Source organism: Oenococcus kitaharae DSM 17330 (assembly GCF_000241055.1).
GTDB classification, from domain to species: Bacteria; Bacillota; Bacilli; order Lactobacillales; family Lactobacillaceae; genus Oenococcus; species Oenococcus kitaharae.
On record NZ_CM001398.1, the window covers coordinates 1497712 to 1613054 of the forward strand.

Below are 115343 nucleotides of genomic sequence, written 5' to 3' on the forward strand. Positions count from 1 at the left end.
GGTCTGCGCAAAAATACCTTGTGGATTGTTTGTCTTCGCAATATGGCGGGCCACTTCGTCAGTCACCTGAAAAGCAGGGACACCCTGCGGCACATCGGCCAAATGTTCATCCATTTGTGCCTCGGTCGCAATTACAGCCTGAATTGGTGCTGCTTGGTTCAATGCTTCCTGAACCAGGTGCCAGCCATCTAACAAGTAACTGCCGGATTGCTGCCTGCCCTTTGCCGTTTGAAGGCTGGTCCATAACTTAACTCTTGAATTCTGATTCGACGTAATAATTTCCATTATATTTTTGGCTTCCTGTGCTGTTTTCCGGCATTCCTTGCACCGGTATCAGTGATTTTCTGTGACCCATTTCCCTTTTGATTGTTTACATTATTATTGGCAAACGCGCTAACCGCTTCTGCCGCTGGCTGGTCGCTGCCCGCTTTTGCTAATAAGTCATCAGCCACATTCTTAACTGTAAACTCTTTTCGAATCTTTTCTTGAAGCTTTGGCCTTATTTTCAGAAGAATATAAGATTGAATTAAGACGAAAAAGCCGCCAACCAAGAAGTACAGGCCCAAGGCCGCTGATTGAAATATCGAAAAGAAGAAAATGGAAATTGGACTGATCCAGATCATAGTCTGCATCTGTTTACGTTGAGCCTCTGGTGCCATTTTCAGGCTGATCATAGACTGCCCAACATAAAATAAGGCCGCAATCACAGCAATAATCAAAGATGGACGATAAAGTGCAATACCAAAAAAATGAGCGCCGTTCAGCAAAAATCCAGAATTATAAGTTGCCGGATTGATATTATCAGTCGCCAATACGCTGGTCGACAATCTGATGGCTGTATATAAAGCAGAGATAATCGGCAGTTGGATCAGCATAGACAAAAAATTAATGCCGCCCATCATCGAAACATTATTTTCACGATAAACGGCCATCATCGCTGAATTAATAGCCATTTTTTCCTGCTGTGTGCTGGCTTTTTTCATAGCCTCTTGGATCTTGGATAGCTGCGGCTGCAACATGGCCATTTTTTCAGCCTGAATCGTACCTTGCCGCTGCTGGTCGAACATGATCGGCAGCAATACTAAACGAATCACAGCTGTAATGATTATAATCGCAAACCCAATGCCGTTTGTCGACTTAAAAACATCATTAGCCATCCAGTCCATGAAGCCAACCATGTACTGGCCGATCCACTGCCAGGTTCTGCCGCTTTTAGTATAGCCGCCAAAAACTAGCAGAACTTCCAAGGCAATTAAAGCGAAAATGATCAAACGCCGAACTAATTGCCACATACTTGTTTTTTCTTTACTCATAAAATACTATTTTACCTATCTTTTTTATTTTCTGGTTCATCCGGGAAGAAGTCACCAAGGCTTTGCGTCTGCGGCCCCTGAACATCTTGTTCGGGTGCTACATAGTTTTCATCGCTGATTATCTGCCAGCCATCCCCAGAAAGTGGGTTATCCGCCGTCTCTTCAGGTGTATATGCTGTCATTGGCAAATCAGTGATAATGTTTTCCAAAATAATGGCATCAAGATCAATCTGATTCTTCTCAACAAGAAATACCTGCTCGCTATGGTCAAAGCTGTCCAAGGTTTCCTCGTCCTGTACATACAATTCATTGACTGGAATTTCAAACTGATATTGAACCGGCTTAAAACTTCGGGCAGAAGGCAGAATTGCTGTCCCCTTCAAGAGCAGATCCAACTTGATTTGGTCATTCTTCCCATAACTAATTTCACCGGTCACATGAACTGGCATTAAATCCAGCAGACGGTCAGAAAAATTTTCTTTGGCAGGCGCTGATAAATCAACCTGTTCATCAATGACCAAGGGGCTTTGACGATATTTTTGCAATTGTTGAACTAAAAATTTCATTTTTGAATTGGTGTCCTTGCCACATCCTGTGCTTGTGGGATAGCCATAATCTGCTGATAAACGAGACCGGCTTTATAATCGATATTAAGTTCCTTCACGGCCCGTTTTTGATCTAAATGACTGATGGTTGGAAAGGCAAATTGCGACTTATTTTCATGAAGATAACTGCGTCCGACATCATTGAAAGCCAATAAGCGATGATAAGGATGACTCATCGCGAGATTCATTTGGTCTACTTTAATATTCATTAATATGTAAGCTAAGACGCGATGCAGACGTGCAAAAGTATACCGCTTTGACTTAATCATCGCCAGAAAACTTTGAAAATCTTTCGGATTTTGTTCCATCGCTTGTTTGAAAAGATATTCCATCCCTTCACTAACCTGGTAAATGCCACGAAGCTGACCGTAGCCATCCGTGGACAAACGATATCTGAGAAGCTGAAACAATTCAGTCTCATATTCTTTAAAAACCAAGTTCTTCATGGGCGTGAAAGCTGATATATCGCCACCTTGACTTAAGATTTTTCGAATCGCAGTCGCAGAAGCAATTCTTTCTGTATTAGCTGTCTCGTCATGATAAGAGGCACCAACACGAGCTATTGTTTTCAAGGCCAGTCGATCTTCTAATCCTTGATTGAGAATAGCTCGTGCATAACTGAATGCTAAAATATCATTTGCATCTTCTAGGTAGAAACCACTTTTTTCAGCTAAAGCCGTCGCAAAATTACTGGCGTAAGTCTGATTCTTCGCGTCAAATTGAACTTGTCCCTGATCATCAGGTGCCTGCCTAGCTAAAGCAATAAAATCGGTGTCACTATGCTCAGCACCGCAAACAATTGTATCTACCTGCAAATCCGCTAATAATTTGACTGCACCATCGGCAAAAATATCTCCCGACTGCACAGCATAATAGAAAGGCAATTCAAAAACCAGATCTGCACCCGCAGTTAAGGCTGCCTGGGCGCGCTGCCATTTGTCGACAATTGCTGGCAAACCGCGCTGAACCCAGTTTCCCGACATCAGTACAATGACAATATCAGCGCCAGTCAGTTCTTTGGCATGCTGCAAATGATACAAGTGGCCGTTATGCAAGGGATTATACTCAGTTATGAGACCGACAGACTTCATGCTTTCTCCGCAGAAAAAAAGGCACGTGTCGTGTCTGGTCCGACCGGCTGCCTGCCAAAATCAGCCGAAATCTGAATATTGACAAAACCAGCCTGTTTCAACATTTGTGTGTAATCAGTCAAAGGGAATGCTTGTTCATGATGAACCTCCCGCACCAATTTGAAAGCATCGAGGCGCTCATCATAAATGAAAAACTTCAAATCATGATCCACTGAATTCTTCTCATCACCTGGAAAACTGCTCCACATGAAAATCTTCTCGGGATCATCGTCATTATTATACATGAAATTATCATAATGAACATTAACCTGGTAAGGTGTGATCACATCAAACAAAAAGCGGCCGCCAGAACTTAAATGCCGAAATACCTGAGCCAGGGCTCTAGCAAACTGCTGCTTATTAACTAAATAGTTCAATGAATCGGCAAAACTAGTAATGAGAGGAAACTGATCAGGTATCCCCCAATCTGCCGTCATATCTGCTTGAATCAAATCCAAATGGACTTCATTTTCTATGGCGTGTTTAGAAGCAAGACCAAGCATTTGTTCAGACAAATCGATAAGTGTCACCTGATACCCGGATTGTGATAGCAGAACTCCCAATCTGCCGGATCCACCAGCTAAATCAATCATCGGGCTGGCCGTGCTGCGTTCTTTCACAAAAGAAGCCCACTCCTCATAGAGATCAAGATCAAACAGTGAATCATAGAGATCGGCAAACGTTGAGTAATTATCAGCCATGGGAATTAAAACTCAACCGTCACCCACTTAGAAACATCAATCGTTTTTGCATCACTCCAAAGATGCTCTAATTTATAATAATCTCTCTGCTCGCTAGTGAAAAGATGCACCACGATATCGCCAAAATCAACAAGGACCCAATCGCCTTGGCTAAGGCCTTCTACCTCCAAAGGGGCACGGTCAGCCTGGCTCAGCTGATCAATCAATTCATTCGCGATAGCTTTTACTTGGCGGTTCGTATCTGCGCTTGCGATCACAAAATAATCCGCAATGAATGAAATATTTTGAATATCTAAAGCAACAATCCGTTCTGCTTTCTTGCTATCAATAGCGGTGACAATTCTTTCCAGTAATTCTGTGTTTGTCAATTATTTTCCTCCAACCCAATGGTTATATGCGTAAATTGTTTTTGGATAAACTGCTTGATGATTCCGGACTAGCCGTGTCACTGAAAACTCAAGCTGCCAGGCCACACCATCATTCAATGATTGTTCGGTCACATCACGAGCCACATCCGTATCGGCAAAGTTACGGCCCAATTCAAGGAAATCAGCCATGAACACAATTTTATCAAGTGTGGTCATTTCAACGTCCGCCGTCGTATGGCGGCGCATTGAATTCAATAGTTCCTCATCTTCAATACCGAGTTCATCCTTAGCAAATTCAGCACCAACAACGCCATGCCAAATGGCACTATTCCAATTTTTCAAATCCGGATCCAGGTGTTTTTTATCAATCTCAGCCAAAAAGTCATCGGCTGGACGCTCTTTAGCATAATCGTGAATCAAACCACCAATTCTAGCCTTTTCAGTATCGTAGTGATTCAGTTCTGCTAAATGAACCGCATACTCACCGGTTCGTACGACGTGTTCAAACCTTTCCCGAGACAAAGCTGCTTTTATTTCTGGGTAAAGCTGATCATATTTTGGATAAGTCATTACAAAAACCTCCCTTGGTATAAACCGTATTCGGCAATGTATGCTGCAACCACATCCGGAATCAGATAGCGGACAGATTGACGAGTGCGTAACCGAGATCTGATATCCGACGAAGAAATATTTAACCAATTCACATAAACCCAAATCGCCTGAAAATCAGAATTGCGGGCAACACCCGGCTCTTCAATTGCAACTAGATGAACTAATTTAGTCAGAGACGAGACTTGATCCCAACTCGAAATCTGCCTGATTAAATGGGCACCCATAATCAGATAGTAATCATTTTCTGGATGGGCAGTCGTCAATTTCTTTAAAACGCTGTAGGTTGACTGTTGTCCGCCATCATGAATCGGCGTCAACTCGATATCGAATTTAGAATTGCCACGAATAGCTAAACGAATCATCTCCGACCGTGTTGAGGGTTCAACAGCATTCTCATGTGTACCGCCAAACGGAACAGCGTCAGGCATAAAATAAACGCGATCCAAGCCTAATTGCGTACATACTTGTTCAGCAGCAATTAACTGACCATTGTGAATAGGATTGAAAGTCCCGCCGAAAATACCAATCCGATGCTTTTCTTTAAGACGATCCAAAGAGGTCTCCGGCTGAGATAATGCTGTCATTGATGAAAAACTAGTTAGCAAGTTCATTTACCTCAAGAGAAATTTTTTGATAATCCGGATTCGTGGCAGGTAAATAAAGCAGCAGTGTGTGCCCAATTTTTTGGGCAACCGTGATTTGAGAATTTTTCTGAATAAAATTAATTGCATCATCAATATCAGAACTGCTGTTCTGCTGCAGACTGATTTTAATCAATTCCCGAACGCGCAATGCATCCAGCACCTCTCCTAGCCAAACCTTGCTTAAGCCATTTTTTCCTATACTAAAAACCGCTGGCAGTTGGTTGCCTTGTGCGCGGAGATATCTTTTTTGTTTGCCTGATAAAATTTCCATTTCTTTTATTCTATCTAAATTTCGGCTTGGCGTACGGAAAAGGCCACACCTTTCGGCAAATGCAGGCGAATTGTCGTTGAATTACGGAAAGTCACCCACCCTAAACCAGAAATAACAACATCCTGACCGGGCAGAACTTTGATTTCCTGACTAATCCAATCCATCGCCGACTCAGTAATCGGCAGCAAAGTTTTGCCAGCTTGGAGCCTGAAGAAATCAGATGATTTTTCTGTTTTACCACGATGAAGCATCAAATTATTTTCAAAATAAGCTGTGATTGAGATATTCTGTCGATTCAAGAAATCCATCCAGCCCAAGCTGCCAAAGAATATTGTCTGACCGGATTGCAACTGAAAAGTGCGTGCCTTGATCTCCTTATTAGGCAGCAAATACTTATAATCTTTGGGGCTGACAACGTGAGTCATTTGTGAAGCATGTATGATTCCCGGTGTATCGATAATCGCCGTTTTCTCAGTCAATGGAATGACTATCCTGTCCAGCGTCGTACCTGGAAAACGGGATGTGGTAATTACTGATCCTTTGCCAGACAAAGCTTTAATGATCTGGTTAATCAAAGTAGACTTGCCTACATTCGTGACGCCAACTACGTAAATTTCCGGGTAGCGATCAAGATAGTCATCAATTTCATTTAAAAGCGTTTCACCGGCGTCGCCCTTATCTGCAGACAAAACAATAGTCCGAACAGCCTGAATGCCTTGTTTACCAGCCTCTCTTTGCAGCCAGTCAGCTAATTTATGTTTTTTGACCGATTTAGGCAGAACATCAGCCTTATTGCCGACAATCACAATGGGATTATTACCAATAAAACGTGAAATACCATTGATCATTGATCCGCTAACGTCAAACAGATCAATTAAATACAGGACAAGTGCCTTTTTATCAGCAATTGCCGACAGAATCTTTTGAAAATGGCTGGACTCCAGTGCCACTGGCTGAATTTGATTGTAATGGCGCAGCTTAAAACAACGCTCGCATAATAAATCAATTGGATCATCGGGCGATGTAAGTCCGGCTAAATAATCATGTAATTTACTGGCCTTGATATATCCTGCCTGGTCAGGATCTGTCGTTTGAAACAAAGAGCCGCAGCCGATACAGGTAATGCCTTCATCCAGGATCTGTTGAATTTGATCATTATTTAGGGTCAATTAAGTCATCCTCCCAGTGAATTTCTTTGTGGCCGGTAATAATTTTAGCAATCTGGCGATTGATTCTAGTCGGAAGACCGTCCGTCTGCGTCAGGGGCTGGACCAAAACACTCCGTACCCCGGCTAAATTGGATGCAATGATGTCTGTGGTAATTTGGTCGCCAACCATGATCACTTCATCTTTGGTGAGATCAAAATCACGCAATGTTTTTTTGATACCACGCGGCAAGGGTTTCCAGGACCAGGATTCAAAAGGGACTCCCAAGGCCGTCACTGCCCTTTTGACCCTAGCAGTCGAATTATTCGAAACGACGATCAAATTAATCTTGGCCTGCTGCAATTTTGCATGCCAATCAAAAAAATCCCGATCGCCTTCAGGCCGGTTCCAGGCAACGAGAGTATTATCTAAATCCGCTAAAACTGTTGTGATACCGCGTGACTGAAGTGCTTTCGGGCTGATCCCCCAGACACGTTTGACTCGATAGGTTGGTTCAAATATCATACGCATTAAATGTTATTGTATCAATTCCCCTTCATAAGTTTGCTGCTCGTTTTACTTGCTATCATCATCAGTCAATAAACCATCTTTGGGATGGTAATAAGATAAATTGTCTGCACCAAATATTTTTTCTGAAAATCCGCCAGCAGCTGTCTTACCGACAGCATCTGTAATCATTTGAATATGTGCATCCAAATCATCCAATTTCGATAAAACATAAGCCTCTAATTCTTTAGGGGATTCCGGCGAACCAAATTCTGGCTTGTTGTGGTGGCTGATCATCAGATGCCTCAATAAAATCATATCTTCTGAAGCTAAATCAAAACCAAGTTCGGTTGCTGCCTGCACGATAATTTCATCACCGATCACAATGTGCCCCAACAGTTGTCCTTCCATTGTATATTCAGTTCCAACCGGGCCGGAAAGTTCAACTACTTTACCAATATCATGAATCAAAGCGCCAGCTAGCAATAAGGAACGATTAATTTGTGGATATAAATCTGTGACTTTCAAAGCTAATTTAGCAATAGAAAGAGAGTGAAAGGCCAGGCCGCCGCGAAAAGCATGATGGATTTTCTTAGCTGCCGGGAATTCGTAGTAGGCATCTGCATATTTGTTTAAAATATTGCGTACAACACGATTCCAAGTCGGGTTCGTAATTTGAAAGAGCAAATCATTGATTTGCGACTGCAATTCCTTTCGAGAAATTGGAGAACTAATTTCATAAATCGACGGATCGCTTGGTTCGCTGTCGCTGGCAAGGCGAATATCTTGGATTTTTAATTGCGGTTTGCCTTGGTATTCATCTTGAATAGCCGTGACGTAAACAACCTTCCCAGCAATATAGTTTTCGCTATCCTGTTCACTGGCATCCCAAATATTTGTCTGAATTTCACCCGAACGATCAGTTAAAGTCAAGCGGATATAGGGAGATCCCTTACTAGTGGACCGTTTTTCGGCTGTTTTAATCAGCAGATAAATACTATAGTTGTCACCCTTTTTATGTTCATTAAGCATTTGCCAGTGCTCCTAAGTCAATGATATTCGTTTCCATGAAATTTTGGTCATGATTGGCAGTAAAATAAATGACTTGATATTTTTCAGCCAGATGGTTCAGGATGCGATCCATGACATCTTTTCTTGAGGCATCAAAGTTGACAAAACTATCATCAATTAAGAAAGGCAGTGGATTCTTCACTGCTAATGATTCAGCAAAGGCAAGCCTCAATGCGACATAGAGCTGTTCGGAGCTTCCCTTGGAAAGCTCATAAGCATAAAAATGGTCACCCTGGCCGTTTGTAACCAACAGGGCATGATCCTGAAAAATAATTTCACGATATTTGCCGTCAGTCAGTTCAGAGAAATAGGCTTCAGCTTGTTTTTTAATTTCAGGCATTCGCTCATGGCTGATTTCATACAAACTTTCATTAATCCAGCTGGCCGCCAGCCGGTTCGTGAAATACCCCTCTAATTCATTATTAATTTCGGTTTCTAAATCAGCCCGCTGCTGTAATTTATCCTGATAATCGCGATCTCCGCTTAAACTCATCAGTTGAGATTGAACGGTTAACAATTGCCCATTCACGTCTTGTATTTTTGCATCGAGATTTGTCAGCTGAGCCTTGGCAGCTTGAATCTTCAAAATAATCTGATCGATTCCTCCCAGCTGATTAATCATTGCTTCTTTGTCAGTTGTGAGAACCTGTTCAATATTCTGTAAATGATCCTGCCGCTGTTGTGCCGATGAACGTGCTGCCAGCAGTTTTTGAAACTCGGAATAATCAGTGACTTTAAGACTATCAAAAATCTGCCGCTGCTGATTCTTTAAATCATTTAGATGATTTTGCTGTTGTTGACGGTTATCTTCGACTAAACGCTTTTGTTCGGCAGAAAGTGCGGCTGACCGTTTTTCATCCCGAATCTCATTGAGAAGTACCTGAATCTGTCCAACAAGCGTATCGTGGCTCTGTGCAGAATCCGGTAAATACTGTTTTAACGGCATAGCCAATTTTAAAAGCGAATCAATTTTATAGAGCTGTCCCTGTTTTTGTTTGACAAGCTGATTAAAGTTTTGAACTTTCTCATCATATTCCTGTAATTCTCTTTGAGATGCAGTAATCAGCGCCAAATCGGTCTGTGTGCCGTAACCGTATCCTGACAAGTCGATTGATTCTTTTTTAGGGCGTTCAAAAAACGCCAGCAAGCCGCCAATGATCAGGCCGCCCGCGCCGCAGATAAAAAATGGTAGTGGAAATTCAAGAGAAAGAAAGCCATATACGATGCCCAAAACTCCCGCAACAGCCAAGATAATGCCAATGATAAAAAAGGCTGATATCTTTGTTTTTGGCTGAATGTTCAAGCCTTGCGGCAAAGGCTTTGGAATCGGATCATTAAACTTGACCTTCAAATCAGCATGTAATTGATCCAATCGGCTGGAGAGAACTTTTAACTCATTTTTGGTCTGGTCAAATAGGTTGTTACCAGCAATAAGATTTGGAATCGACTGATCCAAAAGATCCAAATCTCGCTGATTGTTTTTATAAATTGTTAAAAGCGGGTTTTCAGAAATCTCGGTAGAATGGTCGCTTCCCTCGTCTAGATCAATGCCGTTGATCTGACCTTCCAATTTTTCAACTTGTGCAGCTGTACTATCTGTCAAAGCTGTGATTTGCGCGTCCGAAAAAGCCTCCAGATCGGAGCTACCCGCTGCAAGTTCATTTTTTTCGGCATATAAATCAGATAAATCTGCTAACTTTGTAAATTGACCGATCTGAATCTGTAATTTCTTTTGCTGACTCTCCACTTCCTCTAATTGATGCACCAAGCGGTCTTTGTTTTCCTCGGCCTGGCGATATTGAGACAGCTGGCCAGTCATGGCATCAATTTGAGTATCAAGATCTTCAAAGTCCTTAATAAGTCGATTTATCGGTCGCTTAGCGGTCTTAGTGACACCAAAACGGTCGCTGGCAGATTTATCCAGTGCTGCGCTCAATTCCTGCCATCGATCTGCGTTAACAGCCGAAAAACTTAGCAGGCGATTTGACAAATCTTTGCCAGACAGATTTCTAATTTCATTCAATTGTTCTTGATCAAAAGAAAAAATATCTTGAAAACTGTCTTCTGTAAAAGGTGCCAGCAATTGTTTCAACTGGTCCTCGGGATTAGGAGATTCTACGCCATTAGGGGCCTTAACAGATAAACGGGACTGTGTCCTGCCTAAACGGGAAATCTCCCAAAGACGCTGGTCTTTTTCTAAAAGCAGGCTGCCGCCATATTGTGCACCGTTGTGTGGTTCGTACAAATTGCTGGCTTGACGTTTGTTTTGTGTAAATCCAAAAAGAACGCCGCTGATAAACTGGCGCAATGTCGATTTGCCGCTCTCATTTTCCCCGTAAACAACTTGCAAATCATTTCTCAGATCAAGGTCAAAATCTGAAAATTTTCCAAAACCAACAATATGGAGTTTTCTAATGATCATATATCTGCCCTCTGTGAAATCAGCCTTTGTGCCGTCGACATCAGCTGCGTTTGAACAGCTGGGTCTGTAAAGTGGTCGATGATAAATTGTTCTTTTCGAGAAAATGTCTTAGCGACATCCCGATTAAAAAGCTCGGCATCAAAGACATTTTCTTTTGCCTGCTGCCAAAAACGCGAGTCTAGATGGCTAAATGGCTGTGTCTGGCCTGATTCATTGATATTAATCCGAATAATGCATTGCTTAAAGGGCAGGCTTCTTGTATTGATCAGATCAAGAAAACTTGAATCGGTCAGTTGTTCCCTGATTTTGTCGGATAAATTAAACGATAAATTCAAAGTCAAGATATTCAGCACTAATTTGTTCGTATTCTTTGCCTGCATCGCATTGATGATCATATCGTTTAATTTGGGCAGCAAAGAACTGTCCTGAATGGACAGTGAAATCGGTTGAAAAATGAACTTGCTTGTCGGCAGGAATTTAGCGCTCAGATGCTGTTGCTGCTCATCTTCGTCAGAGACAAGATAAACGCCTTTCTCGCCTGTTTCAGTCAAATCTAATCCTTGAGGATCTCCAGAATAAACAATAGCTGGGCTTTTGGATAAGACTTGGCGAACATGAATGTGTCCTAAAGCCCAATAATCATAATTAAGTGCTTGCAGCTGATCGACCGTAAATGGCGCATATTGATTGGCAGCGTTATCGCCAAGGCTGCCATGATACATACCAATTTCATAAGCGACCGATTGATCCCTGGCAGGGTATAAACTGACTAGACTTTCCTGCGGGTTTCTGACAGCAAAACTTGTTCCAGAAATAGCAATCCGTTTGCCATCCCAAGAATCGTGATAGAAAGTCTTTGCCCGGCCTCTTGGAAAAACATGAACGTTATCCGGCCAAAGAAAGTCATGATCGGCATCCGACTGAAAATCATGGTTGCCAAAGGACACAAAAGCAGCAATACCAGCCTGTTTGAGAGATTCAAATTGCTGGTTCAAAAAATTATAAAGATAAGCACTCTGCTGACTAGAATCAAAAAGATCTCCAGGAAATAAAACAAAATCAACATGTTGGTCAATGGCCAAATCGATGACATTTTTAAAAGCCGAAAAAGTCGCAAAACTGATTTCTTTTCTAATCGGCAAAGGAATAGTTATTTTACGGTCAATACCATTAATCGTATTTCCTAAATGCATATCTGCTGCGTGAATAAATTTCATTTTCCCTCTTTATTTAAAAAACCGGCCAAGCAAATCCCTGCCGGTTACTTCTTTGAATATAGTGCATTCAGCGGCGCGGTGATCAATTCATTCACTTCACCCAGCATATTATTCAAATTCTGTTCAAACGCACTGAGATCTTTAATCGGCTGCAGCTCTTGTGCCTTTTGAGCAGTTGACTGCCAGCTTTGAATCTGTTCTGGCTTAGGTTCCTGCCCTTGTTCTTGCAAACGCTGAATCTCCTGCTGAGCAGCCTGAAATTCCGTAAATGCGTTATTGGACTCAGGATCCTCTCTAACTTTTGCTAGTGCTCTGCTAAGGTCAGCAAACTCCTGAGTATCTTGTAATTCTCTGGCCATTAATTTGGCCTGGTCATATAATGCCGTCATTTTTTCTCCTGTTTCTAATCAATTTTATCAAAGGTCGACTTGGATTACCGGTTAAATTGTTCTTGAATAAACTGCGATAGGTTCTGTCCAAAATCGTTGATTTTTTTACCAAATTGCTTGGCTGACTGCCCCAGTCGATTAAAAAATGTCCACACCTGGTCTGTCCAAGATTGCGGAACAGGCTCACCAAAAGGCGTTCTAGGCGAATTCGCGATAAATTGTGTTGTTTGCGCCTGAAAAAGCGGTCCCAAAGATTGGTTCAGAAATACAGGCAATGTTTTACCGGAACTGGAAATATCATATCCCTGCCAGGAGACAGTCACGATGTCTGGGGTATAGGCGGCAGCCCAAAGATCTTTAGATGCATTCGGGATGGCAGTATTATCAACGTCTTCGGTTGTCCCTGTTTTACCTGCTACACGATAATTGGCCGGTGCTGCACCCGCGCCAGTACCAGTCTGGTAAACTCGGAACATCATATTAGTCATCTGGCTCGCATCAGATGCGGAAATAATTTGTTTTTGAGAAAAATCAGGATGGCTGACAATCACCTTGCCGCTTGCATCTAAAATCCGCGTAATATAGTGTGCTTGAGACATTCTCCCTCTATTAGCAAAAGCAGTATATGCCTGAGCCATTTGCTGAGGTGAAACACCTTGAGACATGCCGCCTAAGGCCAACGCTAAATTCTCATCGCCCTTTTGAACTGGCAGACCAAAATCTTTTGCATATTGATAGCCTGTTCTGACTCCGATTTTATTGAGAAGATAGACGGCTGGAATATTATATGAATTTGCAATCGCTGTTGACATATCGACATCTGGCGACTGATATCCTAACGCGTTTTCCGGTCGGTATTTGCCAGGAAAAGTCATGACTTGATTCGGGAACAAGTTGTTTGGCCGAAATCCCCGGCTTAAGGCTGGTGCATAAACGACAAGCGGCTTGATCAAAGAACCTGGCGAACGCCTAGCTTGAATAGCTCTGTTAAATCCGCGAAAGACATGTTCACCTCGGCCGCCCACGACAGCGAGCACGCCGCCTGTCCGAGCGTCTAAGGCAATCGAAGCAGACTGATTGTCGGCAACTGGAAATAAAGCAGGGTTAGCATAATCCATCTGCAAGTCCCGCTGATCTGTTTGATCAAGCGTCGTATAAATACGATAACCCCGGTTCATAACCTCAGTCTCGGTCAGATGATATTTATTAATTGCCTCATTAATGACCGCATCAAAGAACCAGGGATATTGATAATTCGTAGCATGATTAACAGACGGATTTTTAGCACCAAGCGGTTGTTTTTTGGCGAAATCAGCATCAGCCTGGCTTAATTTCCGGTTTGCCACCATATTTTGAAGCACAGTATTACGTCGATCAGCCGCAAGGCGCGGATACCGGGTCGGGTCATAAATAGTTGGATTAGCCAGCATGCCGGCAATCGAAGCGGCTTGAGAGGGTGATAGTTGTGAGACAGGGACACCGAAATAGCCTTGTGCTGCATCGGCCACACCGTAAATATTGTGGCCAAAATAAGACGAATTCAAATACATGGCAAGAATCTGGTCTTTGCTGTAGTGTTTTTCGATTTCTATTGCTAGAAAAAGTTCTTTGAATTTCCGATTGAAGGTCTGCTGCTGGCCCAAATACGCATTTTTTGCCAGCTGCTGTGTGATAGTTGACCCGCCTCCAGAAATATAATTCCTGCCAGTTAATTTATTCCACACAAATAGCAGCAACGCACGGCTCAACCCCTTAACAGAAAAACCGGGTTCTTGGTAAAATTGTCGATCCTCGGTTGAAAGAACCGCATTTTTTAAATTCACAGAGATGGCAGATAAGGATACTGTCTGCCCCTTCTGATCTGCTAACTGGCCAGCTTGATTGCCGTCTTTATCATAAATAAGTGTTGGTTTAGCTAATTGATCTGCTAAATTACCAACATTAGCCAGTTTAGCCTGTGCAACCAAAAATATTGAAGCAGACAAAAAAATAAACAAAACAAAGACAAAGGTCCAGCGAATCAACTGGAAACGGTGGTTGAAAGCTTTTAATTTTTGCCATTTATTTTGCAAAATTACATTTTATTTGGTGCAGCAACACCCAACAATTTCAGACCGCTTGCTAAAACATCCGCAACTGATTTAACCAGAGCTAAACGCGAGTTCAAATTCATGTCAGCAACTAAAATTTTGGTGTTGGCATAATAAGAATTGAATTCACGTGCCAGATTCAATAGATATTTAGCAATAATGCTAGGTTCTCTTAACTGCCAGGCCCTTTGGATGGCAGACCCGTACTCTGATAATTTGGCAACGATTCCCCAAGCTTCACTATCGGCCAAGCGAATCTCTTGTGTACTATCCACAGGCTGCGCTGCTTTTCTCAGAATACTCATTGCGCGAACGTGCGTGTATTGCACATATGGCCCAGTGTCGCCTTCAAACTGAACGATATCTTCCAAATTAAAGTCAATTGCCAAGTTACGGTCATTTTGCAGATCATTAAAAATGACGGCCCCAGTACCAACTTCTTCAGCTATCTGTTCAGCATTCTGCAGATCTGGATTTTTCTTAGCAATCTGCTCGGCGGCTAATTTGTGTGCAGCATCCAAGACATCTACCAAAGGGACGATATTGCCCTTCCTAGTCGACATCTTCTTACCGTTCATCGTAATCAAACCAAAACCAATATGTTCGATATTGTCGGCCCAGCCGTCCCCGGCCAGACGCAAAACGGCCTTCATCTGTTCGAAGTGATCCTTTTGCTCTGCACCAACAACATATAAAGCTTTATCAAAATGATAGTGATCCTGCCGATAGATAGCCGAAGCTAAATCCCGCGTAATATACTGTGTCGCACCGTCACTCCGTTTGATCATAGCAATCGGAAAATTGGCATCAGGAAGCAGCTTTGGCAGATCAACAATCTCAGCACCTTGAGACTTAGTCAGCAAACCCTTATCTGCCAATAATTGAACAACCGGTTCCATTTTGTCGTTATAAAAGGATTCGCCGTTCATTGAATCAAAAGTCACACCCAGACGATCGTAAATAGTTTGGAATTCTTTTAGAGAAACCTCTTTAAACCAGCTCCATAACTTGGTCGCTTCTGGATCGCCATCTTCCAGCTTTTTAAACCAGTGCCGCCCTTCATCCTTTAATTCAGGTTTCGTCTGCGCTTCATTATTAATACGCACATAAAGTTTAACCAATTCGTCTACGGGATTAGCATTAATCACTTGGTCATTGCCCCATCGCTTGTAGGAGGCAATCATGAGGCCGAATTGAGTACCCCAGTCCCCTAGAAAATTGATTTTAATTGTGTGGTAACCGTTAGCCTGCGCAATTTTGGAAATAGCCTCGCCAATAACCGTCGAACGCAAATGACCCATGCTCATAGGCTTGGCAATGTTTGGCGAGGAGAGATCAATGACAATATTTTTGCCTGCGCCATGCTGATTTTTTCCAAAATCAGCCTGTGTCAAAATCTGCTTAATAATTCGGCTGGTAAACTGATCGCGTTGAATAAAAAAATTAATGTAAGGCCCAACGGCTTCAATTTTCTCAAAACCATCAGCATTGAGTTTCTTGACGACATCTGCAGCTATATGCTGAGGTGCTTGATGAAATTGTTTAGCTAAAAAGAAGGTGGGAAAAGCATAATCTCCCCTTGCTAAATCTTTTGGTTTTTCGATTAATTGTTCCAGTTTTTCATTGCTTACTTGTTGACCCAGCGCTTGATTCAGCTTTTCTGAGATAATCTGCTTAAAATTCATAACTTTAATTATACAGAGCCTTTCCGATTAAAAAAACCGCATTTGGCGGTTCTAACAATATTGTATGTGTCTAAATAATTCCAACTAATCACGCATCATCATCGGTCTCAGTTTTTTTAGGCTTAGGACCGCGCTTAATGATTTCAACAGAATCCATCGGCACCACTGCCCGATGGTTCATTTCAGTAACCGTAATCTGATCATCTTTTTGGTTATCCGTAATTTCAATTAGAAGCGAATGTTCATAAATTCTTTCAACCTGCCCTGTGATCGGGTGCTGTAATCCGCCATAAGGCTCAGCCAACAGCACATCACCAACACGGAATCTTGAATTTTGTTCTGCTAATTCATTTGGTTTAAGTGGCATTTTTTCTCCTTAACCGTGCTATTCTATCAGATTTTCTCAATTTCAGCTAAATATTGCAAAGCTGCCTTCCGATCACCAAGATAAGGCACATCAATGTGATTGGTCTTTTGAAATGCATCGTCACCCTTAGCGGCCAGCAGCAGCAGATCCCCAGGGCCAGCCTGATCAATAGCGAGGTGGATTGCTTTTACGCGGTCTAACTCCTCGTGAAGCTCAACCTGGGGATTCGTAATGGCAGTTCGAATCTGATCATTAATAACGTGTGGATCCTCACTGCCAGGATCATCAGTCGTCAGATAAGCAATATCAACCATTTTGCTGATGACTTGGCCGAACTGTGCTCGCCTGTCCTCCCCTTTGTCTCCGGGAGAGCCCAAAACAATGATGATGCGTCCGCCCTGATGCTGAGATTTTAGAAAATTAAGCAAGGTCGAGACCGACTGGCCGTTATGGGCATAATCCACAATGATCAAACCATGTGATCTCGTCTTAATTTTGACCATTCTCCCAGGAATCTGCAAGTCGGCCAGCGCTTTTTTGGCGTTTTCCTTACTTGGATCAAAACCGATCGCTTCCAGCATCGTAATCGCAGTCACAGCATTATAAATATTAAAGCTGCCCGGAATATCTAATAAATATTGTGTCTCTCTTTGATTGTGGTTGACCGTAAATAAAGATTGGTCCAAATCCGCCCGCTGGATGGTAAAAGTCACATCGCTAGGAAGTTTTTCAGAAATTGAGAGCGTCTTGGCGCCGAAGGAACGAGCATGGTCAATAAATTCCTGGCCATGGGCATCGTCAATATTAGAAACAAATATATCAGAATTCTCAGCCAGCATTTTTTTCTTTGCTAGATAATCGGCAAAAGTCGGATGCTCATTGATGCCGATATGATCAGGACTGATATTCAAAAAAGCGCCAGCATTGAAATGGATGCCGAAAACACGCTTTTTGAGATATGATTGAGAACTGACTTCCATGACTAAATAATGGTCGCCCGCATCAATTGCACGGCGCATATTTCTAAACAGTTCGTAAGATTCCGGTGTCGTTAGATGGCTTTTAAAATGCAGTTCCGGGCTGAGGATTGTGTCGATTGTTGAAAAAAGAGCCGTCTGATGATTCGTTAATTGATCCAACATAGCATAGGCCATATACGAACTGCTAGTCTTGCCCTTGGTGCCAGTGATGCCTAAAATGGTCAGCTCTTTTTCCGGATGACCAAAAAAAGCTGCCGATAAAGAAGCCAGCGCAATTTGCGAATCAGAAACAAGCCATTGCGGCTTTTCCGTTTGAATTGATTTACTGGAGACAAAAGCTGAAATTTTTTCTAACAAATCCCTTGTCAGATAGTCTGCTTTAAAATCACCTTTGACGACAAATAAAGTACCTGGCTTGGTAACTTTCCGGGTATCAAACTGCAAATCCTGAAAAACCGTCGGCATATCAGGTGTTTGTTTCAGCAAAACGCCCGCTTCTCTGAGGGTCTTGTCAATAATAAGGCTTTCAAATCCTTCACTCATACTGTGACCATTGTAACGGTTTTTAATAAGAAACCCGGCAAAAAATCAACGGCGGTGTTCAATATCGAAACCTGTGTAGGCTTGAATGGCGTCCAGAGCCTGCAAATAACGCGCATAATATCCGGCTGGGTCATTGGGTTGATTTTTCGCATCCAAAACGACTAATTTATCGGCAAAACCATATTGATTAATCAAACGCAGCAATTCACGATGGTATTTAATCGGGTCGACAGCCGCCCCAGTGGCCCGAATAATCGTCCGTCTTTGGTCACTGAATGGCGGAATCACCAAAATCAGATCAATTTCTTCAGCAGAAATAGTTGTATTATACAAATGTTCTAACTGCTCTCGCTCGTCTTCATTTAGCAGCAAATTCGAATAGGCCTGCAAACTTATGGCATCACCATTAAAAATAGCCAGGCCGTTGTTAGCCGGAGAATTGATTTCGGTGGAATTGGCTTGATATTGGCCTTGGATAATATTGAGATAGTCTTTGATATCCATTTCGGAATCCGCAACATTCGAAGCCTCTTGATAAATTTCAGCAAAGTCATCGGAAAATGGCGAGTTCGCTGACCGCGCTAAACGTCTGATCAAGGTTGATTTTCCTGAATTGGCCCCACCCATGACAACAACTTTTTGTACGAAGTGCCGGCGAAAAACACGATTAATAAAATCCCAATATTTCAATGGATCCTGACGGATTTTTGTAGCAGAAATATTTAAAATTGTACGGTCCATTAGCGAGACACTATATTGCGGATCATCCCCCAAACGTTTTTCAATCTCGTCTTTATAATCCTGTTCGCCAGTATAAAAAATAATTTTTGCGTCTTTATTAACAATATTCCGCTTTACAATGGCGATCAGCTTTGCCAGCCAAACATCCCAGCCGTTTGGCATTTTTGGCATATTATCTTCATCAAGATAATCAACTTTAATCTGCCATTCATCAGCAAAAGCCTGGCGCAGATATCGAAAACGTTTGCGAAGCGGCAGTCCTATTTTTTCACCTCGATCGCCAGTATAGCCGGAAGTTACCACCAAAACACCGTCGTTTAGTGCGGCTGCTTTGTAAATCTCAGCCTGGTGGCCAACGTGCAAAGGCGCAAAAGTACCAAAAAAAACGCCGATCCGATCACCGGCTAAATCCTCTTTTTTAAGATTCGTGACATAATTCATCCCAATTATTCTAACATCGAACATGAGTTTGAGCTTGTCATACGTATAATAAAAATATGTCTAACTTCATACTTCCACTCAATAAAACTGTTGATCAACTGAAACGTGACCCAATCTTGGATTTTCAAGCCAAAATCCGTGATATCGAGGATCTAATTCAATTAACTTTTGGAGAACCCGGATTTGCTGTTGATGACCGCATCAAGGCCGTCGCAAAAGTATCAATCGGCCATGACCGCAGCCACTATGCAAATTCACAAGGAGAAACCAATCTCAGACGCGCAGCTGTGTCATATTTTAACCGTCATTTCGACATCCACCTGGACGGAATCGACCAGGTCTTAGTCACACAAGGCGTTAGTGAAGGAATTAACGTTGTTTTCATGACAATTCTGGAGCACGGCGATGGCGTGATTATTCCCGAACCAAGTTATTCACCCTATTCCACTAGCCTAGCCCTGGCTGGCGGCGTCAAAGTGGCTTTGGATACAGCTCCAGATAATTTCAAAATAACACCTGCCTCTATCGAGAGAGCTATTGATCAGGCCACCGTTCCTGTCAAAGCCATCTTGATTAATTATCCAAACAATCCCACCGGTGTCACCTACTCGGAATCTGAGTTATCTGCCATTGCGGCTACTTTGAAAAAGCACCGCATTTGGGTGATTTCAGACGAGATTTATGCAGCACTGACATATTCAGGGCAGCATAGTTCTCTTTATAGAATGCTGCCGGAGCAGACGATTTTGTTGACTGGCCTTTCAAAGTCCCACGCGATGACCGGATATCGAATCGGATTTATCTTTGGCGATGCAGCCTTGATTAAAAAAATGCTGACCGTCCACGAAGCACTAGCATTTGCCGTTTCCACATTGAGCCAGGATGCAGCCTTTGCGGCTTTGACAGTTGGTGAAGACGTGCCTGAATATGCATTAAAAGCCTACAGAAAACGACGTGACCGCCTGGTTAAACAATTAAAACTGCTTGGTTTTGAGCCAGTCAATCCGCAAGGTGCTTTTTATGTTTTTGCAAAAATTCCAGCTGCCTTTGGAAATGATGGTTACGATTTTGCAGTCCGTTTAGCCAATCAGGCAAAAGTCGCTGTATTACCGGGCGAAGCCTTCAGTAAAAACGCAAAAAACTATGTCCGAATTTCCTATGCCAGCTCGGACGCTGACTTAGACGAAGCATTGCAGAGAATGACAAATTATATTCAAGAAGGTGTTGACTATGTCTAAAGAATTGAATCCGCTCAGCAGGTTGGTAGAAAGAATCCCCCATGATCCCATGCTAGATTTTTTGGATAAAGTCGGACCGGTCGAGAATCTCATCGACCTCGGTTTTGGCGACCCTGATTTTGCGGTTGGCCAAACAACAAAAGAAGCATTCAAGCAATCAATCGATGCCGATCATTCTCACTATGCAGATGGCCAAGGCATCCTGCCTTTGCGTCAAGCAGCCTGCCATTTTTATAACGATAAATATGCTTGCGGTATCCAAGGGCCAGACGATATTTTAGTGACAGTTGGTGCGGCCGAAAGTATTAATTTAGCTTTGATGGCCATCGTTAATCCCCGTGACGGTGTGATGATCGTTGAACCGGAATATTCACAATATTCAAATTCAGTTCTGTTGGCTGGTGGCCAAAAAGTACCTGTCGACACAGCCACAAGCGATTTCAAACTGACGCCGGAATTGATTCAGCGAACTTATGATCAGGCTGCCGCTCAAGGTATCAAAGTAATTGCTATCATTGTTAATTACCCCAACAACCCGACCGGCAGCAGTTATAATTTGGACGAATTAACCGCCCTGGCAAATACATTTGAAAAACTGAATCTTTGGGTTCTCAGCGATGAAATCTATGCTGAACAGACATTTAAAGGATCACATCATTCTCTTTATGCCATCATTCCCGAACGCACAATTCTGATTACCGGCCTTTCCAAATCTCATTCAATGACCGGCTATCGCTTAGGCTTTGTCATTGCACATGGTGCTGTCATGACGGCTATGAGAAAAATACAGGATACACTGGTGACTTGTGTTGCAACGCCGATTCAAGAGGCAGCGGCCTCAGCTCTGACCTTGGACCCGGATGCAGGTATCAAAACAAGAAGCCGTTATCTAATGCGTGTCAGTAAAGTCGCTCATGCGTTAACAGATCTTGGTTTCCACGCTGATATTCCGACCGGTGCATTCTATGTATGGGCTAAGATTCCAGATAAATTCGGCGATGATGCCTTTCCATTTTGTGTTGAACTCGCACAAAAAGCCGGTGTGCAGATCTTTCCAGGTTCAATTTTCTCGGACACTGCTAAAGCTTATGTGCGTATTTCATGTGCTGGTGCCGATAAAGACCTTGATACGGCCATTAACCGCCTATCTGCCTATCTCAAAAAGCCGGCATAACATGTTAAAATTATTGTTAGGAGGTTCATTCTTATGCCTATATGGTTAATTGTTATCCTGGTACTTTTGCTGCTGGTCATCCTTTATACGATCCTGACATACAACGGTCTTGTAAAAGGAAAAAATAATGTTCTTGAATCCAGCTCAGCAATTGATGTCCAGTTAAAACGGCGAAACGACTTGATTCCCAACTTGGTTGAAACGGTCAAGGGTTACGCAGCTCACGAGAAGACTGTCCTCGAAGATGTCACCCGTGCGCGAAATTTAAGCCAGTCTACTTTAGACAAGCAAGCAAGCCTAAACGATAAACTGGCCGCCTCTGATGGCCTGACAAATGCTTTGGGCCGCTTAATGGCCGTTGCAGAAGCTTATCCCGATTTAAAAGCAAATAGCAACTTCACCCAGCTCATGAATGAATTGTCTAACACTGAAGATAAAATCTCCTATACCAGACAACTATTTAATTCTATGTCGGCCAACTTCAATACGAGCATCCAGCAGTTTCCAGCAAATCTGGTTGCACAATCCTTTAATTTCAAGCCCTTTGAACTTTTGCAAACACCTGAAAATGAAAAAGCAGTTCCTAAAGTTGATTTTAAATCATGACTAAAAAAACGATTTATAAAAAACTATTATTGTTACTGACCGTTTTTGCAACGGTTTTTTTGTCTGGCAATCTCATGGGCCACAAGGCTTCGGCAGCGGATTACGAAATTAGCCGCTATCAATCCAAGCTGGCCATCCATAAAAGCGACAATGTTGCTGATTTCACACAAGAACTGACTTATCGCTTTGATGGCGAGCATAATGGCGTTTTTATTAATCAGTTGGCCAATGCGCAAAATGAAAAAGGTTTTGCAATCGCCCTGACTTCTCTTGAAGTGTTCAACGCTTCAAATAATAGCTGGGAGGCATTGCGTCCTGCAAACGGCTATTGGACAATTGGCGGCAAGAGCAGCGGATTCGAGCAGGATCCTTTCTATGCTCAGCTGATTAGCAATCCCGATAGCGCTCAAGCAGGATCAGCAGCAGCAAAATCATTGCAGGTAAAGCTTTTTGATCATGTTCTGCCAGGACAGGAAATCCGTGTACGTTTGATTTGGCGTTTTGCAAACCTAATCGCCGCCAATTCTAAAATTGATGAGCTCAATTGGCTTCCTATCTCGAGTTGGCAAGCCGATATCCGAAACTTCTCGATGCAAGTGCAGCTGCCTGGCCAGGCAAAAACACTGAGAGCTTGGGTCCATACACCGGCCGGCGTGAACGGCAGAGTTGACGTAAAACCCGGTCAAGGCCGTGTTTCAGTGAGCTCCCCGCTAATACCAGCAAACCAGCGACTGGAAATTCATAGTTACTGGAATAAGGCTGTGACACAGTTTCCGCCACTTCATGAGAACAACAATCGTGCCTCAGAAATTCTCAAACAAGAGAGTGCCATCACCTTTCGTTCCCACGTAAGAAGCGGCATCATATTGATCCTCAGTCTCCTTTTGGCACCGATCTTATTATTTCTGGCCGCGCTAAAACTTATCCGAACCAATTTACGGTTAAAAAAAGATTATAAACGTGCCCAAGCCGCTGCCGGGGTTGACCGGCCAGTCGTACATGATTTCGACATTCCTAACGATCTTGGACCAGCTGTGATCGCTGCCCGGCTTTCACCAGACGATTTTTCTAAAAGCGATCACGATAAAGGCAAACTATTATCGGCAACCTTCATGGATTTAATTGCACGTAAAAATGTCAAAATCAATTCCGCCAGCAAGCTCAATTCCAAACATATTCTCTTCAATCTAGCTAACAAGAATGACATAAAACCATTCGAAGACACGATTCTTTCCGCCTTTTTTGATGAAGAGAATGCGGCCTTTGATGCAAATCAGCTAAAAAATGCTCAATCTAAAGTGAATAAGAAGATTCGTCGCAAACTACCAAGCTTCATTGGCCAAATCAATCGAGAAGCAGATAAATTTTCGATTGTCGATCAAGAACAGACGGATATGGCCCGGAGTCGACAGAATTCTGCACAGGCTCTTTATATTCTAGCTTCGCTTTTAGGCATCACGGCTTTGGTAGTGGCAGGTTTTCTCCTGCAAAATGCCTATTTCTTTCTCTTTGTGGCAGCCTACCTTGTGATTGCAGCAGCCATTTATCTTGTTTTCCGGCAAGCACCAAGTTTGTATTATACAAGTGATGGTTTTCAAGAAAAATATCGTTGGGACGGATTTAAATCAATGCTGCGCGATATCGGACATTTCGATGCTAGGCAGATCCAAGACGTTGCTATCTGGGACCGCATCTTAGCTTATGCGGTGGTTTTCGATGAGGCCGAGCGAGTGGCCAAATACCTTCGAAGCAATTTAGCTGCCGATGAAATCAAGTCGTCAGTGACACCGCTGTTATTTGCCTACTATTATTTCCCAATGTGGCAAGTCGATAATAATTTCGTCAGCAGCTCAGCACCAACACCAAGCAATATTTCAAACAGCGGCAACTGGACCGGTGGCGGAGGCGGTTTCTCATCTGGCGGCGGTTTTTCCGGCGGAGGCGGCGGAGGCGGAGGCGGTGCCTTTTAGCTGATCACTGAGTAGGCGTTTCTTCTAAGATTGAGAATCCCTGTGACCTAGTATTTTTTTTGAGATATAATTAAGAGCGTAGTTGTGAAAAAGCTATCAAAAAAATTTCACAATTTCTAAATTGAAAGGAATTTTATGACTCAAGCAGATTTTGGTGTTGTTGGGATGGCCGTAATGGGCCGCAACCTGGCATTAAATGTTGAAAGCCGCGGTTATACCGTAGCTATTTTTAATCGTTCCCGTGCAAAAACGGACGATGTTATGGCAAAGCATTCAGAAAAGAAATTAATCCCTTCTTACACGATTGAAGATTTCGTTAAATCAATCGCAAAACCACGTCGAATCATGTTAATGGTTAAGGCTGGTGCTGGTACTGATGCTGTGATCGATGAATTGATCCCAATTTTGGATAAGGGTGATATCTTGATCGATGGCGGAAATACTTTCTTCAAAGATACAATTGCAAGAAATGCGCGTTTAGCAAATTCAGGAATTAACTTTATTGGTACCGGTGTTTCCGGTGGTGAACTTGGCGCTCTGCAGGGACCATCCTTGATGCCCGGTGGACAAAAAGAAGCCTATGAATTAGTTCGTCCTATCTTCGAACAAATTGCTGCTAAAGCCACACAAGATGGCAAGCCATGTGTAACCTTCTGTGGTGAAAACGGTGCCGGACATTACGTCAAGATGGTACATAACGGTATTGAATACGGCGATGAGGAAATCATTGACGAAAGCTTCAACATTCTCCGTCATGTCCTTGGTCTGTCTGTTGATGAAACAGCTGATATTTTCAAAGAGTGGAATAAAGGCGAATTGAATTCATATTTGATTGAAATTACTGCTGATATTTTGACTCGTAAAGATGATCTAGGATCCGGCAAGCCAATTGTTGATATGATTTTGGATCGTGGTAACAATAAAGGAACTGGCCGCTGGTCTTCTGGTGATGCCCTAGAAGTTCAAGTACCGCAATCTGTTATCACTGAAGCTGTCTACGCTCGCTACATCTCAATGATGAAAGACGAGCGTGTCGCAGCTTCTAAAGTTCTCAATGGCCCAGACAAGAAAGTTGAACTGCCAGCTGACAAAAAAGAGTTAATCGAAGAGATCCGCAAGGCTCTGTTCTTCTCAAAGATCATGTCTTATGCACAAGGCTTTGAACAATTGCGTTTTGCTGCTAAACAGTACAACTGGGACTTTAATTATGGTAAGTTAGCACAAATCTGGCGTGCCGGCTGCATCATCCGTGCTGCATTCTTGCAGAACATCACTGATGCTTATGACAAGAAGCCTGACTTGGACAACTTGCTCTTGGATGATTACTTCAAAGATATTGCAAACAAGTATCAAGATGCCGTTCGTGACGTCGTTGCATTGGCTGTTAAAGCTGGTGTTCCCGTTCCTTCGATGTCTGCAGCGATCACTTACTTTGATTCTTATCGTTCTGAAGTTTTGCCAGCTAACCTCTTGCAGGCTCAGCGTGACTACTTTGGTGCTCATACCTATCAGCGTGTTGACAAACCTTTTGACCAGTCATTCCATTATCCTTGGTATGCTGAAGCTTGATTCGTCAACAACCATTAAGCAAAATAAAAACGACCTCCTTATGGGGCCGTTTTTTTTAGCAATTAAATATCATCGCGGATTAAAGGCATCGTCATACAACGCGGGCCGCCACGGCCGCGAGATAATTCACTAGAAACAGTTTCGATCACTTTAATTCCATGGTGCTGTAAAAGTGCGTTCGATACATAATTGCGATCATAAGTAACCACAACTCCTGGCACAATTGCTAAAGTATTTGAGCCATCCGTCCACTGTTCCCGCGGTGCCGTGATTAAATCACCAGCCCCTGTCGGAATCAAATCAAGTTCCGAAACTCCTAAGGCGTTTTTTAAAACGCTTTTTAAGTCTTGACTATAACTAATCGTTAAGCCCTGTGCGTTATCAGCTGGATGCATAGTCCAGGTGTCTATTTTGCCCCCGGCATCCAAAATACCAGGGTGAACTGTAAACTGGTCAAAATTAACCATTGTTAAAACCGTGTCTAGATGCATCATGGCGCGGTTTTCTGGAATTTTGATCGCAATTACGGTATCGAAATGCGACTGACCGCTATCAACAAACAATTTTTTGGCCACATCTTGAATTGCCGCAGCACAAGTCCTTTGAGAAATGCCGATCGCAAGGACATGATCTGACAAAATTAGTTCATCCCCACCCTCAATATGTGTTTGGTGATCACGATTTCGCCAGACAGAAAAGTCTCCTCTTGCAAAACTCGGATGATATTTGGTTACTGTTTCCATAAACATTGATTCGCGCTGGCGTGCAGCAAAAGTCATACGGTTAATAGTCAAGCCCTCGCCAATCGACGCTTGCGGATCTCGCGTGAAATACATACTCGGCAGCGGATCAATGTAAAAAGGATAATGAGGGTCATCAACAGCGCTGACTAAATCATCTGCTTTAACATCGAGCTCATTTTTCCGAACACCCTCAATCAATTTGCTGACCATACGATCAGTATCCAGACTTAACAGATATTCTTTTAAGGCGTCGTGAATTGCTCCCGAAGCTTGCCCGGCTTCTTGCAGATTTTTCTCCAGAAAGGCTGATTTAATTCGGCCAGCTGCAATGGCTTGACTAGTTAACTGCTCCAGATATAGAACCTCAGCACCGTTTTCTTGTAAAATCCGGACCAAGGCATCATGTTCTTTCTGTGCAATCGGCAGGTAAGGAATATCGTCGAACAGCAGCCTCTTCATGATTGCCGGAGTCAAATTTTCAACCTCCCGGCCTGGCCGATGCACAATAACGCGCCTCAGTTTGCCAATTTCCGAAAATACATGAATTGCCGGCATGATAATCTGTCTCTCCCCTTTAATGAACTGTTAAACATATTTAATCCTACTCTGTAAACACCCATTGCCTGAGAAAACAGGCAACTGGTTTAACGATTGGTCTAATTTTTGGCATTGCCATCTGTTCGTGTTACAATTCTATGTGAGTGAGTGGTCACTCACATTTTCAAAGAAAGTGAAAATAAATATGGTACAGAATATAAGTGTTGATGCAAGCCACGTTTATAAAACGATCAAAAAGCAGGTCTTATTAAGAGATGCTAGTATCCAGCTTCATCCTGGACAGCTAATGGGCTTAATCGGCCCTTCGGGTGCTGGCAAGACGACTTTGATCAAGGCGATTATGGGTATGACAGCCATCGATTCTGGCCAAATCAAAGTGCTGAACCAATCAATGCCAAACCGCCCTATTTTAGAGAAAATCGGTTATATGGCCCAATCGGATGCCTTATATAATAATCTGAGCGGTTTGGAGAACATGCTTTTCTTCGGCCGTTTATTGTCTTTGAAACGGCAGGAATTGTTACAGTCGATTGATTACGCCGCCGGTATTGTCAATCTCACCCATGATTTAAAAAAGCGTGTCAGCAATTATTCCGGTGGTATGAAACGCCGTTTGTCATTAGCGATTGCCTTATTAGCCGATCCGCAATTATTAATTTTAGACGAGCCGACTGTAGGCATTGATCCGGCATTAAGCCTGCAAATTTGGCAGGAATTAAATCACCTGAAAACGCAAGGCAAATCAATCATTATTACAACGCATATTATGTCTGATGCCGAACGCTGTGATTACTTGGCTTTAATCCGTGAAGGCCGCGTCATCACTGCCGGCACACCACAGGAATTAAAAGATTTATACAAAGTTGATAGCATTGAAGCTGTCTTTTTAGCAGCAGGCGAACAGAATAAGGAGATTCAAAAATGAAAGCAGTGTTGGCAATTGTTAGTCGCGTCATTTTAGAAATGCGTCATGATAAACGCACGATCGCGTTAATGTTTTTAGCGCCTTTGCTGATCTTGACGCTGATGTTTTTCCTGTTTAAAACGAACTCGGATAATCAAACTAAGGTAGGCTATGAAAATCTGGATAAGACTCTTTTAAGAGCCGTGCAGAATAAAAATCTCAAGCTGGATCACTATGCCAGCGGACGTTCGGCTAAGGATTTAATCAAACAAAATAACCTGTCTGCCTTTATTAACCAATCCGGTCGTCAGCTGACTGTGACATATTCAAATAGCGATCTTTCGCAAACTGCTATAGTCAGACAATCCCTGCAAGTAGCCAATACTAAAATTTTGGTTGCCCACCTAACCAAACTGATTCAGCAGGCCAAGGCTCAAAGCCAGCTTCTTCCTGGAAAAATGCCTGCCGCTAAACAAGCATCGCCCCAGCAATACAAAACAAAAAGCAATTATCTGTACGGAAGCCGTGATTCCACTTTCTTTCAAAGCTTTTTACCAGTTTTCATGGGATTCTTCGTTTTCTTTTTTGTTTTTCTGATCTCGGGCATTTCACTTTTAACCGAAAGAACTTCAGGAACATTGGATCGTTTGCTCGCCACACCAATTCGCCGCAGTCAAATTATTGTCGGCTATCTGATCGGCTATGGCCTATTTGCCTGTTTGCAGACGCTGCTCATTGTGTTTTATGTCATTGCAGTATTAAAAGTCGAGATTCTCGGTGCTCTCTGGCTGGTCATTATGATTGATTTGCTGCTGGCTCTGATTGCTTTGGCCATGGGTATTTTTGTTTCGACATTTGCAAGCAGCGAATTCCAGATGATTCAGTTCATTCCGCTGATCGTTGTCCCGCAAGTCTTCTTCTCCGGCCTCATTCCGGTCGACCATATGGCTGGCTGGCTCCAAGCAATTGCTCATATTATGCCGCTGTATTATGGCGCTTCAGCACTGACGAACGTCATTGAGAAAAATTGGCAGCTAGGCGATATCTGGAAATCATTGGCTATTCTCTGCCTATTTGTCATTATCTTCATTGCTCTGAATATTTTGGGCATGCGCCGTTATAGGAGGGTCTAAAATGCCGGAAAACGATTTACAAACAATTTTCGACCAAGTCTTGCTGCAGATGCAGGATTTGCCAGAGAAACAGCAGCAGATTCTTAAAGCCAGCTTGGATTTGTTTGCCGAAAAAGGTTTTGATAAAACCAGCACCGCTGAAATCGCGGCGAAGGCTCACGTTGCCCAAGGCACTGTCTACCGGCGTTTTAAAAGCAAACAAGATTTATTAGCAGCAGTACTGACACCGATTCTGACAGAAGTTTTCCCTCGAGCGGTTCAGGAATTTGCCGGCCAAAATTTAAATCGCGATTACGATGACTTGGAACAACTTCTCAATATCGTAGTCTTAGACCGTCTTGCCTTCATTCAGGCAAACCACAAAGTATTGAAAATTATATTCGCACAAGTATTGACTGATCCGCAGATGCTTTCACTGTTAAAAGAAAAATTTATCGATACGATCATTGTTCAGGCTGAAAAACCAATACGTATCCTGCAAGCAAAAAAGCAGCTCGTCGATTGGCCGGCGCCTCGTATTCTTTCATTGGTCGCAGCCAGCATTTTTACTGTTGCAATTAGGATGATGCTATTCCCCAGCAGCAAAATTGATCTTGCCAGCGAATCGCACTATTTGGTGATTTTCCTCAGCAAAGCTTTATCCAATTCATAAAATCGCCTCAAAGGCCGGCAGCCGGGTAGTATAATAAAATTTGCAAACTTGAAACGAAAGGGTTATCTGCATGAAAAAAGTTTATTTCGCCTGTTCTTGGTTCACCGACACGCAAGTCGAGAACATGAACAAAGGCATCAGCCTGATCAAGGAAAACGAGTCAATTAACTGGGCGCACTCCTACTATCCCTTGGATCACCAATACAAAGGATTGTCCGTGACAGAACACCCTGAACTGCTAAACGACAGCGAATGGCAAATGGGTACTTTCAATGGTGATGTCAACGGTATTAATACAAGCGACCTGGTTGTCGCAATGTATCTGCCCAACGAAGCTGACGAAGGTATTGCTTGGGAATTAGGTTATGCCTATGCTATCCATAAAGCAGTTGTTCTCGTGGTGCCGGATGGTGAAAATGAAGCCGTAAATTTGATGCCGGCAATGGGTGTAACGAAAGTTATCACAATTAGTCAGCTGAAAGATTTCGATTTTAATAACGTCGTTTACCAGCCATATTACGGTCCTGTTTATTAATCTTTCAAACAAGCATGCCACGACTCTCAATCGCCGGTATGCTTTTTTATAAGCTCCAAAATTTTGTATCTCTGCAGCAACTATAATATATTATTACTTGAATCAAATAACTTGTGAAAGAAGCCAATTATATGAACTTGTCAATGGTTACTGATCTTTATGAATTATCGATGGCTAACGGCTATCAGCAGACAATTCCCGATGAAGAAGGCATTTTTGATATCTTTTATCGACGAGTGCCGGACAACGGCAGTTTTGTCGTGACAGCCGGATTGGCACAGGCCATCGATGCGGTTGCCGATTTTCATTTTGAAAAAACAGATCTGGCGTATCTGGATAGCTTGCATCTCTTCACCGAGAAATTTTTGTTATTTCTGAAAGATTTCCATTTTAGCGGTGAAATGACCGCCGTTCCCGAAGGCACACCGATTTTCCCCAGGGAACCGATTCTGACGGTCAGAGGCCCGCTAATCCAGGTTCAGCTTTTTGAAACACTCTTATTAAGCATCATTAATCATGAATCGCTGATCGCTACAAAAGCGCGTCGCATTACTTATGCAGCTCAAGGCCGTCCCATCATGGAGTTTGGTGCACGCCGGGCTCAAGGACCAATGTCAGCGACTTTTGGCGCTCGAGCGGCAATCATTGGCGGATGTGCCAGTACTTCTAACCTGCTGACAGCCAAATTATTCGATGTGCCGTCAGCCGGCACAATGGCTCACAGCTGGATCGAAGCTTTCCCTAGCGAATTGGCCGCCTTTGAAAAATGGGCTGAACTCTATCCGGATAATTGTGCCTTGCTTGTAGATACCTATGACGTCATCAATTCCGGAGTACCCAATGCTATTAAAGTCTTTGGTGATCTAGTCAAGCAAGGTCACCAGCCGATTGGTATTCGCATCGATTCCGGCGACATTGCCCATTTAGCTAAAATAGCCCGGCAGCAATTAGACGCAGCCGGTTTTGAAAAAGCCAAGATCACAGCCTCCAACGCCTTAGACGAGACGACCATTCAATCCCTGCTGTTAAACGAAAAAGCACCGATAGATAACTTCGGCATTGGCGAAAAACTGATTACGAGTGCCAGCGACCCAGTCTTAAGCGGCGTTTACAAATTAGTCGCTGTTGTCCACGATGGCCATCTGGTTCCAAAGATCAAGATTAGCGATAGCCGTGAAAAAGTAACGTTACCAGGATTAAAAAAAGTTTATCGTTTATACAATAAACAAACGCATGAAGCTTTTGCGGATGTGATCACACTCGCAGATGAAGAAATATCTGCTAATAGTCAGATTTCAGTCCGTTCGGCTGATCCGCTTGATACCAGACAGCACAGTTTCTTGCGCGATTTTGATTTCAAAGCATTGCAAACAACTATCTTCGACCAAGGAAAACCTGTTTATACCTCCCCGACTGTCAAAGAAATTCAGGCTGCTTGCCGATCAGCGCTCAAAGAACTGCCCGAAGAGAGCAAGCGCTTATCTAATCCGAATAAATATCCAGTCTATATTTCAGAGGAACTCGCCCAACTGCAAGACCAGCTTATCGGCGTAGACTGATTCGACCTGAAGAGCGAAAAAGAAAAATTCACAAAGTAGTAAACTATTCTTTAGCGCAGCGTATTGAACACATTCAATCATTGACGCCATCAATCCACTGGATTGATTCAAAGGAGAATAAATGTCAATTTACGATTATGAAGTGACGTTAGAGAATGGCGAATCTTACAAGCTCGATAAGTATAAAGACAAGATCCTCGTCATTGTCAACACGGCCACAAAATGCGGCTTTGCACCACAATTCAATGATTTAGAAGCCATCTATGAAAAATATAAAGATCAAGGTGTGATGGTCTTGGGTTTCCCTTCCAACCAGTTCAAGCAAGAGGTTGATTCAAGTCAGGAAGCAGCACAGATCTGCCGGACAACTTATGGTGTCAGTTTCCCCATGCATGAAATTATTTCAGTTAACGGCAAAAATACATTGCCGCTGTTTACATTCCTGAAAGACAATGCACCAGCTCCAGCCGGCAAAATGATTAAGTGGAATTTCACGAAGTTTTTGGTCGATGCACAAGGCAACCCCGTAAAGCGCTATGCACCAGAGACAAATCCTGAGAAAATGGTACCAGATATCGAAGCTTTGCTTAAAGCTAAAGCAGTCTAAACATCTATCGCATTTCCAAATCCAAACGATTTTCGGAGATGCTTTTTTTATGCAAACAAGCTGACCCAAGCGACTAGCGGAATCGTCAGCATAGACAGCAGCGTTGAACTCACAACATATTCTGAGGCGCGTCTGCCCTGCCCCGAATATAATTCGGCTAAGGCTGTATTGATGGCACCAGCTGGCATTGCAGCTGCAATCACCATCACACCGAGAATAATTTGATTTTGGATGCCGAATTTTAAAAGCGGTACAAGTACCAGGGGCAGAATAACCAAGCGAGTCAGACAGAACTCATAGAGATCGAGTCGTTTAAATAGGTGCTGAAAATCCGTTTGCGCAAATAAGGCGCCCGTGATCAGCATAGAAAGCGGTGCCGTCATATTACCCAAATCACTCAGAGTTTCGCTGATTGGAGATACAATGCGGATACGGGCGAAAAAGAGCAGGAATCCCAAGATAGAGGCTGCAATGGCCGGTGTGAGCAAGAAAGACCGCCATTCGAACTTAGAGACAGATGAATATAGTTTGATACCAAAAGAAAACAGAAATAGATTTGAGAACGCATTATAGGTCACCAATACAATCAGTCCTACATGTCCGTACAAACTGCCGATAATCGGGATACCGATAAACAATATGTTTGAAAAAGTACAGCATCCCACCCAAATATTTTTCAGGTCAGCTTTAATCCTGAAAATTTTTGGCATTAGCAACGCTAAAAGCAGCGTCACAATCATAAACAACAGGCTAATGACAGCCGACTCTCCAATGACCTGCGCCGTTTGCCAGCTGAAGGGCATTTGACAACTCATAAGAATTGCGCATGGCAGAGACAATTTCGTCAGCAAACCTGATAACCCATTAATATGTATTTTTTTAATCCACCCGAGTTTGAGAAGTAAAAAGCCGAACAGCATAAAAATGATCAGCTCCACACTTTCTCTAAATAATATAACGATCAAAATCCAGTCCCTTGCTGCTTAATCTAAAATTCAGTCTACGCCGTTTCTTAAAAAAGCTTAATCAAAGCGACGCCGGCAACCATCAAAACGATACCAGCAATTTGTGCCAAATCAACTGGATTCTTTTTCGCGGCAAACCAGCCGAATTGATCAACAAGCATACTGCCGGCAATCTGTCCCAACAATACCACAACCACAGTCAGGCCGGTCCCGATCAAAGGCACTAGATAGGCGTTTCCCAAAACAAATAAAGCACCAATCAGGCCGCCGATCCAAATCCACCAAGGCGCCTTTTGATGGGCAGCAATTGACAAATGATAACCATGTTCAACAATCAGCACCAGCAGCCAAAGCACCACTGTACCGACCACAAAAGATACTAAGGCTGATTTGATTGGGGAATGCAAAATAATTCCCAGATGGCCGTTTATGGCTGTTTGAGTGGCACTGAACATCCCGATGACAAAGCCGCTAACCCGCCAAACCCAACTCAGCAATCGATTACTAGACGAAGGCCTAGCCTGCTGCAAGCGTGATGTTCTTATGCTGGCAAACAAATCCCGCGCCGCCACAGCCAGAAAAACGCCGGCAAGCAATAAAAGTGCACCAATAACACGCAAAAAACCTAAAGTATGTTTTGGTGAAAAAAACCAGCCAAAATTATCGATCAGCATACTCATGACGATCTGTCCGACAATCGGCATGATGACAGTCTGAACACTGCCTAATTTAGGAAACAGCAGAATGTTGCCGGTCAGAAAAATGACACCAAATATCCCGCCGGTCCAAATCCAAAAAGGCTGGTTAGCCGCTAAGGATAAATTAATGCCCGCTTTCCCTGAGACAAGCCAATTAACAATCAGCAAAAAAGCTGCCCCGATTGTAAACGAAATCATTGACGAAAGTAAGGGCGAAGCTAGTAAAGTCCTGAGTCGTGAATTAATTGCGGTCTGAATGGGCAGACCGACACCGATAGATAGTCCAATTATGATTGCAAACAAAAGTTGATCTCCATTTTCTCTGTGAAATAAAAGTTTGTGAAAAACAGTTGTAATTCTAGCACTTGCAGACCTTGTTAAGCAATTTACATTTATGTTGCAAAAAATCCACATCACTTCGGCGTATGACAAAATTGAGGCAAAATAGCAAATTTTTCACGCTTGAGTAACCTGTCTTTAACTCTTTTTCAATATAAGCTTTTTACAATGAAATTAGATTATGGGTGCAAAAATTATCAATTCAATAGGAAAAGTTGTTTACGATGCTTCTGATCCAGCTAAACAGATTGCTTATTATAATCTGATCGAACTATTTGCTAACCGATACCCGGACCAGGATTTAAAGAGCAACTACTTCCCCGATTTTTCTCAAGAGGCCTGTATGCTGAAATACGCAGATTCAATCGAAAAATATGGCGTACCGGAGCTCGTTGCAAAATTACATCGTTTGCAAAAACAAGCTAAAAATAAGACAAAATAAAGCCCTGTACATTGACAGGGCTGATTATCAAATTAAACAACTTTTCTAACGTAGGGATCAGAGGAAATACCCTGGCTCAAAATGATCTTAGACCATTCTTTTGCGCTATGCAGCGAATGATCCTTGTAATTGCCGCAGGTCTTAGCACTAACACCTTGAATATCAGAAAACTTGATCTTATCGACAATTTCCTGCAATGTCGACTTAAGCGCCTTGGCCACCTCTTCAGTCGAATAAGTGTACCAAGAAATCATATGAAATCCCGTGCGGCAGCCAAAGGGAGAAATATCAATAATACCGTCCAAGCGGTTGCGCATCAAATCAGCAAATAAATGCTCTAATGTGTGGATACCAGCTGTTTCAATAGCTGTCTCATTTGGTTGTACCAGCCGCAAATCGTAATTGGCAACTGTGCCCCCATTCGGCCCTTTTTCTTCAGTGATCAAACGCACATATGGTGCTTTAACCTTTGTATGATCCAATGTAAAACTTTCAACTTCTGCCATAAAAACCTCCAATACAGTTAATGCCATTATACAATCTTGTCTGTTAAAGAACACCCTTAGGGTTTGCGAGCGTCCGAAAACAATCTTCAGACACAAAAAAAACAGCGTTTCATCGCTGCTTTGATTTGGGATTAAAATTTATATATTTTTAAGAAAGTTTTTTCAGCTTGTTTCAGGGGGATTCAATATTTTAAAGGGAGGGTTGTCCCAAGGGTAATTAGATTGTAATCTGCCCTTGGAACACCTTTGATTATTCATGCGACAGATTAAAAGAAGATTAAGACAGCATAAACTGAAAGTTAAGCGCTGAACGCAGTGACCATGTATCCTTAAATAAGGAGGACAAAAATGTCAATCATCATTAGTTTTTTAATTCTGCTGCTGGTTCTTTTTCTCTCGGAAAAATTTGCCAAACCCTACAACATTTACATTGATACCGCAGCTGTCATCATTTTTCTGGTCATTTTGATTCTGCGCTTGTGGTGGCTATTTGTGATTATTGGCCTGACAATCTACATTTTGGCCTACTTTTCCCGCCACCAGCGGCCTTCTTCGACAGATTATGATGAGACTTTCAACTCTGGCCAAGCACCAAAAGATGTCACACCTAAAGATGAAGATGATAGCGACAAATAATTCGTCAATCAGCAAAAACGCTGATAGATACGGTACTAGCAATATTCATGCAATTATAAATAAAAAAACACCGTATTCATTAAAGTGAATACGGTGTTCGTCAATGATGCCCCGAACAGGAGTCGAACCTGCACGAGATTGCTCTCACAGCGACCTGAACGCTGCGCGTCTGCCAATTCCGCCATCGGGGCATTAATACGCGACTTCCTTATTATCGCAAAAAAAAGGACAAAAATTCAAATTTTTTGCTATGATTTTCAAGTAAATTTAAATTTTAGGAGAATTCTAGGAGAAATCGATGTTAAAAGAGTTTAAAGAGTTCATTATTCGCGGAAATGCAATTGATTTAGCAGTTGGCGTTGTAATGGGAGCTGCTTTCACTGCGATTGTCAAATCAATTGTCGATAATTTAATCGGACCGATAATTGCGATTTTCTCCGGAGCGGTTGATCTATCGGCTTTGAAGTTTTCAATCGGCTCTGCCGTATTCAGGTATGGCCAAGTGCTGAACGATATTATTAATTTTGTCATTGTCGGACTGGTGATCTTCTTGATCATCAAAGCGATCAACAAATTCTTCAAGAAAAATCCTAAAGAGGCGGTTAAAGAAGATCCTCAATTAAAGCTGCTGACTGAAATTCGCAATGAATTGAAGAAAAGCAACCAAGGCGCGAACAAAGCTTAAGCACTGTATAAAACTTGTAACATTTTTAAAGCGCTGTTATGGAGCTTTTTGTATACTACAAAATACGGTAGATGAATAAATCCACAGACTTATCCACCCTTTTATGTTCGCCTAGATGATAAATTAAATAAGAAAAAAGCTGAAAGCGGGGAGATATGGTGATAATAACAGCAGGAATGATTGGTGTTGGAAAAACGACTTTAACAAAATTGATTTCCGACCATTTGGGCACAAAGCCTTTTTATGAACCGGTGGCTGACAACCCCGTGCTGCCGCTTTATTATTCCGACCCAAAACAATACGGTTTTCTTTTACAGATTTATTTTTTGAACCGGCGCTTTAGCATGATTAAATCTGCTCTAGCGGATGACAACAATGTCTTAGACCGATCTATTTATGAGGATGCCCTCTTTACCGAACAAAATCATTTGGATGGCAATATTTCCGATCAAGAGATGTCTGTTTACAACGAATTGCTGGATAATATGATGTCCGAATTACAGGGACTAAAAAAGAAAGCACCGGATTTGATGGTTTACGCTGATACGGATTTCGACACAATTTTGTATCGTATTAAAAAACGTGCACGTCCCTACGAACAATTCGAAAACAATCCATCTTTGCGCGATTACTACCACAAAATGTGGGCTGCCTATAAGCAATGGTTTGATGATTTCGACAAGTCGCCAAAAATGCGCGTTGATCTCCAGCGCTGGAACCTTGAAGATCCTAAGAATCAAGAAGTCGTGCTTTCAATGATCGATGACAAACTAGCAGAAATTCGCGGTGGGAATCACGGCGCGAGTATAAAAATCGCCTAAACAAAAACAGCCTATCAAGGCTGTTTTTTTAATTGCTAATTAATTGCTTAAATATGATAAGTTTTCAGTCAGGGAAATGTTTTAGTGAATAACACCCAGAAAACCAAAAATAATCACCACAACGCCCAGTATGATTCGATACCAGCCAAATGCCTTAAAATCATGCGTTTGTATGAATCTCAGCAACCATTTAATCACCACATAGGCAACTAAGAAAGAAATTACCATGCCTACCAGCAAGACAACAATTTGTTCAACAGAAAACATACCATGATCATGCAGATAGGAGCCAATCTTTAAGACCGAGACACCTAACATTGTGGGAATTGAAAGAAAGAATGAAAATTCCGCCGCTGCCTCACGCGAAACGCCGATAGATAGTCCGCCTAATATCGTGGCGCCAGAACGTGAAGTACCAGGTATTATACTCAAAACTTGGAACAAACCAATTTTGATGACATCCCCTAATGTTAAGTGACTAACGGTACTAACACGCGGTTTGCGACTCTTTTGGAAATTTTCAATCAGAATAAAGGCAATACCATAAAAAATCAAAGCTACTGAGACAACCTGCCAAGTCATCAGATGCTGATCCATCCAATCATTTAGCAGAAAACCGATAATAACCGAAGGAATTACACCCACGACCACTTTGACCCAAGTTGCCCAGATATTAAAACGCTGCTTTTCCGTCTTATCATTGCCAAATGGCCATAGCCGGCGCCAATACAGCAGCACAACTGCAATAATGGCACCCAACTGAATCACATATTCAAAAGTCGTGGTGAAAGCTTTATCAGAAGAAATCTTCACAAATTCATCAACGAGAATCAAATGGCCTGTCGACGAAATCGGCAAAAACTCAGTGACGCCTTCAACGATTCCCAAAACAATCGCTTTTAAAATCTCAAATAACATGTTCTCTCCTTAATCCAGGTTGGCTAATTCATAGATGGCTTGCGCATAGATTGAATCTGCCAGTTTTAAGTCATCTATTTCAATATACTCGTTAGCTTGATGCATGGTCGATTCTCTTTGCGGGAACAGTGCACCGTAGCCGACACCACGCTTCATCAAACGGCCATAAGTACCACCACCGATTACCTGTTCGTGCCCTTTTTGACCAGTCTGTTCTTCATAAATACGCAGCAGGCTTTTGACCATCGGATCATCAGCAGGTACGTAATGCGGCGTTTGAGCAAAGCCTTTATTGACGAATTCTGCTGAAAGTCCCTCAGGCCGAGTCGAATTGAGTCCTTTCAAAATCGCCGCATTGCTGGTACTTTTTGGAAAACGAACATTGAGATTAATGAAACTATCAGCGTCTTGCTGAAAACGCATAATGCCAACGTTCATGGATAAATCGCCCATCAAATCATCATGCGAGGCGATACCTAATTTGCTGCCCTTTGGATCTTGGTGTGCAATACCACCCAGATAAGTCAAAAAAGCAGCCGCGCTTCCTTGGAAATCGTATTGGCGTAAGAAAGCTGCTAGGTAAGTGCCCGCATTTTCGCCGTCTTCCGGCCAGGCACCATGTGCTTGTTTGCCATTTACCGTCAAGCTGATCTGATTGCCCTCAACGACTGCCTGTCCGCTCAAGACATCATGTTTTGACAAGAAAGCCTGAAAATCCTGCACAATTTGGGAAAGATCCGTTAGCTGAACAATCGCAGTAGCTTTGCCAGGCACCATATTTGTCCGTTCACCTGCCTGAAACTTTAGTAAACGAATGTCTCCAGCGTTACTGCCCTGAAAATGAATTTCATATTGTGCCAGCCCTTTTTCGCCATTAATGATTGGAAATTCGGCATCAGGCGAAAAACCAAGCAAGGGCGCCGGTTCATGCTTAAAATAATAATCCATGCAAGTCCAATCATTTTCCTCGTCAGTACCCAAAATAAAGCGGACCTTATGCTTGAGCGGCAAAGCAAGGTCATGGACTGTTTTTAATGCATGATAGGCAGCCAAAGCCGGGCCCTTATCATCAGAACTGCCGCGGCCATAAAGGCGGCCGTTCTTTTCTACAGCAGTAAACGCATCCGTCGTCCAACCGTCTCCAGCAGGCATTTCATCAACATGGGCCAAAAGCGCAATATATTGATCGTCAGCGGATTCGGGTGCATATTCAACATACCCGACCAGATTAGCCAAATTATGAAATTCAAAACCGTCACGCTCGGCAAACTCACCAAACTTCAGCAATCCGTCACGCGGTCCAGGGCCTAACGGTGCACCTTCAACTGCTTGACTGTCGTCTCTGACGGAGGCAACCGCAATTAAATCTTTTAAATCAGCAATCAGCTGAGTCTGATTGGCCTGTACGGCTTCTTTCCAATTAGTCATATCAAGTTAATTCCTTTCTTTTAAAAAACGTGCCGGGATAAAACGCTGCAGCAAGTCGCCGGCAACTTTTAATTTGACCAGCAGCCAGATGCCGACTGCCCCGCCTGCCCCAACTGCCGGAATCAAGACAATAATCTGAGCAAATCTGGTAAGCGGCAGAACACTCTCTAGCCCTGTAACAACCAGCCAAGCAGTAACTAAAACCGAAATTGCAATAAGAACTGTTTTGAATAAATCATCTTGTGTGTCTGCGACATCAACCTGATAAAACCGCTTAATCGCTAAAGACAAATAACAGCAGCTGAAAACAAAGCCAATTAAAGTACTAAGCATGGCACCTGTGGCCTGGAATAAAAAGATCATCGGCAATTGGAAGACAATCTTCAAAATAAGACCATAAAGCAGTGACTTCACAGCTATTCTAGAATGATTCAGTCCTTGGATAATAAAGGCCAGTACTGTGAAAAAACCATAAAAAATCGCGACAACCGCGTTTACTCGCAAGAGGCCGACCCCTGCTTGAAGGTTCGGATCACTCGTGCCATAAAAGACTGTATACATAGGCAGTGCTACGGCATACAAACCAAAAGCACTCAGGAACATGGCCACATAAAATAAACGGTAAATGTTTTTTATTTGTTTGCGAACGCTCGGCACATCCCGATTAGCATAGGCATTAGAAAGCATCGGCAGACTTGTTTCAGCAATTGCCCCTGCGATCGGCACAATGATCAGCACTAATTTATTCGCATTAGCATTAAAACGTGCAAATTGCACAATTAATTCTTGGTCAGAAAAGGAGAAGAAACGGTTCATAGACACAAAAAAAGTATATTGATCAATTAATTGATAAAACGTGACCGCCGATGCCACGATAACAAATGGGATTGATTGTCTCAAAATATGCCAGATCAGCCTGCCGGCCTTAATGTGAATCTTCTTAAGAGATTGTCTGGCCTGCAAAATAAATTGGCCGCGCCGCAACGAAAAAGCGTATAAAAGATAAATAAGCCCCAGCAAAGCGCCTACAAAAGCTGCAAAAGTAGACTGTATAACCGCCCCTCGCCAATTATCAGCGTTGACACGCAAAACGACAAAAGTGCCGACCAGCATGTAAACAATCCGGGCAAATTGTTCGATAATCTGGCTAATAGCAGATTCCTTCATCATCTGGTTTCCCTGAAAAAACCCGCGAAACATTGACATAATCGGGAAAATAAACACAGCCGGAACCAAAGACCATAGCACCAGTGCCAAAGATTGATGGCCGGCAGCTAGTATTGGCGCCAAAAAGCCCAAAATCAAAGCTGACAGAATTCCTGTTAGTAACGCCACCTTCAATCCTTGCCAAAGCAGCCTCAAAGAAGTTTGTGCTTCTGAGATGGCATTGTAGTGTGCTACTAAATTACTGATCGCTGTCGGAATTCCGGCTGTTGAAATCATTAAAAAAAGTGCATAGATCGTATATCCCATGTTAAACAAGCCGTTAGCTTCCGTGGAATATCGGCCGATAATCATGGTCCAAGGAATAATATAGAGTGCCCCTAAGATACGCGAAAACAAATTGCCAAAACTCAGCCAAGCCGATCCTGCAACCAATTGTTTTTCTAAATTACCAGTATGAGTCACCGAAGACCCATGTGATTGTTTTTCCCTATTTTCCAAAAGAACAGCTGTTTCCATTTTACTAAAGAAGTGCAATAAAAAAGCAGTTAGTTTTTAGAAAACTCAGCTGCTTCTTCATCTGTTGACAAAACAAAATGTCCCGGATGGATCTCATGCATGGTACGAGCTTTTCCATCAGTCTCCATTGCTGGATCATAATCAATTGGCTCCCTAGCCAACTCAACCTCTGGATCTGGAATCGGAATTGCGCTTAGCAGGCTCTTTGTATAAGGATGGATCGGATGCCCATAAACTTCATCCGATGTCCCAATTTCCAATATTTTGCCCCAGTGCATGACTGCAATTCTATCGGAAATATACTTAACCATCGAAAGATCATGCGCAATGAACAAATAAGTGAGTTTTTCTTCTTTTTGAAGCTTCTTCATCAAATTCACCACTTGGGCTTGAATAGAAACATCCAAAGCAGAAATAGGCTCATCAGCAATAATGAACTTTGGCCTTACAGCTAAAGCCCTCGCAATGCCGATTCTTTGACGCTGCCCGCCGGAAAATTCATAAGGATAACGGCTGGCATGGTCTTCATTCAATCCGACCAGCTTTAACAAGCGTTCTACCTGTGCATCTCGGTCTGCTTTGTTTTTAGCTAAATGATGTATGTCGATACCTTCGGCAATGATATCCTTAACTTTCATTCGGCCATTCAAACTCGCTTGCGGATCTTGGAAGATCATTTGTGCATCTTTGCGAAACGTTTTTGCTTCAGCAGAAGATTGTTTCAAAACATCATGTCCCTCGAACTTAATTTCGCCACTTTGTGGTGTATACAATTTCAGGATAGTACGTCCGATTGTTGTCTTCCCTGATCCAGACTCGCCTACTAATCCGAAAACCTCGCCTTCATAAATGTCAAAACTGACATTATCGATCGCTTTGACTTCATTGGCCTTCCCAGGATTGAAGGATAATTTTAAATTCTTAACTTCGAGAATTTTTTTGTCCGTCATGCTTGATCCTTTCTGGCTAATTCAGCACCAGACTTTGGGCTAGCCGTTTCTTTAGCTGTCTTTTTCCTACCAGGAACGCCTGATTTAGAAATTTTAGGAAAATTATCTTTCCCAGCAATTTTCTTCCACTTGGCCCAACGCTTTAAAATGGCCGCTGGCGGTGTCACTTTGGGCGCACGCTTATCAAGCAGCCAAGTAGCGGCATAATGCGTATCACTAACTTGGAAGAACGGTGGTTCTTCCTCATAATCAATGTCCAAAGCATACTTATTACGTGCTGCAAAAGCATCACCTTTAGGCGGATCAAGCAGATCCGGAGGCGTACCAGGAATTGAAGAAAGCTCATCTGTTTCAATGTCGGTCGTCGGCATTGAATCCAAAAGTCCCCATGTATAAGGATGCTGAGGATTATAGAAAATTTCCTGTGTAGTGCCGTATTCAACGATTTTGCCTGCATACATGACAGCTACCTTATCAGCCATACCAGCAACAACACCTAAATCATGCGTAATAAAAATAATCGAAGAATCGATTTCAGATTGAATACCCTTCATCAGATGCAGAATTTGTGCCTGAATCGTAACATCAAGAGCAGTAGTTGGTTCATCAGCAATTAAAATGCCAGGATTACCAGCTAAGGCAATCGCAATCACGGCACGTTGACGCATACCGCCAGACCACTGGTGCGGATAATCATTAAAATGTTCTGATGCATTGGGAATACCAACCTGCTCCATTAATTTCAAAGCACGGTCGGCAGCTAATTTATCATCGGCATTTTCATCATGGAGCAGAATCACTTCCATAATCTGTTTGCCGATCTTCATGGTTGGATCCAAGCTGGTCATAGGATCTTGAAAGATCATCGCAATTTCGCCGCCACGCAGTTCTTCGAACTCGTCTTCGTCAAACTTCAGCAAATCTTTTCCTTTATAGAAAATATTGCCGGATGAAATGGTGGCATTACCAGCATTCAAGCCCATTAAGGTATGCGTAGTAACAGATTTTCCGGAACCGGATTCGCCAACAATCGCCAGCGTCTGCCCTTGATATAGGTCAAAGGAAACGTCACGAATTGCTCGAACTGTACCAGCATAGGTATGAAATTCTACTGACAAATTTTTAACTTGTAATATTGGTTTTTCTGGCATCATCAATCCTCACTGCTTTTAGGATCAAAAGCGTCTCTTAAACCATCACCAAATAGGTAGAAAGCTAAGGAAATTAATACTAATACGGTGCCGGGAATAAAAATAAGATAGGGATAGTACTGCAATTGATCTCGAGCATCATTAATCATGGAACCCAAAGAAGACGTTGGCGGTTGAACACCAAGACCCAAAGCGGATAGAATCGCTTCAGAAGTAATAGACTGGGGAATCGTCATCATTAACTGCACGATGATCGTTGAACTGATATTCGGAATAATATGTTTTAAAGCAATTTTGAGAGGTCTTTCACCCAAAACAGTTGCGGCCAAAACATAATCCTGCTCTTTGACTGATAGGGTCTGGGCACGGATCTGACGCGCCATATTGATCCAGCCACTTAAAATCAAAGAAATAATAACCGACCAAATGCCGGCACCCAGCAACAACGTAAACAGGGTGACAATGACAATAAAAGGCACAGAACTCAAAATTTCAATGATACGCTGCAAGACAAGGTCTATCCATCCGCCCTTCCAGGCTGAATAGACACCATAGCTGACACCAATGATCAAGTCTCCCAAAGACGAAACCAAGGCGATTGTTAGAGAAATACGCATACCGACAATAACTCTTTTTGCAATAGAGCGGCCAGTCTGGTCGGTTCCTAGAATAAAGTTACGCCCTGCGGGAACATTTTGATCCTCATAAGGGTCATCTGAACCATGTTTCCCCTGCCAGCCAGGAATCGGCAAACCAGACTTAGGCGGCAAATTTTTATAAATTGAAATTTCATTAGGGTTAAAACGATTGGCCTGATTCTGACTCAAAAACGGAATCATAATAATCGTAAAAACAGAGATCACAATCAAGAACCACATCGAGATAATGGCTGCCTTGTTCTTTTTTAAACGACGCCATGCATCCTGCCAGAAGGTCAATGATGGTTTTTCAATTTTTTCATTATCAGCACCAGCTTCGATACCGACGACTTGGAAGTTTTCCTCAGCCATTATCTATTTCCTCCAAAACGAATTCTCGGGTCGGCAATCGCAGTCGCAATATCACCAATTAAAATCATTACCTGAAGCATTACCGTATAAACGATCGTAGTGCCCATAATCACCGGATAATCCTTTGAAGAAATCGAAGCCACAAACTGATTTCCAATTCCAGGAATAGAATAAATCGTCTCAATCAAGGCGGAGCCCGTTAACAGACCGGCTGTTAATGGACCTAATAACGTTAATACCGGAATCAAAGAATTTCGGACGGCGTGCTTCAAAATTACCTGTCCCTCATTAAGTCCCTTGGCATAAGCCAATTGGATCTGATCTGAGTCCAGAGTCTCTAGCGTTTGAGATCGTGTAAAACGAGCAACAAAGGCAATCACGCCCATGCCGAGCGCGAGAGTCGGCAATACACTGGACATCCATGAATCCCAGCCGGTAATCGGGAAAATAGGAAAATCAATTGCGAAGAAGACCATCAGCAGCATAGCAAGCAGGAAATCAGGCAATGCCGTGAAAATCAGCGTTACTACACTAAGGCTATAATCTGTAGCAGTGTTTTTCCTCATGGCCTGCCATGTACCAACATACATTCCTAGCGGAACACCAACGATCAGAGCCTGAAAGCCTAACTGCATTGAAACCGGCAGCCGTTGGCCAATCATGAGAGAAACACTTTGCCCTGTATTAATGTAAGAAGTACCAAAGTCGAAATGCAGTGCATTCACTAGATACTGCCAAAACTGAACCAGAACTGGTTTATCCAATCCATATTGCCTGCTTAAAGCGGCAATTTGAGAAGCTGAGAGCTTCGGATTATTAAAGGGGGAACCTGGCATCCACCGCATCATGATAAACGTCAGAGCCGTAACCACAAACACGGTTACCACCATCATTGCTATTCTCTTTAAGATGTATCTTGCCATACCTTCGCCCTTTTTCAATTCAATATGTAGGAGAAAACCCAAAAGGGTTTTCTCAAAAACAATGTTACTTAGTCTTGCTTGCATTCCAGAAATAATATGGTGCGCCAGATGAGAAGTACTGAACACCCTTCACATTAGATTTAGAAAGCGTAGCCGCGTTCATCCAATCAACAGGGTTGACAGCTGCTTGATCATACAGAATCTTTTCTGATTTGATCTCGTTTGAAATACGACTCTTGTTGTTCAAAGCAAACTTGACAGATGCATTTTGAATCGTCTGGTCATAAGCTTTGTTAGTCCACTTGCCATCGTTATTCGGGCCATCGGTCACGAACATATTCAAGAAGGTTTGCGGTTCAGCATAATCAGCACCCCATGCTGTCAAAAGAACATCGAAGTTTTGATTAATCGCATCCTGCAGACGCTGCTTGAAAGGCACAAACTTTTCTTTAACTGTCAAACCTGGCAGTTGCTGCCATGATTGTTGAATTGTATCAACAGTCGGCTTGGTAGTCGAGGAATCAGCCGATGCTTCAACAGTCAACGTGAGTTTTGACATGCCAAGCTCTTTCATACCTTGGGCAAACAGGCGACGTGCCCTTGCAATATTGTAAGTGTATGAAGTTGACTTAGCAGCTGCCTTGGCGAAATCACTATTCGTATCAGTTAATGCCAAGCCTGCTGGTGTCATACCAGTAGCAGCTGTATCCAAACCTTCGGAAATCGCTTGAGAAATTGAACGGCGATCAGTAGCCAAGTTCAAAGCCTGACGAATCTTCAAGTTAGTCAATGCACGAACAGTACCAGTCTGGTTATATTCAATGTAATCAGTCCGGGAATCGTTCTGAATCTTAAAGTCCTTAGCATTCCGATACTTCTTAATCTGTTCAGGTGTACCAAGCGTTGTCTGATCAAGCTGGCCCTTGTTATAAAGCGCCAGTGAGGCCGTTGGATCCATGATAACTCTGAAGTCAACGCCGTCATTTTTAACTGCTTTGGCATTCCAATAATTCTTGTTTGGAACTAACTTGAAACGTTTGTTAGAACCATTCCAGCCAACGAAGGTATAAGGGCCGCTGTAGACTTGCCGAGCAGAACTCGTACCAACTTTTTTGCCTAATGGTGCAACGAACTTTTTGTCTTGGGCGAAGAACACTGGAAAGGCCATTAAGTTTTCAAACTGAGGCATTGGATGCTCCAACGTCACAACCAAGGTGGTACTATTTTCAGCTTTAATGCCTAATGAATTCAAATTCTTGTTCTTGCCGGAATTGATCGCATCGGCATTCTTGATACCGGAATAAATATATGCGTACTGGCTAGCCGTCTTAGGACTTACCGTGCGGCGCCATCCGTATACAAAGTCGGATGCTGTCAGCGGATCACCGTTGGACCACTTCAGACCCTTGCGCAGATTGAAAGTCCAAGTCAAGCCGTCTTTTGAGTGCGACCAGGTTTTTGCCAAACCTGCTGCAGGCGCGCCATTAGCTTTTCTTGAAAGCAGACCCTGCTGTACGTTACCAGCGACTTCAAACGCGTACTGATCTGTCATCTGAGACAAATCCTGCGTCGTCATATCAGTTGGCAGATACTCGTTTAAAGTATTTGTACTTGTTGCTGAATTGCCATTACGCGTAACGCCGTAAACGACGCCGCCAATGACAACAACGGCAACAACTGCAGTGACAGCAGCTTTCTTACCTGTTGACCATTTTTTCTTTTTTGCCATTAAATTTACTCTCTCCCTTTTAGAATTTTATCTCCCCTTAAAAGTGAAAATAAAATTGAATTATTATATGCGCTAATTTTCTAAAAAATCAAGTCGCGAATTGTCAAGATTTAACAATTTAATAGAACAAACGCCGATATAACAAGGATTGAGAAATTTTTTACTTTGTCCGATGAGCGTCCATGTAGTAGTAGCTGGCGCCCGAAGAGAAGAAGTGAATACCCTTAACCTTCGGGTTGTGAAGCTGAGCTGAGTTGACCCAGTAAACAGGGTTGACAGCAGCTTGATCATACAGAATCTTTTCAGACTCGACTTCGTTTGCAATCCGCTTCTTGTTATTCAAAGCATATTTAGCAGATGCATTGGTAATCGTCTGATCGAACTGCTTATTTGTCCAGCCGCCATCATTGTTTGGTCCGCCTGTAACAAACAGATTCAAGAAGGTCTGTGCTTCAGCATAGTCAGCATACCAAGCAGCCAGCATAACATCAAAGTTGTGGTTTGTCTGGTCTTGCAGACGCTGCTTAAACGGCACAAGCTTTTCTTTGACAGTCAAACCTGGCAATTGCTGCCATGACTGCTGAATGGTATCCAAGCTTGGCTTTGCGACTGCAGAATCAGAGGTAGCCTCAATTGTCAGAGTAACGCTTGTCAAACCTAATTCTTTCATGCCTTGAGCAAATAATCTCTTAGCTCTAGCAACGTTGTAGGTATAGTTAGTACCCTTAGCAGCTGTCTTAGCAAAGTCTGCACCTGTATCGGTACGTGCCAGCCCTGCTGGTGTAACACCAGTTGCAGCTGTATCCAAACCTTCAGAAATAGAATTAGCAATACCACTGCGGTCTGTCGCCAAATTCAAGGCCTGACGAATCTTCAAGTTAGTCAATGCTTTTACTCTGCCAGTCTGGTTGTATTCGATATAGTTCAAACCAGATTGCGGGATAACCTGCAGTGCCTTAGAATTCTTGTACTTTCTGATCTGTTCTGGTGTGCTCAAAGTAACCGAATCTAGCGAACCCTTGTTATAAAGAGCCAAGGAAGCTGTCGGATCGGTAATAACACGATAGTTGACACCATCATTTTTAACAGCTTTAGCATTCCAATAGTTCTTGTTTGGAACCAGCTTGAAGCTCTTGTTAGAACCATTCCAACCAACAAAACGATATGGGCCGCTATAAACCTGTCGAGCCGAACTAGTTCCGACTTTCTTGCCCAAAGGCGCTTCGAATTTCTGATCCTGAGCAAAGAACACTGGGAAGGCCATCAAGTTTTCAAACTGGGGCATTGGGTGTTCCAAAGTAACAACCAGCGTTGTAGCACCCTTAGCTGTAATACCCAAAGAATTCAAGTTCTTATCTTTACCAGAATTAATCGCATCGGCATTCTTGATACCAGAATAGATATAAGCATACTGGCTTGCCGTCTTCGGGCTAACCGTACGACGCCAAGCATAGACGAAATCACGTGCAGTCAGCGAATCCCCGTTTGACCACTTCAAGCCCGGACGCAAATGGAATGTCCAAGTCAAACCATCTTTAGAATGCGACCAAGTCTTGGCCAAGCCGGCTTTAGGACTGCCGTCAGGATTACGTGATAGTAATCCTTCTTGTGCGTTTCCAGCGACTTCAAAAGCATAACTATCAGTCATCTGCGACAAATCCTGTGTCGTCATATCGGCACCAAGATATTCGTTAATAACGTTCGTTCCTGTCGCTGACTTGCCATTGCGTGTCACCCCATAAACGACACCGCCAATGACAACAACCGCAACTACGGCTGTAATCCCGACTTTAGCACCAGTCGACATTTTCTTCTTTTTTGCCATTAATAATCTCTCCTCCGCTTCTAGTTTCACCATGACAGTGAAAATAAAATTGCGTCATTATATGCGCAGCAAAAGTCGAAAATCAAGTAATATGTCAGCTTTTCTAACAAAAAATACGTACTTTTCGTAGGCGTTTTTTGACCAAAAAAGCCCAAAAAACGCAAATGTAACCGCTTAAATATGACAATATTACAAATAAAAAAGATTCTCACTGAGAACCTTTGGATTGTCTAACTTATTTCACGACAATATTAATAATTTTTCCGGGAATCGCAATCACTTTAACAACCTGTTTGCCTGCTAATTGTTTTTTAACTTCCGCGTCTGCTCGAGCTAATTCAGCTAAATCCTGCGATGAAATTTTGACTGGGCTCGTAATTTTAGATCTAACATGCCCATTAATCTGCACAGCCATTTCAATTTGTTCCTCAGCCAAAGCCGAGGCATCATAAGTCGGCCAAGCAGCATAAGTAATCGTTTCCTGGTGACCCATCCGCTGCCACAGCTCTTCAGTTAGGTGCGGTGCGACTGGATTAAGCAGTTGTAAAAAGGCATCCATATATTTTTTAGGCAGCTGATCATCTTTAAAACATTCGTTGATAAAGACCATCATTTGCGAAATTGCGGTATTAAAATGCATAGCCGAATAATCATCAGTCACTTTTTTAACTGTTTGGTTATAGATTTTGTCCAGTTTGCCATCATTTTCATCAACAATTGCCGGATTAATACCCTCTCCGTCATTTGTGAAAATACGCCAAACACGATCCAGATATCGACGAATACCCGCCAGACTATCGGTATTCCAGGGCTTGGATTGAGTCAGCGGCCCCATGAACATCTCATAGACACGTAGTGCATCGGCACCATATTCAGCCACAATATCATCAGGATTAACCACATTGCCCTTGGATTTGGACATTTTTTCATGATTTTCGCCAAGAATCATGCCCTGATTGACTAATTTTTGGAATGGTTCTTTAGTAGGGACGACACCGATATCATATAAGAATTTATGCCAAAAACGTGCGTAAAGCAGATGCAAAACGGCATGCTCAGCACCACCGACGTAAAGATCAACATTCATCCAATACTTCAATTTCGCTGGATCCGCGAGTACCTGTGCATTATGCGGATCAATATAACGCAAGAAATACCATGAGGAACCGGCCCATTGCGGCATCGTATTGGTCTCGCGGCGTCCGACGACACCGTCTTCCCGCGTTACTTTCAGCCATTCCGTATCGTTTGCCAAGGGTGATTCGCCATTGCCGGATGGTTTCATTTGTTCTTGATTTAGATGCGGCAGACGCAAAGGCAGCTGATCTTCGGGGACTAAGGTCTGAGTGCCGTCTTCCCAATGAATCACAGGAATAGGCTCGCCCCAATAGCGCTGACGCGAAAAAATCCAATCGCGTAGTTTGTAATTCACCTGTTGATGACCGACTTTATTCTCCTGCAGCCAATCGATCGCTTTAGCAATCGCACTTTTTTTGTCCAAACCATCTAAAAAGCCAGAATTGACATGCAGGCCATCCCCTGTATAAGCTTCTTTTTCAATATCACCGCCAGCAATGACCGCTTTAATCGGCAGATGAAACTTTTTAGCAAAATCATAATCACGCGTATCGTGTGCCGGCACAGCCATGATGGCACCCGTACCATAACTAGAAAGCACATAATCAGCAATCCAAATTGGTAATTTTTCTCCGTTAATCGGGTTAATCCCATAGGCGCCCGTGAAGACACCAGTCTTTTCTTTGGATAAATCGGTTCGTTCCAAATCGGACTTAGAGGCAATCTTAGCCTGGTATGCAGCCACTGCGTCTTTTTGCCCGTCAGTCGTAATTTGTGCAACCAGCGGGTGCTCGGGAGCTAGAACCATATAAGTAGCACCGAAAAGCGTATCGGGTCGAGTCGTGTAAACTTCGACTTGTGCGTTTTTATTGCCATCAACTGCAAAAAAGACTGAAGCACCAACCGACTTGCCAATCCAATTACGCTGCTGTTCTTTAATCGCTTCGGGCCAGTCCAAATCGTCTAAATCGCTAAGAAGCCGGTCAGCATATTTGGTAATTCTTAAGACCCACTGACGCATAGGCACACGGTAGACAGGATAGCCGCCACGCTCCGTCTTGCCGTCAATGACTTCCTCGTTAGCGACAACACTGCCGCCTCCTGGAAAATCAGGCGCCCAATTGACCATGACTTTGTCTTCGTAGGCTAGGCCCTTTTTATAAAGCTGTTCAAAGATCCATTGAGTCCATTTATAGTATTCAGGATCAGTGGTATTGATTTCACGATCCCAATCATATGAAAAACCCAGAGATTTAATCTGTGTCTTGAAGTGTTTGATATTTTCATTCGTAAAATCAGCCGGATTGTGCCCAGTCTTGATCGCATATTGTTCAGCTGGCAGGCCAAAAGCGTCCCAGCCCATTGGCTGAAGCACGTTAAAGCCCAGCATCCGTTTAAAACGTGCCATAATGTCTGTTGCTGTATAAGATTCCGGATGGCCAACATGCAGCCCCTGTCCAGAAGGATACGGGAACATGTTCATAACATAATATTTTTTCTTGCCGGAACTTTCCGGAGCCGTTTTGAAGGTCTTATGCTCATCCCAATAGTTTTGCCACTTTTTTTCAATGGCTTTGTGATCGTAGCTCATAAATTCCTCTCATTTCTTGGATGCCAAACAAAAAATCCGCCTGTAAATAATCACAGGACGGATTTTCCGCGGTACCACCTGAATTCGCTGACGCGCACTCAATATTTTAATTAGTCTACCCTCAGCCGAGTTCGATTTTCGAACATGCAGACTCGCAATAACCGTCTGCTCCCTGTAATGCTTTCAAATCTAATACTGCTAATTGCTTTTCATTATAACTTACTTTTCAATCAAAGCCTTGATTTTATCAACCTGATCCAATTTTTCCCATGGCAAATCAAGATCTGAACGCCCAAAGTGGCCAAATGTTGCTGTCTGCAAATAAATCGGCCGGCGCAGATCAAGCTGGTTAATAATAGCTAGCGGCCGAAAATCAAATAACTGATCAATAATTGCGTAAATTTGATCCAATGGCACTTTTTCAGTGCCGAAGGTATCAAGATTAATCGAGACCGGTTGAGCAACACCAATTGCATAACCAACCTGAATTTCCAATTGTTCCGCCAAACCGGCTGCAACCAAGTTTTTAGCAACGTAGCGGGCATAATAAGCACCAGAACGGTCCACTTTAGTAGCATCTTTACCAGAAAAAGCACCGCCGCCATGATGTGCAGCACCACCATAAGTATCGACAATAATTTTACGTCCGGTCAAGCCAGAATCAGCTTGAGGGCCGCCCAAAGACCACAGCCCAGCCGGATTAATAAAGAATTTAGTATTTTCATCAACCAGTTCAGTGGGCAGAACCGGTGCAATCACATCTTCTGTGATCCGTGCACGTAAATCTTCAAGCTCGATTCCTTCGATATGCTGAGCCGATAAAACAACCGCAGAAATGCGTTTCGGTTTGCCATCATCCCCATATTCGACGGACACCTCTCCTTTTCCATCAGGACGCAGATAACTGGCAGAACCGCCCTTTTGACGAACAATTTTTAATTGCTTCATCAATTTATGTGATAACTGCAGGGCTAACGGAATATAATCGCTAGTCTCATTATCGGCATAACCATAAATAATCCCCTGGTCACCTGCGCCGAGCTGATCCGGGTCATCATCTGCCTGACTAACAGCTTTGGAAATTTCTTTTGATTGTTCTACGATTTGATTGGAGATGTTGACCGAATCATAGGTGAAACCAAGTTTTGGTTCGACGTAACCAATATTTTTGATCGTCTGAGTCGCAATTTCGCGGACATTGACATAAGCTGTGGTCGATAGTTCTCCAAAAATCGACACATTGCCTGTCGAAACCGTGACTTCAATCGCGCTTCTCGCCATTGGATCTTGTTTTAGAACTTCGTCTAAAATCGCATCGGCGATTTGGTCGGCAACTTTATCCGGATGCCCAACAGCAACGGACTCGCTAGTAAAAAATTTTCTCATTATTAAAATTCTCTTTCCAACAAAAACAGACCGCAGGGCCTGTCTAGACCCTATCGTTTACCACAGGGGCACCTTACCAGAGCAGGTTGCCGGCAGATTATCGGGTGGTATCCCTAGCTGCACTCAAAATAGGTTTAACTGTTAATGTTAATTAAAGTGTAGCGAATTTCATTTATAATTGCTAATGATGGATTCAAAAAATTTGAAAAAGAATTTAGCCCATACAGATGCAGCCGCAAGCAGTTCGATGATTTCAGCATCTGTGAGAAACAGCCGCTTCAAGGGCCGAATATTCCCTTTGTTAATGACTTTATTGGCTTTTAATACAGCTTGGTGGCACTATTCCGATATTAATCAGAATGTTAGTCAGCTGTTTGTAAAAAATGGTACTACCTGGCTTTTGCTCTTTTATACAGTACTGATTGCACTGGCATTTTTTGCCAGCTTTAGTCAAAACAGCTTTAGGTTCTCTGGTGTAGTGTTGACTATTTTATCGGGTCTGCCAATCCTTTTCATAGGGAATCGATTGGATTCTCATATTTCCGAACTGCTGCTTCTCATTTCAGCTTTCCTGTTGCTGCTGCAGATTCATGCTTTTAATCTGAAGTCTGTGTATGGTATGCTCGCTTTTTCCTTTATGGCCGGAGCGGCCGTCCCAACAGCTATCTTCTGTTTGCAAAATGGTCACGTTAATCGTGCATTTCTGTACTCTTTGATTCCGCTCAGTATGACTTTCGCCTTCTTCTTAACACCGATTTTCATCCCTAAAGGCTTATTTAAAAGCGTTTTGTCAATGCTGATCGGCCTAGCCTTAATTATTTATACGCTCACGGAAGCTGTCAACGTTTGGTTTTTCTTAAATCTCCTGGTGTTACTGCTCACTTGGGCTATATTTATTAATTTAAAACTGAAAGCTAAATATCATTTATCCATATATCTCACTATGATGTTTCTATCTATTTTGTTCTTGACAGCACAGATGAGCCTTTGAATCAATTAGCCAAGAGCAGTTTGTCAATCATGTCCAAAACACCATCGTGATTGTTGTCTAGATCAGTCTTCAAATTAATTTTGCGATGCATGGACGGATCCGCATTGGTCATCAAATAACCAGCAGGATAATTTTTCAGCATTTCCAAATCATTTTCATTATCGCCAAAAGCCACCACTTGGTCATCAGATACACCCCAGCGCTGCTGCAAATATCTGAGTCCGGTGGCTTTATTTGTATTGGCTGCCAAAACATCCACATTGCCAAAACCTGATCCAGTCGAATGAACCTCATCGCCAAAAACCTGTCGCAGTCGACGAACCTGTTTGACCACGTCAGCATTTTGCCATAAAAATGTGACCTCGAGGATCTTCTCACCCGCCTCCATCAATTTATCAATCTGTTTGATATCGTGGTACCATTCGGAAATCGTCTTAATCAATTCAGGGGTCGCGTGGTTGGACACATATGATCGGTATAGCCCGGTCAAAATAACAAAATTGCCTTCGGAATCCGGATTTTCAGCATTCCAAGTAATGACCTTCTGAATCTGGTCATCAGATAGAAAAGCCGCGTGCACAAGGGTATCTTGATCGTATGAAGCAGCGCCGTTGGAAGAAACATAATTAATCTGGTAACCGCGCTCTAAAATCGGTTGGAAAATCGACCGAAGATGAGAAAATTTATTTCCAGAAGCCGCAACAAATTTAATATCACGTTTCTGCATTTCATCCAATTGTTCGCAGAAACGGTCAATATCGTAATTTTTATCGTCACTTAAAAAAGTGCCATCCATGTCGCTTGCAATAATTTTTAAATTCATGCGCACCTCCAAAAATATATCGAATTATTTTAACACACGAGGTCGCGATTAATAAAAGTGTCCATGAATTAAAAAGTTTTCAGATATTGCCTTTAAGATCGAACATTTGTTCGTATTTATTCTAATATAATAGCATGGATGCAAAAATAATTAGTAATCAAGGCAGGATCATTTATGATGACCAAGATGAGAATAAGCTGATTGCCTATTATCATTTAAATGACTACTTTATGTCGCATCCAATAGGCCCAAAGACCGCGGATGCTTTCTACCCGGACTTCAGTCAGGATTCCTGGATTTTGAAATACCCAAGTATCATTGAACGATATGCCCAGCCTGCTTTGGTAGAACGCCTGCACCGGCTCCAGCACAACAACCTTTCCTAATTGACAGCAGCTACTCATGCATTGTGCTAATATAGCTTTGTAAGCGCTTGCTAATTTGTCGAACAAACACTTACAGTTTCAATTCAATTTAATGCTTGACCCGTAAGAATCAGTTCTAAAACTGTCCCTTCACTTCTTACGGGTTTTTATTTGTTCTCAATCAGGGCTCTGTCTTGGAATGCCTTTTGTGCTGATCCAAAGCCTGCTGTTCCGTCATTTGGATGACACGCGATTTATTCGTATTGCTGGGCATGGCATCCTCGCTATACCAATAGACTGGCGACCGGCCATCCCCTGTCACATAAACAATTCGCTGATGTGGATCGGCAGAGGTATTTGGGCTGGCAGCTGGTTTAGAAGAAGAGATCGCAGCGGCTTGAGAGCGGCCGTTGGGCACCGTATTGACTGCCTGCCCGCTTTGATAATCCAGTTTGGCGTTCGGGCTTTGATTGTTGAGATACACAATCCTAGCATCGCCATTGCCCTCCTGCTCTTTTGCTGCATCCAATATAATAGGCAGCGTTCTTCCCTGACTATCAATACCGACATAAGCCAAGCGAACCTGTCGAGGCACCAGTTCACTGCCCTGATAAAGCGGCGTCACTTGGTAATCTAAATAATAATCAGGATGAAGAGACAACCAATTATCCAGACCCTCTTCATAAAAAAGCATTGAGTCAGTATTTTCGACATCAGTACCAACATAATTGCCAGTATTCAGCCAGGCGGTCTCCGCCACTAAATTTCGTCCCTCATCGTTAAGACCGGAAAATTGATAGCCAACTAAATGACCGCGATTCATCAGCCAAGCCATTTTCGTCTGGCCGTCGCTACTTCTATAGAAGAAACGATAATTATGCCAGCCCGCAGGATCATAATTTAAATATGGTTCTCTTTTCACGGCCGGTTCATCACTATTGCGTAATTGAATATGCGAATCGCGTGCACGCCCTAAAGCGTCCAAACTAGCCAGTTGTAGTTGTTTCTGATGACGAAAAGGCAAGGGTTTTTGGACAAAACCTTGAAAATCATGGTTTTCATCTTTGACAACGCTAACAACCGAGCTAGTGCTGGAGGCCGCCTGTGATGACGCTTGTTTACTCGCCTGAGATGAAGAGGATGCAGTGGAGGAAACGGTCGTCTCAGATGGATCAGCTTCTTGGCGAAACGCTGTCTGTGCGTGTCTATGCACAGCTTTATCGGAATGACCACCCGAAAATGCAGAAAAACTAAACGCAAGCAGGATTAAGCTTGCAAAAACAACCAGCCCTACATGAATCCGTCGAGCCTTCAAACCTGCTCTAAAGGCAGGCAGGCAGCAAAGGCCCAATACAACAATGGCAAACAGCAACAAAAACAGCATCATTTCCCCTAATAAAAAAATTATGCACTTTTATTAGCAGCTCGAGCAACAAAAAATATCAAAATAGTCAAGCCAAAAGCAGCTGAATTAGCAGAATCGCACAAAGTGCTTGAAAAATCAAGGTCAATAGGCCATAGGCCAAATATTTCTGTCCGGAGGCTTTGATTGTCTGCCATTTCAAATTCAAACCGATACCCGCTAAATTGACAACACCGAAGAAACTTGAAACGGTTTTTGCACTGTCATTCACAAAATTCGGCAAAGACAAAAAAGAATTGATTAGGACAAAAACGATAAAAGTCATCACAAACCAAGGCACAGACACTTTTTTAACTGCGCGAACAGCTGTCTCTTCTTCGCCCTGGCCCTGATCCTTTTTTGCCGCAATTCGAGCAAACACGAACACAACCACTGACAGCAGAATCACGCGCAGCATCTTAAATAATGTCGCAAAAGTCACAACAGTCGGATTCACCAAGGCTGCAGTTCCAACAACTTGCCCGACAGACTGGACTGTCCCGCCAATCAAAGCTGAAATCAGCAAATTTTGCTGGCCGAACAGAACCGGACCCAGTACTGGCAAAGCAAATAGTAAAACGACCCCGCTCAAGGATACTGTGGCCACCGCTGTACGTCTTTGGTCATCATTGGCGCCAATGGCTGGAGCAACCGAGGCAATCGCACTTGATCCACAGACAGCGTTTCCGCTAGCCATCAGCATAGCTGATTTGCTTGGTACTTTGATTAAGCGTTGCCCGATCCACATGACAAACAAAATCGTGGCTGTCATCTGCAGCACAATAAAAATAACGCCTTGGATTCTCAAGGAAGCAATTGTCCGCAAAGTAACGGTCAATCCCATCAAAGCAATACCAATTTCAATTGGGTACTTTTCAGCCCACTTCACGCCAGCTGACCACTTTGATCCCGTAAAAATCGTGTTGCCAACGATAATGCCCAGCAGCATAGCAATCGCTTCAGCACCCAAATTCGGCAAATATTGTGCCAAAAATCTTGCCGCAACAGACAAAATTAAGGTGAGGCAGATACCGTTGATCATGTTTCTTTTAATTCTCATAAAAAGCTCCAATAGCGTTATTTAAACATGAACATATTCATTTGTAAAATAAATGTTTATAATGTTTACTATTAAATATTTTAATGGAAGTGACCATGTTCAAACTCTTAGAAAGTTTTATTGCGGTATATGAAACACGAAATTTTTCCAAAGCTGCTGCGGAACTTTTTCTATCACAACCAACTATCAGCGTACGTATCAGTCGGCTTGAGTCCCAATTAGATACAACTTTGTTTGACCGAAAAGGCCGCACAGAAATTCAAGCAACAGAAAATGCCAAACGCTTTTATCCGACAGCTCTTAAGATCTTAGCTGACTGGCGGGCAGCACAAAGCACGATAGCCGACCATCAGCAGACAAAATGGCCCTTTAAAATTGCTGCTTCTCATACAACGGCGACAACTTTGCTGCCGACAATTGTCCGCGGCTTAATACCCTATATTGCTCAGTTGCAACTGGAAATTAGTCTGCATAACTCCGACGATATTTTAGCTATGCTGGCCGAACATCAAGCAGATCTCGGGCTGATTGAAAAACCCAGCATTCAAGATGGCGTTTCCCGATACGAAATCGCCCGGGACCAATTAGTCTTGGCAGGTAACTTGAAAAGCCCCATTTGGCTGCTTCGCGAACAGGGATCCGGTGTCCTTCACTACACCCAGCAATACCTGCGTGCTAAAAATATCGTGCCGGAACAAATTGTCCGTGTCAAAAGCAATACTATGATTGCGGCTTTACTCGCAGAAGGCTTGGGGCAATCAATTATTTCAAAAGACACTTTGATTCCAGACACACCCTTTGTCGATATTGGTGAAGATTTTCATCGCTCTCTCTATTTGCTGACTCCAGAGCACGCACAAAATTCTGAAAACGCCGTCATCATTGCACAGCTTTTGCAGGCCATACAAGATCATAAGTCTCTATAAAAGTTACCTGATTCTCATTTTTATTATGAAAACTGTGTTTAAAATGGGGTTAGTTTTAGATGGGTGACTAGCGAGGAGGAACAACCATGGATGAAACAAATCGATTTTTTAAATCACTGCTTTTCTTTATCAAGCTTTTCCTAACAGTTGTCAGTTTTTGCATCACTTTTATGCTTGTTAGCCAGATTATCAGAAACTATTTATTCTTTTATTGGGTTGCAGTGTACAGCGGTACTTTTTTTGGTTTCTTCCCTTATCTGGCGGTCTTGAGCAGCTTGCTAAACATCTTCCAGCCTATTTGTCTCTTCATAGAACCGACAAAATTCACAAAAGTATTTCTGCTGGCCAGTGTTATTGTTAACTCGCTTGCTTTAATCTTGCTGGCTCTCATTTGGCATCAAGTCTTCTTCATCGCTTTTCTGAATATGATTATTAGTGCACTGGAGGCGGCGGCTTTCTATTCGCGCGCCACTTTTGCATATCAATCAAATAAATGAATTAACAGCTTCTCAATTGGAAAAATCATTATCACTTTTCTAGATACCACGGGCCTTGTTCAGCTTGTAAATAAAAAATTTCGCCCTCGTCTTTAAAAGCAGCTTTGCGGTAGACGTGATGTGCTGCTGGATTGTCGCTTTCAACGGCCAACTTAAAAGAATGATGCCGTACAGCTGCAAGTTGTTGTGTTAATTGAACAATAAACCGGCTTCCTAGTCCTCGACCGCGATAGTTCTTAGCAATGAATAGACCAAACAAATAATCATACTCACCAAAATCCACGGCACAGTAACCAATCATTTGGCCTTGATAACGGCAGACATAGCCGAAGCTGCCATCGGCTTGCAGATTTTCAGTTAAATAGTGCTTGGCCTCCTCTTTATTGCTATCTGGAAAAGCGTCGACATAGGCTGGTAAAAGAGCTGGGATATCAGCTGCCTGCATCGCCGTCACATTAAGATCAGGATCTTTTTCCTGATGGCCGTTAACTTTTAATGTCATCTGAAATTCGCTCACAGGATCGGCAACCAGCCCTGTATTGGCTAAGAAATCTGGCGCGGTCTTTAAAAACGTCTTCTCAGCCAAAAAATCGGCCTCATAATAACCATATTGTCGCAAAACAAGCCGTGCTGCCTGCCATAATTGTTTGGCCACGCCTTGTCGCCGCCAAGCTGGCACAACATTCAAAGTCACATCAACACTGCCGCTAGGATCTTCGTCAGCATAAAGTGTCAGCAGGCCAATTAGCTCTTGACCATGCAAGGCCAAAAAGAAAGCCGGCATGTCCGCAAAATAATTGAAACGATTGCTTAAATAAGGATCGCGAAATGTCTGATCGTGCTCGTGCACTTTGCTGATCAAATGTTGGGCCGCCACCGTTTGCTGGGAACTCAATTTTGTTATTGAAATAATTACGATATTTTCTGCCATGATATTTCCTGATGAACAGCTTAACAAACAAAAAACGGGCGAAAACCCGTTTTTCAAACATATTGATCAGAAATTTATTTAAGTAAACTAAATCCGCCATTCCAACTGATCTTTTCAGAAGCGGCCAGTGTCATTTGGAAGAAACCAAGTTCCTCTAGCTCTTTAGCACGCTTTAATGAACCGGCATCAACGATAGCCAAATTGCTGCCAGACAAAGCCTGCGCAATCGTTTCCTTAGCCGAATCATCATCAGAAGCCAGCAGCACCGTGGTTGTTTGTGCATCCCCAACTTTTTTGCTTAACAAAGTCGAAGCAAAATTCGTATTGAAGCCCTTAACAATTTTTGCATCAGGCAATAATTGGGCTAATTCCTGTGCCGCTGAGCTATCAGTCGGAACTGTCAAACTATCAAAAGTGTCGAAATTCACCGGATTTGTAATATCAATGACGATTTTACCGACCAGTTGTGCAACATACTTTTCGGCAATGTCTTTCAAAGCGGCATAAGGGACAGCCAAAACGACAATGTCGCCCAAGGTTTCCGGTCGATCACTGTGTCCCAGATAAGTCACTGCATTGCCGCCATCAGCAAAATTGCCGCCAATTGCTTTACCCATATTGCCTTTTCCAAAAATTGTTACTTCTGCCATTAGAATTTACTCCTGTTCTTTTTACTTACTATTTGATAGTAAATCATTCACATATAAAAGTAAATTAGATTTTGATAGAAATTTCAAAAATACGATAAAGCTTCACTTCTCATTCACAAGTGTGCTGACGATATGCTGCATAATTAAATGGTGCAGCAATTAACAGACGCAATTCTAAGAAAATACAAAAAAAATTGGGAAAAGTTTTTTGTGGTGACATTGACCGGCTCCGTATCGGTCGGCAAATCGACTATTTCCAAACAATTGGCCCAATCATTAGAGAGAAGTTTTCCAGGTTTGACTGTGTCGATTATGTCAGTCGATTCATTTATTTATCCAAATCGCGTTTTACAAGAACGTGGGATTTTCAATCAGAAAGGTTTTCCAGAAAGTTACGATTTACAGGCTCTTTCGACTAAAATTACCGACCTGCGTGCCGGACAAGACCAGATCGAAATCCCTTTGTACAGGCAGGAAATTAACGATATTGACGCTTCTCAGACTGTCATTGTAAAGCGGCCTAAGATTTTAATCGTAGAAGGCGTGACAGCCTTGCGGCTTAAGAACGCTGATTATGCCATTTATATCGATGCTGACGAAAAAGACATTTATCAGTGGTTTTTAAAACGGACTTTGGCCTTTATCCGGGAAAATCGGCAAATTCCGGGAAGTTTTTACTACACCCTTTCAAAAAAACCTGTCACAGAAATTATGTCCTTGATTCAAAAAACATGGATCCAGACAAATCTGAAAAATCTTAAAACTTATATTGAGCCTCAAAAATCCAAGACTGATGCCATAATTCATAAAAAGCAGAATCATGAAATTGATCGGATTACATTTCAAAAATAGTGCTATTTTAAGCCGCGTATAATTGAAAATAGGATCAATAAAGGAAAGCCAATGTTCCAAAATAAACATATTTTATTAATTGTCAGCGGCAGTGTCGCAGCCTATAAATCTGCCTATTTTTTGAGATTGCTGATAAAACAAGGTGCTCAAGTACACGTGTCTATGACAGCTGCAGCAGAAAAATTTGTTAGTCCGCTGACTTTTGCAACATTAAGCCGTTTTCCGGTGCTCACTGATATTTTTCAAGCAGAAGATGGCAGCGTGCCGCATATCGAATGGGCACAGTGGGCCGATTATATTTTCGTCCTCCCGGCCAGTGCTGATATTATCGCCAAAATTGCTAACGGCATCGCTGACGACACAGCCTCAACGATCATATTAGCCAGTCAAGCTAAGAAAATCGTCGCGCCGGCTATGAACGACCAGATGTGGGATAACCCTGCTACGGTCCGCAATATCCAACAACTGAAAAGAGATGGCATTCTCATCATCGATCCGGCTGATGGTTTCTTGGCTGAAGGATACGAAGCAAAAGGTCGTTTGCCCGAACCCGAGGATATCTTAGAACAAGCACAAATGCGTCTTTTGGCAGAACACGGCTCCCTGCATGGCAAAAATATCCTCATCACTGCTGGCGGCACACGAGAAGCCATCGATCCGGTCCGTTATATCAGCAACCGGTCATCAGGCAAAATGGGCTACGCGCTGGCACAAGCGGCCGCTGAAGCTGGTGCTAAAGTCACGCTGATTGCAACTCAAATCCGTCATCTGCCTTATTCAGTATCTTTGATTAAGGTAGAAAGTGCCCAAGAGATGCTGCAAGCAGTCCAAGACCAGTTCCCCCAACAAGATATTTTCATTTCGGCCGCAGCTGTTTCTGATTATCGAATTGTTCATCCTGCCAAAGAAAAAATTAAAAAAACAGGCAAAAATGACCTAACACTTGTTTTGCAGCAGAATCCCGATATCTTAGCCGATGCTGGTTCGCACAAAACAGGTCATCAATTCGTTGTCGGTTTTGCGGCGGAAACACAGAATTTGGCTGTTTATGCACAAGAAAAGCTCGTCAAAAAACATGCTGATATGATTATCGCAAATGATGTCTCAAGTACAGCGTCTGGGTTTAACAGCGATCAAAATCAAGTCACAATTTTTCAAAACAAAAAAACAGCCATTACCCTGCCCTTGCAAGACAAGCAAAAACTAGCTCGCGGCATTATGACTGAAATTTCAAATAGTATCCAATAAGCGGTTTATTCCCGCCTTTTTTTGATTTTTGTATGAACATAAATAGCAGCAAACACAGCAACCATCACTGCAACTGTTTCTAAAATGGTTTGAAATATTTGTCCGACAATTGATAATTGCCCTTTTTTATGCTGATTTGTCAACAACAAAGTTGGCGCGGTCGAGCTGACAGAGGTTGTATTACCCAAAGATAACTGCGAGCTCTGTAAAGCCGAGGATGCTGCAGCTGACCTAGATTGGCTTTTTTTAGAAGTTGAGGTAGAACTACTTTGCTTTTTAGCTGGATTCGGCTGTGAACTAGCAGCTGTGCTGCTGTTAATTTTTGCATAGACAAAGACAACCACCCGTCCCTGCTGACTCAACTGACCGCTCATCTGTCCTTTGACTTCACGTAAATAGTAGCCATCAATATTTCTTCTAACCGCCGTATAACTGTCACCAATCTGTCCCTGAATCAAACTGCTTTGAGAAATGTTTCGGCCCTTATCGTCGACATATTGAACTGTCACCGGCGCAGCTGCAGCGGCTTGACTATCGAAAGACAAATTAAATAGAAGACTAAATGGCCCACTGAAACCATCAATTTTGATCGGTAATGATACGCCTCCCTGATAACCGCTTCCCGATTCACTAAAGGCGTAGTTCCGGTCGGACAAATCTTTATAAGATACTGAATTTGGATTATTCAAAGTAAAATCAATCTGAGTGCCGTCATCTGAGGGCTTAGCTGTGTAAGATATTCTCGGGTTAGCAAATCCAGTCAGAAGGCTAGTGGAAGACCAATTTTGATCCAGACTGGGAATGCCCAAATTCGCGGTCGAAATTTGAAAATGGCGATAGTTGTTTGGGTTCAGATGTAAAGCAGCCTGCGAACGCCAAATAGTTGCTGGGGCAATCTCAACGGAATGAAATCCTTTTAGTGAGGCAAATTGTAGACCATCGGGAAAAATGAGTCGTAAATCATGGCTCAAGACTAAGGTTGTCTTGCTTTAGAAATCGTTAGCCGTACCAAACCATTTTGACCAAGAAAATGAGGCAGGCTTGTTGTTCCATAAGGTTTCATTATTTTTATCAGCTAATACTTCAATACGAATGGATCTAAAATATTCCAGCCCGGCCGTGCTCGTGATTTGCAGAAACTGATCAGTTGTAATCGTAATATCAGCCTGCAAACAATCTGCCACGGTAATTAATTCAATCGGTTTCCCAATTTTCTTGGCAACAATATCTCGCAGAACGGGATCCGGAAGGAGATTTACGATCGGCGTGTTTTGGTCAATCGATGAATCAGCCTGACCCGGAGCTGGAGTCTGCGGTGCTAATGGTGCAGAGGGCGCAGACGGCCTTATGCTGCCTGTAGATTCAGCTTGTATAGATTTTGCTGGTAAAAATAGATTGTTTAAGAAAAAAATCAGCAGGAAAAATAAAATCCATCGAAGAAGATTTTCATAGTTAAATTTCCCTTGTCTAGTTGTGCGTGCTTTTACCCAAATCATGGCCAACTCGAAATCAAGTGAGATACGATTATCATTCATTCTAGCAAAAAAGGATTTCAAACAATTTACAGCATTATTTTAGCGTGTAATAAACAACAGCAGAATTATCAGCAGCCAGGCAGCCATAACAACTGTATCCACCTGCCGCCAATGCATAACGCGAAAACGCGTACGATGCCGGCCATCTGTGTAACCTCGCATAATCATCGCGGCCGCAAGGTCTTCGGCACGTTTGACACTATTTAAAAATAGTGGTGCCATGACAGGAACATACATTTTCATACGATGCAGCAGAGATCCACGATTGAAAACTGCCCCTCTGGATTTTTGCGCATCCAAAATACTGGAGAATGTGGCAATCATTGTCGGCACGAAACGCAAAGCAATCGAGAGGGTCAGTGTGATATCATCGATTGGCAATTTGAAAACTTTCAAGGGCGACAGGAAAAAAGCCAAAGTATCGCTAATGGCAATTGGTGAGGTTGTCAATAAGAACACAGTCATCGCAACCAGCGCCGTTAAAAAACGGAGAAAGAAAATCACGCCGGTTTGAAGGCCCATCTGCGTCAGGTACAAAAATCCCCAACTAAAAATAACTTGCCCGCCAGGGCTGAAAAACAGCTGAAGAACAGCCGTTAAAAAAATCATAAAAACAAAAAAACGAATGCCGCGAAGGAAAAAGCCCAAATTTAGTTTGGCTAATCTAACCGACAACAGGCTAATAAACAAAAAAAGAAGCAGCCAAAAGCAAGATTTCGTAAGAAGGCTCGATGCAATTATTAGCAAGACAGAAATCAGCTTATTTCGCGCATCGAGATCGTGAATGAAAGATTTGCCAGGCATAAATTGGCCAAAAATAAAATCAGGCATTCGGCATTGTTTCCTTTCCTAATGGTTCTTCTGATAGTGCTTGCTGCAAAAATGAAATCAGTTCTTTTTCACTAATGGGCAATTTCTGATTCTTATATCCTGTTTTCGCGGTGAATCTGCTTGCAAATGCGGTCACTTTCGGCAGGGCTAGAATTTTTTGAAAAACAAGCCCTTTTTCCTGAAACATGTCCTTGGGAGATGCCTGCTTGACTAATTTTCCCTGCTGCATCAGCAAAATTTGATCCGCGAATTCCGCTGCTGCATCCATGTCATGCGTTGCCATTAAAATCGTTAAATGCTCATCCTGCTGCAGTTTCTTAAATAATGTCATCACACGTTTTGTTGTCGAAGGATCCAGGCCTGCAGTCGGTTCATCTAAAAGCAGGATTTGCGGTTCTGTCGCCAAGACACCAGCCAAAGCCGCTAAACGCTGCTGGCCGCCAGACAAATTGATTGGTGGTTGATTGGCCAGCGTCATATCAAAACCAAGCATGTTCAGCGTTTCTTTAGCAGTCTGCTCAGCCGACGACTTTGTCTGGCCGAAGTTTTCCGGTCCAAAAGCAACATCTTCCAGCACAGTCGGGGCAAACAATTGTGTTTCCGGAAATTGAAACAAAAAACCCACGCGTTTTCTCAGATCAGCCAGATCTTTTTCCGATGTTCTGGCATTAATAGCCTGATCGCCGACTAGTACTTGGCCGCTGCTAGGCTTTAATAAACCGTTAATATGTTTTAAAAGCGTTGTCTTACCGCTTCCTGTCTGTCCGATCAAAGCTGTAAAAGAGCCGTCCGTCAGACGAAAACTGACATTTTTCAATAGCTGAAAAGCATTCGGCGTTTTCGATTGATAGCTGTAATTCACTTCTTTGAATACAATTGCCATAATTGATCTATCAACTCCTCTTCGCTTAAATAGCCAGATGGCAACGCAATCGATAATGTCAGCAGGTCACGCTGGACAATACGGCTCAGCGGCAGTTCAATACCAAATCCAGCTAAAGCCTGATCTTGAACTAGAATTTGCGACGGCCTGCCTTGTAAAGCGATGCTGCCATGATCCATTACGAGAATTTGATCAGCCAAAAATGTCTCTTCAATATCATGTGTCACAGACAGGATGGTCATGCCAAAATGATTTTGAAGCTGTTTGACTAAAGCCAGCAAGGACTGTCTTCCTATTGGATCAATCATACTGGTTGCCTCATCTAAGATAATCAGGTCAGACTGTAAAGCCAGCACGCCGGCCAAAGCAACACGCTGTTTTTGTCCTCCGGATAAACGCGCCGGTTCCCAGTCGTAAAAATCCTGCATCCCCACATTTTCTAAAGCCTCTTTGACTCTTTGCTCCATATGGTCACGGCTTAAACCTAAATTTTCCAAACCAAAAGCAACATCATCAGCGACAGTCGGTCCGACAAACTGATTATCGGGGTTTTGAAAAACGAGGCCGATATGCGAACGTATCTCGTCAACAGTATCCTCACTCAAAACCCGGCCAAACAGCCTAATCGCATCTTGTGATTGATTTTCTAATAAGCCAGTTAACAGTTTGATTAAAGTGGACTTCCCGCTGCCGTTTCGACCAATAATTGTGGTCCAACTGCCCTTTTGAATAGACAGGCTGAGATGGTCTAAGGTCGTGTTGTCCTGCTGCTGGGCGTAGTGGAATGATAAATCTTTTATTTTGATCAGAGCGTCGGCCAATCCTGTCCTCCTACTTTTAAAACGGCTTTAATCAGCCTTGCGAATATAGTTATAAAGCGGCAATGCAATCACTGGCGTCACGATGGCAGCTAAAATAGCTTCTGGGATGCCGTTAGTGCCGATGACGGTCAGCAACAGTCCGCCAATCAATGAAGGATTAGCCACACCATATGCACTCGCGACCTCCGGCGTGCGGTAAAACAAATAAATCATGCCCAAAACAAGCACCGTGTTGGTCAAGGCCCCTGCTAATCCAGCCAGCATCATGGCAAAGGCTTTTTTAACCCGGATCTTGGTCAAGAAAATAAATAAATAAGCAGCCGCAACTGCAATCAGGATTCTTGGCAGAATTGCGATCAAGGGATTTGTGAAAATCAGCGGTTCAACCGGACTGGTCGGTGCAGTGAAAGCGCGGATTAACGAAAGCAGTCCCCAGACAGCACCTAAAATGCCGCCAGGCAAGGGCCCTAGAACGATTGCAGCAATAATGACCGTGATGTGAATGGTTGTCAAGCTTAATGGCCCGATCGGAATATAGCCGAACAAAGGAACAAAATTTTGAATCAGAATAAAGGCGATAAACAATGCCAAAATAGCTAGTTTAAAAGCTCTGGTCTTTCTAATCATCTGGATACTCCTCTAGCATGGCTTTTTTATCATGCAGCCGCCTTGCTGCCAGTCTTGATGATCAAAAAGATCTTAAAAACCGGTCAATCATTATCATACAATATCCGAGATAGGCAAAACAGGTCTAGCAGACTCACAAGCAGCTGTCAAATAAAATGATTCAGGCTGTGCACCTTAATTCATGTTTATTCAACGCTGCTCAATTTTTGATTGTCATATTTTCAGACTATACTAGTGGCGAAAGAAAAAAATGGAGGGAAATCATGACTGAAAATACAGCATCAGAAATTAAGATTCCCACAGAAATGGCTGCTTGGGAAATCATCAAAAATGGCCCGATAGCCGATCCTGCGGCACCCATTCGTTTTGTAAAACGGCCGGTACCGACCCCTGGTCCTGGCGAAGTCTTAGTCAAAGTAATCGTCTGCGGCATCTGCCGAACTGATCTGCACGTGATTGAAGGCGACCTGCCGATTCATCGTCAAAATCTGATTCCAGGTCACCAGATTATCGGCAAAGTGGTCAAAGAAGGTCCTGGTGCCAGCCGTTTTGCGATTGGAGACCGGATTGGAGTTCCTTGGCTGCGCCACACTTGCGGCGTTTGCAAATATTGCCGTTCTGGTCGAGAAAATCTGTGTGAAAAATCAGTCTACACAGGCTGGGATGCTGACGGCGGCTATGCCGAATATACGACTGTTCCTGAAGGCTATGCCTACCGTATCCCTCATCAATTTGACTCGCAGGCAGCAGCACCATTATTGTGTGCCGGAATTATTGGTTATCGCGCATTGAAACGAGCACAAATTCCTGCTGGCGGCAGTCTGGGTATTTACGGTTTTGGCAATTCAGCTCATTTAACAGCACAATTGGCCATTGCTCAAGGTACACAGGTGCACGTCTTCACTCGCGGCGAAGATGCGAAAAAATTCGCTTTAAGTCTGGGAGCAGCATCTGCGCAAGGTGATTTAGATCCATCACCAGTACCATTGGATTCAGCAATTATTTTTGCACCAGTCGGCGACTTGATTCCAGCTGCCTTAACAGCTGTCGCACCAGGAGGCACAGTTGTTTCGGCGGGTGTTCATATGAGCGATATTCACGAATTAAATTACGAAAAACATCTTTTTCATGAAAAGAGCGTGACCAGTGTTGAAAGCAATACGCGTCGAGACGGTGAAGAATTCCTGACTTTAGCTTCACGGCTGGATATTCATCCAACGATTCACCGCTACGCTCTAAAAGATGCCTTAAAAGCACTGATTAGAGTTTCAAAAGGTGATGCCGCCGGTGCCTGTGTGCTGCAAATCAGCCAAGAAGATTAAGGGCCTTAAATAATCTGACGCATCTGATTTATCGAACCGGCTTTGACCAGGCAGATTAAGACATCATTGGCTTGAATGCTTGTCTTGCCGTTTGCGGAAATTGATTGACTACCCCTTCTTATAGAAAGAATCAGACATCCTTCAGGCCAAACAACCTCTGACACGGTTTGACCGACTAGTTTTGAATCGCTAGGAATCGGAAATTCAAACAGCTCTCGATGAGCTGTTTTTGTTTTGCCGGATTGATGAGAAAGCAGCGCCAGCATGAGACTTTCGTAAATTGGTTTGCCGGAAAAAGCATCAACAATCAGATAAGCAACCAGTGTCGTAAGCCCTAATGGCATAATATGCTCCAAACTGCCAACCATTTCAGTCACAAGAATAATCGCGGTTAACGGCGCCATGGAAATACTGCCAAAATAGGCTGCCATACCAATCGTGATAAAAACGCTGGCATCCGCAGCTGGAATGACGGCCAGCTGGTGTAGCAAAGTATAAAAGAAATAACCGATTAAAGCGCCAAGAGTCAAGATCGGCAAAAAGATACCACCAGGGACACCAGAAGCAAATGTCAGCAGAGAATAGACGTAGCGCAACACAAAAATCAGGGCTATCGCAATTAAAGTCAAGTGGGCAGCTGGCAAAGCTAAAATTAGGCGATTGCCGCCGCCAACAATTTCTGGCAGGAAATAAATGACAGGAATAGATAACAATAATGGGATAAAAATATAAAAAGACGCTTTAATCGGCAATTTAGCATACAGGCGCGGCAGGCTGAGTGTATTTTTCTGATACAAAACAGCCAGCAGGCCGATCACAACAGCCATGGGCAATAGCCAGAGATAGCTGCCGAGGCTCAAGGCAGCGACCTGATCAAAATGCAGCACGGGCCGTAAGCCGAAGAATGTTAACGAGACAAAATCAGCAGTCAGTGAAGCAATAAAAGCTGAAATCCAGACCAATGGCGAAAAATTATGATGCATTTCTTCGACAACGAATAAGACTGCCGCAATCGGTGCATTAAAAGCTGCTGATAATCCTGCTGCGGCACCAGCCGATAACAAGATCCGTTTTTCTGTATTAGACGCGTGACGATTTTCAGCAAGCCCCTGCCCTAAAGCCGCTCCTAATTGAATGGACGGGCCTTCACGACCTAACATTAGGCCAGTTGACAAGGCTAAAACGGCGGCCGCAAATTTTCGCAGCAGCACAGACAGCCAATGAATATCCAGACGATTAATCAGCTGTGCTTCGACCTGAGGAATTCCCGACCCTTTGATGTTTGGATCCTGCCTGACCAATAAAGATAAAATCCAGCCGATTACTAACAATAGCGGCAGAATCAGCAGCCAGTAAAGCGCATTTTGATGTGCCTGAGCGTACAAAAACAAGCTTCCCTGCAGGCCATAAGTAATTGCTAGTCGAAAAACCGACACAATCAACCCGACAAGTAAACCGATGATGAGACTGAAAACTACCAGTACTTTTTTAGATGCTTTAAAAGGAAAGATTTCTGCTGCTATTTGATGATTGATTTTCCTGCCCCTTCGTTTAATAATCTCATGATAGAATAAAAACAGTTAATTAAATAACTTTTTGGTTGAAGCCGCTGCTTTCAAGAATTTTTCTCTGTTTGGGTTATCAGAGAATTTTGATCGTCGGCTTTTTTTATTGATGTAAGGGAGGCACAGAATGGCATTTTTAGGAATCTTGTGTTTAATCCTGCTCATGACAACACTAGCTGGACAGCTCAGTGCCAAAGCTAATTTGCCAGTCGTAATTGGCCAGTTGGTCGTGGGTGTTGTGATTGGGCCGGCTGTTTTGAATTGGGTTCAGCCAAACGATTTGACTCAGATCTTTTCTGAAATCGGCGTCGTCATTCTCATGTTTATGGCCGGTCTAGAAAGTGATCTGCATTTATTGAGGCGTTTTATGAAACCGAGCCTGCTGGTCGCTGTGACAGGCATGCTGCTGCCGCTGATTAGTTTTTTTGCAGTCGGCGAACTTTTTGGCCTGAATCGCACAGAGAGCTTATTTTTAGCCCTGATTTTTTCAGCGACTTCCGTCTCGATCACGGTCGAAGTGCTAAAGGAAATGAATCGCCTCAACAGCCGCGAAGGCATTACAATCCTCGGTGCGGCAGTAGCTGATGATATTTTGTCGGTCATTTTATTGAGCTTGATTAGCGGTGATACGGGTGCATCAAACATTTTACGAACAATCATTAGCCAAATAGCCTTCTTTGTCATTCTTATCGCAGCAGCACGCTGGCTGATTCCGCAATTAATGAAATGGAGCGGCATTTTTGATCTTCGTGTGTCCGAAGTGCTCATGGCACTGATTCTGTGTTTCGCCTTTAGTTATCTAGCCGACTTAATGGGTCTCAGCAGTGTCATCGGTGCCTTTTTCTCAGGCATTGCCATTGGGCAGACTTCCTTTAAGCAGATCATCAATGAAGGTATCCAGCCAATCGGGTATGCCCTTTTTATTCCTATTTTTTTCGTCAGTATCGGTTTGGACCTGCGATTAACTGGTCTCATCGATGATTGGCTATTCTTCACCATTCTCACAATCATCGCGGTGCTGAGTAAAACGCTGGGAGCGGGTTTGGGTGCACGCCTATTTTCTTTTTCTTATCGCAGCTCGCTGATGATTGGTTTTGGTATGGTCTCGCGTGGCGAAATGGCTTTAATTATTGCTCAAATCGGTTTTCAAGATAAATTGCTCTCTAGCGACCGTTATTCAGCCGTGATCGCTGCCATTTTTGCCGCTACATTAATTGCCCCATTTTTGTTAAGAGCGATCATCGGTTCTCATCCAAAAAACACTTAATTGCTATAATTTGTAATTAATGCGGGGGAAGTTTTGCTGAGAAACAGTATCATTGTTTTAATTTGTGCATTTGTTGCGGGTGCTTTAAGGGAATTACTGGAATTATCTTTTCAAAGCCCTTTCCATTGGATCACAATAATCATCAATTTGGCCGGTGCCTTTCTAATGGGTATGACCTATGAATACGTTAGGATTGCCAAGAAAAACGCTGCGAATTTTTCATTAATCGCTGGTACAGGCCTGATTGGCAGCTTCACCACTTTTTCGACTTTTATTTCAGAGATTTATGCCTTGGCCGCTCGTCAGCAATTTTTGTCAGCGGTGATTTACTTGGCAGTATCAACATTTTTTGGCATTCTTCTACTGGTTAGCGGCAAAAAAATTGTCCAGGTCGTGAAACATGCTGATTAAACTAACCTTAATTTCAGCTTTAGGTACTGCCCTTGGCGGCGAAGCTAGATACTTGATTTCGCGCTATCCGCGCTTTGATCGCCTGTTCGGCTTTTCACTGGCAACGATTCTGATCAATATTATCGGCTCTTTTCTGCTGGCAATTGTATTAAATAGTCCCCTTGCTCTGACTTGGCGAACTTTTTTTGGCAGTGGTATTATCGGTGGATTGACGACTTTTTCAACCTTTATTTTAGAAACAATCAATTTATCGTCTAGACAAACAGGTCAGAAATCTCTGTTGTACTTCGCCGCTTCCTTATTCTTGTCCCTAGCAGCTTTCGCCTTGGGCGTCTGGCTGATAGGACAATAAAAAATCCAGCCTTCAGCTGGATATAAATAGATTATTTGTTCAATTTTGAGACAGTTTCTTGAATTAGCTGCATTTGAAAATCAGCCGCAAATTGTTTGCCTAAGCGCTGTTGTGCTTGACGGTCAGCTGCTAAAGATGGCTGTTTGGCAATCGCTGCCTGCATCTGTGCCTGCACATATGCAGCTCCTTGTGACTTAGCTTGTGCTTGGAACTTAGCACTGCTCATTTGTTTTTGCAAGGCTTTTGCTTGAATTGTCGACAAGCGCAGCCAAGATTTCGGCAAGTAGAAGCGATTAACTCGGTGTGTTAATTCGTGGCCGTTTCCTGCAAGGCCAAACAATAAACGATTAAAAGCAGAACGATATTCCCAGCGTGTTTCACTTGTCTGCAAACGTGCATTTTCAGAAGAGACACGCGTCAGACGGTTCTTCGTCATGGCATCAGCCTGCGTGTGGCTCGGTTTTTTCTGATTGGACTTTGTCGCGTAAATATAGACATTATCTTTGCCGCTAGTACCGATTGGCTGATATAGCAACAAACCAATCGGCATTTTGCTGCCTGCCGCAGAATAAATTTTGAAACTCCGCTGTGTTGTGACTTTTTGCAATCCGAAGTGATCATGAAAATTAGCAACTATGGCAATTAAAGATAAAATCAGTACAACCCCTGAAATAAGAGTCAGCAAAGTTCGTGGAAAAAGACGGTCAACATAGATAAAACTCATGAAAAAAGCAACCGCGGAAAGAATCAGTAGAATTAAAATCATGCTTCACCTCCCTGAGCGAGCGGTTCTTTAGCGTCTTGTACGGCGTCTTCTAAGAAATTTTTCTCTTCTTTATTTTTCATAAAGAATGCGATCACAAAGCCGGCAGCACAGAAAGCAACAGCAATCCAGAAGGCAGCATGATACCCTGACATGGTTGCATTAAAGGCTTTCACTTGATATGCCAGAGGCGATGATTTTAACAAACCCTGATTCGGCATTTGATTGTTAGTGACATTAGACAAAATAGAAATCAATATCGCAGTCCCGATCGAACTGGCTACTTGACGAACTGTGTTGTTAACAGCTGTACCATGAGCAATCAGATTAGTCGGCAGTGCATTCATACCAGCTGTCGTTGCCGGCATCATGACCATCGAAATACCAAACATACGCAGTGCATACAAGATCGTGATGTAGATAACAGGCGTTGTCTGCGTGATCATCACAAAGGACAAGGTTCCGGCCGTTAATAAGAAGAGTCCGGCAATCGATAAACGTTTTGCACCAATACGGTCGAAGGCGCGGCCCGTAATCGGGCTCATGACTGCCATCATTAAAGCACCCGGCAGCAGTGTCAAACCTGAATGCAAAGCACTCATATGATGAACAATCTGCAAATAAAGCGGCACGATCATTTCAACACCAACCATTGCAATCATGACAACCGAACTTAATGCAGTCGCAATTGTGAAAGTTGAAGATGAGAAGACGCGCAGCTGCAAAAAGGGTGTTTTCATAGTCAATTGGCGCCAGACGAATAAAACAATCAAAATTAAACCAATGATCAAGCAGGACAAAACTATTCTAGATCCCCAGCCGTCATCGCCAACTGACGAAAAGCCATACAGCAGAGCACCGAATCCAGCCGTTGATAGGGCTAGAGACAACCAATCCAGTTTTGGACGCGATGTCTCGATAACCGGCTTCATAAAGAAGAAAGCAGCCAGCAGCACAAGTGCAACGATCGGGATAATCATGCCGAACAAGTCACGCCATTGCCAGGTATCAATGATCCAGCCGGACAATGTCGGTCCGATAGCCGGTGCAACGCCGATGACAATCCCGGCCATCCCCATCGCTGCTCCACGTTTGTCAGGTGGAAAGATAGACAGCATAATATTCTGCAGCAAAGGCATCGAAATGCCGACGCCGACAGCTTGGATCAGACGTCCAGATAAAAGAAAGGCAAAACTCGGAGCTGCCCAGGCCATAATCGTTCCAATCTCAAAAATGGCCATGGATGAAATGTAAAGCCATTTAGAGTTAAAACGATTGGATAACCAGGCCGAAACAGGAATCATAATCCCATTTACCAGTAGAAAACCAGTGGTTAGCCATTGGACTGTCGAAGTCGAAATATTGAAAGCCTTCATAAGAGTTGGAAAGGCCGTTGCGAGAATTGTCTGATTGAGTACAGTACAAAAAGTACCAACTAATAAGACAACAATCATCATCAAGCGGTTATAGGGCTGACCCTTAGAGTCAATTGCTTTTGACATTAAAATACCTTCTTTCTTGTGTTTGTGAATTCTGCTCGTTAAAAAACAACTAGTCAAATATAACGCTTTAGCAGGTAGTTGTAAACATTTGTCATACTATTATTATTAAAAATATATAGATTCTAGGATTCGTAGTAACTTTTGCATGATAAAATAGACACATTGGCAACAGATATGAGTGACATACAAGTAAACACACAATTCAATGATTTCATAGATTTTCGTCCTTTAATTCAATCGATTATTAAAGATGACAAAGTCTTAATCGGCATCGCTGATCTTGCATTGGCGACCGGCGTTTCCCAGACACAACTGCGTTATTGGCTAGAAAAGGGCTATATCATTAGTGGTGGCGACCCGAAAAAGAAAAAGTTTTCCTACGGAACTGTCTTTCGTGTGGCTATTATCAAGCATCTGCAGGATGAAGGTTTTACATTAGCGGCGGCCGTCGCTAAAGCCGATCATCATTCAGCCATTGTCAAAGCTTTTAAGCATCTTGTTGCAGACCGCCTTACCGGTATTCAGGAGACTGATACGGCGACATTTATTGACTTCGGCAGTTTTGACCCCCAGCCTGACAAACATTTAATCGCCAAAGTCACAGATAAGGAAACACATTTTCTCGTCCAATAGGCTGCCTGTGCCTATAATTAAGGGAAGATAATCAGACTGAGCGAGGCCCAAACCATGGCAGAGAAACACATCATTTTAGATTGCGATCCCGGCGTTGACGACGCTTTTGCAATTGCCGCTGCAATCTTAGATCCGGCAATTAAATTAGACTTGATTTCAACCGTTGCCGGTAATGTCAGCGTTGACCGAACGACGAAAAATGCACTTTATTTGGTACAGGATATGAAAGCCAAAGTCCCAGTTGCCTCCGGTGCAGCTCGCCCTTTATTGCGAGAATTAGAAAGCTACGAGCCCTGGTTTGGCGAAAGCGGTCTGGGTGATTACGCCAACGGTGATTTGGTGATTTCTGAGACTGATGAAAATGCCGTTGCCAAAATCTACGAAACACTGATTGACAGTTCCCAACCAATGACTATCGTTGGGACTGGCGCCTATACCAACCTAGCATTGCTGCTGGTCGAGCATCCGGATATCAAGCCAAAAATCAAAGAATTTATTCTCATGGGCGGTACCTTATCTCAAGGCAATATGTCCAGCGTCGCTGAATTCAATATTTATTGCGATCCAGAAGCTGCCGATTTGATTTATCGTTCAGGAATTCCAATTGTGACTGCCGGAATTGACGTTTCGCAAAAAGCATTGATCAAATTTCAGACAAATGATCAGCTGGCAGGATTTGGTTTTGTCGGAGATAAACTGGCAACGTTATTGAAAGATTACGCTGAACGCCAAGAAAATGGTTTTATCGTCTATGATCTCAACACGATTGCTTACCTGCGGCATCCAGAATTTTATAAAAGCCGTAATTACTATATGGCCATTCAAAAAGATGGTCCGGCTCGTGGTGCTAGCGTAGCTGATTTATCTGATCGCAAAGATACAAATGTCAAAGTTTTGACCGATGTTGACAGTCAGCAATTAAACGATTGGCTGATCAAAGAGCTAGCTCCCCTATCTAAAATCAGCGAATAAAAAACCTTCCTATTCGGAAGGTTTTTATTGTTAAAGCAAAACAAAAGCGATTAGAAAACCCAAAATGCTGCAGACAGCACCCCAGATAATTTCCTGTACCGTATGTCTTCCTAAATATAGTGAAGCCCAAATGACGATCACGACAGCGATCCCTAACCAGAATCCATAACCTAGCCCCAAAGAAAAAGTAGCCATTAAATACGGTCCAACCGTGCCGCAAGTATGTCCACTGGCGCGAATGTGAAGGACTTTATTAAAAATAACGAGAAAAATGGCTGAAATTAGGTAAGTCAGCAGCAGTTTAAAAGTAATGGTTTTAACAGAAAAAAGCAATGCATATAAAACAGCCAGGATGTAACCTATTGGATAAACATAGAAGGCAATTCGCCGTTTCCCCTCTGGCCCACGACGGCGGACCTGTGGGATAAAATCAGCTAACAAATAAGAAGCCAAGGGCAGGACAACTAGCAGTGCCAAAACGACAGTAATCTGATCTAAAGCAGTCAAAAGACCAGTCATGTAAAAGATAGCCATCAGGTAAACAGTGATCATTGGCGGTTCGCATAATGCTCGAATCAGTTTGGCTAAATTTGTTAAAATTTTCGGATGAACGATTGGATGAATCATAGAAATAAACCCGCTTTCTCATCAAATAAATTATTGTTCAATGATTAACATCTTAGTGCATCGAATAAGAAAATCCAACCCATTTCTCGATGCTATCTGAAAATGATGGCAAATAATGGATCATTGGAATAGTAAATAAGTATTTTGGTTGCTATACTAAAGTAAGTAAAAAGGAGATTAAAAATGAAATTAACAGTAATTGGTGCAACTGGCATGGCCGGATCAGCAATCGTCTTAGAAGCCGCTAGACGAGGCCATGACGTCACTGCGATTGCACGGTCGGCAGAAAAATTAGCTGATTTAAAGGCGAAGGTGCCAACCGCTCAAACTTTGATCAAAGACGCCTTTGCCCTGACCAAAGATGATCTATCAAACAGCGATGTCGTGATCGATGCCTTTGCCAGCAGTCCGAAAACAGCTTATCTGCACGTTGATTTAGCGGCCAAATTGGTTGCCCTTTTTCGCCAAAGCAGCCAGCCGCGTTTATTCTTTATTTTGGGCGCGGGCAGCCTGCACATTGGCGAAGACCATCATCTGGCTGTCAAAGATATGGAAAAAGATCCGCAAAACGATTCTTTTATTTCAGTACCACAAAACCAATTGAAGGAGCTGCAATTTTTGCAAAACGTCGATGATGTTAATTGGGTTGCCGTATCCCCTGCCGCCTCATTTCACACCGGTGCTGCGACAACTATATTAAAAGGCAAAGATGACCTGCTGTTTAATCAAACTGGCCAATCCGAAACTTCGTCAGGAACCATGGCCAAGGCAATTTTGGATGAAATTGAACAGGAAAATTATCATCAAACACGTTTTACAATTGCTGATGGTGATTAAAAATAAAAACCATGCAATGATAAAGTTGCATGGTTTTTATTATATGAAGAGCAAACAGCTATTACGAAAACCGTTTTACTAAATCTACAAAAGTATTGATAGCGGTTTGCAAAAATGCAGTTGTACCGGGGTTAATAATTTTAAGGTTATCATCCAAAAGATCGCGCACCTTCCCTATATATACCTCAGGCTGAGCTACTACCGGCATGTTCAAAAAGACCAGGGACTGCCGTAAATGATGGTTGGCACCAAATCCAGAAATGTTGCCAGGAGAGACGCTGATAATCAAAGCAGGTTTGCCATTCCAGATACTTTGCCCGACTGGCCGAGAGCCTACATCTAAAGCATTCTTTAGTGCAGCCGGCATGGAGCGATTATATTCTGGTGTTGCAAAAATCACTGCATCAATGTCAGCCATTTGCTTTCGAAACCGCTGCCAGCTCTCCGGAACCTGATTCTCATCGTCAAAATCTTGATTATAGAGTGCTAGATCCGAAATTTTCATATCGACGAGTTCAAAACCCTTAGGCAATAAGGCAGCTGCTTGTGTGCCAACGGCTCGTGTATAAGATTTTTTCCTTAAACTGCCAACAATTAAGGCAATTTTTTTAGTCATGATACTTTTTTGATCTACTTACTTTTTGTAAGTTAAATATAACGCTAAAAAATATGTAAATCAAGCAGCAAAAATCGCTTTTTATAAAGAATGATGATGATGGAGATAAATAATCAACGCGACCATTAAAATAACGGTGACAATTAACGAAATCAACCATGCAAGCGACCCTGCAGCCAGCGGCAAATGCATATTCATACCATAGAAACCGCTCACGATTGGCGGAATAGCGAGTAACAAAGACCAAACCGTCAAAAAACGCATAATGGCATTCAGGTCATTATTAATCAAGCGATCATAGGCATCACTTAACTGTTCAACATTTTCGGATATCAAATCGATTAATCTAGTTGACTGGCGAACTGCAAGATTGAGTTTCCTAAGTTTACGTGCGGCGGTCGTCTGAACTTCGACATGTGCATCCTTGAAAAACGCATGAATTTGAGAAAAACAATCAGCATTCTCTTTGACTGCAGACCGGAGAAAAACCACGCTCCGGTTCACTCTTGTCAGATTTTCAAAATTTCTGCTATTACGGTGGGAACTCAAATGTGTCTGAATATGTTCCGTTCGCTCGAACAAATTCGAGATGATATCCAAATATTTATTTAGTGTCAGCTGCAAAAGATCCAACAAAAAATTGACACGGTCGCCTTCTGACTGTTCTAACAAATCCATGATGGTATCATGAATAAAAATCATTTTTGAATTAAGGAATACAAACATCTGCTGTTTGTGAAAAATGACAGAAATAGGTTCGGAATGTGATCTTTCACTAATTGGTACCCAAAAAACAATCACGGTATCCTCTAGGGAGTCGTCGCTTTCAATTCGTGCTGGGCCATTTTTATCATCGACATACTCAAGCAGCAGCGGATCAATCTGGAATTGTTTTTCGAGCAGGTCCCTATCAGCCTTAGCATAATCTTCGACCAAAATGAGATCGAAACGGCGGCTGCTGTCTGATGCATATTTCTTCAACAAAGTCCGGGCTTCTCCTATTGCTGTGATTAGTCGCGCAAATATAAATTTGTTCCTGGAAGCGCTTAATATTAGTTTAACCCTTAGTTGATAAAATGAGGTCATCGGTAAAAAACCGGTATAAATATGATCATTTCCAAGGAGGAACAGCATGTCCGTTAAGGAAGATAAAGCGAATTCACTCAAGGAACACAATCACAAGCAGGCACCTGAGGCAGAAGAGAAGGAAGCTCAAGACCAATTAAAACTCGCTAAAGGAAAAAGCGATCAGCTGCTAAGCCAAGCCGAAAAAAAGCTCTATGCTTTAAAAGATGCTGCTAAAGATAAAATCAGCGAAATAAATAAATAAAAAACCTGCAATTGGGGATTCCTCAAAATACAGGTTTTTTATTTTATATAACGATTCAGCGAAGTCACGATATCAGTCGCGACCTGCTGCTGATAAGCTGGGCTCTTGATATAAGAAAAATCAAAATCGCTATCCATGAATCCCATTTCAATCAAGACAGCTGGTCGCCGATTATCCCGCAAGACTTGAAAGTTGCCGTAGGAAATTCCGCGATCATATAATGACAAGTTATGAAAACCCTGATCGAGAATAGCTGCCAGCTGGTCGGCATTATGATGATATTTAAAGACCTCATAGCCATAAGCTAAATTGCGCTGCCCTGCAGAATTAAAATGAAAGCTGATAAACAAGGTTGCCTTGACACGATTAGACATCGCCGGCCGTGCCGCCAAACTAACCGACTTATCACTGTGCCTCGTCATCAGCACGCGCGCATGCTGAGTTTTTAGCAGCCGATAGGTTTTTAGGGCTGTCGGCAGCGTATAACTTTTTTCCATTGCACCGTCAGGTGCCAAGGTGCCAGAATCAGTACCGCCGTGGCCAGGATCCAGTACAATTGTGCTTTCAGCTAAACGGCTGCTCCTGGCCGCATCGTAACTCTGATCTTTTAAAAGCCAGGCCGCCACCCAGCCTTTACTCGAAGCTGATTGGACATAATACCAGTCGGTTTGCTGATTACGCTTAAGAACAGTCACTCGTTTGCCTCTAACTATACGGCGAATAATACGCGACCGTGGTGATGGCGAAGCACACAAATTAACCGAACTTGCCTGGACAGTTAATTGCGAGGCCCGATGCAGCAGATAAAATGATCCCGCGGCTAGTAAAATCAGCAGAACAAAAATAATAATCAACCTTCGACGTCTTTTTTGGACCGACAAATGGTTGATGAATTTTTTTTGCTGCCAAATATTCAAACTGCGGCCGCCAAACAATCAGCACAGACACCAAAAAGTTCAAAATCCGTTGAATTAATTTCACAGTCAGGAATTTGTTTTTGGAAATCTGTTAAATCCGGTCGTTTTAATTCAATCACACGGCGGCATTTTTCACAGATAAAGTGGCAGTGTTTCAGATTCTTAAAATCACATTGGTATTTCACACAAAGACCATTTTTAAAATTACGTGTCTCAAGCACTGAAATCTTTTCGAGTTCCTGAACATTTCGATAAACCGTTTCATAACTCATATGCTTATAAGTCTGGCGCAGAAAAAGGTCAATCTCCTTGATTGGCAGATAATAATCCTGTCGATCCGCTAAATATTGCAGCATATCGCTTCTTTGATTTGTAATTTTCAGGCCATTTTTTTTCATGACCTCAAGTGCTTCGCCGATACCAGCTGTTTTTATCATGCTTATATACCTTCTAAAACCATCTGACTAGTCAAAATGGCCTTCTTTTAAAACAATAGCATAGCTTTCTATAGGAAACACAATTGTTCTACTTTCGTGCTTTGATGGATTTCACAAATAAACTGGCTAAATAGAAGAAAGTCTCGATCGCTGCAATGAAAAATGTGACCGGCCAATTAGTTTCATATGCCAGATACAGGCCAAGCCAAGTACCGATCAAAGAAAGGCCGATGCTGATAAAAATCATAGCTGAAACAGACCGGGCATAAAACTGTGCTGTATATGCCGGTAATGTCAGCAAAATAAAAATCAGCAAGGCCCCAACAATTTGTGAAGCAACACTTACGCTTAACGCCATCATCACAATGAAAATGATATTAATATAATTATTTTTTCTATCTGTGATTTGATAACCAATCTGATCAAAAGAATCAAATTTCAAACGTCGATAAATCAACATCGTCAGAATCATGACAATCATAGAAACCACAATGATTTGAATCACGTTGCCAAAACTGATTCCGACGATACTACCGAACAAAATACTCGTCGTATAAGAAGCGTTTTTGCTGGAAAAAGAAAGAAATAAGACACCCAAGCCCATAAATAAAGCCGAAACGGAGCTGGTCGCTGCATCTCTTCTCTGCTGATTAACACCAATGCGGCTGGCTAAAATCGAGCTCAGAAAAGTGAATAAAATCATCGACTGAAAAGGCGCCCACCCGATCCAGACACCAAAAGCTGCACCGGAAAAACCGATTTCAGAAAGCGTGTGAGCAAGAAAAGATAATTTTCTAGCAACCACGAAAACACCGACAATGCCGCATAAGATCGCGACAACAGTTCCCGCTTCATAGGCATGCTGCATAAAATCTAACGATAACATGGGTTCTCCTTTCAGTTTTCAGCCAAATCGGCTACTTTACCATATTTAAATTTGCCGGGAAACAATTCCAGATAATGTTTCCCATACTTTTTGACCAGTGGCCAATCATGAGAGATGAAAATAATTGTGGTTTGATTTTCTCGATTTAATTTAGCTACCAGATCCAAGACATCGTATTTAGACTGCTGGTCAAGGCTTGCAGTTGATTCATCTAAAATCAAAAGTTTAGGCTGGTTTAGGATCGCTTGTGCTAAATATGCACGTTGCTTTTCGCCGCCGGATGCCTTGCCCATAATTTGTTTTCGCTTCTGCCAAAGATTGGTCTTTTCAAGTGCCTGGCGTACCTGCAGGCGTTCGGAACGGCTTAGCCAAGGCCTGAGAGAATGGCTTAGCTTCAGTGCGACGAAATTTTCGATTGAGAGCGGGTAATTTTCTTCAATGTTGCGAAACTGCGGGACATAACCGATATCGTTTTTTGTCATCATCTCAGGATTAAGCCAAATTTTACCATCGCTAGGGGTTAAGAGGCCTAACAACAGGTATATGAGGGTTGTCTTGCCGGTACCGTTAGATCCTAACAGACAAAAAAAATCCCCCTTTTGAATATCCAAGTTCAGATGTTCATAAAGGACACGATTTTTAAAAGTCATTTTCAGATCAACAAAAGAAATAATTGCTTGTGCTGCTTCTGTCAAATGTTTTTCTCCTTAATTAGAAAAGGTTCTAATCATAAATTACTTAGCTTGATTTTGAATCCGACCTACTTGATTATACTGGCTGAGCATCCATTGTTTGTAAGTCTTGCCTTTTGGTTTTGTTTCGGTCACTTTCAGAACCGGTACCTGATACTTTTTTGCTAATTTAACCAGATTACCGACAGTTTTATCAGTAGCCTGCGTATTTTGAACAAAAAAGGCAATTTTCCGCTCGCGGATATCCTGCTGCATGTTGGCAACATCCTTAGGTGCAGGATCTGTGCCATCTTCAACCGACTTAGCAAATCCAGTGTTGTTTTCCTTATATCCGAGGCTTGCAAGTGCATAGTCAAACACGGGTTCACTGACATCAACTAATTTTCCGTTGCTTTTTTTACTTAAAGAAGCAATTTTACGGTTAATCGGCCGAATGTTCTTTTGAATATACTTTTTAGCATTTGCTTTGAAATAAGCTTTTTCACTTGGCTTCAAAGCTGCAAAATGTTTTGCCAGATAATTGGCAACTTTCGGCATTGTTTTGCGGTTGTACCAAAGATGCGGGTTGTCGCCGTTTTTGCGGTCCATAATATTTTCACCCACACGAATAGCTAAAGCACGCTTGTTATTCTGAGCTAATTTTGACATCCAGCTGTCATATCCGATACCATTGTAGAGAAGCACGTCAGCAGCGTCAGCCTGCTTAGCAACATTAGTTGTTGGCTGATAATCATGCGGATCAATGCTGGTCTTTTTGATCACGTTTTCAACGGTTCCTTGATTGCCTAAGACCGCTTTAGCAACCTCACCATAGAAATCCACTGATGAGAGCACTTTGATTTTGCCTTTGACCTCTTTTGCACTAGCTGCCTGCTGGTTGCCAAACGCGCAAAACAGGCTTAGCGACGCGATTAAAGCCGCGATTAACAAGCAGCCCTTTTTAAAACTCTTAACCATATTCCCTCCAATTCCTTGTTTAAATAGTAAATATTACTAATAAATCCTAACATACAAATCTATCAAAATATGTTCGAAATAGTAATTTTTTCTCTTTTCTGTCGAATTTTCGGCCAAAAACGCTCACTATTAACTTATTTCACAAAGATTTTGGCAGGCTGCACGAAAAACCGCCATAACCAGGCGGTTTAATTAATTTTTCTTTTTGGATTCAAAATACCCATGGGATCAAAAAGATTTTTCAGCTGGTGCTGAATCACATCGACGTCATCACCCAGTTCTTCGTTGGTCCATAGGTTTTTTGACATGCCAACCGCGTGCTCACCGGAAATTGTCCCGCCCAGCGCCAAGGTCTTATAAAATAAGCGGCGGATGCCTTCAATCACGGTGTCTGGCGGTGTTGGCTGACCGTCCCAAAGCAAGCTTGGATGCAGATTGCCATCCCCAGCATGTCCGGCCGTGTAAATATCTAACGATAAGTCTTTGGCCGTCTGATCAATAAAATCCGTCATCACGGCTAATTGTGATAAAGGCACAGCCATGTCTTCCATGATGTGATACTTCGTATTGGCAAAAACAGCCGGCAGCATGTCCTGACGCAGTTTGACCAATTGTGCTGCTTTAACTGGATCATCAGTGACCGTAATATTCCAAGCCTGATGTTCCTTTAAAATTTTTTCAGAAACTTGGAGTTGCGTGTTGCTGGCACCATCGAAACCGAAAATCAGCATGGCTGAACTGGCCGTTTTGGCAAAATGACTGTGTTCGTATTGGTCCAAAGCCTGAACTGTTTTTCCGTCTAAAGCTTCCAGCATTGTCGGATACAGGCCGGACATCCGTAAGGCCTGAACACCCTTGGCCAGTTTGGTCATATCATCAAAGAAAGCAATGCCGCGGATCGTCTTGCCATAAGGGATTGGAAACAATTTAACCGTCACTTCTGTAATAATGCCAAAAGTACCTTCGGAACCGACAAAAAGCTGCGTTAAGTCATAACCAAAAGCTTGTTTCAACGTCCGGCCGCCAAGTTTGATTTCATGGCCGTTTGCCAGCATCACTTTCAAACCTAGCACTGAATCTTTAGTCGCCCCGTAACGTGCCCCGCTAAGGCCGCCAGCATTCGTCGAAGCATTGCCGCCGATCGAAGATAATGGCTTAGAGGCTGGATCCGGCGCATAAAACAAGCCTTGTTTGCGGGCAGCTGTATCCAAATCCTGATTAATCACGCCAGGCTCGACGACAGCTAATCCGTCGCCTTGGCTGATCTCAATAATATGATTCAGCTTGGCAACTGAGAGAATAATTCCACCATTAACGCCGTCAGCACCAATCACAGTACTGGTATCAGCACCTTGAGCGACAATCGGTAAATGGAATTTCATGGCGGTTTTTAAAACGCCGCGGATGTCATCTTTGTCGCCGACGACCACATAAGCGAAAATTTTGCCGTCAATCTGGTCTTGCGCCCGCCCATTAGCCGTGTGTTCCTCAGCTGGCCGATCGCCGATATGAATTTCGGCATGAGGCGCAGACCGTTTCAAATAATCAAGCATTTCCTGATTGCTGTAAGCTGTAAAAACTGCCATTTTAAGATCCTTTCAAGATGAATTGCTGCATTTTTTTAGTCCGTTTGAAATGGTGTTTTTAAAAAAACATGCAACCATTTACTTACTAAAAGTAACAATAAATCAGTTTTACAGCGAATAAGCAAACATGTCAAGGATTAAAAGTATTTGTGAACCAATCATTCAAATAAAGACGGTCAAAATAAAAAACCAGCCTTAATTTGAGACCAGTTTTTAATGAAAAGTGAATTAAGTCATTTATTACTTTTTGTCGTTAACCAAGAAACAATTAAGACCACGACAACGGCGCCAATAATGGATTGGAAAATAGCAATTCCTGCAACGTGCCAACCCCAGTCTCCGAGAATGGTTTCGCCGAGCCATGAACCAACCAAGCCGGCAACAATATTGGCAATCCAGCCCATTGACTGGCCTTTACTTGTAATCGCACCAGCGATTGCACCGATGATCGCACCGATGATTAATACCCAAAGCAAATGAAACATGATAATTCCTTTCCGGAGCTATTTTATGGGCCTCACTTGGCCACAACTCCATTTTAACAAAAATCACAAAGTCATCTTTTTTCCGTATTAAACACCCGATTGATTTTGGAAACATTCGGCTTTTGTATAATTGAAGTATTGGTAAGCGCTTTCCGATTATCAAAATAATCTCTGAGGAAGAATACAAATGAGAAAACTAGTTCTGTTTTTACATGCTTCACTTGATGGTTTTGTAGAAGGGCCCAAGGGCGCCATGGATATTGGCTGGATTGCCTATGATTCTGATTTGGAAAAATATGCAGAAAAAGTTCTGAGCACTGCCGACACTGTTATTTGGGGCCGCGGAACATATCAGATGATGTATGATTATTGGCCGACAGTTCCAACTAACCCATCAGCTTCACCATATGAAAGGCGTCATGCCGATTGGATAGAAAAGGTAGACAAGGTTGTGTTTTCCAAAACACTCACGGAAGTCGAATGGCATCACACACGGCTTGTCAAAGATCATATCGAAAAAGAAATCAATCGCCTAAAACAGCGGCCAGGTCAAGACCTGGTGATACTCGGAAGCCCTAGACTAGCCCACTCTTTGATGGCACTGGATTTAATTGATGAGTATAAGATCACCATTTCACCTGTCCTGCTTGGCCAGGGGCTGCCTTTATTTCAGGGCCTTAAGCAGAAAGTTAACTTAAAACTGCTTGAAAATCAAAGCTTTGATTCCGGCGCCCTAGGCCTGACTTATCAAGCGATACGGTAGAGCTATCGCAAACATTTTTTGTCTGTCATTTGCTACAATCAACTACAAAACAAGTTGATCTTGCCAGCTGGTGGAGCGGAAAAATAATCGGATAGATGCTGCAGATAAGATTCCTAAATGAAAATGATTTTGACCAATATCGACAAGTACGATTAGCTGCTTTATTGTCGGATCCTAACGCATTTGGCTCAACTTATGGAGAAGAAAGCCATTATCCGGCCCAGCATTTTGAAGACCGCCTCCAAAACAATAATGGTCGCTTTATCGTAGGGGCTTTTATGGGATCTGATTTGATTTGTATTGCGGCTCTTAGAAGGCTAAGCAATCAAAAAGAGCAGCATAAAGCAGAATTAGTCTCAGTCTATTGTTTACCGGAATATCGCCATCAGGGTATCGCACGGAAAACAATTCAATTCTGCATTGACCGGGCTCGGCAAGCCGAGGGTCTGAGACAAATTCTACTGGCCGTTTCAGCCCATAATCAACAAGCAATCAGTTTATACAGATCGCTAGGCTTTACCAAATACGGCACCGAACCCGATTCCTTATTCGATGGCAAACGATATTTCGATGAAGACTTAATGATTCTCATGTTAAAAAAAGACTAATATTTCACTCGGCCACTGTTACTTCGACTTTGATACGGTCGGGATCCTCAAAATATAAGGCATAATAACCCTCGCCGCCAGCATAAGGATAACGGTCGGCATAGAGTTCTTTATAAGCTTTGTCGGCTAGCTCTTTTCTTAAATGATCAATTTCCTGCCTGCTGGACATATAAAAAGCCAAATGATTCAGGCCAATATGCGTGCGATTGTAATTAAAAGCCAGTTTGTCCTGATCCGTTTGGGTAAACACCAAATATGTGTCATTCAAAATGAAACTGATGCCCTTATCCCACTGCTGGTAGATTTTGTAATTCAGATGCGAGACCAACAACCATGACCAGAATTTTGTCGTAGCTGCGAGATCGGAAACATAGATTTCAACGTGGCTGATACCGCCTTTTTTAATCATAAAAACTCCTAGTTATTTTCGTCGGCCAACAGGACTTTTTTCAAAGCCGCGGCAAGCGCGCTTTTCATATTAGATAATTCAGCTGGTGACGGCCGATTATCATTTGAAAACATCTTCTCTTTTGGCAGCCACCAAACCGGACCCGCAATTGGCATATCATTTTCTCGCCGAGGAAACAAATGCCAATGCAGATGGGCATCCCCGTTTCCCAACAGCTCGCAATTCATTTTTTCAGCCATAAAAGCGTCAGAGACTGCCTGGCTCACAAGACTCATTTCGTGAAGAAACAAATCTTCATAAGCCCTTGGCAAAAAGTGCAGTTCTGTCTCGTGCTCTTTGCATAAAAATAAGGTGTAGCCCTTGAAAAATTGATGATCACCGAGGACAACATACCCGGTTTGTAATTCAGCGACAAAATAAGGATTGGTGCCCTTTTTAATCATGTCGATTCGGCGGCAAATTTCACAATTATCTGTCATGGATGCTCCTTTGAATACAACAGTATCATAAGCAGGTCCAGACCTAATCTAATTGCGCTCTGTCATGAAAACGCAGAAACGGAGAAATTATTATTCGAGCAGCTTTGATAGTTTGTCAGGCCTAAATCCAGACCAGCTTTCACCAGCAGCAACCACATATGGCGTTTGTTTGATGCCACGAGCTCGTAACCATGCCAACTGTTTAGCATTCGACGGATCGCTGATATTAATTGAATCAAAAGGTATATCGCGTTCCCGCAGCCAGCGCATCGTGGCATGGCACTGCGGGCAATTGTCTTTAATATAAATCGTCAGCATGGTTTTATCCACTACTAACAATATACAAATACTGCCGACAAATTGACTTATTTTAAACGAATTTTCAGATTTGACTCTTTGAAAAAGGGACAGTGCGCATGACAAGAGTACAAAAAAAGCGCTATATCCCGCATTGACAAGAAATGCAGATAATAAACGCTGGTCAGGTGGTAACGGGAATCGGACCCGTGATAACGGTTTTGCAGACCGTCGCCTTACCGCTTGGCTATACCACCAAAAAGTCACCTTTAAAATCATAGCAAAAAGGACAGGTAAATGTTTTTAAACTTTATAATTTAAGTATGGACACGATTAAGCTATTCGCAAGCGATCTCGACGGTACCTTTGTAACCGACAAAAAGACTTTTGATACGAAATATTTCAAAAACACGATCGAACAATTAGCAGCAAATCAGCAATTTTTTGTCGCTTCCTCTGGACGTTCATTTAACGGAATCGCGATGATTTTCAAAAGCTACATTAAAAAGTATAACATCAGCTTGGTCTCGCAGAACGGTGCTTCTGTTTTTGCGGACGGCCGCAACATTTTTCGCTCCGATATTGACCCGAATATTTTGGAAAAAATTTATACAGTCATTCCTGAACTCAGTGTCAAACCAGATCGAATCATTTTCGAGGGGGATGACACGACTTACGCGCCAGATTATCAAAAGCAGGCTAATCTGGAAAAAATCAGTTTCTATAATCCAAAAATGAAAACCATTCACCGTTTTTCAGAAATTAACGAACCTATCGAAAAGATTGCGATTTTCTGGCATGACAGCGATCAAAAACTCATGGCCGAAGAATTAATCGCCAAAACTAAAATTCAAGGAGTCCGGGCTACTTCTTCAGGTTATGGTGCGATTGACATCATTAACCGCGGCATTTCTAAAGCAATCGGTTTGCAAAAATTAGGCTCGTATCTGGGCTTGCACCATGACCAGATGGCCGCCTTCGGGGATGGCGAAAATGACCTGGAAATGCTCTACTACGTGGCTCATCCCTACGTTATGCCTAATGCACCGGACTTCATCAAAAAAGAGTTTGCAGGCGACCAAATTGCCCTGGCTGACAATAACCACGATGGTGTCTTAAAGACAATCAACCAAATCATTGCAAAATAAAAACCACGATCGGTTATCTGAGCCTCATCGTGGTTTTTATTTTTAAGCCAAACGCAAGCTTATTTGGCTAGCTGTATTTGGAACAGTCACGGTAACAAGCCCTTCTGATTGTGCCGCCTCACAGGTTTGGCCATCAATTTTCAAATCCATCACCTGTTTGGCATGAATGACGAATTGGAAATGATCATATTGCTGAGTGTATTGAGCTGTCGGCTCACTAATTTGGATCGTTAATTGATCGCCCTTTCTGATCTGACGAAAATCATAGAGATTATAGACACCATCACGATAGTCGAAACTTTCACCATCATCACGATAATGTTCATAAAGACTTTGCCCATCATCAGTCAGAGGATAAACATCTAGGGTCAGTTCTGTAATTTGCTTCTCGCCAACATAATTTTGCACCGGATACAAAGGTATTGTGCTTCCCTCCTTGACATAAATCGGGCAGGTATCCAAAGGTGTTTGCTTGACAATATACTGACCGCCCTGAAAAATTTCCTGGGTCCAATAATCAATCCAGCGATTGCCCTTTGGCAGATAAACGGTCCGCGCCTTTTGACCTTGTGCCACAACTGGCGCGACAAGCAGATTAGAGCCGCTCATGAATTCATCATTAATTTCGTAAACAGCTTCATCATCTTGATAATCCAACAGCAAAGGCCGAATCATGGCCAGGCCGCTGCTTTCTTCAGCGTGCATGATGTCGTAAAAATAAGGGAGCAGACGGTACCGCAGTCTGATGTATTTGCGATTAATCGCCTCAGTCTGCTGATCAAAGGCCCAAGGTTCCTGATCGCGCGTGAAGACACTGGAATGATTTCGGAAAAGTGCCGTAAAAGTACCAACCTGCACCCAGCGTGACAAAAGTTCAGCTGTTGCATCAAAGCCAAATCCACCAACATCAGTTCCACTAAAGGCAAATCCGCTCAGACCCAAATTCATCAGCATCGGCAACGACATGCGCAAATGTTCCCATAAACTTTGATTATCGCCAGTCCAGATCGTTGAATATTTCTGCGTGCCGGCATAGGCTGCCCGCGTAATCACAAATGGACGTTTGTTCGTGGCTGCCTTAATCCCTTTGTAGGTCGCTTTGGACATATAGAGCCCATAGACATTGTGAATTTCGCGATGATCAGTCAGACGCCCATCGTTGTTGAATTGCACATCATCCGGCAAAGGTCCGTTAAAACTAGCCGGTTCATTCATATCGTTCCAAACACCAGCGACACCATGATTGACGAGGATTTTCTGATTCTCAGCCCACCATTTCCGAACCGGTTGATTTGCGAAATCAGGATATAAAGCGTCTCCAGGCCAGACACGATTCACATAGGGCAGCCCGTCTTTATCAGTCGCAAAATAGTGATTTTCGACACCTTGATCGTAAATGGCATAACCTTGATCCTTTTTAACACCAGGATCGATGATTGTAACCACTTTAAATCCTTTATCCTGCAGTTTTTTCAGCATCTTCTCATGATCGGGAAACTTTTTGTCGTCCCAAGTGAAGACACGATAACCATCCATGTAATCAATATCAAGATACAAAACATCACACGGAATGCCCTTTGCTCGAAAATCGTCAGCAATCTCTTCTAAACGTTTTTCCGGCGCATAAGACCATCTTGACTGCTGGTAACCAAGTGTCCATAACTGCGGCAGTGGTGTCCGGCCAGTCAAAAAAGTATAACCGCTGACTACTTCTTTAGACGAGGGACCATAAATAAAGTAGTAATCAAGATTGCCATCAACCGCGCTGAATGAGTAGTAGCGACTGTTTTCCTTGCCAAAGTCAAAGAACGTTTTGTAACTATTATCAAAGAAAATACCATAAGCGATCTTGTTTGTCAGAGCGATGAAAAAAGGAATCGATTTGTAAAGACTCTCAAAGCTTTCAACATGTGGATTTGGATCGTCTGTATTCCACATCTTATAGTGATAGCCGCGCTTATTTAAATGGCCTGTTTTATCTCCCAAGCCATAGAAATAGCTATCTGGCTGCAATTGCTTTAGAACACGGATTTTCTGAGCCGCCTGCTCGGCTTCGAATTTGTGCCCTTCCTCAGCTGCCATATCCAAGTCGCTTCCGGTGCCGTGGCGGACAAAGGGCCGATCCTCACCACGATAATCAGCACAAAGCAGATTACCAGCCAAATCGTAAATATCGACGATAAAATTATCAGCAATTACGGCTTTTAATCGGCTTGTATAGATGAGCACTTGGCCATCTATAAAATCTGTCTTGACCTCACCCGGAGCCGGCTGTAAATCTTCGATTGCTTTAGACAGATGCCGCTCTGAAGAGATCGGCGAGAAAAAATTGATAATCGATGGCGTGATAACCGTAACGTCGGCTTTGCCATGTTCAAATTCAATTGAAACAACATTGTCCTTCACTCCGTAATACTTAATTTTTCCAAACATAAATCTGAGATAATCCTTTCAATTGAATTTTTGTGAAACTATTTTGCCTGTTGCGTATCATTGGCCCGTTTGCTGATTTCTTTATCCAGACTTTTTTTGAAATAATGCATGACTAAAAGCACACAGATACCAGGAAACAGAATTGGCAATAAAGGCGGGAAAGTCGCCCACAATAGAAAAGCGATTCCCGCCACGTCAATCATCATGAGAAAGCTGTTAACGGGATGGGCAACCAGCATAAAAAAGCTATTAGCAGCATAAGCCCGATAAGACAACTGTTGATCTACAAGAAAACTGTAGAGAACTAAGAAGAAAAAAGGCAGCAGAACAAGTAGAACAATGAATACAGCGGCTAGAAAAGTGAATATCCGTGCATAATACCTCGCAGAGACGTAGAAGATAATCAGTAGGAACAAATTAACAAGGCCAAAAATGAGACTTTTTAAATAATCACGGCGGTAATAGAATAGTCCCGTTTTCCAAGATGGGAAATGATGGCCATCTTTAAAATATCTCCTAGCTAAAGCGAGCGTTGTGACAGTTGCAGGGATTGCAGATATAGGCATGAAAAGCAGCCCGCTGGCAACGGCCGTTTGCACCATAGCACTATTCTTAGCCGTGAAAATCATGACCGCCAACAAAGCATAGGGAAAGTTCAATACCCACCATATAGCCGATAAAAACAAAACTGGCGAAACAACATTAACAATCGTTCTACTTAACTTAATCCAATTCATTTAATCCCTCTTCACGAAATCAGCCTTTAACCGATCCGATGACCAGCCCGGTTGTAAAGTACTTCTGCAAGAATGGGTACACTGCCAGCACCGGCAGAATTGAGACGACAATTTTAGCTGCATTCAAAGTTTTATTGGAAACAGACGCCAAAGCTTTTAATTGTGACGGATCGGTAATCTTAGTCATGTCAACATTCAACTGCTGGATGTAAGTCTGCAAAGGATAATTCGCTGGATTATTCATATAAAGCAATCCGCTGAAATAATCGTTCCAGTGACCCACGATTGCAAAAAGGCCAATCGTCGCTAAAGCCGGTACAGAAATGGGCAGATATATTTTGAATAAAATTGTGAGTTTGGAAGCACCATCCATCATAGCAGCCTCCTCTAAAGATTCCGGCACACTTTTAAAGAAATTCATCAGTAAAATCACATCAAAAATCGGTACTGCACCTGGTAGGATTAATGCCCAAATTGTATTCATCAGTCCTAAGCCTTTAACAACCAAGAATAGTGGGATCATGCCGCCAGAAAAGAGCATTGTAAAAATCAAGATATTCATATAGATATTGCGGGCGGCAAACTGCTTGGTCGTTTTCGATAAGGGATAGGCCATCAAGACACTAAGGAGCAAATTCAGTGAAGTACCAATAACCACTCGTTCAATCGAAATGAGAAATGAGCGCCAAAACTGCCCATCTTCAAGCAGAAGACTATAAGAATTCAAATTAAAGTGAACTGGCAGCAAGCCGACTTGATTCGCCGATGCTGCCGAACTGTTACTGAACGAAATGGAGACCATGTTCATCATCGGGACAAAACATAATGCGGTCAGCGCAAGCAGAACTATCCAAATAATGACGTAAGATAAACGACTACCGAATGATTTTGATCTAATCATATTTTATACGCCCCCTTTAGAAAATCCGCATGTTGGCAAATCTGATTGATAATTTATTCGCTGAGATCAATAATACAAAGGACACGACTGATTTCAGTAAACCAATGGCCGTCGCAAAACTATATTGTTGTCCTAATAGGCCGACACGATAAACATAAGTATCGATCACATCACCAGTCTCATAAACAATCGGATTGTACAAAGCATAAATCTGATCAAAACCAGCATTGAGAATATTGCCTAAATTCAAAGCTGAAATAAGCATGATCGTTGGCAAAATACCTGGAAGTGTGACGTGCAGCAGCTGTTTGAAACGGTTAGCACCATCCATCGCTGAGGCCTCGTACAGACCAGGGTCGATACCGGTTAATGCCGCCAAATAGACAATGGCACCGTAACCAAAATTCTTCCAAACATCTGTCCCAATCATGATTTTTCTAAACCAATGATTACTGGCCAAAAACATAATCGGGTGCATACCCAAACCAGTTAAAAAGTTATTAATTGGTCCTGTGTAATCAAAGACATTAATGACAATCGCAGCCACTACGGCCCAAGAAAGAAAATTTGGTAAATAAACAATTGTTTGCATCGTTTTCTTGGCCCACTTCAGCCTAACTTCGTTCAGCAGCAATGCGAATATAATTGGCACAATTGTACCGAAAATAATTTTTCCTAAAGCAATAATGACCGTGTTCCGCAAAATATTCCAACTGTCCGGAATTTGCAGCATATACTGAAAGTTTTCCAGTCCAACCCACTTGGAACCAAAAATTCCTTGAGCCGGCACATAATTTTCGAAGGCCATGATAATTCCCAGCATTGGAACGAAGCTGAAAACAATGAGAAAAATCATTCCCGGCGCCATCATGAAGTGATAAGCTAATTGGCCAGTGCGGCCTTTATTTTTATGCATTCAAATTCCCTCTTCAATCAACTTTTTAAAATATGGATGCAGTGTTTACCGCATCCATATCAAGATCTAGAATGTTTGATTCTATTTCACCGCTTGTGAAACTTCTTTTGTGATCTGAGTTCCACCTTGCTGGTGCCATTGCCGAACAAATGTGTTGAAATAACTAACAGGTTTTTGTCCAGTCACAATTTGCAAGAAGGCTTCATCTTCAAGTTTTTGAAGATTAGACCACTTGAGCTGCATGCTCTTAGTCTGCCCAAAATACAAGGAGTTCACATTCTTGACTTTGGTTGTGGCCATTAACTTAGCGCCTAGCATCCTAGACCAATAACTGCTTTTCGCATTCACAGGTGCATTTTTCGGATCCTTCAAATAAGTCTTGATGGCGTTGTACGAGGTTGTATCGTCCAAAGTCAGTGTTTTAGGATCTTTCTTGCCATCAACCGTTGCTTGCAAATGCTTATACATTTGTGCGGTAGCATTGTCGAAATTTACCAAAACATTAATTGGTTTTCCGCCATCATAACCACCCTGGACAAAGTCAACAATCGGCTTGTAGTTCTTGTCCTTACGAACAAGTCTGTCACTGAGAGCGCTTACAATTTTGGGAAGAATTTCTGGGTGCGCATAACCTTTTTTAACAACATAAAACTCTGAATCTGGATCTTGTGTATAGGCACTGATACTGCCATTACCAGTTTTGGAAATAATATATGGTTTCCAATCTGCTTTAGGATCTTTCTGTAAGGCACTATTGATTGGATAATCGCCAGACCACCAAGGGCCAAAGAATGCGCCGGCTTTGCCGCTGATAATCAGAGATTCAATACTGTCTCGTACAGCCATTTGTGGATCAATCAAACCCTTTTTGTACCAGCTGGCCAATTTTGCAAGTCCCTGCTTTGTTTGATTAGTTGTTGATCCATAAACAACTTTGCCATTCTGTTTAATCCATTGACGCGGATAAGAATTGTAAGTGGAGAAAAGACTATCAGCTACAAAAAGTCCACCATATTCACCACCGACTGATTTTGAAAGTGCTAGGCCAATCGTGTTGCCCTTGCCATTGTTACCAGGGTCTCTATCAACAAAGGCCTGCAAAACTTTCTGCAATTGCCCAATGGTTTTTGGTGCCTGAAGACCAAGCTTATCCAACCAGTCCTGGCGAATCCAAAGCATTGTTGGGACGTTAGCATTTTGTGTTGACGGCATCGCCATTAGTTTCCCATTAAAGGTCGCTTCTTTTAGTGCACGGCCATGATAGGAGTTATACATCGCTTTAATGTATGGAGTCGTACTACTCTTATAGACACTCGACAAATCCTGAATTTCATTGTTGGCAACCAATTCTCTTAAAGTGTTCAGGTCAACTGACATAATATCAGGTAAATCGCTGGAAGCAACGGCCATAGAAACTTTTTGATTATATGAATCACCGGTCTCGGCCTCAAACGTATCTTTATTTCGAATATTCAAAAGCTGTTTCAGATATTTTGTATAAGCATTATTTTCATAAGTTGACCCCTTTGGGAGTTTTGGAATTCCTGGAGTTGACTTGCCGATCGTATATGTAATCGTTTTTTTGTATTTACCAAACGGCTTCAATTCTTGTTTTGTCGCAGCTGCTGCGTTCAAATTGCCAATAGAAGGTCCTGGCAATTCTGCTAGGCCCACAGCACTGCTGGCCAGCATAATGCTCGCTGCAATACCCGCAATTAATTTTTTCTTCATAAATTGTTCCTCCTCACTTTTCTCTATCTGGGAAAAATGATCTTACCAATCTAAATCGATTCCTAAATCTGACTTTCATCCCTGGTGTTGACAGTAGGACCAATGATTTAGCCTCCAGCCAAATAACACTGGTCCAACAACCTTTCCCATCACCCTCTCTCATAACTTTGAGTTAGGTGTTACGTGACACCTAAACAACAAATATATCCTATCATAAAAGTAAAGCGCTTACAATATAAAAAAGATAATAAAAAAGCACCCTCAGGTGCATATAAGGCCACCTCTGCCATCACTTTGTAAAATTCGTCAGACGGTTTCAGGTATCTTCGCTGTGCTTCCCTGCACAATTAATTCTGTTTCCAATAAAATGTTAATTTTTTGACCAGCATGTTTGCTCTGAATTCTTTCCACTAGATAATCCACCGCAAGTACTGCCTTCTGATTCACATTTTGACCGATTGTCGTCAATTTTGGACGAATTTGTTCCGAAAAAATATTGTGATCAAAACCCGTGATCGAGAAATCTCTAGGGATCTGAATGCCATTATCATAAAAAACATTTATTGCATCTGCTGCTAGAAAATCCGAAGTGAAAACTAAAGCTGTATAATTCTTTAACTGATCTTGACTAATTTCTTTCAAAAAAGCATGCCGTTTTTCCGCGCGATAATCTAAGGCAAAAAAATCTTTCTGCTGAAAATTAATGCCTGCTTCAGATAAAGCCTGCTTATAGCCTAAGAAACGTTTTTCATCCACGCCAATTAAGTGGTCACCATCCGCAAAGAAAGCAATTTTGCGATGCCCCAGACTGATCAGGTATTTCGTGATATCATAGCCGCCTTGGAAATCCTGCAGTCCGACATTGATAAAGCCATCCTTCATAAAGGATTCGTCAACATAAGTGTCAATAAAAGCTAGAGGCCTTTGCTGCTGTTGGATGAATTTTTTGGCATCCTCTGGAAGCGACCCGAGAATAATCAACCCTTCAATGTCCCAAGCAGCCGCCAAACGGAGACTTTCTACAACACTTCCGGAAGTATAGAGCATCATAAAATAGCCTTGCTTGCGAATTTCTTCCTCAAGAAAACCAATAATTTGATCATAAAACGGATCAGAGACGATATTGACTTCAGCACGGCGATCGAAATTTAAAATGACAGCAATAATTTTTGAACCATGATGTCCTAACAAGCGACCACCCATATTAGAAATATAATTCGTGTCTTTTAGGGCTAAATTGATTTTTTTGTAATTTTCAGCTGAAACTTTCCCTTTGTGACCATGGATGACATTTGAAACCGTAGTGGGGCTTAAGTTAACAAGTTTAGCTATTTCCTTTATTGTTACCATCTATTTCATCGCTCCTGTTTCATTCAAAAATTCGTTTTCGAATATACAAAAAACAATAATGGATATTATCATTTTAGAAGAACAATGTTACAGAGTCGATACTAAAAAACCAAACAAAAACCTCGAAGATAACCAGTACCTTCAAGGTTCAAACTTACTTATTAGTTGCCCTTATGACGGCCCACTTTTTCACGCTCGTTAGTCTGCAGAATAATCTTGCGCAGACGCGTATGCTCAGGTGTCACTTCGACCAATTCATCGTCATTCAAGAATTCGATTGATTCTTCCAATGTCAGATGTGTTGGCGTCTTAATAATGGCTGTCTGATCCTTCGTCGAAGAACGAACGTTACTTTGTGCTTTCATTCGTGTGATATTAACTGAAATATCATTTTCACGTGAATTAGAGCCAACAATCATGCCTTCATAAACTTCTGTACCAGGATCAACAAAAACAGTTCCACGATCTTCAATCTGCATGATCGCATAAGTTGTCACAGTTCCTTGGCTGATAGCAACCAATGTACCGTTACGACGGCCTGGATTCCATCCTGTGATCACTGGTCGATAATCCAAGAAAGTATGGTTATAAATACCATAGCCGCGTGTTGAACTCAAAAATTCGTTAGAATAACCAATCAAGCCGCGAGATGGCGCAACGAAGTGTAGACGTGTCTGGCCATTACCTTGTGGTTCCATGTTCAGCATCTCGCCTTTTCTTTCAGATAAGGCTTGAATGATAGCACCGGAATACTCTTCTGGTGTGTCGATTTGAACATCTTCAAATGGCTCGCAGCGCTGACCATTAATTTCACGATAGATAACCTTTGGACGACCAGCTTGTAATTCATAGCCTTCACGACGCAGCGTTTCAATTAAAATCGACAAATGCAGTTCGCCTCGGCCAGAAACTGTCCAAATACCTGGCATGTCAGTATCGTCAACACGCAGTGAGACATCGGTATGAAGTTCCTGCTTAAGACGGTCTTCTAGCTGGCGGGCAGTGACAAACTTACCCTCTTTGCCTGCAAAAGGCGAATCGTTCGTACGGAATGTCATCTGCAGCGTTGGCGGGTCAATTCTCAATGGCGGCAAGGCTTCAGGATGATCAGCGGCTGAAACCGTCTCACCAACATTAATTTCTTCCATACCGGAAACAGCGATCAAATCCCCCGCTTCGGCTTGGTTGATATCAATACGCTTCAGTCCCAAAAAGCCCATCAAACGTGTGACACGGAAATTCTTCTGAGACCCGTCCAGCTTCATAACTGTGACGTTGTCGCCAACTTTGATCTTGCCACGAACAACACGGCCAATTCCAATACGGCCGACAAATTCGTTATAGTCCAGCATAGCCACTTGGAACTGCAAAGGTTCATCAGAATTATCAATCGGTGCCGGAATCGTCTTGAATACCGTATCAAAAATCGGCTTCATCGTATGTTCCTGCTTGCTGACAACTGGTGAAAAGCTGCTCGTGCCATTCATAGCTGATGCGTAAATAACTGGGAATTCCAGCATTGAATCATCTGCACCAAGTTCAATAAAGAGATCCAAAACCTCGTCAACAACTTCCAAAGGACGAGCACCAGGACGGTCAACTTTATTAATAATGACAATCGGGGTCAAATGTTGTTCAAATGCTTTTTTCAGCACAAAACGTGTCTGCGGCATCGTGCCTTCAAACGCATCCACGACCAAAAGCACCCCATCAACCATGGTCATGATTCGCTCAACTTCACCACCAAAGTCCGCATGTCCAGGTGTATCAACGATGTTAATCTGTTTATCGCCGACTTTGATTGCTGTCGTCTTTGACAAAATCGTAATGCCGCGTTCCTTTTCAATTGGATTTGTATCCATTGCACGGTCAGCAATCTGAGTATGAGAGTCAAAAGTATCCGACTGCTTCAGCATCTCGTTAACTAAGGTCGTCTTACCATGATCGACATGGGCAATAATCGCAATATTTCTAATATTTTCTCGTGTTTTTACCATTCGCAATCCTTTACAAACAAAAAGCCGCTTATGCAGCCACTGACATACTATGATACACGATAATTGGACGATTGGCTAGTCTGGTATACAATTGAAAATATGATATTAATGGAAGATATTGTACGTGATGGAAACCCAATATTACGCGCTCAGGCAGCGCCCGTGACATTTCCGCTAGATCCTCAAGTCAAGGAACTGGGGCACCGGATGCTCGAGTTTTTAGAGGTTTCCCAAGATAAAGAAGAAAATGAAAAATACCACCTCAGGCCAGGTGTCGGACTCGCCGGCCCGCAAGTCGATAAGTCCTTGCAAATGACCGCTCTGCTGATCCCGGCCTTAAATCCAGAAGAAGACCCGGCTCCTTACTTCAAAGGAATCGTCTTCAACCCGCAAATTACGCGAGAATCAGTGAAAAGAGCCGCTCTGGAAGCCGGAGAAGGTTGCCTATCCAAAGATGAGGATACACCTGGAATTGTGCTGAGAGCCGATAAAATTACCGTAGAATACGATGATGAAAGCGGCCAGCACCACTCCATCCGATTGAAAGATTATCCAGCAATTGTGTTCCAGCACGAGATCGATCATTTGCGCGGCATCATGTATTACGACCACATTAACAACTTGGATCCTTGGACAGTTGCCGAAGATGTTGTCTTGATAAAATAAAAAAGACCTGATGGTCTTTTTTTTAATACTTATTTGATAACCGTACCTGCAAAACTCGGCATGAAGTACCTTGAAATTGTCTGAACTTCGACGTTTCGGCCAGGAACCGGTGCAGCCACATATTGGTTATTCCCGATATAAATGGCGACATGGTAAGTAGCACCAGCATTTCCCCAGAATAATAAATCGCCAGGTTTAGCCGCTGACACAGCATGTTTAGACACATAGCCTTCTTGTGAAACAGTATATGGGGTCATCGAAATGCCGGCAGCATGCTGGAAAACATAAGAAACCAGACCGGAACAGTCAAAGCCTGCTGTTGTATGTCCACCCCAAACGTAAGGAATCCCTTGCCTTGACAGCTGCAAAGCCAGATTAATAATCGCTGTAACGCTGCCGCTTTGTGCAGAAACACCTAGTTTTGCAGGTGCAGCAGGCTTAACCGGCGCTGCACTTGCTGGTTTGCTGGCTGCAGCACTTGCTGCGGCTGCTGAAGAAGCATCGTAAGCACTTGCTGCGGCTGTCGCAGCTGCCTGACTAGCAGCAACTGATGAATTATAGGCACTTTGTGCAGATGATGCAGCAGCAGAACTAGCTGCCGCCGGTGCACTGCTGGCAGGTGCGGCCTGACTGTCTGCAGGCAGCTTAATCTGGAGCACTTGCCCTATTGTGATCAGGCTCTTGCCGCCATTTGACTGAAGCAGATCATTTACCTGAGCACCTGTATTCTGTGCAATCTGCCATAGAGAATCACCGGCTTTAACTGTATAACTGATGGTCTTGACAGATCCGCTGTTAGCTGCTGGTGCCGTTGCAACAGCGGCAGTGGATGATGATGCTGCCTGCTGAGCTGGTGTGGCAGCAGCCGAAGACGCCTGATCAGGAATGTCGAGCGTTTGGCCGGCAACAATCAAATTTGGATTGACAATATTATTGTGGCTGGCCAGTTCACTGACGCTTAAACCACTTTTTTGCGAGAGAGACCAGAGTGAATCACCGGCTTTAACCGTATACATTTTAGCCTGGGCAGCAACAACTGCTGTACCAGTGACGCTCAATGCCGAAATAGCTGTGAGCAATGCTTTGGATTTTAAAGAAGCTTTTTTCATTTTCTACCTCGTATGCTTCAAATTCTAGTCGCTTACGAGCGGTTTTGGGTTTCAGAGGTATTACAAAAAATTTCGTTTCCTTTTCAAACAAGTGTTTGGATTCAGTGGAAATTAATCGCGTTTTTTACGAACGTATGGTTGAAAAAAACTTTCTTGTAGCATGCAATTTTGATTTTTATTTAAAAAAAGTGCCTATCCGGCACGAACAAACACTTTTTGAATGTTACAGAATTGTTACATCTCCGATTTAAGAACACCGCCGACTGCGATATGGTCTTTACGGGATTCGCGTACGACAATGTTGACTGCATCAGCTGATGCATTGGCATCGTTGACCATCACTTCTGTAATGTCTTTAACAACCTTCTTAATCTGCTCAGCAGAGCGCCCTTCCAGCATATCAATTTGAATGTATGGCATCTTTGTCCACCTTTCTGTTTTTAATATCTGCCTGTCTGTCCGCATCCAGCCAAAGGCCGCTGACAGATATTGTACTAAGAATATCAATAAAAGCATGCGGATCGATGTCACGGACGATATTCTCCATATCATATAGCTCTACGCGGTTAATTACCATCATCAGTGTCGATGACTGATGATGCGAAAAAGCACCAACCGACGGCAGTATCGTAATACCGCGTACCAGCTCTTTTTGCAGCGTTTTCGTTAGTAAATCAGCTTTTTCAGTGACAATCAAGGCTGTGAGCTTGCGCTGGCCGGTATAAATAGCATCAATCACCTGCCCGCTGGCAAAAATTCCGATTAAGGTATACAAAGCGTTCGGCCAGCCGATAAACATCCCGGCAATCAGCACAATTGCCGCGTTAATCGTATTGCTGATCACACCGACTGAACGCCCCGTCTTCTTCTGGACAATCATAGCAATAATGTCCATGCCGCCAGTAGAAAAGCCAAAACGCATCGATAATCCCGTTGCCATACCGACTAAGACACCGGAAAATAATGACGCCAGCAAACTGTTTTTGGCAACGTCAATGACAGGCACATACAAAATCAGCAAAGACGTGAAAATAGAGTTGGCCGTGCTAAGAATCGTAAAACGCGATCCGACTAGTTTCCAGCCAACGACACCGATAACCAAACTGCTGACCAGCAAGAAAATTCCTGTATTAATCTGATAGGCAAATAAGTGGCGGCTGGCTAAAGACAGCAGCTGCGAAATACCATTAAAGCCGCCTGTAAAAATATGACTGGGCGTCAAAAACATATTCATCGCAATAACTTCTAAAAAAGCTGTAAACACGAGAATCAGCAGCTGCAAAAGCAGCTGAGGAATTTTATTTTGAATTCTTCTAATCTTTGTCATTAATTTTCCCGATAAAAAAAGAGCTCTTTTAAGCCCTTTCCAATATTACTTTGATGCAGTCTTCTTGGCGGTGCCCTTAAAATTAAGGTTTTCCTTAATACGAGCTGCCTTACCGCGAAGTGCCCGCAAATAATACAACTTAGCACGACGGACGTGACCGCGGCGAGTAACCTCGATCTTATCAACACGTGGTGAGTTTAGCGGGAAGGTACGTTCCACGCCAACACCGGAAGATACTTTTCTAACGGTATAGCTGGCTGTGATACCAAATCCCTTGCGCTTAACGACAACGCCTTCAAACAATTGGACACGTTCACGTTCGCCTTCGACAATACGGGCATAAACCTTAACATTGTCTCCAGGACGAAAGTCTGGAATGTCGGTACGCAACTGTGACTGCGTCAGCTTTTCTAATACTTGGTTCTGTTTCATTTTATACTCCCAACGAAAACATTGATATTCAATACCTTGGTACAACAGCGCAATGTTAGTAATTGGCAAAAAATAGCCAAGTTGTATTGTATCAGTTTTCACTGTTTAGAATCAAGGGATTCTTCATATTTAATATCATCAAGAAAATCGCGTTCTTCTTTAGTCAGCTGCCTATGTGCTAAGAGGTCTGGCCGCCGCAGATAAGTCCGCCGCAAAGATTCTTTTAGACGCCAACGCCGGATTTTCTCATGATCGCCGCTGATTAACACATCCGGTACTTTCATGCCCTGAAAATCGGCCGGTCGTGTATACTGTGGTTCCTCTAGTAAACCGTTTTGGAAACTATCATCTTCGGCCGAATCGGCATTGCCTAATACATCATCCAAAAAACGTACCGTGGCATCAATAATAACCATGGTTGGCAGTTCGCCGCCCGTCAGCACGTAGTCGCCGAGGCTGATTTCTTCGTCGACAAGCTGGCGGATACGATTGTCATAGCCTTCATAATGGCCGGAAATAAAGGTCAGATGCTCGTATTTGGATAAGCGTTGAGCTGTCTGATGATCGAAGCGTTTACCTGCTGGATCGACTAAAATCACATGTCCGCGGTCACCTTGATTATCAGCTTCAATGGCCGACATGGCTGAAAAAATCGGTTGCGGCGTCAACAGCATCCCCGCACCGCCGCCATAGACCAGATCATCAACGTGTTTCTGCTTATTTAACGTATAGTCACGAAAATTTGTGACTTTAAAATCGATAATCCCCTTTTCCAAGGCCTTGCCGATCATCGATTGGCGCAGCGGGTCGAACATTTCCGGAAACAAGCTCAGCACATCAATCTTCATCAAGGCCCTCCAGCAAGTCGATTGTAACCTGCCTGCCAGCCAGATCAACTTTTTTCACGACCTGATCAATGTAAGGAATAAGAATTTCCTTGCCGTTAGTCTTTTTAATCGTCCAAACATCGTTGGCACCAGTATGAAAACTGTCAACAATTTGGCCAATAACGCGGCCGTTTTCATCCACTGCCTGCAGGCCGAGAATCTGAGACACAAAAAATTCACCCGGCAGCGTCTTTGGCTGAGAGACTGATTCATCCACAAAAATATCCTGCCCTTTATACTGTTCGACTAAATTAATATCTTCGTAGCCGGCAAATGTCACAAGCCAAAATTGGTGGAATGGCCGGCTGGTCAAAATAGTTAATTCTTTATCAGACACAAATAATTTGGCCTTTTTAGCAAAACGCTGATCCGGAAAATCTGTGACCACGTCGATCTTCAATTCACCTTTGATGCCATGTGTGTTAATAATTTTTCCGACTCGCAGTTTGGCCAACTTGTCCCTCCAATTCCAATAACGCCCGTTTGATGATAACACCATCTCGGTACTGACCCAATTCACCGGATTGGCGGACAATCCGGTGGCAGGCAATCACGACTTCAACAGGATTTTTGCCAACCGCGCTCGCCACTGCCCGTACCGCTTTTGCTTTTCCAACCCTATCTGCTAGTTCACTATAGCTGATTCTGTGTGTAACCGTCTGCAAAACTTTCAGCACTTGTCGGCTGAAATCGCTCAAAGACAAAAAATGCCAATCAATCGATAAATCTATCTTGGTTTGGCGGCCAGCAAAGTAAGCTGAAAACTGCTGATCAGCTGCAGTATTTGATTGCAGTAATGGAACTCCGGCTTTATCAAAGCGTTTGTCAAAAGCGTCCAGAGCGTCGGCTTGAAAAGTCGTGAAAACCAACCCTTTATCAGTGTAAAAATAACTGAATGACCAGTCTTGAAAAGGCAGTGACGCGTAATAAATTTGTGGCTGGCCTTGCGTTTCCATCTCTATTAGATCATACAAAAAATCCCGCCGGAATGGCGGAATTTCTTACTTAGCGGCTTTTTTAGCCGCTAATTTGGCTTCGTGAACCTTCTTCATAAGACCAGCATTAGACAAGAAACTGCGAACAGTATCAGTCGGCTGCGCGCCTTTCATAAGCCAAGCGAAGATTTCATCTTCATTCAGCTTAATTTCAGCAGGTGTAACGATTGGGTTATAGTAGCCGACTTCTTCGATGAAACGGCCATCACGGCGAGCACGGGAATCAGCGACAACAACACGGTAGAAGGGACGCTTCTTGGTTCCCATTAAATGCAAACGGATTTTAACAGACATATTTTCTCCTAGTAATTGATTACTGAAATATCATAAACCATCCGAATAACCGTGTCAAGGTATATTACTTGACATGCAAATTCAGTTTTCATTAACACTGTGCATGAATTCCTTTGCCAGACGTGCACTTCTGGCTTTAATCGACGACCGCATTAAACGACCCCGTGAAAATTCCGTTAAACACGGTGCATGATACTCTTTCAAAAGTGCTAAACGAAACTCCGGATCGTAGTGCGACACAGGTTCGATATCTAAATTAAAATGCTGGCTATGCCAATGGTTCCAAGCAGTCGTTTGATTAGCATGATAATCATTGCCGTCAGCAAAATTAAAAGAAGCACCATTGACAATCTCTGCCGATTCTGAGGACAAAACAGTTAGGAAACAGTCATCTTCTGACAAAATGAATTCTACATGAAAGCCGATGAGGATTTTATAGTTGACCTTTTTTAGATAAAAACGCGTATGCCCGGCTAAATCTGTTCGCAATTCTTTTTCGTGCAAACGGGGGCTGCCAATAGACCAGCGCCCCTTAGCGGCTGGGGCGATCCTCAGATAATCGATGAGCTTTTGACGATCACTGGTTTGCCCTGGCAGACTGCGAACATAGCTGACTAACCAACTGTCGATCAAATACCTGAATTGATGCACGCGTTTGGCCAAATCTTTTTCTGCTGGGCTTAAATGCTGATCAAAAAGCCCCAAGGGAAATGCCTGCTGGACAAGCTGAGCAAACTGCTGCCAAAAAGGATCAGTTGGTGATAAACGTCTATCGAACAGTGCACTCAAAGAAGTCTGGCGGATGTCGCTCTCCTTTTGAAAAACACTAGCATCCAGCATTCGTCGTAAAACGATCTGAGCGTCCTGGCTTTTTTCAAATTGCCAATCTTGGATAAATTTTGGATCGCCGATTTTTATGAAATTCGATGTTTGTTTTGTCATAAATAAATGCTGAAAATCCGTAATAAGAAAGGTGCTGATACTTGTTTTTATTTTAGGTGCCTGTATGGCTTCTTTTATTATGTGCTTAGCGGATCGGCTTAATCGGCAGATCAGCCTAGGAGGTTTTTCTTTTTGCAATAACTGTCAGCATCGCTTAAGCTGGCTGATTTCAGCAGGACACTGTCGATATTGCCGCTGCAGTGTTCCGATACATTACCCTGCTTTCGAAGCTTGTTTTGGCATGTTATTCATCATATTTTCTGACCAGTTTGATTGGCTGGTTTTAATCTGCCTGCTCTTATTGTTAAGCTGCGAAGATTTATACGACCGTCGGGCTCATGCTGCTATTCTATATCCAGTCATTATTTTCGAATTAGTCTGCCATTGGCAATTAGAAACAGTAGCCTCGCTGCTAGCCATCACACTATTCTGCAGTTTTTTTATTTGTTATCGGCAGTCTATGGGCAGCGGTGATCTCCCGGTTCTGTTAATCCTTTACCTAATGGTAGAGCCGATTACTTTTGCGACCACAATTATGTTAGCCAGTCTATCGGCGATCGTCGGCTGCTGTGTGAAAAAAGTCCAAATACTGCCCTTGATTCCGTTTTTAAGTGCTGCTGTCATTGTTGTCAAACTATTTGTATATAACAATTAGTTAATGATACGGCAATTCCAGATATCTTCAAAAGCAATCACCTGTCCAGCAATCACAATACCATCGTCACCATATCCTTGAACAAATCCCACAATCGTCTGAGCCACATAGTGATCCTTGTTTTCCTCGGCCAGCTGCACGCTGACCTCTTTTTCGTTAGCAAAAGCGTTAAATAAATTAGCTGAAATCTTCTGGAAATCCATTTGTTTTTGTAAACGGCGTTTCTCGTTTGCTCGCCGGCTTTTATCTTTTTTTTCGATCACGCGCGTATGGTCGGATAAATAAAAACCACCCCATTTCATCATGCCGCGATCGCGATAATTGCGGATAAATTGGTCACGAACCCGAGGATCATAATTAGGATAAGCATCACTCATAACTGTTGCCGCCATTATGCCCGCCAACTAGTCCAGCCCGCTGAATAGCCGTAGCGCCTGGTAATGTCGATGATGCTTTGACTAGTTTCGTAAATCCGAATTTTAAACGCAGGGAGTCGACGGTTTTGTCTAAAATTCTCTCCTGCATTTGACGTTCCGGTGTTCTGAAAAAATCCAGCTGCTCGAAGTTATCTGGCAGCAGGTCGCCAAAATAAACCGAGATATTGCGGATTTGGTCGCCTTTCCAATTCGCTCGGAATAAATCAATCACAGCCTGATTAAGAACACGGCTTTCATTGGTCGGAATAATGCGCGTCTGTTTGGAAAAACCGCCATCTGTATATTCATTGCCGACCCAGACATGTACCAGCCTGGTCTGCATATGATGTTTGCGAATTCTTGCAGCTACCTGTTCGGAAATCTCTCTAAGCACGACTTCGATTTCCGAAGCTTTTGTATAATTTTTCGGCAAGACTTGCGAATTACCATACGATTTTTCTTTGGGACGTGTCTTATCAGAAATCACGGCTCGGTCAATGCCCCAAGATAATAAATACAGCTGGCCGCCAATCACGCCAAATTTGTTCGTCAGATCATAAGGATCGTGATGTGCTAAATCTGCCAAAGATTGAATACCGATTCTTTCCAACTTTTTAGCTGTCCGATCACCAATGCTCCAGACCTTATTTAATTGATTGATCGGCCATAGTTTATCCGGCACGGTCTCATAATGAATCTCCCCCACAAAAGTCGTGCTATGTTTGCCGTAAATATCCATCGCAATTTTGGCCTGAGTTAAATTATCGCCAATGCCGACTGTTGTATAAATGCCCGTCTTATCATGCACTTCTTTTTGAATGCGGCGGGCAACATGCATTGGCGTATCGCCGAACAAACGCCAGGACTGCGTCATATCCAAAAAACTTTCATCAATCGAGTAGATATGTAGGTCCCGATTATCGACATACTCTCGATAAATATCGTTAATTTGCGAATTAACATGGATATACAGATTCATACGTGGCGGCACCATCAACAGATTTCTAGCGTCTTTGGGCAGATCTCGCAAACGGCTGACATTAGACTTCAAGCCATATAACTTTTTAGCCATTGGACTCGTGGCTAAAATTAGGCCGCCTCCACCGACATTCGGCCCGGTCGACACGACGATAATAGCGGCGCGTAATGGATTTAAATGATGTTCTTTAGCCTCAACACTGGCGTAAAAAGATTTACTGTCAATCGCAAAAATAACGCGGCGTTCTTCATTGTTAAAATAATTAGACATCTCCTACTTAAAATGATACGAACATGTGTTCGTATGTCAAGGGATTAAAAAAAATCTCAATCATTTGTTCGTGGAAACAAACAATCAAGATTTTGATGACACGTTTTGCAGCATACGGCCCAATTTCGGGCTTGGCATAATTTCATAAAGACGCTGGGCGGCCATGATTGAGGTCGTTTTTTCTTTGTCCAACATCCGCTCTCCAGCAATTTCAGCATCAATGATCAATAACTCCCCTAAGTGCCAACTGGAATTTTCTGCCTTCAGTATTTTAAAGGCTCGTCTTAAATATTTTTGTGCAGTCTCAGGGTTCTGATTCATTAAAGCATGCTCTGCTAAAGCTTGATACATGCGCACATAACCATGTATGGCATTGCTGGGCAAATCATTATTTTTGTCATTGTGTGATAACAAAAATTCTTCAACATTTTGAAAGCAGACACTGGCTTTATAGAGATCATTTTTTTGCTGCCAAACCTGTGCCTTAATCGTATGAACTAAAGCATGGTATAAAGGGTCCTTATCTTTATCAGGAATTTGCATCAACTGGTCACACCAAAAAGAGGCATCTTCGATGCGGCCGCTGTGGAAGTAAGCTGAAGCTCTCAGATAAAGCAGGCGCTGCTTATCTTTGGGAAATACGATATCATTCTTATTAACATTTTCCAGGCCATCAAACACACGGCGATAGTGCTCATTGTCCAATTCTTTTTGCAAATTATTCAAAACCGAAGATGCTGGATTGATCGACATAACATCTTCAAGCGATAGATGGAGGCGGTTCATAATCTCCTCTAAAATCCTCATACAAGGCAGTGCACCAAAACATTCCAAAGAACTAATCGTCCCTTGGGATGCGATCCCGTCCGCAAGCTGCATCTGGCTGAGGTGCAGCTCTTTTCTCCTCTGCCTAAATATTTCTCCATTAACACTGACCATAAATTATTTTTTCCTAACGACAAACTTAATTTATATGATCGTAACAAGGATTAAAAATATAGTCAAGCGTTGAACAATAATTGAATAAGTTAATAAAAAAATCGCTTTGCATAAGCAAAACGATTTTCAAATTACTTAGTCATCAATTTCAGAAACAGTGCCGGCACCAACAGTGTGGCCACCTTCACGGATAGTGAACTTCAAACCTTTTTCAATTGCGACAGGCTTCATCAATTCAACAGTAAATGTTACATGATCGCCAGGCATAACCATTTCAACACCTTCAGGCAACTCAACGACACCAGTAACATCAGTCGTATGGAAGTAGAACTGAGGACGATAGTTAGTGAAGAATGGCGTATGACGGCCACCTTCTTCCTTGGTCAAGATATAAACTTCACCCTTGAACTTCTTGTGAGTCTGAATCGAACCAGGCTTTGCCAAAACTTGGCCACGTTCGATATCATCGCGGTTGATACCACGAAGCAAAGCACCGATGTTATCACCAGCTTCACCAAGATCCAAAGTCTTACGGAACATTTCAACACCCGTAACAACAGTGTTCTTAACTTGGTCTCTTAATCCAACGATTTCAACAGTATCGTTGATCTTAACAGTACCACGGTCGATACGGCCAGAAGCAACAGTACCACGACCAGTGATTGTGAAGACATCTTCGACAGGCATCAAGAATGGCTTATCGATATCACGAACTGGTGTTGGGATATATTCATCGATAACATCCATCAAGTGCAGAATAACTTTTTCCTGTTCAGGATCGCCTTGAAGAGCCTTCAAAGCAGAGCCACGGATAACAGGAATATCGTCACCAGGGAAATCATATTCAGACAAAAGTTCACGAACTTCCATCTCAACAAGATCGATTAATTCTGGGTCATCAACAAGGTCAGTCTTGTTCAAGAAGACAACGATGTAGTTAACACCAACTTGACGGGCAAGCAGAATGTGCTCACGAGTCTGTGGCATAGGACCATCAGTAGCAGCAACAACAAGGATAGCTCCATCCATTTGTGCAGCACCAGTGATCATATTTTTAACATAGTCAGCGTGGCCAGGCGCATCGATATGTGCATAGTGACGCTTTTCAGTTTCGTATTCAACGTGGGCAGTATTGATCGTGATTCCACGTTCACGCTCTTCAGGAGCGGCATCAATTGAGGCATAGTCTTGGGCTTGCGCAAGGCCCTTTTCAGACAATACCTTAGTGATAGCTGCAGTTAAAGTGGTTTTACCGTGATCGACATGACCGATAGTACCAATGTTAACATGCGGCTTAGTTCTTTCGTAATGTTCCTTTTCAGCCAATTTGGTTTCCTCCATTTTTTGTAGTTCATCTGATAAACGATGTAGGCTTAAAATTTTAAGCTTATACTTTATGGCAAATTGCACTAAAAGTAAAAAGCCTTAACTATTATACAAAAGTCAGCCTAAAAAACAAAATATCTTGTTTTTTTAAACTTTTGTTAACTATAGATTGCAATGACATCGCCAGCTGCAAAGCTAATTTTAACATCTTGGCCCTCAATAAACTCATTGGATGCAAAAACACAAGCTTTGTCTGACGAAAAATCATGCAGTTCATATTTGGCATCCGCAATTGAAAAGTGCTGAATGCCGTTCAACGCTGCAAAACCCAGATATTTCTTTCGGTAAAGATCAGAAATGACATAATCGCCAGCATGATAAAAAGCAACAATATTTCCGGCATCAAAGAGCCTAATCTTAGGCAGCAGCGATACATAACGCTCTTGAAAAATATTCAGCAGATTGTCCAATTCATGATCCAAGCGGCCGCCGGTCATTCCGAACAAATTAATTGTTTGATACTCACTGATATCAAAATGGCTTAGAACACGCTGCAAGGCCAATTCTGTATCAGTGAAATCTTTCTCCGGCTTTGCCTGCTGAAAATGATCAGTATCAACATGAGCCTTCACAAAAGCCAGCTGGTCAGCCGTTAGCGAGTCAAAATCGCCGATCGCAGTTAGAGAGGTCACCCCCTTTGTCAAAAGATAATAAGAACCAGCATCGACACCAATCCAATCTGCATCAGCAGTTAAGAAATCGGAAAAATCTGCCGGTAAAACCGCTGTGGGGCCGCCGGCCAATATGTTAATCGACTTCAAAATCGGTAGCCTCAATCAGCTTTTTCACTTTGGCTGCTGGATCTACTTTGTCATAAACATAGGAACCGGCAACAGCCACTGTCGTGCCGGCTTTGTATGCTTCAACAATCGTCTTGTCATTAACACCGCCATCAATCTCAATATCGAAATTCAAGCCGTGACTTTTCTTGTAATCACGCAACTGAGCCACTTTTTCAATTTCTTCAGGCAAGAATTTTTGTCCGCCAAAACCAGGATTGACGGTCATTACCAAAACCTGATCAACCATATATAAGACTGGTTCGATCAATGCGACTGGCGTACCCGGATTAATCACAACTTCAGCACGAGCACCAGCATTTTTGATCATTTGCAGTGCACGGTGAATATGCGGTGTCGCCTCAACATGAACACCGATAATATCAGCACCAGCCTCAGCAAAAGTATCAACGATCTTTTCTGGATGGTTCACCATTAGATGAACATCTAAAGTTAATTTGCTGCCGCTGGCCTTGATCTGTTTGACCCAATCAGGGCCATAAGAAATGCTTGGAACAAAGTCCCCGTCCATAATATCGATATGCAGGTATTTCGCGCCTGCATTTTCGACCAATTTGATCTGTTCTCCCAAATTTAAATAATCAGCTGCCAAGATTGATGGCGCAACAATAACACTCATTTTTTCTCCTTTTTAAAAACAAATAACAAATCCACTGAGCTGCCTTAATTTGACGAGCTGCTGGATGAACTGCTGGATGAACTGCTATCCGGTGTGCCGCTGGAATAGATTAGGTTAATCGTATCAGTTCCAGGAATCACTTGTGACCCTTGAGCGAATGACTGGCTAATTAATTTACCATTTTCAATCGTAGATGAACTTTGATAGTTGATCGAAATGGCGACCTTGTTGCGGCTTCCCCAGCTTTCAGCTTGATCACGCGTCATAGATGTGAAATCCGGTACGGTAATCTTGCTGATGCTACGGGCAACTTGCAGAACAACCACGGTCGTTGCAGAAATTTCAGTTCCTGCACTTGGATTTTGGCTGATCACATCGCCATTATTATAATCACTCGTCTGACTGTAGTTAATCTGAAGTTTGATACCATTTTGGGTCGCCCATGCTTGAGCACTGGACAAATTACTAAAGGTCGGTACTGTGATCTTGCGAGTTCCTCTAGAAACCGTGAAGCGGACAGTTGTACGATAGGGATCCACTTTTTTATCTGCCGCAATCGACTGCTTGATAATCTGGCCGTTAGGTACTGAATTTGAATAACTTTGCGTCCGGCGAACTTTGTAGCCCTGGTTTCTCAAAACGTTAGCAACAGTCGAATAGTCAGAACCTACATAATCACCAAAAGTTAATTTGCGAGCACCGTTTGACACAATCAAATCAATTTTGGTTCTTTTGGCAACATGTGTCCCGATATTCGGGTCGGTTTTAATAATCAATCCTTTTCTGATTGATCGGGAAGTTGTTCGGCTAATATTGCCTACTTCCAAATTATTGGATCTAATCAGGCGTTCAGCTGTATTCAGCGGCTGATTACGCGTATTGGGTACCTGAACCTCGCCCGGCCAAAACATCATAACAAGAATGACACCAAAACCAATGACCAAAAGACCAGCAAGAATCCATGGCCAAATACGATGCTTTTTCTTCTTCTTGCCGTTTAATTGTGACTGGTCTTCGCTTGCAGTTTCCTCGACGGATTGAGAAGGAGCCGTATTTGGTGAGGTTCTTTGGATACCGCTAGCCACTTGAGATTTCAGGTCTTCCAAGGGAATGACACGCGTCTGTGCCTGGTCATCAATAAATGGCGGGAGTTTAGCTTCTTTTGCACGACGGGGAGACAAACTGGTTCGCAGATCATTTGCCATATCCTCAGCTGTCAGGTAACGATTATCAGGGTTCTTAGCAGTTGCCCGCATAATGACATTCTCTAGAGCCTGCGGAATATTCGGGTCAAGCGCTTTGGCCGATGGCATCTGTTCAGAAGAATGCTTCATCGCAATCGAGACGGCCGTGTCCCCTTTATATGGAACCTGGCCAGTCAGCATCTCAAATAAAATCACGCCCAACGCATAAATATCGGATTTATTGGTCGCCATGCCGCCGCGAGTCTGTTCAGGACTTAGATAATGAACAGAGCCTAAAACAGCATTCGTCTGTGTCATGCCGAATTCACTGCGTGCTATTGCAATACCAAAATCGACAATTTTAATCGAACCGTCTTTGCCGATGAGAATGTTCTGCGGCTTGAGGTCTCGATGAACGATGCCATGGTTATGTGCCATCGACACAGCTGAAAGGACCTGCTCCATAATATTAATTACCTGAGCATAAGGAATAGGAAAATACTGGGCAATATAGGTCTTTAAGTCCATGCCGTCTACATATTCCATGGCCAGGTACTGCATGCCGTCATAAGAACCGGCTGCCAGCACTTTAACAATATTAGGGTGAACCAATCGTGCTGCCGCCTGTGCTTCTCTTTGAAAACGCCGCACAAAATCTGGATTGTCCTGTAAATCCAAACGCAGAACTTTAATCGCAACTTGCTGATTACTCTGTGTGTCGGTAGCAAGATAAACATTGGCCATGCCGCCTTCGCCAAGAGGACGGACAATCTGATATCTGTTTGCAAAAATTGAACCAGGGTTCATCACTTCTCCTCCGTAAATTGCGACATTAGCAGGACCGTAACGTTATCAAATCCGCTTTGCTCATTTGCCATACTGATTAATTGTGCCACCATTTCACTCAATGATTTATGCCTGGATTTGATGACATGCAGGATGTCCGCTTCTTCAACCTGCTTGGTCAGGCCATCCGTAGCGAGCATGATAATATCATTATTTTCAACATGGTGCTCGGCAAATGACATCTCGGTCTGGGCATTTAATCCGAAGTAACGGGTAATGCTTTGATGGTGAGGTATTTTGTCCACCTCTTCTTGCGAGACTTGGCCACGTTTTAGCAGCTCATTGCCAAAAGAATGGTCAAAAGAAAGCTGTTTTAGATTTTTGCCATCAAATACATAAGCCCGGGAGTCACCCAGATTGCCGACTAAGACCTCGGACTTAATTGCAATTGCCAACACCATGGTTGTGGCCATTTTTGACAAATCGTCAAAACGTTTGCCTGCTTCCAAAATCCGATGGTTCTCTTCCTTAGCTTTGCCGGAAATCCAATCCTGAGCTGTCTGAATGGACGAAATATCCGTCTGCTGCCAGCCGAAGCCAAAATTATTAACTACCATTTCTGCGGCAACGTCACCGCCTTTTTCACTGGTGACACCATCTGCGACGACAGCCAGCTTGTATTGGCTCTTATTCGTGAAAATCCCGACAAAGTCCTGGTTTTCTTTTTTTCGTGTTCCAATATCACTTAAATAGGCGATTTGCATAAGTTATCCGTAATGTTATCGTAACATTATATCTCATTTGTCTTGCTACCAACATTAAATGTTCTTCCCTGGCCATTTAAAAACGCAGCCACGGTCATCATTTTCTTGCCGGCCGGCTGCAAGTCTTCCAGCAAAACAGTCCTGCCATCAGCTGCTGTAATGCCGAACTGTTCCTTCGTTTTGATAGAAAGTTGTCCAACCTGTCCGATTTTATCGCCAACACGAGCCGACAGTAGCTTGATTCTCTGATTTTCCAGCTGAAAAAAAGCAC

The 115343-nt window shown here is 42.8% G+C and carries 121 protein-coding genes and 2 tRNA genes (2 of these 123 only partly in view); 34 read left to right on the forward strand and 89 right to left on the reverse strand.

Annotated elements, in window-relative coordinates; genetic code table 11:
* From OKIT_RS07525 to OKIT_RS07620, 20 genes are all read right to left on the reverse strand, one after another.
* A protein-coding gene (locus OKIT_RS07525; protein WP_007746622.1) for a TrmH family RNA methyltransferase crosses the window boundary here: on the reverse strand, positions 1-285 show its start. 483 nt of this gene lie to the left of the window's left edge; the window shows 285 of its 768 coding nt (coding positions 1-285); it begins with the start codon at positions 283-285; its stop codon lies off the left edge, out of view.
* Positions 285-1313, reverse strand: a complete 1029-nt coding sequence (gene yidC, locus OKIT_RS07530; RefSeq protein WP_007746624.1) for a membrane protein insertase YidC — start codon at positions 1311-1313, stop codon at positions 285-287. The genes OKIT_RS07525 and yidC overlap by 1 nt, the downstream gene beginning before the upstream one ends.
* An 11-nt stretch (positions 1314-1324) precedes the next feature.
* Positions 1325-1879 (reverse strand): YceD family protein, encoded by a 555-nt coding sequence (locus OKIT_RS07535; protein WP_007746626.1) that lies wholly within the window; start codon positions 1877-1879, stop codon positions 1325-1327.
* On the reverse strand, positions 1876-3009 hold the full coding sequence (locus tag OKIT_RS07540; protein ID WP_007746627.1) for a nucleotidyltransferase: 1134 nt from the start codon (positions 3007-3009) through the stop codon (positions 1876-1878). Before OKIT_RS07540 ends, OKIT_RS07535 begins: the two co-directional genes overlap by 4 nt.
* Positions 3006-3749 carry a class I SAM-dependent DNA methyltransferase gene (locus tag OKIT_RS07545; protein ID WP_007746628.1) on the reverse strand — a complete coding sequence of 248 codons (744 nt, stop codon included), beginning with the start codon at positions 3747-3749 and terminating at the stop codon, positions 3006-3008. The genes OKIT_RS07540 and OKIT_RS07545 overlap by 4 nt, the downstream gene beginning before the upstream one ends.
* A 5-nt stretch (positions 3750-3754) precedes the next feature.
* On the reverse strand, positions 3755-4117 hold the full coding sequence (rsfS, locus tag OKIT_RS07550) for a ribosome silencing factor (RefSeq protein ID WP_007746629.1): 363 nt from the start codon (positions 4115-4117) through the stop codon (positions 3755-3757).
* Entirely contained in the window at positions 4118-4687 is a 570-nt protein-coding gene (yqeK, locus tag OKIT_RS07555) for a bis(5'-nucleosyl)-tetraphosphatase (symmetrical) YqeK (RefSeq protein WP_007746630.1), read from the reverse strand.
* Entirely contained in the window at positions 4687-5340 is a 654-nt protein-coding gene (gene nadD / locus OKIT_RS07560; protein WP_007746631.1) for a nicotinate-nucleotide adenylyltransferase, read from the reverse strand. Before nadD ends, yqeK begins: the two co-directional genes overlap by 1 nt.
* A complete protein-coding gene (locus OKIT_RS07565; RefSeq protein WP_007746632.1) occupies positions 5324-5644 on the reverse strand; it encodes a YhbY family RNA-binding protein in 321 nt (106 codons plus the stop codon). The genes nadD and OKIT_RS07565 overlap by 17 nt, the downstream gene beginning before the upstream one ends.
* A 14-nt stretch (positions 5645-5658) precedes the next feature.
* Entirely contained in the window at positions 5659-6813 is a 1155-nt protein-coding gene (gene yqeH, locus OKIT_RS07570) for a ribosome biogenesis GTPase YqeH (protein WP_007746634.1), read from the reverse strand.
* Positions 6800-7321, reverse strand: a complete 522-nt coding sequence (locus tag OKIT_RS07575) for a YqeG family HAD IIIA-type phosphatase (RefSeq protein WP_028291700.1) — start codon at positions 7319-7321, stop codon at positions 6800-6802. Before OKIT_RS07575 ends, yqeH begins: the two co-directional genes overlap by 14 nt.
* Positions 7322-7366: 45 nt before the next feature.
* Complete coding sequence (locus OKIT_RS07580; protein ID WP_007746636.1) at positions 7367-8329, reverse strand: 3'-5' exoribonuclease YhaM family protein; 963 nt, start codon at positions 8327-8329, stop codon at positions 7367-7369.
* A complete protein-coding gene (locus OKIT_RS07585; RefSeq protein WP_007746637.1) occupies positions 8322-10790 on the reverse strand; it encodes an ATP-binding protein in 2469 nt (822 codons plus the stop codon). The genes OKIT_RS07580 and OKIT_RS07585 overlap by 8 nt, the downstream gene beginning before the upstream one ends.
* Positions 10787-12007 carry a metallophosphoesterase family protein gene (locus OKIT_RS07590; RefSeq protein WP_007746639.1) on the reverse strand — a complete coding sequence of 407 codons (1221 nt, stop codon included), beginning with the start codon at positions 12005-12007 and terminating at the stop codon, positions 10787-10789. The genes OKIT_RS07585 and OKIT_RS07590 overlap by 4 nt, the downstream gene beginning before the upstream one ends.
* A 44-nt stretch (positions 12008-12051) precedes the next feature.
* Positions 12052-12396, reverse strand: a complete 345-nt coding sequence (locus OKIT_RS07595; protein ID WP_007746641.1) for a YlbF family regulator — start codon at positions 12394-12396, stop codon at positions 12052-12054.
* A gap of 44 nt (positions 12397-12440) precedes the next feature.
* Positions 12441-14468, reverse strand: coding sequence for a transglycosylase domain-containing protein (locus OKIT_RS07600; protein WP_007746643.1), 2028 nt, complete (start codon positions 14466-14468; stop codon positions 12441-12443).
* Positions 14469-14470: 2 nt separating this feature from the next.
* A complete protein-coding gene (argS, locus tag OKIT_RS07605; protein WP_007746644.1) occupies positions 14471-16171 on the reverse strand; it encodes an arginine--tRNA ligase in 1701 nt (566 codons plus the stop codon).
* Between the two features lie 88 nt (positions 16172-16259).
* Positions 16260-16538 carry a hypothetical protein gene (locus tag OKIT_RS07610; protein ID WP_007746645.1) on the reverse strand — a complete coding sequence of 93 codons (279 nt, stop codon included), beginning with the start codon at positions 16536-16538 and terminating at the stop codon, positions 16260-16262.
* Positions 16539-16564: 26 nt separating this feature from the next.
* Complete coding sequence (locus OKIT_RS07615) at positions 16565-18061, reverse strand: Mur ligase family protein (protein WP_007746646.1); 1497 nt, start codon at positions 18059-18061, stop codon at positions 16565-16567.
* 45 nt (positions 18062-18106) lie between these two features.
* Positions 18107-19243, reverse strand: a complete 1137-nt coding sequence (locus OKIT_RS07620; RefSeq protein ID WP_007746647.1) for an AAA family ATPase — start codon at positions 19241-19243, stop codon at positions 18107-18109.
* A 56-nt stretch (positions 19244-19299) separates the two neighbouring features.
* On the opposite strand from OKIT_RS07620, the gene OKIT_RS07625 reads away from it, so the two are divergent.
* The 5 genes from OKIT_RS07625 (at position 19300) to gndA (ending at position 25800) form a co-directional block, all read left to right on the forward strand.
* Positions 19300-20481, forward strand: a complete 1182-nt coding sequence (locus tag OKIT_RS07625; protein ID WP_028291699.1) for an aminotransferase class I/II-fold pyridoxal phosphate-dependent enzyme — start codon at positions 19300-19302, stop codon at positions 20479-20481.
* Positions 20474-21655 carry a pyridoxal phosphate-dependent aminotransferase gene (locus tag OKIT_RS07630; protein WP_007746649.1) on the forward strand — a complete coding sequence of 394 codons (1182 nt, stop codon included), beginning with the start codon at positions 20474-20476 and terminating at the stop codon, positions 21653-21655. Before OKIT_RS07625 ends, OKIT_RS07630 begins: the two co-directional genes overlap by 8 nt.
* Positions 21656-21688: 33 nt before the next feature.
* Positions 21689-22261 carry a LemA family protein gene (locus tag OKIT_RS07635; RefSeq protein WP_007746650.1) on the forward strand — a complete coding sequence of 191 codons (573 nt, stop codon included), beginning with the start codon at positions 21689-21691 and terminating at the stop codon, positions 22259-22261.
* Entirely contained in the window at positions 22258-24231 is a 1974-nt protein-coding gene (locus OKIT_RS09660) for a DUF2207 domain-containing protein (RefSeq protein ID WP_007746651.1), read from the forward strand. The genes OKIT_RS07635 and OKIT_RS09660 overlap by 4 nt, the downstream gene beginning before the upstream one ends.
* Before the next feature lie 135 nt (positions 24232-24366).
* On the forward strand, positions 24367-25800 hold the full coding sequence (gndA, locus tag OKIT_RS07645) for an NADP-dependent phosphogluconate dehydrogenase (protein WP_007746652.1): 1434 nt from the start codon (positions 24367-24369) through the stop codon (positions 25798-25800).
* 62 nt (positions 25801-25862) lie between these two features.
* On the opposite strand, the gene arcA is transcribed toward gndA, so the two are convergent.
* Entirely contained in the window at positions 25863-27101 is a 1239-nt protein-coding gene (gene arcA / locus OKIT_RS07650; RefSeq protein WP_148126031.1) for an arginine deiminase, read from the reverse strand.
* A gap of 184 nt (positions 27102-27285) precedes the next feature.
* Here arcA and OKIT_RS07655 point away from each other — a divergent pair, with 184 nt between their 5' ends.
* The 6 genes from OKIT_RS07655 (at position 27286) to OKIT_RS07680 (ending at position 32491) form a co-directional block, all read left to right on the forward strand.
* Positions 27286-28026 (forward strand): ABC transporter ATP-binding protein, encoded by a 741-nt coding sequence (locus OKIT_RS07655; RefSeq protein ID WP_007746655.1) that lies wholly within the window; start codon positions 27286-27288, stop codon positions 28024-28026.
* Positions 28023-29138: an ABC transporter permease gene (locus OKIT_RS07660; RefSeq protein ID WP_007746657.1), complete on the forward strand. Its 1116-nt coding sequence runs from the start codon at positions 28023-28025 to the stop codon at positions 29136-29138. Before OKIT_RS07655 ends, OKIT_RS07660 begins: the two co-directional genes overlap by 4 nt.
* A 1-nt stretch (position 29139) precedes the next feature.
* Positions 29140-29790 carry a TetR/AcrR family transcriptional regulator gene (locus tag OKIT_RS07665; RefSeq protein ID WP_007746658.1) on the forward strand — a complete coding sequence of 217 codons (651 nt, stop codon included), beginning with the start codon at positions 29140-29142 and terminating at the stop codon, positions 29788-29790.
* A 70-nt stretch (positions 29791-29860) separates the two neighbouring features.
* Positions 29861-30325: a nucleoside 2-deoxyribosyltransferase gene (locus tag OKIT_RS07670; protein WP_007746661.1), complete on the forward strand. Its 465-nt coding sequence runs from the start codon at positions 29861-29863 to the stop codon at positions 30323-30325.
* A 131-nt stretch (positions 30326-30456) separates the two neighbouring features.
* Positions 30457-31884 (forward strand): nicotinate phosphoribosyltransferase, encoded by a 1428-nt coding sequence (locus OKIT_RS07675; RefSeq protein WP_007746663.1) that lies wholly within the window; start codon positions 30457-30459, stop codon positions 31882-31884.
* A 121-nt stretch (positions 31885-32005) separates the two neighbouring features.
* A complete protein-coding gene (locus OKIT_RS07680) occupies positions 32006-32491 on the forward strand; it encodes a glutathione peroxidase (protein WP_007746664.1) in 486 nt (161 codons plus the stop codon).
* Between the two features lie 47 nt (positions 32492-32538).
* Here the strand turns inward: OKIT_RS07680 and OKIT_RS07685 are convergent, their stop codons facing one another.
* Together OKIT_RS07685 and OKIT_RS07690 are read right to left on the reverse strand one after the other, a co-directional pair.
* On the reverse strand, positions 32539-33429 hold the full coding sequence (locus tag OKIT_RS07685) for an AEC family transporter (protein WP_051239526.1): 891 nt from the start codon (positions 33427-33429) through the stop codon (positions 32539-32541).
* Between the two features lie 74 nt (positions 33430-33503).
* Positions 33504-34457 carry a DMT family transporter gene (locus OKIT_RS07690; protein ID WP_007746666.1) on the reverse strand — a complete coding sequence of 318 codons (954 nt, stop codon included), beginning with the start codon at positions 34455-34457 and terminating at the stop codon, positions 33504-33506.
* A 217-nt stretch (positions 34458-34674) separates the two neighbouring features.
* On the opposite strand from OKIT_RS07690, the gene OKIT_RS07695 reads away from it, so the two are divergent.
* Positions 34675-34935 (forward strand): hypothetical protein, encoded by a 261-nt coding sequence (locus tag OKIT_RS07695; protein ID WP_007746667.1) that lies wholly within the window; start codon positions 34675-34677, stop codon positions 34933-34935.
* 32 nt (positions 34936-34967) lie between these two features.
* On the opposite strand, the gene OKIT_RS07700 is transcribed toward OKIT_RS07695, so the two are convergent.
* The gene (locus tag OKIT_RS07700; RefSeq protein WP_007746669.1) at positions 34968-35441 is read right to left on the reverse strand and encodes an S-ribosylhomocysteine lyase; all 474 of its coding nucleotides are present in this window, start codon (positions 35439-35441) and stop codon (positions 34968-34970) included.
* Between the two features lie 348 nt (positions 35442-35789).
* On the opposite strand from OKIT_RS07700, the gene OKIT_RS07705 reads away from it, so the two are divergent.
* Complete coding sequence (locus tag OKIT_RS07705) at positions 35790-36077, forward strand: hypothetical protein (RefSeq protein ID WP_007746670.1); 288 nt, start codon at positions 35790-35792, stop codon at positions 36075-36077.
* Positions 36078-36184: 107 nt separating this feature from the next.
* On the opposite strand, the gene OKIT_RS07710 is transcribed toward OKIT_RS07705, so the two are convergent.
* Positions 36185-36268 (reverse strand) — tRNA-Leu (locus tag OKIT_RS07710).
* Between the two features lie 107 nt (positions 36269-36375).
* On the opposite strand from OKIT_RS07710, the gene mscL reads away from it, so the two are divergent.
* Together mscL and OKIT_RS07720 are read left to right on the forward strand one after the other, a co-directional pair.
* The gene (mscL, locus tag OKIT_RS07715; RefSeq protein ID WP_007746671.1) at positions 36376-36762 is read left to right on the forward strand and encodes a large-conductance mechanosensitive channel protein MscL; all 387 of its coding nucleotides are present in this window, start codon (positions 36376-36378) and stop codon (positions 36760-36762) included.
* Positions 36763-36917: 155 nt separating this feature from the next.
* Complete coding sequence (locus OKIT_RS07720; RefSeq protein WP_028291697.1) at positions 36918-37583, forward strand: deoxynucleoside kinase; 666 nt, start codon at positions 36918-36920, stop codon at positions 37581-37583.
* An 81-nt stretch (positions 37584-37664) separates the two neighbouring features.
* Here OKIT_RS07720 and OKIT_RS07725 read toward each other — a convergent pair whose 3' ends face one another.
* From OKIT_RS07725 to metK, 11 genes are all read right to left on the reverse strand, one after another.
* On the reverse strand, positions 37665-38501 hold the full coding sequence (locus OKIT_RS07725) for an undecaprenyl-diphosphate phosphatase (protein ID WP_007746673.1): 837 nt from the start codon (positions 38499-38501) through the stop codon (positions 37665-37667).
* A gap of 9 nt (positions 38502-38510) precedes the next feature.
* Positions 38511-39929: a dipeptidase PepV gene (gene pepV, locus OKIT_RS07730; protein WP_007746674.1), complete on the reverse strand. Its 1419-nt coding sequence runs from the start codon at positions 39927-39929 to the stop codon at positions 38511-38513.
* A gap of 6 nt (positions 39930-39935) precedes the next feature.
* Positions 39936-41612 carry a putative polysaccharide biosynthesis protein gene (locus OKIT_RS07735; RefSeq protein WP_007746677.1) on the reverse strand — a complete coding sequence of 559 codons (1677 nt, stop codon included), beginning with the start codon at positions 41610-41612 and terminating at the stop codon, positions 39936-39938.
* 29 nt (positions 41613-41641) lie between these two features.
* A complete protein-coding gene (locus OKIT_RS07740) occupies positions 41642-42562 on the reverse strand; it encodes an ABC transporter ATP-binding protein (RefSeq protein ID WP_007746679.1) in 921 nt (306 codons plus the stop codon).
* Positions 42559-43713, reverse strand: coding sequence for an ABC transporter ATP-binding protein (locus OKIT_RS07745; RefSeq protein WP_007746680.1), 1155 nt, complete (start codon positions 43711-43713; stop codon positions 42559-42561). Before OKIT_RS07745 ends, OKIT_RS07740 begins: the two co-directional genes overlap by 4 nt.
* A 2-nt stretch (positions 43714-43715) precedes the next feature.
* Entirely contained in the window at positions 43716-44723 is a 1008-nt protein-coding gene (locus tag OKIT_RS07750) for an ABC transporter permease (protein WP_007746681.1), read from the reverse strand.
* Positions 44723-45646, reverse strand: a complete 924-nt coding sequence (locus OKIT_RS07755) for an ABC transporter permease (protein WP_028291695.1) — start codon at positions 45644-45646, stop codon at positions 44723-44725. Before OKIT_RS07755 ends, OKIT_RS07750 begins: the two co-directional genes overlap by 1 nt.
* 64 nt (positions 45647-45710) lie before the next feature.
* Positions 45711-47375, reverse strand: a complete 1665-nt coding sequence (locus tag OKIT_RS07760; protein ID WP_007746688.1) for a peptide ABC transporter substrate-binding protein — start codon at positions 47373-47375, stop codon at positions 45711-45713.
* Between the two features lie 160 nt (positions 47376-47535).
* Entirely contained in the window at positions 47536-49200 is a 1665-nt protein-coding gene (locus OKIT_RS07765; protein ID WP_007746691.1) for a peptide ABC transporter substrate-binding protein, read from the reverse strand.
* A 235-nt stretch (positions 49201-49435) separates the two neighbouring features.
* Positions 49436-51868 carry a leucine--tRNA ligase gene (gene leuS, locus OKIT_RS07770; protein ID WP_007746693.1) on the reverse strand — a complete coding sequence of 811 codons (2433 nt, stop codon included), beginning with the start codon at positions 51866-51868 and terminating at the stop codon, positions 49436-49438.
* Between the two features lie 219 nt (positions 51869-52087).
* Complete coding sequence (metK, locus tag OKIT_RS07775) at positions 52088-53254, reverse strand: methionine adenosyltransferase (RefSeq protein WP_007746695.1); 1167 nt, start codon at positions 53252-53254, stop codon at positions 52088-52090.
* A 187-nt stretch (positions 53255-53441) separates the two neighbouring features.
* On the opposite strand from metK, the gene OKIT_RS07780 reads away from it, so the two are divergent.
* Positions 53442-54245, forward strand: coding sequence for a hypothetical protein (locus OKIT_RS07780; RefSeq protein WP_036593544.1), 804 nt, complete (start codon positions 53442-53444; stop codon positions 54243-54245).
* 1 nt (position 54246) lies between these two features.
* Here OKIT_RS07780 and OKIT_RS07785 read toward each other — a convergent pair whose 3' ends face one another.
* Entirely contained in the window at positions 54247-55068 is an 822-nt protein-coding gene (locus tag OKIT_RS07785; RefSeq protein WP_007746702.1) for an HAD-IIB family hydrolase, read from the reverse strand.
* A 134-nt stretch (positions 55069-55202) separates the two neighbouring features.
* Between OKIT_RS07785 and OKIT_RS07790 the strand changes: the two genes are divergently transcribed.
* Positions 55203-55454, forward strand: coding sequence for a hypothetical protein (locus OKIT_RS07790; RefSeq protein WP_007746704.1), 252 nt, complete (start codon positions 55203-55205; stop codon positions 55452-55454).
* 160 nt (positions 55455-55614) lie between these two features.
* On the opposite strand, the gene OKIT_RS07795 is transcribed toward OKIT_RS07790, so the two are convergent.
* Positions 55615-56820: a DNA/RNA non-specific endonuclease gene (locus OKIT_RS07795; RefSeq protein ID WP_241778128.1), complete on the reverse strand. Its 1206-nt coding sequence runs from the start codon at positions 56818-56820 to the stop codon at positions 55615-55617.
* Between the two features lie 64 nt (positions 56821-56884).
* The gene (locus tag OKIT_RS07800) at positions 56885-57895 is read right to left on the reverse strand and encodes a YeiH family protein (RefSeq protein WP_007746708.1); all 1011 of its coding nucleotides are present in this window, start codon (positions 57893-57895) and stop codon (positions 56885-56887) included.
* A 95-nt stretch (positions 57896-57990) separates the two neighbouring features.
* Here OKIT_RS07800 and OKIT_RS07805 point away from each other — a divergent pair, with 95 nt between their 5' ends.
* Together OKIT_RS07805 and OKIT_RS07810 are read left to right on the forward strand one after the other, a co-directional pair.
* Positions 57991-58821, forward strand: a complete 831-nt coding sequence (locus OKIT_RS07805; protein WP_007746709.1) for a LysR substrate-binding domain-containing protein — start codon at positions 57991-57993, stop codon at positions 58819-58821.
* An 86-nt stretch (positions 58822-58907) separates the two neighbouring features.
* Positions 58908-59318: a hypothetical protein gene (locus OKIT_RS07810; protein WP_007746710.1), complete on the forward strand. Its 411-nt coding sequence runs from the start codon at positions 58908-58910 to the stop codon at positions 59316-59318.
* Between the two features lie 31 nt (positions 59319-59349).
* On the opposite strand, the gene OKIT_RS07815 is transcribed toward OKIT_RS07810, so the two are convergent.
* Positions 59350-60249: a GNAT family N-acetyltransferase gene (locus tag OKIT_RS07815; protein WP_007746711.1), complete on the reverse strand. Its 900-nt coding sequence runs from the start codon at positions 60247-60249 to the stop codon at positions 59350-59352.
* A gap of 74 nt (positions 60250-60323) precedes the next feature.
* On the reverse strand, positions 60324-60899 hold the full coding sequence (locus tag OKIT_RS07820) for an NADPH-dependent F420 reductase (RefSeq protein ID WP_007746713.1): 576 nt from the start codon (positions 60897-60899) through the stop codon (positions 60324-60326).
* Positions 60900-61046: 147 nt separating this feature from the next.
* On the opposite strand from OKIT_RS07820, the gene OKIT_RS07825 reads away from it, so the two are divergent.
* Together OKIT_RS07825 and coaBC are read left to right on the forward strand one after the other, a co-directional pair.
* Positions 61047-61751, forward strand: coding sequence for a type I pantothenate kinase (locus OKIT_RS07825; protein WP_007746715.1), 705 nt, complete (start codon positions 61047-61049; stop codon positions 61749-61751).
* Between the two features lie 51 nt (positions 61752-61802).
* Complete coding sequence (gene coaBC, locus OKIT_RS07830) at positions 61803-62999, forward strand: bifunctional phosphopantothenoylcysteine decarboxylase/phosphopantothenate--cysteine ligase CoaBC (protein ID WP_007746717.1); 1197 nt, start codon at positions 61803-61805, stop codon at positions 62997-62999.
* A gap of 5 nt (positions 63000-63004) precedes the next feature.
* Here coaBC and OKIT_RS07835 read toward each other — a convergent pair whose 3' ends face one another.
* The 6 genes from OKIT_RS07835 to OKIT_RS07860 are packed head-to-tail and all read right to left on the reverse strand — an operon-like array spanning position 63005 to position 67696.
* On the reverse strand, positions 63005-63970 hold the full coding sequence (locus tag OKIT_RS07835) for a MucBP domain-containing protein (protein WP_007746719.1): 966 nt from the start codon (positions 63968-63970) through the stop codon (positions 63005-63007).
* A gap of 18 nt (positions 63971-63988) precedes the next feature.
* The gene (locus OKIT_RS07840; protein ID WP_007746721.1) at positions 63989-64534 is read right to left on the reverse strand and encodes a hypothetical protein; all 546 of its coding nucleotides are present in this window, start codon (positions 64532-64534) and stop codon (positions 63989-63991) included.
* A 39-nt stretch (positions 64535-64573) separates the two neighbouring features.
* Positions 64574-65365 (reverse strand): energy-coupling factor transporter transmembrane component T family protein, encoded by a 792-nt coding sequence (locus tag OKIT_RS07845; protein WP_007746729.1) that lies wholly within the window; start codon positions 65363-65365, stop codon positions 64574-64576.
* Positions 65358-66248 (reverse strand): ATP-binding cassette domain-containing protein, encoded by an 891-nt coding sequence (locus OKIT_RS07850; RefSeq protein ID WP_007746730.1) that lies wholly within the window; start codon positions 66246-66248, stop codon positions 65358-65360. Before OKIT_RS07850 ends, OKIT_RS07845 begins: the two co-directional genes overlap by 8 nt.
* Positions 66224-67069: an energy-coupling factor transporter ATPase gene (locus tag OKIT_RS07855; protein WP_007746731.1), complete on the reverse strand. Its 846-nt coding sequence runs from the start codon at positions 67067-67069 to the stop codon at positions 66224-66226. The genes OKIT_RS07850 and OKIT_RS07855 overlap by 25 nt, the downstream gene beginning before the upstream one ends.
* 27 nt (positions 67070-67096) lie before the next feature.
* Positions 67097-67696: an ECF transporter S component gene (locus OKIT_RS07860; protein WP_007746732.1), complete on the reverse strand. Its 600-nt coding sequence runs from the start codon at positions 67694-67696 to the stop codon at positions 67097-67099.
* Between the two features lie 263 nt (positions 67697-67959).
* Here OKIT_RS07860 and OKIT_RS07865 point away from each other — a divergent pair, with 263 nt between their 5' ends.
* Positions 67960-69018, forward strand: coding sequence for a zinc-dependent alcohol dehydrogenase family protein (locus OKIT_RS07865; protein ID WP_007746734.1), 1059 nt, complete (start codon positions 67960-67962; stop codon positions 69016-69018).
* Positions 69019-69023: 5 nt separating this feature from the next.
* Here the strand turns inward: OKIT_RS07865 and OKIT_RS07870 are convergent, their stop codons facing one another.
* Entirely contained in the window at positions 69024-70454 is a 1431-nt protein-coding gene (locus OKIT_RS07870; RefSeq protein ID WP_007746736.1) for a ClC family H(+)/Cl(-) exchange transporter, read from the reverse strand.
* A 256-nt stretch (positions 70455-70710) separates the two neighbouring features.
* Here OKIT_RS07870 and OKIT_RS07875 point away from each other — a divergent pair, with 256 nt between their 5' ends.
* From OKIT_RS07875 to OKIT_RS07885, 3 genes are read left to right on the forward strand one after another with little or no spacing between them, the layout of a single operon-like run.
* A complete protein-coding gene (locus OKIT_RS07875) occupies positions 70711-71850 on the forward strand; it encodes a cation:proton antiporter (RefSeq protein ID WP_007746737.1) in 1140 nt (379 codons plus the stop codon).
* A gap of 33 nt (positions 71851-71883) precedes the next feature.
* Positions 71884-72261, forward strand: coding sequence for a fluoride efflux transporter FluC (locus tag OKIT_RS07880; RefSeq protein WP_007746738.1), 378 nt, complete (start codon positions 71884-71886; stop codon positions 72259-72261).
* Positions 72251-72613, forward strand: a complete 363-nt coding sequence (locus OKIT_RS07885; RefSeq protein ID WP_007746739.1) for a fluoride efflux transporter FluC — start codon at positions 72251-72253, stop codon at positions 72611-72613. The genes OKIT_RS07880 and OKIT_RS07885 overlap by 11 nt, the downstream gene beginning before the upstream one ends.
* 31 nt (positions 72614-72644) lie before the next feature.
* Here the strand turns inward: OKIT_RS07885 and OKIT_RS07890 are convergent, their stop codons facing one another.
* Both OKIT_RS07890 and OKIT_RS07895 read right to left on the reverse strand, forming a co-directional pair.
* Positions 72645-73379, reverse strand: a complete 735-nt coding sequence (locus OKIT_RS07890; RefSeq protein ID WP_007746741.1) for a DUF4811 domain-containing protein — start codon at positions 73377-73379, stop codon at positions 72645-72647.
* A complete protein-coding gene (locus OKIT_RS07895; RefSeq protein ID WP_007746743.1) occupies positions 73376-74878 on the reverse strand; it encodes an MDR family MFS transporter in 1503 nt (500 codons plus the stop codon). Before OKIT_RS07895 ends, OKIT_RS07890 begins: the two co-directional genes overlap by 4 nt.
* 174 nt (positions 74879-75052) lie before the next feature.
* Between OKIT_RS07895 and OKIT_RS07900 the strand changes: the two genes are divergently transcribed.
* Positions 75053-75511 (forward strand): MerR family transcriptional regulator, encoded by a 459-nt coding sequence (locus tag OKIT_RS07900; RefSeq protein WP_028291691.1) that lies wholly within the window; start codon positions 75053-75055, stop codon positions 75509-75511.
* A gap of 54 nt (positions 75512-75565) precedes the next feature.
* On the forward strand, positions 75566-76483 hold the full coding sequence (locus tag OKIT_RS07905) for a nucleoside hydrolase (RefSeq protein WP_007746747.1): 918 nt from the start codon (positions 75566-75568) through the stop codon (positions 76481-76483).
* 30 nt (positions 76484-76513) lie between these two features.
* Here OKIT_RS07905 and OKIT_RS07910 read toward each other — a convergent pair whose 3' ends face one another.
* The gene (locus OKIT_RS07910) at positions 76514-77110 is read right to left on the reverse strand and encodes a hypothetical protein (RefSeq protein WP_007746748.1); all 597 of its coding nucleotides are present in this window, start codon (positions 77108-77110) and stop codon (positions 76514-76516) included.
* Positions 77111-77293: 183 nt separating this feature from the next.
* Between OKIT_RS07910 and OKIT_RS07915 the strand changes: the two genes are divergently transcribed.
* Positions 77294-77947: an NAD(P)-dependent oxidoreductase gene (locus OKIT_RS07915; RefSeq protein WP_007746749.1), complete on the forward strand. Its 654-nt coding sequence runs from the start codon at positions 77294-77296 to the stop codon at positions 77945-77947.
* A 61-nt stretch (positions 77948-78008) separates the two neighbouring features.
* Here OKIT_RS07915 and OKIT_RS07920 read toward each other — a convergent pair whose 3' ends face one another.
* Positions 78009-78563: an NADPH-dependent FMN reductase gene (locus OKIT_RS07920; RefSeq protein ID WP_007746750.1), complete on the reverse strand. Its 555-nt coding sequence runs from the start codon at positions 78561-78563 to the stop codon at positions 78009-78011.
* Between the two features lie 81 nt (positions 78564-78644).
* Positions 78645-79544, reverse strand: coding sequence for a magnesium transporter CorA family protein (locus tag OKIT_RS07925; protein ID WP_162141363.1), 900 nt, complete (start codon positions 79542-79544; stop codon positions 78645-78647).
* A gap of 151 nt (positions 79545-79695) precedes the next feature.
* On the opposite strand from OKIT_RS07925, the gene OKIT_RS07930 reads away from it, so the two are divergent.
* Positions 79696-79893, forward strand: coding sequence for a hypothetical protein (locus OKIT_RS07930; protein ID WP_007746752.1), 198 nt, complete (start codon positions 79696-79698; stop codon positions 79891-79893).
* A gap of 38 nt (positions 79894-79931) precedes the next feature.
* Here the strand turns inward: OKIT_RS07930 and OKIT_RS07935 are convergent, their stop codons facing one another.
* From OKIT_RS07935 to OKIT_RS07965, 7 genes are all read right to left on the reverse strand, one after another.
* Positions 79932-80747 (reverse strand): N-acetylmuramoyl-L-alanine amidase, encoded by an 816-nt coding sequence (locus OKIT_RS07935; RefSeq protein ID WP_241778130.1) that lies wholly within the window; start codon positions 80745-80747, stop codon positions 79932-79934.
* A gap of 59 nt (positions 80748-80806) precedes the next feature.
* Entirely contained in the window at positions 80807-81247 is a 441-nt protein-coding gene (locus OKIT_RS07940; RefSeq protein WP_007746755.1) for a Fur family transcriptional regulator, read from the reverse strand.
* Positions 81248-81335: 88 nt separating this feature from the next.
* Positions 81336-82133 carry a metal ABC transporter permease gene (locus OKIT_RS07945; protein WP_007746758.1) on the reverse strand — a complete coding sequence of 266 codons (798 nt, stop codon included), beginning with the start codon at positions 82131-82133 and terminating at the stop codon, positions 81336-81338.
* Between the two features lie 11 nt (positions 82134-82144).
* Positions 82145-82783, reverse strand: a complete 639-nt coding sequence (locus tag OKIT_RS07950; RefSeq protein ID WP_050804107.1) for an ATP-binding cassette domain-containing protein — start codon at positions 82781-82783, stop codon at positions 82145-82147.
* Positions 82784-82867: 84 nt separating this feature from the next.
* Positions 82868-83782 (reverse strand): metal ABC transporter solute-binding protein, encoded by a 915-nt coding sequence (locus OKIT_RS07955; RefSeq protein WP_007746764.1) that lies wholly within the window; start codon positions 83780-83782, stop codon positions 82868-82870.
* 188 nt (positions 83783-83970) lie between these two features.
* Positions 83971-85368: an FAD-binding oxidoreductase gene (locus OKIT_RS07960; protein ID WP_007746765.1), complete on the reverse strand. Its 1398-nt coding sequence runs from the start codon at positions 85366-85368 to the stop codon at positions 83971-83973.
* A 233-nt stretch (positions 85369-85601) separates the two neighbouring features.
* A complete protein-coding gene (locus OKIT_RS07965; protein WP_007746766.1) occupies positions 85602-85853 on the reverse strand; it encodes a GlsB/YeaQ/YmgE family stress response membrane protein in 252 nt (83 codons plus the stop codon).
* Between the two features lie 187 nt (positions 85854-86040).
* On the opposite strand from OKIT_RS07965, the gene OKIT_RS07970 reads away from it, so the two are divergent.
* Together OKIT_RS07970 and OKIT_RS07975 are read left to right on the forward strand one after the other, a co-directional pair.
* A complete protein-coding gene (locus tag OKIT_RS07970; RefSeq protein ID WP_007746767.1) occupies positions 86041-86616 on the forward strand; it encodes a dihydrofolate reductase family protein in 576 nt (191 codons plus the stop codon).
* A 95-nt stretch (positions 86617-86711) separates the two neighbouring features.
* Entirely contained in the window at positions 86712-87224 is a 513-nt protein-coding gene (locus OKIT_RS07975; RefSeq protein WP_007746768.1) for a GNAT family N-acetyltransferase, read from the forward strand.
* A 4-nt stretch (positions 87225-87228) separates the two neighbouring features.
* On the opposite strand, the gene OKIT_RS07980 is transcribed toward OKIT_RS07975, so the two are convergent.
* The 4 genes from OKIT_RS07980 to OKIT_RS07995 form a co-directional block, all read right to left on the reverse strand.
* A complete protein-coding gene (locus OKIT_RS07980) occupies positions 87229-87633 on the reverse strand; it encodes a VOC family protein (RefSeq protein ID WP_007746769.1) in 405 nt (134 codons plus the stop codon).
* 8 nt (positions 87634-87641) lie between these two features.
* The gene (locus OKIT_RS07985; RefSeq protein WP_007746770.1) at positions 87642-88112 is read right to left on the reverse strand and encodes an HIT family protein; all 471 of its coding nucleotides are present in this window, start codon (positions 88110-88112) and stop codon (positions 87642-87644) included.
* Between the two features lie 90 nt (positions 88113-88202).
* A complete protein-coding gene (locus OKIT_RS07990; protein WP_162141362.1) occupies positions 88203-88442 on the reverse strand; it encodes a glutaredoxin domain-containing protein in 240 nt (79 codons plus the stop codon).
* Positions 88443-88595: 153 nt separating this feature from the next.
* Positions 88596-88666 (reverse strand) — tRNA-Cys (locus tag OKIT_RS07995).
* Positions 88667-88732: 66 nt separating this feature from the next.
* On the opposite strand from OKIT_RS07995, the gene OKIT_RS08000 reads away from it, so the two are divergent.
* Complete coding sequence (locus OKIT_RS08000) at positions 88733-89557, forward strand: HAD-IIB family hydrolase (RefSeq protein WP_007746772.1); 825 nt, start codon at positions 88733-88735, stop codon at positions 89555-89557.
* Between the two features lie 42 nt (positions 89558-89599).
* Here the strand turns inward: OKIT_RS08000 and OKIT_RS08005 are convergent, their stop codons facing one another.
* From OKIT_RS08005 to typA, 7 genes are all read right to left on the reverse strand, one after another.
* A complete protein-coding gene (locus OKIT_RS08005) occupies positions 89600-91990 on the reverse strand; it encodes a glycoside hydrolase family 31 protein (protein WP_007746774.1) in 2391 nt (796 codons plus the stop codon).
* A 38-nt stretch (positions 91991-92028) separates the two neighbouring features.
* Positions 92029-92727, reverse strand: a complete 699-nt coding sequence (locus OKIT_RS08010; protein WP_007746775.1) for a YesL family protein — start codon at positions 92725-92727, stop codon at positions 92029-92031.
* Between the two features lie 19 nt (positions 92728-92746).
* On the reverse strand, positions 92747-93628 hold the full coding sequence (locus OKIT_RS08015; RefSeq protein ID WP_007746779.1) for a carbohydrate ABC transporter permease: 882 nt from the start codon (positions 93626-93628) through the stop codon (positions 92747-92749).
* Positions 93629-93644: 16 nt separating this feature from the next.
* Positions 93645-94544 carry an ABC transporter permease gene (locus OKIT_RS08020; RefSeq protein ID WP_007746780.1) on the reverse strand — a complete coding sequence of 300 codons (900 nt, stop codon included), beginning with the start codon at positions 94542-94544 and terminating at the stop codon, positions 93645-93647.
* A gap of 81 nt (positions 94545-94625) precedes the next feature.
* Complete coding sequence (locus tag OKIT_RS08025) at positions 94626-96275, reverse strand: type 2 periplasmic-binding domain-containing protein (protein ID WP_007746782.1); 1650 nt, start codon at positions 96273-96275, stop codon at positions 94626-94628.
* Positions 96276-96581: 306 nt separating this feature from the next.
* Positions 96582-97625, reverse strand: coding sequence for a LacI family DNA-binding transcriptional regulator (locus tag OKIT_RS08030; protein ID WP_007746783.1), 1044 nt, complete (start codon positions 97623-97625; stop codon positions 96582-96584).
* Between the two features lie 161 nt (positions 97626-97786).
* On the reverse strand, positions 97787-99622 hold the full coding sequence (typA, locus tag OKIT_RS08035) for a translational GTPase TypA (protein WP_007746784.1): 1836 nt from the start codon (positions 99620-99622) through the stop codon (positions 97787-97789).
* 108 nt (positions 99623-99730) lie between these two features.
* On the opposite strand from typA, the gene def reads away from it, so the two are divergent.
* A complete protein-coding gene (def, locus tag OKIT_RS08040) occupies positions 99731-100288 on the forward strand; it encodes a peptide deformylase (protein ID WP_007746785.1) in 558 nt (185 codons plus the stop codon).
* A gap of 29 nt (positions 100289-100317) precedes the next feature.
* On the opposite strand, the gene OKIT_RS08045 is transcribed toward def, so the two are convergent.
* From OKIT_RS08045 to OKIT_RS08085, 9 genes are all read right to left on the reverse strand, one after another.
* On the reverse strand, positions 100318-101397 hold the full coding sequence (locus OKIT_RS08045) for a C40 family peptidase (protein WP_007746787.1): 1080 nt from the start codon (positions 101395-101397) through the stop codon (positions 100318-100320).
* Between the two features lie 234 nt (positions 101398-101631).
* A complete protein-coding gene (locus OKIT_RS08050) occupies positions 101632-101817 on the reverse strand; it encodes a 2-hydroxymuconate tautomerase (RefSeq protein WP_007746789.1) in 186 nt (61 codons plus the stop codon).
* The gene (locus tag OKIT_RS08055; protein WP_007746791.1) at positions 101798-102724 is read right to left on the reverse strand and encodes a YitT family protein; all 927 of its coding nucleotides are present in this window, start codon (positions 102722-102724) and stop codon (positions 101798-101800) included. The genes OKIT_RS08050 and OKIT_RS08055 overlap by 20 nt, the downstream gene beginning before the upstream one ends.
* A gap of 45 nt (positions 102725-102769) precedes the next feature.
* Positions 102770-103156: a 50S ribosomal protein L19 gene (rplS, locus tag OKIT_RS08060; protein ID WP_007746793.1), complete on the reverse strand. Its 387-nt coding sequence runs from the start codon at positions 103154-103156 to the stop codon at positions 102770-102772.
* A gap of 98 nt (positions 103157-103254) precedes the next feature.
* Positions 103255-104004, reverse strand: a complete 750-nt coding sequence (gene trmD, locus OKIT_RS08065; RefSeq protein ID WP_007746794.1) for a tRNA (guanosine(37)-N1)-methyltransferase TrmD — start codon at positions 104002-104004, stop codon at positions 103255-103257.
* Positions 103994-104497 carry a ribosome maturation factor RimM gene (gene rimM, locus OKIT_RS08070; RefSeq protein WP_007746796.1) on the reverse strand — a complete coding sequence of 168 codons (504 nt, stop codon included), beginning with the start codon at positions 104495-104497 and terminating at the stop codon, positions 103994-103996. Before rimM ends, trmD begins: the two co-directional genes overlap by 11 nt.
* Positions 104466-104999 (reverse strand): methylated-DNA--[protein]-cysteine S-methyltransferase, encoded by a 534-nt coding sequence (locus tag OKIT_RS08075; protein ID WP_007746798.1) that lies wholly within the window; start codon positions 104997-104999, stop codon positions 104466-104468. Before OKIT_RS08075 ends, rimM begins: the two co-directional genes overlap by 32 nt.
* A 45-nt stretch (positions 105000-105044) precedes the next feature.
* Positions 105045-105332 (reverse strand): 30S ribosomal protein S16, encoded by a 288-nt coding sequence (gene rpsP, locus OKIT_RS08080; RefSeq protein WP_007746800.1) that lies wholly within the window; start codon positions 105330-105332, stop codon positions 105045-105047.
* A gap of 81 nt (positions 105333-105413) precedes the next feature.
* Positions 105414-106274 carry a DUF3114 domain-containing protein gene (locus OKIT_RS08085; RefSeq protein WP_007746801.1) on the reverse strand — a complete coding sequence of 287 codons (861 nt, stop codon included), beginning with the start codon at positions 106272-106274 and terminating at the stop codon, positions 105414-105416.
* 31 nt (positions 106275-106305) lie between these two features.
* Between OKIT_RS08085 and OKIT_RS08090 the strand changes: the two genes are divergently transcribed.
* Entirely contained in the window at positions 106306-106929 is a 624-nt protein-coding gene (locus OKIT_RS08090) for a prepilin peptidase (protein ID WP_277868705.1), read from the forward strand.
* Here OKIT_RS08090 and OKIT_RS08095 read toward each other — a convergent pair.
* The 9 genes from OKIT_RS08095 to fmt form a co-directional block, all read right to left on the reverse strand.
* Entirely contained in the window at positions 106926-107321 is a 396-nt protein-coding gene (locus OKIT_RS08095; RefSeq protein ID WP_241778131.1) for a DNA polymerase III subunit alpha, read from the reverse strand. The genes OKIT_RS08090 and OKIT_RS08095 overlap by 4 nt on opposite strands.
* Positions 107299-108594: a Y-family DNA polymerase gene (locus OKIT_RS08100; protein WP_007746809.1), complete on the reverse strand. Its 1296-nt coding sequence runs from the start codon at positions 108592-108594 to the stop codon at positions 107299-107301. Before OKIT_RS08100 ends, OKIT_RS08095 begins: the two co-directional genes overlap by 23 nt.
* 84 nt (positions 108595-108678) lie before the next feature.
* Positions 108679-109533, reverse strand: coding sequence for a helix-turn-helix domain-containing protein (locus tag OKIT_RS08105; protein WP_007746811.1), 855 nt, complete (start codon positions 109531-109533; stop codon positions 108679-108681).
* 135 nt (positions 109534-109668) lie between these two features.
* Complete coding sequence (tuf, locus tag OKIT_RS08110) at positions 109669-110859, reverse strand: elongation factor Tu (protein ID WP_007746813.1); 1191 nt, start codon at positions 110857-110859, stop codon at positions 109669-109671.
* Between the two features lie 158 nt (positions 110860-111017).
* The gene (locus tag OKIT_RS08115; RefSeq protein WP_028291684.1) at positions 111018-111680 is read right to left on the reverse strand and encodes a thiamine diphosphokinase; all 663 of its coding nucleotides are present in this window, start codon (positions 111678-111680) and stop codon (positions 111018-111020) included.
* Positions 111667-112338: a ribulose-phosphate 3-epimerase gene (rpe, locus tag OKIT_RS08120; protein WP_007746817.1), complete on the reverse strand. Its 672-nt coding sequence runs from the start codon at positions 112336-112338 to the stop codon at positions 111667-111669. Before rpe ends, OKIT_RS08115 begins: the two co-directional genes overlap by 14 nt.
* Before the next feature lie 44 nt (positions 112339-112382).
* A complete protein-coding gene (pknB, locus tag OKIT_RS08125) occupies positions 112383-114329 on the reverse strand; it encodes a Stk1 family PASTA domain-containing Ser/Thr kinase (RefSeq protein WP_007746819.1) in 1947 nt (648 codons plus the stop codon).
* A complete protein-coding gene (locus OKIT_RS08130; RefSeq protein WP_007746823.1) occupies positions 114329-115072 on the reverse strand; it encodes a protein phosphatase 2C domain-containing protein in 744 nt (247 codons plus the stop codon). The genes pknB and OKIT_RS08130 overlap by 1 nt, the downstream gene beginning before the upstream one ends.
* A 26-nt stretch (positions 115073-115098) precedes the next feature.
* A protein-coding gene (fmt, locus tag OKIT_RS08135; protein ID WP_007746825.1) for a methionyl-tRNA formyltransferase crosses the window boundary here: on the reverse strand, positions 115099-115343 show its final stretch. Its footprint extends 706 nt past the window's final position; 245 of the gene's 951 nt are visible here — the last part of the coding sequence; its start codon lies off the right edge, out of view; its stop codon occupies positions 115099-115101.

What these genes read in the sequence shown, in the direction of transcription:
- yidC (WP_007746624.1), bottom strand. Translation starts at nt 1,313, where the DNA reads ATGAGTAAAGAAAAAACAAGTATGTGGCAATTAGTTCGGCGTTTGATC.
- OKIT_RS07535 (WP_007746626.1), bottom strand. Translation starts at nt 1,879, where the DNA reads ATGAAATTTTTAGTTCAACAATTGCAAAAATATCGTCAAAGCCCCTTG.
- OKIT_RS07540 (WP_007746627.1), bottom strand. Translation starts at nt 3,009, where the DNA reads ATGAAGTCTGTCGGTCTCATAACTGAGTATAATCCCTTGCATAACGGC.
- OKIT_RS07545 (WP_007746628.1), bottom strand. Translation starts at nt 3,749, where the DNA reads ATGGCTGATAATTACTCAACGTTTGCCGATCTCTATGATTCACTGTTT.
- yqeK (WP_007746630.1), bottom strand. Translation starts at nt 4,687, where the DNA reads ATGACTTATCCAAAATATGATCAGCTTTACCCAGAAATAAAAGCAGCT.
- nadD (WP_007746631.1), bottom strand. Translation starts at nt 5,340, where the DNA reads ATGAACTTGCTAACTAGTTTTTCATCAATGACAGCATTATCTCAGCCG.
- OKIT_RS07565 (WP_007746632.1), bottom strand. Translation starts at nt 5,644, where the DNA reads ATGGAAATTTTATCAGGCAAACAAAAAAGATATCTCCGCGCACAAGGC.
- OKIT_RS07575 (WP_028291700.1), bottom strand. Translation starts at nt 7,321, where the DNA reads ATGCGTATGATATTTGAACCAACCTATCGAGTCAAACGTGTCTGGGGG.
- OKIT_RS07580 (WP_007746636.1), bottom strand. Translation starts at nt 8,329, where the DNA reads ATGCTTAATGAACATAAAAAGGGTGACAACTATAGTATTTATCTGCTG.
- OKIT_RS07585 (WP_007746637.1), bottom strand. Translation starts at nt 10,790, where the DNA reads ATGATCATTAGAAAACTCCATATTGTTGGTTTTGGAAAATTTTCAGAT.
- OKIT_RS07590 (WP_007746639.1), bottom strand. Translation starts at nt 12,007, where the DNA reads ATGAAATTTATTCACGCAGCAGATATGCATTTAGGAAATACGATTAAT.
- OKIT_RS07595 (WP_007746641.1), bottom strand. Translation starts at nt 12,396, where the DNA reads ATGACGGCATTATATGACCAGGCCAAATTAATGGCCAGAGAATTACAA.
- argS (WP_007746644.1), bottom strand. Translation starts at nt 16,171, where the DNA reads ATGAATTTTAAGCAGATTATCTCAGAAAAGCTGAATCAAGCGCTGGGT.
- OKIT_RS07610 (WP_007746645.1), bottom strand. Translation starts at nt 16,538, where the DNA reads ATGCCACTTAAACCAAATGAATTAGCAGAACAAAATTCAAGATTCCGT.
- OKIT_RS07615 (WP_007746646.1), bottom strand. Translation starts at nt 18,061, where the DNA reads ATGAGTGAAGGATTTGAAAGCCTTATTATTGACAAGACCCTCAGAGAA.
- OKIT_RS07620 (WP_007746647.1), bottom strand. Translation starts at nt 19,243, where the DNA reads ATGAATTATGTCACGAATCTTAAAAAAGAGGATTTAGCCGGTGATCGG.
- OKIT_RS07625 (WP_028291699.1), top strand. Translation starts at nt 19,300, where the DNA reads ATGTCTAACTTCATACTTCCACTCAATAAAACTGTTGATCAACTGAAA.
- OKIT_RS07630 (WP_007746649.1), top strand. Translation starts at nt 20,474, where the DNA reads ATGTCTAAAGAATTGAATCCGCTCAGCAGGTTGGTAGAAAGAATCCCC.
- OKIT_RS07635 (WP_007746650.1), top strand. Translation starts at nt 21,689, where the DNA reads ATGCCTATATGGTTAATTGTTATCCTGGTACTTTTGCTGCTGGTCATC.
- OKIT_RS09660 (WP_007746651.1), top strand. Translation starts at nt 22,258, where the DNA reads ATGACTAAAAAAACGATTTATAAAAAACTATTATTGTTACTGACCGTT.
- gndA (WP_007746652.1), top strand. Translation starts at nt 24,367, where the DNA reads ATGACTCAAGCAGATTTTGGTGTTGTTGGGATGGCCGTAATGGGCCGC.
- OKIT_RS07655 (WP_007746655.1), top strand. Translation starts at nt 27,286, where the DNA reads ATGGTACAGAATATAAGTGTTGATGCAAGCCACGTTTATAAAACGATC.
- OKIT_RS07660 (WP_007746657.1), top strand. Translation starts at nt 28,023, where the DNA reads ATGAAAGCAGTGTTGGCAATTGTTAGTCGCGTCATTTTAGAAATGCGT.
- OKIT_RS07665 (WP_007746658.1), top strand. Translation starts at nt 29,140, where the DNA reads ATGCCGGAAAACGATTTACAAACAATTTTCGACCAAGTCTTGCTGCAG.
- OKIT_RS07670 (WP_007746661.1), top strand. Translation starts at nt 29,861, where the DNA reads ATGAAAAAAGTTTATTTCGCCTGTTCTTGGTTCACCGACACGCAAGTC.
- OKIT_RS07675 (WP_007746663.1), top strand. Translation starts at nt 30,457, where the DNA reads ATGAACTTGTCAATGGTTACTGATCTTTATGAATTATCGATGGCTAAC.
- OKIT_RS07680 (WP_007746664.1), top strand. Translation starts at nt 32,006, where the DNA reads ATGTCAATTTACGATTATGAAGTGACGTTAGAGAATGGCGAATCTTAC.
- OKIT_RS07695 (WP_007746667.1), top strand. Translation starts at nt 34,675, where the DNA reads ATGGGTGCAAAAATTATCAATTCAATAGGAAAAGTTGTTTACGATGCT.
- OKIT_RS07700 (WP_007746669.1), bottom strand. Translation starts at nt 35,441, where the DNA reads ATGGCAGAAGTTGAAAGTTTTACATTGGATCATACAAAGGTTAAAGCA.
- OKIT_RS07705 (WP_007746670.1), top strand. Translation starts at nt 35,790, where the DNA reads ATGTCAATCATCATTAGTTTTTTAATTCTGCTGCTGGTTCTTTTTCTC.
- mscL (WP_007746671.1), top strand. Translation starts at nt 36,376, where the DNA reads ATGTTAAAAGAGTTTAAAGAGTTCATTATTCGCGGAAATGCAATTGAT.
- OKIT_RS07720 (WP_028291697.1), top strand. Translation starts at nt 36,918, where the DNA reads ATGGTGATAATAACAGCAGGAATGATTGGTGTTGGAAAAACGACTTTA.
- OKIT_RS07725 (WP_007746673.1), bottom strand. Translation starts at nt 38,501, where the DNA reads ATGTTATTTGAGATTTTAAAAGCGATTGTTTTGGGAATCGTTGAAGGC.
- pepV (WP_007746674.1), bottom strand. Translation starts at nt 39,929, where the DNA reads ATGACTAATTGGAAAGAAGCCGTACAGGCCAATCAGACTCAGCTGATT.
- OKIT_RS07735 (WP_007746677.1), bottom strand. Translation starts at nt 41,612, where the DNA reads ATGGAAACAGCTGTTCTTTTGGAAAATAGGGAAAAACAATCACATGGG.
- OKIT_RS07740 (WP_007746679.1), bottom strand. Translation starts at nt 42,562, where the DNA reads ATGACGGACAAAAAAATTCTCGAAGTTAAGAATTTAAAATTATCCTTC.
- OKIT_RS07745 (WP_007746680.1), bottom strand. Translation starts at nt 43,713, where the DNA reads ATGCCAGAAAAACCAATATTACAAGTTAAAAATTTGTCAGTAGAATTT.
- OKIT_RS07750 (WP_007746681.1), bottom strand. Translation starts at nt 44,723, where the DNA reads ATGGCTGAGGAAAACTTCCAAGTCGTCGGTATCGAAGCTGGTGCTGAT.
- OKIT_RS07755 (WP_028291695.1), bottom strand. Translation starts at nt 45,646, where the DNA reads ATGGCAAGATACATCTTAAAGAGAATAGCAATGATGGTGGTAACCGTG.
- OKIT_RS07760 (WP_007746688.1), bottom strand. Translation starts at nt 47,375, where the DNA reads ATGGCAAAAAAGAAAAAATGGTCAACAGGTAAGAAAGCTGCTGTCACT.
- OKIT_RS07765 (WP_007746691.1), bottom strand. Translation starts at nt 49,200, where the DNA reads ATGGCAAAAAAGAAGAAAATGTCGACTGGTGCTAAAGTCGGGATTACA.
- leuS (WP_007746693.1), bottom strand. Translation starts at nt 51,868, where the DNA reads ATGAGCTACGATCACAAAGCCATTGAAAAAAAGTGGCAAAACTATTGG.
- metK (WP_007746695.1), bottom strand. Translation starts at nt 53,254, where the DNA reads ATGAGAAAATTTTTTACTAGCGAGTCCGTTGCTGTTGGGCATCCGGAT.
- OKIT_RS07780 (WP_036593544.1), top strand. Translation starts at nt 53,442, where the DNA reads ATGGATTCAAAAAATTTGAAAAAGAATTTAGCCCATACAGATGCAGCC.
- OKIT_RS07785 (WP_007746702.1), bottom strand. Translation starts at nt 55,068, where the DNA reads ATGAATTTAAAAATTATTGCAAGCGACATGGATGGCACTTTTTTAAGT.
- OKIT_RS07790 (WP_007746704.1), top strand. Translation starts at nt 55,203, where the DNA reads ATGGATGCAAAAATAATTAGTAATCAAGGCAGGATCATTTATGATGAC.
- OKIT_RS07795 (WP_241778128.1), bottom strand. Translation starts at nt 56,820, where the DNA reads ATGATGCTGTTTTTGTTGCTGTTTGCCATTGTTGTATTGGGCCTTTGC.
- OKIT_RS07800 (WP_007746708.1), bottom strand. Translation starts at nt 57,895, where the DNA reads ATGAGAATTAAAAGAAACATGATCAACGGTATCTGCCTCACCTTAATT.
- OKIT_RS07805 (WP_007746709.1), top strand. Translation starts at nt 57,991, where the DNA reads ATGTTCAAACTCTTAGAAAGTTTTATTGCGGTATATGAAACACGAAAT.
- OKIT_RS07810 (WP_007746710.1), top strand. Translation starts at nt 58,908, where the DNA reads ATGGATGAAACAAATCGATTTTTTAAATCACTGCTTTTCTTTATCAAG.
- OKIT_RS07815 (WP_007746711.1), bottom strand. Translation starts at nt 60,249, where the DNA reads ATGGCAGAAAATATCGTAATTATTTCAATAACAAAATTGAGTTCCCAG.
- OKIT_RS07820 (WP_007746713.1), bottom strand. Translation starts at nt 60,899, where the DNA reads ATGGCAGAAGTAACAATTTTTGGAAAAGGCAATATGGGTAAAGCAATT.
- OKIT_RS07825 (WP_007746715.1), top strand. Translation starts at nt 61,047, where the DNA reads ATGGTGCAGCAATTAACAGACGCAATTCTAAGAAAATACAAAAAAAAT.
- coaBC (WP_007746717.1), top strand. Translation starts at nt 61,803, where the DNA reads ATGTTCCAAAATAAACATATTTTATTAATTGTCAGCGGCAGTGTCGCA.
- OKIT_RS07840 (WP_007746721.1), bottom strand. Translation starts at nt 64,534, where the DNA reads ATGAATGATAATCGTATCTCACTTGATTTCGAGTTGGCCATGATTTGG.
- OKIT_RS07845 (WP_007746729.1), bottom strand. Translation starts at nt 65,365, where the DNA reads ATGCCTGATTTTATTTTTGGCCAATTTATGCCTGGCAAATCTTTCATT.
- OKIT_RS07850 (WP_007746730.1), bottom strand. Translation starts at nt 66,248, where the DNA reads ATGGCAATTGTATTCAAAGAAGTGAATTACAGCTATCAATCGAAAACG.
- OKIT_RS07860 (WP_007746732.1), bottom strand. Translation starts at nt 67,696, where the DNA reads ATGATTAGAAAGACCAGAGCTTTTAAACTAGCTATTTTGGCATTGTTT.
- OKIT_RS07865 (WP_007746734.1), top strand. Translation starts at nt 67,960, where the DNA reads ATGACTGAAAATACAGCATCAGAAATTAAGATTCCCACAGAAATGGCT.
- OKIT_RS07875 (WP_007746737.1), top strand. Translation starts at nt 70,711, where the DNA reads ATGGCATTTTTAGGAATCTTGTGTTTAATCCTGCTCATGACAACACTA.
- OKIT_RS07885 (WP_007746739.1), top strand. Translation starts at nt 72,251, where the DNA reads ATGCTGATTAAACTAACCTTAATTTCAGCTTTAGGTACTGCCCTTGGC.
- OKIT_RS07890 (WP_007746741.1), bottom strand. Translation starts at nt 73,379, where the DNA reads ATGATTTTAATTCTACTGATTCTTTCCGCGGTTGCTTTTTTCATGAGT.
- OKIT_RS07895 (WP_007746743.1), bottom strand. Translation starts at nt 74,878, where the DNA reads ATGTCAAAAGCAATTGACTCTAAGGGTCAGCCCTATAACCGCTTGATG.
- OKIT_RS07900 (WP_028291691.1), top strand. Translation starts at nt 75,053, where the DNA reads ATGAGTGACATACAAGTAAACACACAATTCAATGATTTCATAGATTTT.
- OKIT_RS07905 (WP_007746747.1), top strand. Translation starts at nt 75,566, where the DNA reads ATGGCAGAGAAACACATCATTTTAGATTGCGATCCCGGCGTTGACGAC.
- OKIT_RS07910 (WP_007746748.1), bottom strand. Translation starts at nt 77,110, where the DNA reads ATGATTCATCCAATCGTTCATCCGAAAATTTTAACAAATTTAGCCAAA.
- OKIT_RS07915 (WP_007746749.1), top strand. Translation starts at nt 77,294, where the DNA reads ATGAAATTAACAGTAATTGGTGCAACTGGCATGGCCGGATCAGCAATC.
- OKIT_RS07920 (WP_007746750.1), bottom strand. Translation starts at nt 78,563, where the DNA reads ATGACTAAAAAAATTGCCTTAATTGTTGGCAGTTTAAGGAAAAAATCT.
- OKIT_RS07930 (WP_007746752.1), top strand. Translation starts at nt 79,696, where the DNA reads ATGTCCGTTAAGGAAGATAAAGCGAATTCACTCAAGGAACACAATCAC.
- OKIT_RS07940 (WP_007746755.1), bottom strand. Translation starts at nt 81,247, where the DNA reads ATGATAAAAACAGCTGGTATCGGCGAAGCACTTGAGGTCATGAAAAAA.
- OKIT_RS07945 (WP_007746758.1), bottom strand. Translation starts at nt 82,133, where the DNA reads ATGTTATCGTTAGATTTTATGCAGCATGCCTATGAAGCGGGAACTGTT.
- OKIT_RS07950 (WP_050804107.1), bottom strand. Translation starts at nt 82,783, where the DNA reads ATGACTTTTAAAAATCGTGTCCTTTATGAACATCTGAACTTGGATATT.
- OKIT_RS07955 (WP_007746764.1), bottom strand. Translation starts at nt 83,782, where the DNA reads ATGGTTAAGAGTTTTAAAAAGGGCTGCTTGTTAATCGCGGCTTTAATC.
- OKIT_RS07960 (WP_007746765.1), bottom strand. Translation starts at nt 85,368, where the DNA reads ATGGCAGTTTTTACAGCTTACAGCAATCAGGAAATGCTTGATTATTTG.
- OKIT_RS07965 (WP_007746766.1), bottom strand. Translation starts at nt 85,853, where the DNA reads ATGTTTCATTTGCTTTGGGTATTAATCATCGGTGCGATCATCGGTGCA.
- OKIT_RS07970 (WP_007746767.1), top strand. Translation starts at nt 86,041, where the DNA reads ATGAGAAAACTAGTTCTGTTTTTACATGCTTCACTTGATGGTTTTGTA.
- OKIT_RS07975 (WP_007746768.1), top strand. Translation starts at nt 86,712, where the DNA reads ATGCTGCAGATAAGATTCCTAAATGAAAATGATTTTGACCAATATCGA.
- OKIT_RS07980 (WP_007746769.1), bottom strand. Translation starts at nt 87,633, where the DNA reads ATGATTAAAAAAGGCGGTATCAGCCACGTTGAAATCTATGTTTCCGAT.
- OKIT_RS07985 (WP_007746770.1), bottom strand. Translation starts at nt 88,112, where the DNA reads ATGACAGATAATTGTGAAATTTGCCGCCGAATCGACATGATTAAAAAG.
- OKIT_RS08000 (WP_007746772.1), top strand. Translation starts at nt 88,733, where the DNA reads ATGGACACGATTAAGCTATTCGCAAGCGATCTCGACGGTACCTTTGTA.
- OKIT_RS08005 (WP_007746774.1), bottom strand. Translation starts at nt 91,990, where the DNA reads ATGTTTGGAAAAATTAAGTATTACGGAGTGAAGGACAATGTTGTTTCA.
- OKIT_RS08010 (WP_007746775.1), bottom strand. Translation starts at nt 92,727, where the DNA reads ATGAATTGGATTAAGTTAAGTAGAACGATTGTTAATGTTGTTTCGCCA.
- OKIT_RS08015 (WP_007746779.1), bottom strand. Translation starts at nt 93,628, where the DNA reads ATGATTAGATCAAAATCATTCGGTAGTCGTTTATCTTACGTCATTATT.
- OKIT_RS08020 (WP_007746780.1), bottom strand. Translation starts at nt 94,544, where the DNA reads ATGCATAAAAATAAAGGCCGCACTGGCCAATTAGCTTATCACTTCATG.
- OKIT_RS08025 (WP_007746782.1), bottom strand. Translation starts at nt 96,275, where the DNA reads ATGAAGAAAAAATTAATTGCGGGTATTGCAGCGAGCATTATGCTGGCC.
- OKIT_RS08030 (WP_007746783.1), bottom strand. Translation starts at nt 97,625, where the DNA reads ATGGTAACAATAAAGGAAATAGCTAAACTTGTTAACTTAAGCCCCACT.
- typA (WP_007746784.1), bottom strand. Translation starts at nt 99,622, where the DNA reads ATGGTAAAAACACGAGAAAATATTAGAAATATTGCGATTATTGCCCAT.
- def (WP_007746785.1), top strand. Translation starts at nt 99,731, where the DNA reads ATGGAAGATATTGTACGTGATGGAAACCCAATATTACGCGCTCAGGCA.
- OKIT_RS08045 (WP_007746787.1), bottom strand. Translation starts at nt 101,397, where the DNA reads ATGAAAAAAGCTTCTTTAAAATCCAAAGCATTGCTCACAGCTATTTCG.
- OKIT_RS08050 (WP_007746789.1), bottom strand. Translation starts at nt 101,817, where the DNA reads ATGCCATACATTCAAATTGATATGCTGGAAGGGCGCTCTGCTGAGCAG.
- OKIT_RS08055 (WP_007746791.1), bottom strand. Translation starts at nt 102,724, where the DNA reads ATGACAAAGATTAGAAGAATTCAAAATAAAATTCCTCAGCTGCTTTTG.
- rplS (WP_007746793.1), bottom strand. Translation starts at nt 103,156, where the DNA reads ATGAAACAGAACCAAGTATTAGAAAAGCTGACGCAGTCACAGTTGCGT.
- trmD (WP_007746794.1), bottom strand. Translation starts at nt 104,004, where the DNA reads ATGAAGATTGATGTGCTGAGCTTGTTTCCGGAAATGTTCGACCCGCTG.
- OKIT_RS08075 (WP_007746798.1), bottom strand. Translation starts at nt 104,999, where the DNA reads ATGGAAACGCAAGGCCAGCCACAAATTTATTACGCGTCACTGCCTTTT.
- rpsP (WP_007746800.1), bottom strand. Translation starts at nt 105,332, where the DNA reads ATGTCTGTTAAAATCCGTTTGCATTTAATGGGAACCAAGAAGCGTCCC.
- OKIT_RS08085 (WP_007746801.1), bottom strand. Translation starts at nt 106,274, where the DNA reads ATGACAAAACAAACATCGAATTTCATAAAAATCGGCGATCCAAAATTT.
- OKIT_RS08095 (WP_241778131.1), bottom strand. Translation starts at nt 107,321, where the DNA reads ATGGCGGCAACAGTTATGAGTGATGCTTATCCTAATTATGATCCTCGG.
- OKIT_RS08100 (WP_007746809.1), bottom strand. Translation starts at nt 108,594, where the DNA reads ATGTCTAATTATTTTAACAATGAAGAACGCCGCGTTATTTTTGCGATT.
- OKIT_RS08105 (WP_007746811.1), bottom strand. Translation starts at nt 109,533, where the DNA reads ATGGTCAGTGTTAATGGAGAAATATTTAGGCAGAGGAGAAAAGAGCTG.
- rpe (WP_007746817.1), bottom strand. Translation starts at nt 112,338, where the DNA reads ATGAGTGTTATTGTTGCGCCATCAATCTTGGCAGCTGATTATTTAAAT.
- pknB (WP_007746819.1), bottom strand. Translation starts at nt 114,329, where the DNA reads ATGAACCCTGGTTCAATTTTTGCAAACAGATATCAGATTGTCCGTCCT.
- OKIT_RS08130 (WP_007746823.1), bottom strand. Translation starts at nt 115,072, where the DNA reads ATGCAAATCGCCTATTTAAGTGATATTGGAACACGAAAAAAAGAAAAC.